This is a genomic window from Halalkalicoccus paucihalophilus (assembly GCF_001593955.1).
Lineage (GTDB): Archaea > Halobacteriota > Halobacteria > Halobacteriales > Halalkalicoccaceae > Halalkalicoccus > Halalkalicoccus paucihalophilus.
On the sequence record NZ_LTAZ01000011.1, the window covers coordinates 1 to 95513 of the forward strand.

Here is a 95513-nt window from a genome sequence, read left to right on the forward strand (position 1 = left end):
GCCCCCGTCCCAGGCGGGCGAGTCGGCGCCCTGATCGGTGGTATAGAGGAGGGCGCCGGGTGAGCCGTCGATCCCGCGATCGGAGATGATCGTCTGATCGGCGAGTTCGTAATCCCGCCCCGAGAGATCGATCCGGGTGTGGCCGTCGATCCCGATGACGGCGGCGTTGCTGGTGAGTGCGCTGGCAAACGAGTCCTGATCATCGACGATGATGTCGGCGTCGTCGAGACTGATGTCGGCGTGGTAGCCCGTCCCGCCAGCGATGGGGCGATCGTGGAGGGCTTCTTGGATGCGTTGGTTGGTGAAGTAATCTGGCATGAGTATGGTATGGTGTAGTAGTGTCTAGTTTGGGCTGATTGGCGTGGTGTAGTCTGTGGTGGTCTTAGAGATGCGCGTCTTCGTGAGCGGCGACGTGGAGGTCGAAGTAGTAGTACCAGTAGCGGTTGCTCTCGTATCCGGGTTTCGACCCGCCGTAGAGTTCGAGACCATCACGACTCTGGCTCTCCCACCCGCTCCAGGCACTGCGCCGCAGCGGGAAGCCCCCATCGCGCGTGAGGAGGTACTCACCGGGTTCGAGAGCCATATCGAGGTTGATCTCGTTGATGCCCGCCTCGACCGTGATGTCGCGCTGGTGGACGGGATCGAACTGATTGTTGCCGTCGTAGTCGGCGACGACGGCGGTGAAGGTCCCGGATTGGTCGGCATCGACGGTGGCGGTGCCGAGGTGGATGGGCTGGTCGGTGCTGAAGTGGATGCCCCAGCGGCTGGCGCCATGCTGTTGGCCGCGGGGCGCAGAGCCGATGCGGCGGGCGGGGAATTCGAGGGCATCGGCGGCGCGTTCGAGGCGGCCGAGGACCTCGTCGAACGCGCGCAGGTCGACATTGCCGTCGGCAGCGTTTTCGAGTTCGGTGACGGGGTCGGTGGGTTGGGTCTGGGCGTTGACGTTGGCGGCGGCGCCGGCGATGCCGGCGGCGCCGAGTGCACCGATGAAGGTGCGTCGTGTCCAGTGATTGTTCGAGTCGGGGTCGTCTGTGTGGCTTTGGTCAACCATTTCTACAACCCAGGATAACACAAGTACAATATATATTTACTCTTATAATATTGGAATTAAGAGAATTACTAAGAGGCGAGTTCCGGCTTCAGTCTCGGTAGATCAGATACGATATTCACCTTATAAATTACCAACTGATCGCGATGCTCTCATTCGAGATCGACCCAATGAACCCTCTTGCTACTAGGGGTGGTGTGCGCACTATATTGTATTATTCCTAACTGTTCACTCTATTGACTGTTTTCTCTATGAATAATCCAGAATCAACTATCTATATCTCGCATATGACTGTTAAAAGTCGTACTGAGCAGTGGTAGAGACGTTCTAAACCCAACTGATATCCCTTTACTCGTATCTGAAAGCGACGATTTCGATTTGGATAGTGATCGGCACTGGTTGCCACACAGCGACAAACAGGATTGACGTCTGGACTGACAAGATATGGCGTTCGACGGAATGCGATATAGCCGTCGGTTTGTCACTGTGCAATTTTTAATACATACTTATATCTATTAAATCTATCCTTTTAATACTAAAATATCGTCTTCACCTAAATTGTAGCCGGGTAAGAGTCTCTTCCTCAACGAGTGCCCACGGCGTGAATAGGGGAGATACGCCCGCCGTCATCGGCTACATCCGCGAGATTAGCAGGCTACTCTCCCTATAGACGAATGGGTAGTAAGACAGTCACCACAATGCGGCTGATGTTTGAACGCAAGAACAGGCGGCACCGATCGTGTGTCCCGAGCGCGGTAGGTCGGGAGAGTTCACTACAATATATCTCATTATCTACCTTTTGACTTCACTCTTCTTGCACGAGGGTAGTGTTATCCCTATTGAGGAGCTGTCACAAAGATACTGAGAGTTGGACGGCATAGCCAACGACCGTTCCCATGAGTGTATGAGTAAGATCTATCTGTTGTCACATTACGCGTATTGAAAATCTATTAATAGCGAAAAGGCCAGTCAGACGACCATACTTCTAAATAATATGATACTTACTGGTATATACGGGTAGAAACTACCCGTGTGTGTGTTCGATTGGTCTACCGATTGCTCCTAATCGACTCCAATCGTACACTCATGTTTCTATAGAACGAGCTAATCGTGTTCTCAGCGATCACCTCACCGCTGGCGCTAAGGCTCCGACCTTTCCGGCGAGTACGAGTGATTCAAACGCCAACAATGCGCGCTGTCGTGGACGAATATGGTTCGGTGAACTACAAGCAACAGCGCGTCATCGCATAATGATCTGATCGACTGAAACAAACACGTCAGGTGTTCCTCCGTGAACTTGCCGTCTACTACCAGTGGGAGTACACTCTCATAGCAGGCGAAGATCTCACCACGAAGAAGCTACTGGACTGCGCGTCAGTGTCGTGGGGATGGTCCCCGAATACTCGAGACAACTGCAAGCAGGAATGGACGCCCTTTGTTGTCGTCGACCCACTGGGACTCTATAAGACCATGCGGACCGTTTCACTCGAGAGGCTACTCTGGGTTCAAAAACACCGTGTCTCTCGTCCGGTTCGAAGCCGACAGGTCTCGATACCGCTTTCAAGATCCTGGCTCGTGGATCATCGAAGGAGGTGTGGCTTTCTCAGAACCGCGGAGCGAATCTGACGTGCGACCAAGAGCTTCGTTCTCGTTACCGGCGGTGGCCGGACTCCCTATGAACGTTCGTTCGGCATCTGCATAGCGCATCATCAAAATAGGAAGTTCCGTTCGTGCCGAGATCAGCGGGCCAAACAGAGCGAAGTAGTTTACATGGCTTTTCGATCAGTAGATGAGGAATTGGCGATAACTAGATAACTAGATAACTCGGATTCCTATGAGGACTGTCTCATCAATGAGGTCGGGAGGTAACACTCCATCCAGTGACCGACCTCATTGCCATCCACCTTCCATTTCGTGGAAGGTATTTTTACTTATGCCTAATAGATAATAAATAATTCGACTAGGGTAAAAATAAGAATAGTGAAAAACTACTATCGATCAGCTAGTTCTATTGATGCATTTGTTGAAACGGGGCTTCCTCTAGCGAAGAGCAAGTCAAGCAGTTTGTCAGGTCTTACCAGAGTTCTAATCGAGATATAGTCAAGGTGGAAGATCTTCGGAATACGGAGAGCATCTGGCAGCGCCGATTCGATTGTAGTCTTGGTACCTTCATCGATGAGTATCTACTTAACATTAGAAATTCAATTAGAATGAAAATAACAGGAAAAATAATTTGTCCCTTAACCAGTCGATTCCCCTTCCTTGCTATAGTATCACTCGAGTGCAGTTATACACTGTTCTGTGAATAGCCGTTTAGCTATCAACCAGACACTCGAATAGGTGACGGATCTGTGGGAGTGTCGAAGGGGGGAGAGCAGTCGGGGACATCCACTGGTACTCGAGAATTCCTTCCTTCTTGTTTGGTGCTGGAATCGATAGAAGCGAACACTCAAAAACCGTATAGACTGAGAACATCTTCTGCTTGCTTGAGTGGGCGTACCAGACTGTTGTCACTGGCTCGTTGATGACTGGCCGGCATCCTAACTCTTCAACTATTTCTCGAGTAAGACAATCGACCAGTGATTCGTTCGTCTTCACTCCGCCTCCAGGCAACGTCCAGAACAGGGACCCATCTGTGTATTGTTCTTTAACGAGAAGGACTCGATCCGCTGTTGAGACGAGTGCTTTTGTCCCACGTCTGATTTGTAATGAAGTAGGTTGTGCTGGCAATCCTTCTCCTACTGAGAGCCATTTAGATAATCTCGTTTTCATACTATAGTCTACACACTAAATCCCTGTTATATCAATTTTGTCAGTATATTATATGTCTGTATCAATACGGATCTATGTGGAACCATCCACTATCATGACGAATATTTCATCTAATACTACATGCGGTATCGACTGCCTGTCACCAATAGAATTAATAATATAGAGAATAAATTCGAGTACAATACTAAGTGAATATTTATAATCCATCTCTCGCACGTGGCGAGACCAGCACGTCCGCTGCCGGGCCCATCTTTCAAAACAGAATTGCGTCTTCTTACGAATACATTGTGATCAATCATGGATAAGGATAGTGAAAATGGCGAATTAGATGAGTATGCTGTTGACCAACTGAGAGTTCATCAGGAGGAAATAGCTCTTATTCGTGATGAATTAGACGAACGGACACAAGCATATGAATTACTTGATATGGCTGTCAAGTCCGTTAGTAGAGGAATCGATAAAGGAACACTCGAATGGCGGCTCCCCTCCGAAGATGAAAGGGATATCTCCGAATCTGGGATGAGAACCGAAGACTGATCTCCTCACGTCGGTGTATTATACGCTATTAGATGAATTGTGTCTACGCTGTTGTCTCTCGTCACTCTCAAACGTCGCGAAACCAGTGATTGGCTTCACCTTCTACCGGAATATTCGGTTGCTACTGTGGAGGTAGTCTCTCGTCTTTTGTACTGCCGGCAAGTGTCTTATCGCTCTTTGAAGGGTCGTTTTATGCTCGCGTCACTCGTGGCGAGAAGAAGCACTGATCTTTCCTTACTTCACTCGGTCGTTGAGAGTGGTGTTCAACCCTTGGTGCTGAATCGACCAGCCACTCATACGAGCAAGATGATGCGATTCGCCAAAACGGGTGGTTAGGTGGCTCGGATACAAAGCAGGAGCTCTCGATTCTTGCGGTTACATGGTGTCTTCACTACTAGGAGAAATTACGAGCGGAACTCGTACTAGTGTACTCCTTGTAACTACGTGTATTATAGTACGAAAATAGAAGATTATTTGGATGCGATATAATACGGCTAGTATTAAGATTGTACAAATACATCATGCAACTGACGATATAGACGAATCATAACAATGAGAACGAAAAGACACGCACTACTCGTCCTCTTGGTTTGCATCTCACTCCTACTGTCCGGTTGTGCGGGCTGGGGAGAGGGTGGACCAACCGATAGTAACGATACTAATCAATCACCTGATGGAAGCGAGGATCTCGAAGAAGAGCACGATAACGTCGAGAGCGGTAGTACTGACGACGTTGACAACAACAGCGACAACAGCAGTACTGAACCCTCCGACAATGAGGGGACAGAAGACACCACGGATAGTGCTTCTAACGATAGTTCCGTTCCCTCTGATGACGAGAACGATACCAGTGAGTCCAGTACTGCCGATGAGACTGAAGAGGACAGTGGCTCCTCAGACTCCTCTTCGACGTCCGATGAGAATACGTCCAACAGTGAGGATTCGTCTGACGAGACGGGCGATCCGAGCTCAACCTCCGACTCAGAAACTGGTGGTGATGGCACCGACAGTAGTGACACTGAGACGGCTGATACCGACGATAGCAGCGACTCTGACGGCGACACTGAGACGGCCACTGAGGAGGACGAAAGCGACACCGATGACTCGGTTTCAGAATCAGAGGTACCAGAAGAGCCACCGCAAGACTCTGAGCTGCCGGAAGAACCACCTGAGGATCTTAGTTGCGACGACTTTGATAACTGGGAGGAAGCACAGAGAGCTCTCGACTATGAGCCGAGTGACCCCTATAACCTCGACCCTGACGACGACGGAATTCCCTGCGAAACCCTTCCTGGAGCACCCGATGATGCTGGGAATTAGCTAACTGCAGAGTAGCAGATGTACTACGCCTACAAGTATCGCCTCACACCATCCGACGCCCACTGTGAGGAGTTGGACCGTCACCGCGATATTTGTCGGCAACTATACAATCACGCGCTCTACCGATTCAGTCAGATTCCCGACGACGCAGGCACCGTTAAACAGCGCGTTCGGTCAATCTGTGGCGAACTCCCCGACCTGAAACAGTGATGGGACGACCTGATTCGGTTCCTGCAAAGCGTGTTCATCAGATTCCTCCGGAATCTGATCGGCTGTCAGACTCTCCAGTCTGACACCGTCGTGGAAACAGGAAGCCCTGCCCTCAAGGAGCGAACAGCGTCAGCCGTGCACAAGTAGGGTAGGGTAATTCACGCGAGAAGACCTCGTCCTTCAAGGCGGGGCTGAATCGCTGCATTGGTGGAGTTACGAGTGGTGACTGGCGTATCGACTAGAACTAAAGACAGCTGAAGCACTCTCAAATGGAGAAACCGGGCGGTTTAGACCCTCGCAGGGAGAATCACACTCTGTTGATTCTCCTCTATCACTATTCTTGTAGCGTCCTCGTGTGATGGGTATGCGTCCTCGTGTGTTCTACGCCTGTTTATATACATCACCTCTTGATTGGTCTGTATTAGTACGTATCACCTAACTCATTATTATTATTTACAGTATAATCCCTGCTATGGCTGTCTTTGTCCGTGGAGGTACGGTGAGAACGACCCCATTCGTTGCTTGCTACCCGTAGAGCAACCCTGCGTACTGCCGTGTAGAGGCGACTAGAGACGAGTGAGTCCTCAAATATATAAAAATGCATAGTAAAAATACTGAAAATAGCAATAGAAAAGAAGAAATAGAGTGATGATATAATATCTCCTACACCATGCTACGACTTCCACAACAATTGGTATTAGCCATCCTAGGGAGTGTAATAGCGATAACGGTCTTCAATTTTCTTCTGTCGAAAGTCGGATTCAACCTGTTCGGATCGGTGACAGGGATACTCTATTTGGGGGTGGAAGGGCTTGCGATTGTTCTGATGGGTCTTGCGTTGCTCCTCACGTTGGGTGTCGTTGAATCGTAGCGTCCTGCTGTGCCCTGATCGGGCTACCGGCCGGGATGCGCGATCAGATTATCACTGTTCTTCGTGTTCGTCGAGCTCCCACCGACAGGTAATGAGGTAGTCAGCTCGATCGTCGCCGGTCGTGACCTCCACTGTGACAGGGGTTTCGAGACCCAGTGCGAACCCGGTCCCGAAGAGGGAGGCCACGGGGTGGTCGAATCGATCGATCGCTCCGTAGGCACTCCCGGTGATTCCGATCGAGGCTCGCCCGTCGTTCCCGTCGACTTCGGTCGTTGCACTGTCCGCGAGCTCGAAGACGTCGACGACTGCATCCGCGAGCTGCGAACAGAGCGAATCCGGTTCATCCGCGATATCGCCCGCAATAGCCTGGCGGGCCTCACGAAAGAGTTCCATCCCGGTCGGCTCGAAGGCTGCTCCGCGTTCTTGGAGATCGTCAGTGAGCACCAGCAGCGAATCGAGGTCCTCTCGAGCTGGTACTGTGTACTCCTGGTGTTCAGGGACGAACAGTCGCGCGGACTGTTGGCTCGCATTGGCACCGGCGTGAGCCGTCGGGATGTACAGGCGTGTCTCTTGGAGCCCGAGTTCAGTGATCAGTCGATCGTAGTTGCCGACACTTGCTGCATAGACGTATTCTCCGACGGCTGCCGAGACGAATCGTTCGGGGGTCAGATAGTATGAGAGGACTGCCGCGAATAGCCCCGTCGCACCAAGCGCCAGGAGGACGGTCCGAACCGTTGAAAACAGGACGGCTCCACCGATCGCAAGCACACCCAGGATCGCGAGGCCGGTCGCCGATCGGCGGTAGTCGGTCCGACGAGCATGAGAGAACGCTCGTCGAAGGCGCTGGTTTTCCTCCTGCAGGAGTTCGACCTGGGCAGCGAGTGTTGTCCGCTCGTCGAGCTCTGTGTCGCCTTCCGCTTCTCCGCCGGCGTCGACGGTAGTACTCGTATTCGTATCCGCAGTTGACTGTGGCTGTGATTGTTGCTGTTGACTCATATGGGATCCTCCGTATGCGTGCTCTCGCTGTCGATCCTCCCAGCCGCTGACTCGGATTCGGACTCGGTCTCGGTCTCAGTATCGACGAGTCCGAGACGGACCTGTTCGTAGCGATAGAGGCCGTACCCGGCCAGTCCGAGGACGCCGATCAGGACGGCCGCGCCGATCCACAGGCGGTCGCTCCACCAGTAGGCACCTGCCGCAAGTCCACTCAGACCGATCAGACTCACGAGGAACGCACCAATGAACCGTTCAGGAGCGCCGGTGGTGATCGCGGGCGCCAGAAGAAGGATTATCAGCCCGAGTTCAGCTACGAGCACCGCTGGTTCCAGTATTAGCGATCGGGAAGCCACCGGCAGGAACATGGCGTGGCCGATCGCGACTGCGTACGCACTCGAGAGGACGTACCAGGTGAGACCGATTATGACGACGGCGAGGAGGCCGATCCACTCGGCGACCAACCAGAACCCCGCGGCAACGATCCCGAGTCCAAGGAGCCCGATCAACTGGATCTGCTGTGAGCGCTGTGTAGATACCGATGGCGCAGAGAGCTCTGTATCCCTATTCGCGGTGCCGTTGGCCGCTGTCGTTTCCGTCGTGGCGTCGTCGGTCTCGGAGTCGCTTTCAGTCACTGTCTCATCGGCCGCTGTGGTGGACTCCGTAGTAGTGTGATCCGTGCTCATGGCGTCGAAGACTGGGGCTGCCGTGTTCGGTCACGATACAGACGCGCGCCGGATGTCAGGATGGTTTCGAGGCGGTCCCCGGGTCCCATCTCGAATACCGTAACGCGGTGCATGCGGGACAGCTGCCGGCGGAACTCCTCGAACTCGAGATAGCGGTCATAGGCTCCCGCAACATCCGAGAGGCCGCCCGATTCGAACAGTACCGAGGGTGCCAGAAACACCATGACATGATCGTTGCCGCGGCGCGCGAGACTGACTGCCTCCTGGAGCTCGGCCCGATTCGTATCGTCGGTGACAATGGCCGTCCAGATCGCCCCCTGAAGCGGCCGGATGTGTGAGCGGATGGTCCGGACCAGCGGGTCGTGATCGATCTGCTGGATCCGGGTCGTTTGTTCCTCGAGAAACGGGCGGAGCCGTCGTGCGAACGGCGACTGATCGGTGAGCTGGTTAGTCGCGCGACGCGCCGCCGCCTGCGTCCGTCCTGGCGACGCCGGGTCCGCCTCGGTGACGCCCTCCAGGTCCCGGATCCGCTCTTTGATCGTGATGTACTGATGCCGGTTTGCAGCCGGCTTGAATCGGGTGGCCAGTCCTTCGTCAGTGACGACATAGAGGCCCAGCGGGTCGTTGAACTCGTGTGCGTTGTCGGCCAACGCGATACCGACCTGGCGGGCGTAATCGAGTTTCGTCTCCCCAGGCGGCCCCGCGGTCATCGACTCTCGAGTGTCCATTAGAATGACCGTCTCGCGATCGGTATCGGTCTCGTATTCTCGGACATACGCGCTGTTCATGCGGGCCGTCGTCTTCCAGTCGATTCGGGCCGCAGAATCCCCGGTCGTGTATTCTCGGAGGACGTCGGGTTCGAGCCCCGATCCGATTGCCATTGCTTCGTGTTCGCCGTAGGCGGCTCCGATGCGCTCACCACCGCTACCGACGTGCATCTCCTGTGGTCGGTGGGGTTCGACGGTCACTGTCGGTGAGGAGCGGGCATCGATCGGCAGTTGCTCCTCGAAGAGCCCGTAGCGATCGGCAACCGCCAGTTGGGGCCGATCGAACTCGAAGGTTCCCGTGACGGGCCAGGTCACCTCGAACTCGGTCTGGGCCTCGTGATCGGTTTCATCAGCACCGAGTGAGACGTCTCGTGTGCCCGTGAGGCGGGCTCCAACCGGTGGTCGTGCCTCAACTGCGAGCGCTAACGGTGAGCCTACGTGGTCGGCAACCCGGAGGATGACCGTTGTCGTCTCGTCAGTGAGAATCGAGTCTCGACCCGTGAATATCTCGACTGTGAGGCCCTCGACGGTTCGCGCGAGCGCGTGAATGAAGATATACTGGTAGGCGAGGAGTACTGCGCCGATCAGTGCCGCCCCCAGACCCACAAGCGGGCGGGCAGTGAGGACGGTCGCCACCGTAAGGACGGCGACGAGTCCTATCGTGATCCAATAGCGGCGCGTTGCATGCATTAATTATACACTTACCACCCGGGTAATTGAAACTATCTACTCTGCTGAGAGAATTCTGACAGAATTGCCGACTGGGGGTCATCATTATGATCTGTCGAGAAGCCGTTTACCACCGTGAACTCATCGGACGATACCACGTTTTCGTCTGCAAACGTACTGGATCGGACGTAGTCGGTCTCTCAGCGAGAGGACCGTTATTCTATCGCCAATACCTATGCGCGCTTTGCATCCCCGAACGGCTGTATCAGTTGAGACGCCGTCTCGTTCGAAAATTCGTCGACTATGTGTGACATCAAATCATCGTGGCAGAGCTCGTACGAGTGAAGTGAATCTCTCCTCAAGTCTGGAATCCGATCCGCAAGGGGTTTCTCGAGTCGATCGATGAGTCTGTCCGAATCGTCTTCGACTCGAGATTGCGTTCCCCTCCCCTCCCAGCATGTGCTGGACGGTACCGATGGTATTACTACCTTGGGTTCGACTGTCCAGCCGAGCATGGAGGATGTAGCGATTACGGATGTCGAAACTTATCTGGTCGCGAACCCCTGGAAACCTTGGGTGTTCGTCGAACTCGAAACCGACGCGGGCGTCACTGGTCTCGCCGAGGCCACCACTCACGATAAACCCCGCACCGTCGCCGCGGCCATCGAAGAGATGTCGAACTTCTTCATCGGGAAGGATCCCTTCGACACCGAGGCTATCTGGCTCGAGATGTACCGCGACGAGTGGTTCTCCAAAAACGTCATCAACACCACCGTCTGTTCGGCTGTCGATATGGCCTGCTGGGATATCAAGGGTAAACTGCTCGAGACACCCGTCTACGATCTCCTCGGTGGGCAGGTCCACGGCGATGAACTGCGGGCGTACGCCAACGGCTGGTACACCGACACCGAGGGCAAGCCCGAGGGCTTCGCCGAGGCCGCAGAACGCGTCGTCGCTGATGGCTACGACGCGATGAAGTTCGATCCCTTCGGCACCGCCTGGCAGCACATGTCCAAAAAGGAGGTCAACCATTCGGTCGACATCGTCCGGGCGGTCAGGGAGGCCGTCGGCCCCGATATCGACCTCCTGATCGAGTGTCACGGGCGCTTTTCGGCCGCCCAAGCCGTTGATATCGCGCGCAAGCTCGACGAGTTCGATCCCACGTGGTACGAGGAGCCCTGCCCGCCGGATTCGATCAGCAGCCTCGCCGAGGTGGCCGACAAATCACCGATCCCGGTCGCGACCGGCGAACGGCACATGACCAAACACGACTTCTTCGAGCTCGTGACCCGGACGGACATCGACGTCTTCCAGCCCGACCTGATGAACACGGGTGGGATCACTGAGGGCAAGAAGATCGCGGGGCTCGCGGAGGCCGACCACGTCAGTATTGCCCCGCACAACCCGCAGGGCCCGGTCGCGGGCGCCATCTACTCGCATTTCTGTACCGCGACGCCGAACTTCCTGATCCAGGAGATGTTCCAGACCTACGACGTCGACTGGGTCGACGACCTCCTTACGGAGCCCCTTGAGGTCGAGGACGGCTACGTGCAGGTCCCGGAGGGTCCCGGCTTCGGCATCGAGCTCGATACGGATGTCGTCGAGGACCACGCCTACACCGAGGCGGGGGTCCACACGATCAACCTCTTCGAGAAAGACTGGGAGAAACGCGAAGTCGACAAGCGATAACGCAGCAATCGCCTCTGTTGAGAGCCTCTTTTCTATATACGACTCTGCTGGGATCGGCTGGGCGGTCGCGAGATTACGTGAGCGTGGATTGGTTGGTACGATTCATTCGTGGGTGCGGAAAACGGCCGTCAGGAAGGTTCTATAGGTCTCCAACGATGAACGCAGGAGCAACGACGATGAGAGCCAGCAGAGACTGCAATACGAGAATCGCGGTGACACGGCGTCCGCCGGCTGCCCGCCGTCGATCTTTCGAGAGGGACTCGCCAATGCCGGCCAGAGCGGATCCGACTAGCATGAAACCGAGCCAACTGGCTGTGGAGGACTCACCACTGATCGCGGAGTAGCCGTCGAAACCCGCAAAGACGAGTGTTCCAGCGAACATAATCAATGCATAGCGACGACCCGATGGCTCACTAATCACCACTTCACAGATAATCGAGGGTATGAAGCGGCCACTCCTCTCCAGCTGTAAGTCGGTGCTGGCCACCATACCGGTTCTTTCCCCGTTCCGGTGAACCCTTCAGCCCTCTTTTTGATGGGCCGGTGTTGCGTGTGTGACAGAGCATAATATACTCGGCGTGGCCTGTCTAACGGGCTCCTGTGGCGCGTTCTCTCTCGTCACTGTCGTGTTTATCCCCTCAGACAGCATATACAGCGCCATGGTCCGATTTACTGAACCTACCAGATACTTCCTCGGCCGAGACGTCGCAGTCGCATTTACGCTCCTCCTCGTCTTTCCAGCACTCGCCTATTTCGCGCTGACGGTACCTGTTTGGCTGCAGGACCAGTTCCTGACTCGAACCGTGGCCGAGCCCGTCATCTGGGGGGCTTCGACGGTTGTTCTCTACGTTGAATCCGTCGGCGTCGCTGCGTTGTACCGAGTCGTGCGGGACCGCTCTCGAACTGGTCAGCGGCTGAGCTACGACGCCTCGACTGACCGATAACTGTCTCCGTACCTCTAGTGAACTCCGCCGCAGATGATCTACTGGGGTTGCCCAGCGCTCCCGACAGCGGTCATCTCTACCACTAGTACTGGTTGCTCGGGATATATCGTCTCATTCTCACTCCTCCGTTCTCGTCGGCACGACGTTCTTCGCGCCACATTCTGGGCACTGGTGGTCAGAAGTATTAAACCGCGCATCACACGCTCGACATCGATAGTCTGCGTTTTCCTCAGCGGTTTTCTTTGCCGTCTGTTTGAACTGTTCGACCTGTCGCCCGACCTTTGTGAAGAACCCCATCGGATCTCTCATACGAGGTCACCGAGAGGCATAAGCATTCACTGGATTGCACGCCGAAACATTCTCACGCTCTCCATAACCGGTGCTTCGTTCGTCCTGACTGGGAACTGAAGATGGCACCAAGCACTCCAGACCGGTGAGAGGTGTCGCCGTTCGGCCAGCGACGGATCTTGGACTGTGCAAGTATGAACCGTGACGGAGCGACGTGTTAGTCCTCCCAGTCAATCAGAGGCGCTCGCTCCGATTCGTGGAGGACGAACGGGCCGATAGCCCCCGACTCCTTTGCGATCGAGGCTGTCCGAAAGACGTACGCCGTAAAGATAAAGAACGGAATCAGCGCGAACGTCACTCCGCCATTGATGAGCCAGACGAGTACGGGAACGTTGAATACGGACCCTGAGATGACCTCGGGTTTCAGATAGAGCGCAGCATAGATCGAGAAGATGAGTGCTGGAACCCCCGTATAGAGGATCCGCCGGGAGAGGTTCACCAGCTCCCATTGGAGATAGTGAGCCTTGAAAAACTCCTCTGCCGGGCCAAACAGCTCCAAGATATCGACGAGGTTATCGATCGCGTCTTGCTCGTCCTCACTCAAACTCTCTTGATGCTCCCAGTACAGTCGACGAACGAGGTAGATTTTCCATGAGTAGTTGTACGAGAGGGCGGCCTGCATTATCGTGAACTCGCCGAACGGTGCATCCTCTAACTCGTCGGTGATCTCGTCAGCACTCGTGGCGATCCGATCAACCAGCTGCTCGACCCGATCTCGAAGGAGGGGATCGTGATTCCCGTTCACGGCCTCTTGAACTGCTTTGGCCCGATCGACGCTCGTATTGATGAGCGTACTGAGGAACCGGTTCGGCTCCGGCGGGCCAGTCCACTGAAACTCTCGTTCGGAGTCCTTCCTGAACGTCATCGATTTGTCCATCCTCTCGCGTTGGCGACCCAGCGACCCGAACTCTTCGGAGAGGACGAGCTGATTGATCGAGACGACAAGCGTCATCCCAGTGATGAGCACACCGATAAGGGTCTGAAACAGCGTCTCAATCGTGTCTCCATCGCCTAATATCGACTGAAAGGGGAGATCGAGCATGCTAAAACCCGTCAGGAGAACGAAACAGGCGATCGTCAGTACTCCTGTAACGGTCAAGCGATTTGCTTCGAATAAGAACCAGTCTCTGGCTGAGCGTCCGTTACCCATTCTCGCTCGGATATATGAACGGTGGATGAGAGGAGAGCGGTTCAAAAACCATCTGTTGAGCGGAGAAAGGCGGCATAGAAGTATAATACACGGGGGTCTCTGATCGCTTCACCCGAACCGGACGATCCACTTCTCGTGTGGAAATCGGAGCGAAGAACTGCTCGATACGCACCTCTCGATAACTGGTACGTCATCCGTCCTGGCTGGGAACTGAAGATGGCAGCAATCACTCCAGACAGGTCAAGTAGATACCGAAGCAGCAATCGACGTCACTAATAGCTGGCAAGAGTGGCGTGCTGATTACAGAGGATAAGTTCAGAACGACCGTCAGCAAAAGACAGCAGACGAGTCGATGTTCAACATCACGGTGAATCAATCGCAAACGGACGGAACGGCTGATATCTGCGCGTTTGCTTCACTCCACCGGTTGGGCTTCGGGGAACTGATAGCTCCCGTCGAGAATGGGTTCGCGCGGCTGGTAGAGCCGAACCGTGTAGTTCCATCCCTCTGGTGTATAGAGGAAGTTCGGCTGGTCGGGGTCACCACCGAAATGGATCGTGACACTGCCGTCGTCGTTTGGCTCTGCGGTCGCGTTACTCACAGTATAGGCATCGTACTCGTTCTCCTCGAAGAAGAAGTCGCTGTTGTAGACGCTGATCGACCAGAACCCGTCGACGGGGACATCCTCGACGGTGAGTGTGTGTGGCGTCGTGCCGTCATTCTGGGCGGGAGTCCGTTGGAGGACGAACGCTTCTGATGGGTTCGGAACGCCGGTCCACCCTGCCGTACTGGCGATGAAAAATTTCACGGGGTCGACCTCATCGACGTCGCCAAACGCGCCCGAGTAGTCGCCCAGTGTGAATCCGACTGTGACGAGCGCGTCGGTGAGTTGTTCGTATGACTGCTGATCCCAGTTAGGGATCTCGAACGAGCCAGCCGACGATTGCTCCGCGTCGGTCTCATCCTGGAGTTGCCGGACTTGTTCCAGATCGTTTGGGTCGTTCGCGTCGACGAACGCGCGAATCACGACGCCAGCATACCGAGTGCCTACGAGGTCTTGTGTTATCGTGTACTCGCCGGGGTCGGTAGCGTACTTCTTCACGTATTGGTCCTCGTTCTGGACGTTCATCGACCGGTATCGGTCACCGCTGTCCGGTAGTGTGATGGTGACCGGCTCGGTTAGATCGAAGACCCCGAATGAGGCGAGCACGTCACGGTCCTCCCCGACAGCAACCTGATCCTCAATGGGGGTGACATTTCTGCGATGGTAGAACTGTCCGAATCCGCCCACATCGACAATTGTCTGGAACGCAACATGACAGTTGGCTCGAGGGTAGTTCTCCCACGTCACTGGGATTGGCTCGTCATTTGATGACGTCTTGGTCCCAGTTTGGCAGGTGTTCGCCTCCGAAGAGGATTGGCTGGCAGAGACGCCACCAGCCATTGCAAGTAATCCTGCGAGGCCCACCCCGCGAAGTGCGCTTCGGCGAGTTGTTTCGAGCAGTTCGGCGTTCGATTCAGCGGTCGTATCGTGTGTCTCGTTTCTCATGACTATTGGTTCTCTTTGCACTTGGAATCTGTCAGCACGAACCTGCTGAGAACTGAGGATACGTGCAGCAGGCCATCCAGATATCCGTTCCGCTACCCTGACCCCCACTGAACTCTGGATTGGCGGTGACTGTCCGCGTCACTGGCAGTCCACCAGGTGTGAGTGCTATGCTTCCGCCTCTCTGGAGCGCCTGCCGGTGTGTCAGTTGATCCACAATTGTTGATCCTTGGTTGGATACTTTGTTATGAACCGTGCTTAAAGCCATAATCTGGTCCTTCGACGAGAGGAGAGACACTGACTGCGCTGGTGGTAATCGATATTTCGACACACCTCACCACGACAATACGCTCTCCGAATACTCAGTAGCGTGTTCTTTAGGAGAATAATGGCGATTGACGCGAGTGTCTATGTCGGCCCCGTCAGCAAATCATTCAGTTGAGCTGCTCGCTTGGAAGATATATGGCTACCATAATCTACCCAACGGGTCGTGCGAGACAAGCGCTCTGTATTCAGTAGTGGCTCGAACACGTCGTTATTAGTTGAGGGATGTGAGCGCGTTCGATTCGCACGAATACCCACCGGCTCGTTCGCGTAGGAGTGGCGAACAACGAGGATTACAGCAAAGGAAAAATCGCAACAACCGCTTTCGGTCGGGTTTCGACCGGTTCAGGCCAGCGGCAGGACCGTCGCGAAGAAGAGCGAGGCGATCAGGCCGACGATGCCGATCAGAATCGTCGCCACGGTCCAGGTCTTGAGCGTTTCCCCCTGCGTGAGCCCGCCGATCTCCTTGACGATCCAGAAGCCGCTGTCGTTATACCAGGAGCAAAAGGTGGCACCGGCACCGATCACCATGACCATGTAGGCGGGATTGACTGTCAGCTGGCCCGTGAACGGCGCCATGATGCCGGCCGTGGTGACGATCGCGACCGTCGCCGATCCCTGGACGACGCGCACCCCGGCGGCGATCACCCACGCGGTCACGAGCAGCCCAAATCCGACGTTTTCCAGTCCGGCTGCGATGTACTCACCCGCGCCCGCCGCGGCGAGCATCGCGCCGAAGGCGCCACCGGCGGCGGTGATCGCGGCGATGTTCCCGCCGCTTTTGAGCGCCTCCGTGAGTTCGTCCGAGAACGTATCCGAGGAGAGGTCGCTCATGCGGTAGAACGTGAACGCCGCGACCAGCGCGGCGATCGTCAGCGAGAAGTTCGGATCGCCGAAGAAGCCCGTGAAGGCCGCCGGCGCGCTGTCCTCGCCGAGGAACGTCTCGACGGCCGTGTTCGCAGCGACGAGGAGGACTGCCAGCAGGATCGGGAGCAGCGACTCGAACATCCCCGGGAGGGCGCTGGTCGGCCTGTTGACCTTCTCCTCGAGCTCGTCAACCGAGGTCCCCATCGCATCGCGCAGCGGGATGTCCATCCGGCGGTTGATGAAGTACCCGTATCCGAGACCAGCGACGACCGCGGTCGGGAGTCCGACCAGAATGCCGGTGATGATCGTGGTCCCGAGGTTGGCGCCGAGCTCGCCCGCCGCCAGAAGCGGGCCGGGCGTCGGCGGCACGAACCCGTGGGTTGTCGCACCGGCGGCACCCACGGCGACGATGAACAGCGCGTAGTTCCCGCCCGTTCGGGAGCGAGCCGCCCGCGCGAGGGGCGCGAGCAGGTAGAAGACGTTATCGAAAAACACCGGGATGGCGATCACGAAACTGCTTCCGAACAGCGAGAGTTCGGTTCGGTCCTCGCCGACGACCGAGCTGAACCCCCGCACGATCCGATCTGCGGCCCCGCTTTCGATCATCGATTTGCCGATGACCGCCGCCATGAGGATCGGGATCCCGATCCCGGCCATCCCCTCGCCGAACGCCGTGGCGAACTCGGCGGGTACCTCGGCGAACAGGACCTCCGGTGTGACGATTCCGACGACGAGCCCCGCGACGACGAGCGCGATAAACGGGGGCAAGTCGAGCACGACCAACAGGAGAATGATCGCTACGATTCCGGCCAAGAGCGAAATGAGTGGCCCTTGTCCGCCTAACTGGAGCACGGTAACATCAAACATTCCACTTTGCCTCACGAATAAGGGCTATTTAATAGTTATCCTTCTCCAAGATTGATTAGGATAGGCAGTCGGCTATCATATTTCTGCTGGACAGAGTCGGGGTCGACTCCGATCACTGGCTCATCGACTGTGAGGACTAGGTAGGGATCTTCTGTGAGTGGTGATTTGGACAACGGCCGCACAGGTGACGGTCGCACGTGGGTCCGGGTGTTCCGTGAGAGTCTATGTAGCATCGACCAGTGCATGGCGATGTGGTGAGAAGAGATCGAGAACAGCTGTCCGTTCGTCACACGACCGGTTCACTACCACTGCTGCGATACCGACTCATTGTGGTTCCTCATTGACTTCTTTCCGAACAGTATTTTAATGAGCGGCTGTGTAGTGTTATGATAACGTGTCCTCGGCCAGTCGCTTTCACCTCCGATTCCGTGTTCTCCTCGTGGCTGTGCTACTCTGCTTGTCGCTTGTCGGCGGTTTCGGTGTCGTCGGTGCGCAATCAGCTCCCGATAGCACTTTTCAGCAATCACCACCGGAGTCGGCCTCGGACTCGGACTCGACGAACAACACGAACGAAACCCCTCGCCATCAGAACCCCAATGACGTTGAGGAAGACGGTAATCTGGATGGCATTCGTCAGCAGCTGTCCGCAGAACTCGCTGCGTCATTGGGCGAGGGATCGGTCGCGCTCAGTGAAGGTGAGTATGAGCTGGCTCGCGAGACGGTCGGCGATGATTACAACGGCCAACTCAGCAGATATGCCGAGCTTGCCGAAGAGAGCGAGAGTGGGGCCGACGATGAAACGGTCCGCCAGTTCGAGACCGCAGCAGAGAACCAACGCGAGTTCGCTAACGCGGCTGAGGAGTACGAGGCGACCTACGATGAGTATCAGGAAGCAGTCGAAAGCGGCGACGAGGAACGGGCCCGTGAACTCGCTCGCGAACTCCAGCGGCTCTCAGAGGAAACTGAAGAGAGCGGGACTGCCCTCGAGGAAAACTACGCGAACATCAGCGACTCGTCCAGTCAGGATCTGAGCGAGGAACGCCAAAACGTCGCGAACGAACGCGAGGAGATCGAAGCCCAACAACAGGAGGTCCAGGAACTGGAGTTCGTCGGGACCACTCTCGAGATCGAGCCCCCATCCGGCCCGATCTCCTTTACCGATCCCCTCGTAGCCAGTGGGAGTCTCACCGATGAGGATGGTGATCCGATCGCCTCCGAGGAGGTCTCGTTCGTCATCAACGAGCGGACGGTCACGACGACGACCGACGAGGATGGGGAGTTCACGCTCGTCTACCGGCCGACCGTGCTTTCGACCGATACGGAGTCGCTTGAAATCACGTACGAGCCCGATGCCGGGTCCCAGTACGCGGATGCCAGCACGACGGTGCCCGTGACGGTTGACCAATCCCAGCCCGAAGTGACCATCGAGTCGGTCAGCGATCCGATCGCCTTTGGTGACGAGCTGACGGTCACTGGTACGGTCATGGGTAGTGATGGTGAGGGTGCTGGCGGGGTGCCGGTTGTCGTCTCGTTGGGTGAACAGCGACTCGGCGAAGTCCAAACGGACAGCGAGGGCTCATTCGAGCTCAGTACCACAACCCCAGCAACGGTCCCGGCCGGTGAGGGAACGGTTAGTGCCCAGCTCCCGCTCGAAGACCAGGCTCTGACGAGTGCGGAGACAACCGCGCCGACGACCGTTGCGGAGACTGAGACACGGGTCTCCACGACGGCGGCGAAAACTGACGACGATCGGGTTGCCGTCTCCGGGCGGCTCGCAACGGCCGACGGCCGAGCGCTCCCGGCCGAGTCGGTCCGCGTCCTCGTTGATGGATCAACGGTAGCGACGCTAGAGACCGATCAAGCTGGTGTGTACGAGGGGACAGTCGCCCCACCCGCTCTTGCGGGTCAGTCCGCTGAAATCACGGTCGTCTACGACGGAGCCGGGACAAACCTCGCCGATGCGCAGGGAAGCGATACCGTCTCCGGGCTGCCAGTCACGCAGTCGATTCTTGATGCCGTCTGGTTGCCGGGAATGATTCTGGTTGCACTCGGGTTAGTCGTCCTCGGCTGGGTCTATCGGCGCCGCCGCCAACAAACTGCGGGCGGTGACCCGCTGTCGTACGCCTTGGGTGGGTATGTGGCTGGAGATGATGGAGCAGACGCGGAGACGCATCATGTGCCGGCTCACGTATTGATTGGGCTGGCGCACAAATGCCACCAAAACGGTGACACCGATCGGGCGATCGCGTTGGCGTACACGGCCGTCCGCAACCACCTCGGGACGGATGCCGTTCCCGGCTGGACGCACTGGGAGTTTTACAACGAGGCCGCTGCGGATCTCGACGATGCCCAGCGTAACACGCTCCTCTCGATCACGGAGCAGTTCGAACGGGCCGTGTTTGCCTCCCAGCCGATTTCAGAGACGAGCACGGCAGCGGTTATCACCGCCGCGAATCAGCTGATCAGCGGGTCGAAGCCGCGGTTATAGTACTGGGTACTGGATTGAAAACCTATCCTCGTTCTCGCTGCTGAACGCTCGTTGAAATCGAGTGTCCGTGTTGTCTACTCGGTGTATAGCCGAGAGTGTTCGCCGACGAGTGCTCCTTCGAGTTGGGCCGAGTGAACCGTGGCTTCTCGATCGATCAGCGAGTTGTCGATTTGACTGTCTTCGACCGTCGCGTTGTCGAAGACGACCGAGTGTTCGATCGTCGTGTTGCGAAGCTTGGCGTCGGCAAGCACATGAGCGTTGGTCCCGAGATCCGTTCCTTCGAGGACGGCACCATCGGCGACGTAGTTCTCGCCGTCCATATGCCATTCGAGGGCCTCGAGATAGCTCTCGGGCGTACCGATGTCGAACCACGCTTCATCGAACGTGTAGGCGTACACCGGCTGTTCCTGATGAAGCCACTGAATGAACCAGCCTGGCTCGTCCGGGTTGTTCCCGCTGTCGAGATATTCGTCCAACCGTGGGAGTGTCTCAGCCGGAAGCCCATAGCAGGCGATCGAAACGAGTGTGCTCGTGGGGTCATCGGGCTTTTCCTGGAAGTCCGTTACCTGCTCGTCCTCCAGATCAACCAATCCGTAGGATTTGGCCTGCTCACGACTTTCGACGTCGTAGGCCGCAAGCGTGGCCTCGTCTTTCGTTTCGAAGAAATCGAGGAAGTCGCTTAGATCGAAGCTGATGACGTTATCGCCCGCGATAACGAGTGTGTCCTCGTCGATATTTTCTCGTTCGACGAGTTCGGCCAACGCACCGACGACGCCGAGTTTCTCTGCCTCTCGTGTCGTCCCCTCGATCGAGAGCGTCGGTTTCTCGAACTCGCTGGCTGTGAGATATGAGGCGAACTCGCTTTCGAACGATTCGTTCGTGCTCACGAACACTTCTGAGATCCGTTCGTCGTCCTCAAGGGCTTTGAAGATTCGATCGATGACAGTGTCGTCTCCCATCGGGAGGAACATCTTCGGGCGGTGTTTCGTGATCGGCCAGAGCCGTGTTGCATATCCGCCGGCGAGTACGATTGCCTTCATTTGTCTACTCTCTCTTTTAGCCGCCTCCTATATATTATTTTACCTGCAAATACTCTATATAGATGGGATGTTAACCATTGTCATAACTAGTGTGCGGATAGTTTCACGATAAGACCGATCAGCTTTTATCATCTGCTATGGAACCTGATAACAATGGGGCGAGAACGGACGCTCTGGTTGTTGCTTCCGCGGCCACTTCGACAGTTTCCCGCTGATCTCACGGCTGTAGTCGGTATTACCCTCCTGACGATTCTGGTTGCGACCGTTCCCGTTATTCGGGAGACGCCGCTTCGGATCGGTTTTGGACTGGTGTTTGTGTTGTTCGTACCCGGGTATGCGCTCGTCGCTGCGTTGTTTCCTGAGAAAGGGGAGCGTGCTGTAGAAGAGTCAGATGTTGATCGCTCTGGTGAGTCCGGTATCGATGGGATCGAGCGCACGGCGCTGTCGTTCGGGTTGAGTATCGCGGTCGTCCCGCTCATCGGGCTCGTGTTGAATTTCACGCCATGGGGGATCCGACTCGTGCCGATTCTCCTGTCGGTCGGTGGGTTTACGGTGATTGCTGCAAGCGTTGCTGCAGTCCGGCGGTGGGAGTTACCGGCTGAGGAGCGCTTTGCTGTGCCGTATCGACAGTGGGCTGGGGCGACGCGCACGGAGTTGTTTGAACCCGATACGCAGGTTGATGCGGTCCTGAACGTGCTGTTGGTGTGTGCGTTGTTGCTCGCGATGAGTAGTGTTGCCTATGCGGTGGCCGTCCCCCAACAGGGCGAATCCTTTTCCGAGTTCTATCTTTTGACTGAGAACGATGAGGGTGAGCTTGTCGCTGATGGCTATCCGACGGAGTTCGTCGCGGGTGAGCCACAATCGTTGATCGTTGGGATCGGGAATCAAGAGCATGAACCCACCGAGTACTCGGTAGTTGTCCAACTCCAGGAGGTCGAACGGACTGGTGGGGCGAATGACACTGGAGGAGAGGTGACGGTGAATAATCGCGAGCAGCTTGATACGTTCCAAACACAACTCGATCACAACGAGACGTGGCGCCAGGAACACGAGGTCACACCGCAGACGACGGGTGAAGACCTGCGATTAGTGTATCTACTCTATAACGGGGATGTGCCGGCAAATCCGACTGAGGACAATGCGTATCGCTCGACGCATCTCTGGATCTCCGTCGCCGAGTCGGAGTCGGCTGCAGCCGATGAATCGTGACTTTGTCGCTAATCAGGGATGGGTCGAAGAAAGAGTCTGAGTCGAAGAGTGGTCATGTGATACGATAACTAATAGCAGAATATACACTGCTCTATCTCTTTGTCGTCCAAATGGATAGTTTAAAATATCTGTCGAACAGAAACCACATTAGTAATCATCTGTAACTGACTTGTGAATACTATGAGTATATAGTGCTCTAATTGTATCAGTTAGTGAAATACCTTTATACAGAAACACTTTTATGGAATGTTGTTCATAGACTTGGACAGGATAGACGTTACACGATCAACTATCGGAAATAAATAACAGTGGCGAAAGCATGCCTCTGTGGGGCACTTGAACGACAGGAACCCCGATTCAGTTACGTAATCCACAAGATAGATCATAAATGTCAATAGAAAACCAACAACCACAACAAGCCGGCTCTAGACAGCTACCCCAAGACCACTCGGAGGCGAACGATCTGCTTTTGGATGCAGACAGTGATCTTACTCCCCGGTTGAGCATCGTCATGCCGACGCTCAACGAGGAAGAGGGGATTACTGACTGCGTTGAACGGATCAAACGCTCGATTGCACATCTAGGCGTTCCTGCTGAGATCATCGTTAGCGACAGTTCGACTGATCGCACTCCCGAGATCGCAGAAGAATTGGGTGCAATTGTCGTTACGCCCGATGAGCCAGGGTATGGGTATGCATATCGGTATGCGTTCGAACGTGCCCGTGGTGAGTATATCGTGATCGGCGATGCCGATACGACCTATGACTTCGAAGACATTCCACGACTTCTTGATCATCTCCAAAAGGAGAATGCAGATATGGTCATGGGTAGTCGACTCAGTGGGGAGATCAAATCCGGTGCGATGCCTGCGCTTCATCAGTACATCGGGAACCCACTGCTGACGAAGTTCCTGAACACGTTCTATGGCGCTGGTGTCAGTGACGCTCACAGTGGCTTTCGGATCATCCGCCGTGAGTCGCTTGAAGCGCTTGATCTGAAGACGAATGGGATGGAGTTTGCCAGCGAGATGATCATGGAGGCCGGGGCGAGTGATATGAAGATCGTTGAAGTGCCTATTACGTATCACGAGCGTGAGGGTGAGGCGAACCTCGAGAGCTTCCGTGATGGCTGGCGCCACGTCCGGTTCATGCTTGAGAACGCGCCGGGCTATCTCTTTTCGGTACCGGGAATCGTTTTGAGTGCGCTTGGTGTACTGGTGATGGGGCTTGCGACGGTCGGCGTGGCGATTAGTGGTGTGACCCCTGGCGTGCATTCGATGATCGCCGGCAGTCTGCTGACCATCGTCGGCTATCAGGCGATCAGTCTCGGCGTATTCGCCGCGGTAACGAGTGACCCGATCCAGAAACCCGAGGATCCGATCACGACGTGGGCGCTTGAGAACATCGGGCTGGAGTACGGAGCTGCAGCCGGCGTCGTGCTCTTCGGATTCGGGGTCGCGGGTGCGTTGGTGCTGGTCGGGCAGTGGGCTGCCTCCGGATTCTCGACCCTCCCGTTCACGACATTGTCGCTGGCCTCGTTTACGGCGATCGTGATCGGGCTGCAGACGGTCTTTTCGTCGTTCTTCCTGAGTTCGGTCGAGCGATAGTCTTCGTTCTGGTCGGTTTTCTAGTTCAGGTCGTTCTCAATCGAGGAGTCGGTTCCATTCGGTCGGCGGATTCTTTCGCCGTTAACTGTGTTTTCATCTCCCGTTCGAATCGTGGACAAATATCAGGTTTGTCCCTCGTGGGATGGCCCGTCCGAACCGTCACGTCCGACGAACGAGGCGAGTTCGAGCGATGATCGTCACGGTGTCCGGACCCATACGGACCTCAGTGGGGAAACCCACGACTCACTGTGGTTAACTCACTCGTACGCCTCAACGTCTCACTCGTCGATAGGCTCGAAGTCGCCGTCGTGAGTGACGATCGTTCCGTCGGCTTCGCGGACGACGCCCGCGATCAGCATGTCCACGGCGTTGATCGGCGCGCCTTGATCGAGCAACTCGGCTTCGGTCAGTGCCGCCTCCCGAACCGCCGCCGTGGTCCCGAGGAGTGCCTCAACCCAGTCGAGCACCGAGGCCGCCCGCGCAACGCCGTCCTAGTGGTCGACTGCACGCCGTATCGCAGCACCTCCCATAGGACGGGCGTCGGTGTGTACCACTTCCCATGGTATCCCTCGATCACCGCGGCCGCTCGCTCGTGGCCTGCGTTCTCGGAGCGCAAATAATCGCTCAGGTGGCTACCTGAAACAAGAAGAGAGCCCTGCCGTTCACGGCTTGACGAGAGCTTTGCTCTCACCTGCATTTTGCAGGGCCTTCAGTCCTGCGGATTCGTCTGGATCTATTGGATTCCGAACATAGCTAAAACCGTACGGCTTATTAGTGAATAGATAAGATTAATCTATACCTCTCTTAAATCTATAAAATACTATGAATTCTGACGATATTACCGATATCGGGCAAGCAGGAATCCTCGTTTTACTTGGTACTCTTTTGAGTATGTTCTCCGGATTTCTATTCCGGCTTATTGGTGCACGATTTCTTACTGCAGATCAGTTCGGATTAGTCGTTCTTGGAATTACTATTGTAAATATAGCTTCTATTCCTTGTATTCTTGGGTTGAATCAAGGTATAGTCAAATTCCTATCGGACAAGGACAATACTCATAACAGGAATTCATATATCACCGTTTCACTGCTTACGACACTTATAGCGGGATTATTTGTTGCATTTCTTGGCATAGCTGTTAACGATATTATCCAGAAATTCTTGTTTGAAGGAATGAATTCTAATTCATTCCTGTATATAATATTACTAACTATTCCTGTGTTTGCTCTTTTCCAGTTACTCAGCGGTATTCTTCGGGGAGCTATGGATTCTAGGGGCTTCGTGAATATATCGAAAGTATGTAAACCTGCAACACAACTGGGCTTTACTGGACTTGCCATTTACCTGTTCGGTACGAGCGTCTCGGTTGCAGGGGCGTTTTTCGCATCTATCTTCATATCTGTCTCGTTCGGATTGTATCTCGTCTGGAACCACGGTTGGCGGCCGGAGATCGACAGATCCCTGCAGTATAGTACCCTTTTTCAATTTAGCCTTCCTTTATTAATCTCCTCATCAGTGTTTATACTTCTATCTCATGTAGATAAATTACTCATCGGATATTATATTAATTCTTCTGGAGTCGCCATTTATGAAGTAACTGTGACAATCGCTAGCCTTCTAGGCTTGTTTCGTTCTTCATTTGGCTTTCTGTTGTATCCTAAATTGTCCGAGAAGCTATCAATGGGAAAAGAATCCGCAATCCGAAACATGTATACTCAAACCACCAAATGGATTATTCTGCTGTCTACGCCGGCATTCGCAATTCTCGTAACTCGACCCCATATCTTAGTTGAATTATTTGGCAGTCAGTATGATGTGAATGATGTTAGGCTACCACTTGTTCTTCTTAGCAGCGGTTTGTTTTTAAATGCAATTGTCGGCCCAAATGGCGAAGCGTTACTTGGGTTTGGTCATTCGAAAAAAGTACTATTTTATAATTTGGTATCGGTGTTCATAAATATTATCTTAAATATTATTTTAATCCCTCGCTTTGGACTAAATGGTGCAGCAGCAGCATCGTTAATTGGTTATACAGTCATGAATTTCGGTAAATCAATCGATCTTTATATCAATCACGCAATTCCTGTTTTATCTATAAAACCCGTCATAACGTCTCTTCTAACGTTCGTACTGTGTATTTTCTTAGTGTATCTTCTACCGGCTACTTCATTGATGATTGAGTTTGCTCTTCTGAGTAGCGTCGGTTTCCTGTCGCTCGTCGCTGGTGTAGGCGTTTTATGGATTGTCGGTGGTCTTTCTGAAGCAGATCGAGAATTAATCCCGAAAATATAATAATTATATTATATTCAACAATATATGGATGTATTTGAATTCTCGAATACCTTCGTTCGATTAGATCTATTCAACTGCACGAATGGATCATAGGATAGTTCATATAAGCTATCATAGCGGATGAAAGATTGATCTTTTCGCAATAATACACATCCATCGGCATTTTCCAACGATCCCGTTACAAGATATTCGCTCACTGGCGACCACCCTTTTGAGAACCCTCCTCCTTCACCGGTTTTGTAGGTAGCACGTTCATTATCATAATCTATTATTTCTTGCGCGACAAAATAATGTGCGTATATCTCTTGATCTATGTGGGTGTTTGCCCACTCTTTAGCGTCGATTTCACTATTGGTGAGATACTCCCGTATTTCAGTGGGATGATCCGGCACCGCTCCAGCACTTCCGAGCTGCGTGATGAGTAGTAATCCAACAAAGATGGGGGCGATCGACCGATTCGTCCGCTTCGACAGGGCAACGATTCCGACCACAGCTAGTACGATAACGAACGGTTCTGCGATTCCGATCGCTCGTTGGATGGACAGACTAAATGGCGTTGTTGCAGCTCCAATAATAAGAAGGACTGATAAACCGGAAATACCTAAGATACCAGTTGTTTGATAATCTGTTCGTTTAGAAATCAACCAGAGACCTGTGATTCCTGCCAGCAACACCAACACTATCCACGATCCATGTTCGAAAATAACGTTTAGACCACCGATTTTCGCTGCTGCAGGTGTCTCCGTAGTTATTTCAGGGGGTCCCCTTCCTACTATATATAGAATCTTGACTATTACTCCCTTGATCCAAGCCGTCACCCAAACCATTTGTATAGAAAATATCAATCCAGCAATTACAGCGTAGCGACCAAACTGTGCCGGTAGTTGTACTTGACCATTTCGAGCAGTATTGATAATTTTCAAAACTGCGATTGATGATATAGCTCCGAGTGCAAGTAGCGCGCCGAGTTTATGCAAACCGGACATGATAGTAATAAAAATAACTAATAATATAGTGTATCTCGAATCATTTTTATCATTAATTAGGATAATGCTGATAAGATACCACAGAATCACCATTGTTCCCTGAGGAATTGTTAGAGTAGCATACGTTATACTGGCAGCTCCCGCTGAGGCAAGGACACAACCGAGTTTCGCGGCTTGATCTCCGCTAAGCATTTTTGCTAGATATCCCACAGTCGCTACCGGAATAACCGAGAAGAAAACAGTTGTACTCATTTGAAGCGCAACCTCTGGTTTCGACCCCAGAACAATCATCATAATTAAATTAAATATATGGTATATTTGCGTAGAGCCATAGAATCCTAAATCGGAAATAGCAACGATCCCTTCGTCAGAAATAACGCTGATAGCAACAGCGTACTTGTCCGGATCCATTCCGACCATGGAGGGAGTCGTAATCCAGATCATCGTTCGATAGATCATCCCTGCAATAATCGCTTCAAGTGCAACCATCCCAAAACTCAATTTATTATTATCGTATAGAATTAATAGTGAGGTTATTAAGAATCCGATTGGGAGTATTGGCCATAGCTCCGCTCGATAGATAGCCCATATTGATGCAATCAAAAGCGGTAGGAGATGGGTGATTTGGCGCCGAAAAACTGAGGTCATAAATGAAAATCACAACCACTCCTAATAAATTTGAAGGTCCATTTCGGGAATAATATTTAATACATATATATCAATATATAAAAAATATTATACTAACGAATTCGAAATATTGATGTCGATATATTACTTTCTATAATCTATAACAAATGAAGAACTCTAATATCATTCTTATTGTGCTTGATACCGCGCGGGCGAAGACCGTATGGTCAATGATGGATAGAGACGAACTGCCAGGACTTGAGAAATTCGCTACTATCGGGACAACTTACCGACAGGCGTTCACTACCTCTCCATGGACTCTCCCTTCCCACGCATCGTTGTTCACGGGTCAACGGAGCTCCGACCACGGCACTCATGCGGGCACTAAACGGTTTGATCCATCAGTCCCTTCCCTTCCAGAACTCCTTTCCGAGAAAGGCTATAGAACCGTAGGGATTAGTGGAAATAGTTGGATTAGTGGTGAGTTCGGTTTCGATAGAGGATTCGATAACTTATCCATGAAATGGGATTATTTTTGGCAAGGAAGAGATCTCTCAACTATATCAAATACTAGTGGAATAGAACGATTACAGAAAATTCTAAATATTGTCTTCGATCATCAAGCACCTCATTCTATTGGAAATGCGTTGTATGCGAAAATCCTTAGTAACAAATACGATGATGGCGCCAAATTGACAACAGATAGAACCATTAAATGGATTCGCTCAAATAATGAAGAGCCCTTCTTTTATTTCATTAACTATCTCGAGCCGCATTTGCCATACAAACCTCCAAAAGAGTTTAAAAATAACTATGATTTCGAGAAAGAACCGGAACAGGTTAATCAGAATCCTTGGGAATATATAGCCGGTAAGGAAACAATGACTGAGTTGGATTTTGAAATACTAACTCAATTATATCAAGCAGAACTTTCATACTTGGATTCTCAGATCGATCGACTTTATGACTGTCTGAATCATTCTAATCTTTTAGATTCTACTGCCGTCTTCATAGTTGGTGATCATGGGGAGCATATCGGGGATCACGAGTTAATGGATCATCAATATTCTCTTCATGATTCATTGCTTCATGTCCCTCTCATTGCTCATTACCCTGGTCAGAATACCTCTAAAGAAAATAATAATTTAGTTGAAATACGAGATATTTACTCTACTTCTTTGTCTTTAGCTAATATAAATATCCCTTCGTATGATGGGATATCTGATTTTGACCTTCTAGATAATTCTTCTCGTGATGCAGTATTTGGAGAATATAGGTATCCACAGCCAGATATGAATTCACTTGAACAATCTGTCTCTGATCTCAGGGATAATTATCGGGAACTTGACCAGACTCTTCGATCGATCCGCACGGACAATTGGAAATTAATCGAAACGGAACAGGGTGAGACATTATTGTACAAGTCTACTGACGAATTTACTGAATTGTCTAGCAACTATCCAGAGATTGTCTCTAAATTGCGTGACGAGATGGAGCAAGAAGGGATCCTTCTCAATCGAGATGAGAAAAAGGATATAGAAATAAGTAATAAAAATAAAGAGAGATTAGAAGATCTCGGATACATATAACAATAATATTAACACTAAATACAGATTACATAGAGCGGAGTTATGGGTTATTTTAGAAAGCTATATCCGTAATGGTGTCGGAATAATGTTCATGAGAATCCTTCTGTTACGGACTTGGACGACAAATATTGGAAACGGGTTTATTGATAAGGGTGCAAAAGCGATCCTCTCACGCGCATTTCCAGAAGCTAATATCATCGAAGTGAGTGGGTATCCAAATTTCACTGCCGAACGAAAAGATATCGGTGTTCTACCTGAACCGCTCAGCGAGTATGAAAATCGGATAAGAAACCTAACTCGATCTAAAGCGCCCCACTTGGATCGATTCGTAAACGTGAGCGATTTTTTGGACGCGGATTTGGCCGTCTTACCCGGATGTATCTTGTATAGATATACCTTAGAAAAGTATCTCCCGACGTTGAAGGGTTTAAAAGATAGGGGTATTCCAATTCTCCTCCTTGGAGCCGGTGGCGGTGACTATCAGAAAAACACACAGAAGTATGTAAAGAGCGTCTTGAGGCAGATTGAACCCATCGGACTCATAACTCGTGACGAAGTGGCCTACAAGTGTTACGAGTCAGACGTTGAATTCGCACATAACGGGATCGATTGTGCGTTTTTCATAAATGATTGGTATCAGCCGCCTAAAGCTGATCGGCAATTCACAAATCTAGCGTTCGACAAGATTGACGAGCCCGCAGCATTCTCTAACTCGGAGAACGTCATCCGGCTGGATCACTTCCCGTTCGAACAGCCTCATGGCGATATATACCAGAAAATAAAGAAATACTGGAAGCAGTCGTCTTTTTTTGACAAGGAGAACTTTTTCGTCTCTGACCTGGTAGAAGATTATCTTTTCTTCTATTCGAATGCTAGGGTAACTCATTCGGACCGAATACACGCTTGTTTGCCCACTCTTGCATACGGGAATCGAGCCAAATTCTGGTTTGAAACGCCGCGCGGAGCTCTTTTCGACCGGGTACTTGATGACGACATTGAGAAGAATAGAGTGAAATTAGATCAAGCAAAGATGAGTCATCTGAAATCTGAACAGGTTGATGCTCTTAGAAAGGTCGTTTCAGAGTAGATCTCCTGCTTTTTCTAATTCTCTATCACCTCTTTGTATATCTCTACGTACTTATCTGCTGCAGCGGAGCCAGAAAAGTGACTTTCGACTCGCTTTCTAGCTTGTTCTCCGTCTGATCTGGCTTTTTCTTCAGACTTAACATACTGTATGATCCTGTTGGCCAGTGCAGGTGGGTCTCTCGTTGGAACGAATGGATGTCTTGGACCGAGGGCCTCCTGAAACGCAGGAATATCCGTTGCGACGATTGGTTTTCTGAAACACATTCCCTCTAACATACCGATACTGAACCCCTCTGATTCGGAGGAGTGTACAATAATATCCGAATGGTGATAAACACTTTTCGGATTATCTACGAACCCTACAAAAAACACATTTTCGGAAATACCTAATTGACGGGTCCGTTTTTCGAGTCGGCGTTGTCGATCTCCTCGCCGACCCGTCAACACTAATTGAGCGTCCGGAACCTCCTTTATCACGTATTTAAACGCCTCGATCAAGTCTATTCGACGTTTCTTCGGGTCATATCGGGCGACATTTGCGACCAGTGGGGATTCCTCATCGATATCAGATGTCCAATTGACATCATCCCATCTGACGTCCCCTTCTCGTTGAACAACGTTTACATCGATACAATTATGTATAATTTTTTTTCCGGAAATATAATACCAGGGTAAAGATTCCTTGACAGACTTTGAAACGCAAACGGCGACGTCCTCAAATGGTGCTGTACATACATCTGGAATTTTAGCTTTTGTTGGACGCATTTGATAGTTCGTGTGAACCGTATGAACTACCGGTATGGACCGAAATTTTGAGAGAGGACGTCCAATCACTCCCGCACTTATCATGTGTGTATGGATAAGGTCATAGTGTTCTTCACGAAGGTGTTGGTTGAGCGCTTGCACTGCAGGGATAGAAAGTGGATTATCCGAAAGTCGTTTAACCGAGATATCTTCTCGCTCAAATTGTTTTACAAGCTCATCTCGACCACCTAAATAAGCGACTGTGACATTGATTTCATCCGGAAAGTTTCGTACGAGTTGATAACAGACGCGAGGGGCACCTCCGGATCCGAGCTGCCCACTAAGTATCAATATTTCCATTACCGATTTTACCATTTCAATCAAGAAAAATATACCGAATGTCTATCGGGTCTAATGGCGATAGTACAAGCTATTTTTGACTGTCAAAACTATTAACCGCAGCCATTCTGTAGAACAATAAGATAACACTATACATGAATATTATGTTGATTACAGTTGACTGTTTTCGGTACGATCGCTGTGGTTTTAATCAGCATAGTCGTCCTACAACACCTCACTTAGATCGTCTCTCACGGGATTCAATTGTCTTTGATAGAGCCTATTCGACTGGGTCATATACGACAGAAGCGTTTCCCGGAATTCTTGCGGGAGAACACTCATTTAACGGAGCATATTATGGAGACAGTATCGGGTGGAAAGGCCTTTCAGAGGATTCTGAAACACTCGCTACTCACCTTCAGCAACATGGATTTAATACCGTTGCGACGCTTACTAATCCACACTTAGTTACTGAACGTAATTTCAATTTGGGATTCAACTCTTATAGAAATCTTCGTGCAAATTCTTCGAATTCCTCGAAGACATCAGACAATGGATTCCAACTCGCGGATGTTATGTACGAGTTCCGGTCCCGGATGCGAAATCACTCAACAGTTCTCAACCCTTATACACTTCCTTATGTTGGATATCGATATCTACAACATCTGACCGACTGGCCTACGATCCCCGCTGAGCGGGTCACAGAGCGGTTTCTGGAGGATGTTAATCAACAAACCCTCCCGTTTTTCGCTTGGACTCATCTCATGGATCTTCACGCTCCACTAAGTCCTACATCAATTAGAAAGGGAGGTATTTGTGCAAGTAACCGAACACTCAGACATCTTCTCTGGGATACGGCTCGTACTGGCCGTATCCACGAGCCACGCTATAATACGATGTATGATAGTGCTCTACGATATATTGACCAATGTATTGGCTCAATCGTAGATCATCTCAAATTACAAGGCCAGTGGGACGATACCGTTCTCATCGTTACTGGTGATCATGGAGAAGTACTATTCGATCGAGACAGGATTTACGGACATCCACGTCATCATCTTTACGATGATCTCCTGCACGTTCCGTTGTTAGTACGCACACCCGAGTCAGAGGGAAAACGGATCTCAGTACCGTTTTCGCTTGCTTGGCTTCACGAACTCATCGCGGAGATACTTGACATTCCAATGGGGGACTTCCCGACCGAAAGCGGCAAGGACTCGATATTTAATTCGATGGACGAATCGGCAAATCCAATTGTCTCGGACTCAGTAGACGAACAAGGTCATACGGTAGCAATTCGTAACAATCGGACGAAACTCTTCAGCCATGCTCCAGTAGACGAAAATCAGATTCCGGATTCATGTCCGGAACACGATACTGCATTCGATTATATCCAAGACCCCTCTGAAAGGGTTCCATTAGAAGGGGACGAGTATCCGTCTCTGCGAGACCAAGCTCAAAACCTACATATTGATCCGCGCGAGTTATCGAACATAGGCGGAGAGTTTAGCAATGAAGTCAAACAACGATTACAGGATCTAGGCTACCGGACTTGAACCAAACACTGTCGAAGATACTATCACTACGTTCCTTGTGTAAAGATATATGACTGGGACTCAAGTCATTCTTCTCGGACTTGACGGACTGGACTGGTCTGAAATCGATGAATGGATGTATAACGGAAGGTTATCGAACCTGAAGCATCTCGTTAGCATTGGGACGACGAGCGATCTTACTAGTACCCATCCACCATGGACCCCTTGTGCCTGGCCCTCGTTTCTGAGTGGCCGGAACCCAGGTCAACACGGCGTCTTCGACTTCTTCACCCGAGACGGCTACGACAAACGACTCATCAGCCGTACGGACGTCGACGCGCCGTATCTGTTCGAGGTGGCCGACGCGGAGGGATTCACGCCGATGGTCGTCAACTATCCGGCCACACATCCGGCCTCGACTCTCGAGAACGGTGCGGTCGTTCCGGGCTATCTCGCGCGCGAGGACGTCACGTTCTATCCCAAGGGTCTCAGAGCCGACTACGAGGACGAGTACGGCGAGTACGTTATCTACCCCGAGTACGGGACCGAGGACGACCCCGTTCAGGAGTACGTCGATATCGCCCGTCAGCGCCGGGACATGGCCCGATTTCTCGACACGCGCTACGACTGGGATCTCATGGCGGTTCAGTTTCAGGTCACCGACTCGGTCTTCCACGATCTCGACGACCGGGACAAGATCCGCCAAGTCCTCGAGAAAGTCGACGAGTTCGTCGGCGACATCATCGACCTCGGGGAGGACCCAACTGTGCTCGTCGCCTCGGACCACGGGATGGGCGATTACGACTGGACATTCTACGTCAACTCCTGGCTGGCCGAGCAGGGCTACTGTGAGACAACGACAGGTGACGCACAGTACTTCCGCCAGCAGAAGGACGCCCTGAAGGGGACGGACGGAGACAACCGGGAGGACAATGGCTCCACCCCGCTCAAGACGACGATCGGGACGGCGGCGAACACGCTGTCGAAGGTCGGACTTTCGCCACAGCGGATCCACCGCGGCCTCTCGACGGTCGGACTCGCGGACACAGTCGAGCGGCTGCTTCCCGAGGACGCGCTCGTTGCAGCCCAAAACCAGGTCATCGACCACCCTAGCTCGAAGGCATTTCAATTGTACTTCAATAGTTTGGGTGTTCATCTGAATGTCGAGGGGCGGGATCCCGAAGGACAGGTTCCACAAGCCCAGTACAATGAGACGCGCGCAGAACTCATCGAGAAACTCAAGGAGGTCCGTGACCCGGACGGAAACGAGGTGTTCGACGCGGTCCTCCCTCGAGAGGATGTCTACGAGGGCAAGCACCTCGATGACGCCCCCGATGTCATCCTCGTCCCGCGGGATTATCGGTACGACGTCAGCGGTTCGATCCTCGATACGTTTCGACGCTATCCCCACAAGAACCACAAGCCCGACGGGATCCTCCTCTCGAATCGTTCGCTCAACGGCGTTGAGAAGCCGAGGATATACGATATCGCTCCGACCGTCGCGGCGGTGCTGGGGCTCCCCGTCGATACGAATACCGACGGTCGCGTGCTCCTTGAGGATACGGAGCCTGTTGAACGGACCGACTGGAACGAACTCATAGATGACTACGTCGGTTCGGGATCAGAAACCAATATGTCCGGTGTCGAAGATCGGCTCGCGGATCTCGGCTATATGGAGTGAGATCGTCTTTAGCGTAAGGCGATTCGCTCGTAGATCCGGTTCGTCCGATCCGCGACGCCCTCCCAGGAGTACTCGTCCTGCACGAGGTCGTATGCGTTCGACGCCCAACTCTGGCGCTCGTCTGAGTTCGATAGCGCATGTCGAATCGCGTCCGCAAGTTCGTTCGGCGACTTCGGCGGAACGAGATAGCCGGTCTCTTCGTGGTCGACGAACTCGGCAATTCCCTCGACGTCGCTCGTAATAACAGGGACTTCACTCGCCCATGCTTCGAGTAGCGTCAACGGGTGTCCTTCCCAGACCGAAGGTAAGACGAACAGTTGAGCACGCCGATAGTACCGTGGAATAGCGTCATCTGATACGCGCCCTTCGAAATGTACGCGCTCGTTGATTCCATATTGGCTGACTTGTGCTTTCAATTCGTCACTCTTCGGGCCCGTTCCGACGATTACGAGGTCCGTCTCAGGAATCTCGTCTGCGATCTTATCGAACGCTTCAATCAAGTCACTGACTCGCTTTTTCGGCGCGAGACGACCGAGAAAGAGGATCTCGTCGCGTCGATTGACCTCAACATCGAATCGCTCGAGGTTGACACCGTTTGGTACACACGAAAGGTTTGTATGATGCTCTCCCAGTAGATCGAGGTGTTCTGTATTGACTGAAATGACGTGATCGTAGTCGAAATTGAGAACGAACAGCCGTTCAAGGCGCCGTTTGACGTGCGCGAACATCGATTCGTCGCGGCCGACACCGGACGTAAGCGCCGTTCCGTGAACGGTGAAGACCGTCGCTGCATCAGTGAGCGCTCCGGCGGTTCGTGTTGGTACTGCCGGAAGGAACGTATGGCCGTGAACAACATCGAAATCTTCCGTTAGAAGGTGTGGAACCGGTGTCGCGAGCGACGATACCCGACCGACCGGGTTCCAGTACTCGGTCGCCGGTTTCAATCGATGGACCCGTACGGCCCCATCAGCGAACGTTTCTACGCTAGTGTGGTTTTCACCGTCTTTCTCTAAAGCACGCGTATAGATATCGATCGTATGACCGAATTGTTCTGCGAGTGCTACGGACAGCTCCTTGACGTGGACGGGTCCACCACCAGTTCGTGGCCACCAGTCGTCCTGTATCATTGCGATTCTCATCGAATCACTCCTTGTACCCCAGGGCTTCTAATCGCCGATCGATTTCCTCGTCGACTTCTTGGTCGTCACTACTCGTCTCACCGTTTTCTTTTCGGACCCGTGTTTCGACGTGTGCCTCAAGTTTGTCCCGAAGCGATCGCTCCGTCCACTCGGTAAACTCGATCGCCTCGGTTTCGCGATCCCGTTCACAGAAACAGGCCCCGTTTTGAGTGCGCAGTGCATAGCGCCGGAGGTGGTCGTCCTTCTTCTCGCCACGAGCCTGCATGAAAACGGTTCGATTCTCATTAGACATCTCCAGTAGTGGTGACCCTTCGTGGTCGGTATCAGTGCTAATTTCCTGCTTGATCGTTGCCGCGATATCCAGCGTGCTCGCGGGTGTCAACACTTTATCCTTCTCTCCACTCGGCGGGCGCACTAACAGGGGAACATGCGTGATCTCGTCGTGTAGATACCGTGGATGCTCGTAATACCCGTGCTCGCCGAATGCATCGCCGTGATCTGACGTAAATATGAGTAACGACTGCTCAAGTAACCCGCGCTCGCGAAGCGCCTCAAGGAATTCTCCGATCTTTGCGTCGTTATACCGAATCTCGCCGTCGTAGAGGGCGATCAACAGCTCCCGTTCGTCGTCGGTGATTGACTCTGGATCCTTGATGGCTCGTCGGTAAAGAGACTGTGCGTCCCGCCCCGTCAGTCCCTCATCATGGTATAACGTCTCGTGCTTACCGGGTGGTTCGTACGGTCCATGCGTGTCCATGTAATGATTCCAGAGGAAGAACGGTTCTTCGGAATCCAGCGAATCAAGCCACTTCAACGACCGTTTGTTGATCTCTTCGGCGCGTGCGTAGTGACGGTTTCGGAGCTTGTCGAAGGCTCGCTGGGCAAGCGCGATGAATTTGTTCTGTCCCAAATGGAGGTCGTCGTCGAACGTATCGAATCCTCGGTCGAACCCGTATGCACGCGAGACAAAGGGGTTCGAGTGAAACCCTCCAGTTGCAAACTCCTCTTTTGAGAGTGTCGAGGCGATTGTCTCTGTCGCAAGCCGGTAGGATGAATCGATAGCGACATCTGGATACTCGCCAGTCAACAGCGCTGGCACGGCCTCCCGCGTGTGGGAACTCGCGCTGTAGGCGTTGGTAAACCGGATCGATTCTTCCGCCAGGCCGTTGAGGACCGGCGATGTCTCCCTCTCGTAACCATAACACGAGAGGTGATCCGCTCGCAGGGCGTCCGCTGAAAGGAGGATCACGTTCTCCCAGTTGGTCATTATCCGTAGCCAGTCAGCGAGGCGTAATATAGCTTTGTTCTTCAGGTAGCACGATTGTATACGATTACGAATATCAATCAAAAATATATCGATACTACTACAGTTTTCTTCGATATTGTCTACATCGAAATAGTATTACGGGTGCTCACAGATCTATCGATACGATGCGGATCGCCTTCCTCTCAAACGTCGTCTATCCGTTCGTCACGGGTGGTGCGGAAAAGCGGATCCACGAGATCGGGACTCGTCTCGCCGCCGATGGTCATGAGGTCACCGTTTACGGCCGGCACTTCTGGGACGGTCCCGAGGTGATCACCCACGACGGGATGACCCTCCGGGCCGTCGCACCGAGCGCAGAGCTCTACACGGACGATCGCCGCTCGATTACGGAGGCGATCGACTTCGCCGCACGAGTGGCCCGACCGCTCCGACGACAACTCAACCAGCACAAGCATGACCTCGTCGATGTCTCGGCGTTTCCCTACTTTCCGATCTTCTCGGCTGCACTCGCAGGCGTCGGGACCGACACACCGGTGGTGACGACCTGGCACGAGGTCTGGCGGGATTACTGGGAGGAGTATCTCGGGACGCTCGCCCCCTTCGGGAAGGCCGTCGAACGGGTTACCGCCCACGTTCCCCAGTACCCGGTGGCAGTCTCGGGAATTACGGCCGATCGCCTCGCCGGGATCGGTCCCACTCGTGAATCGATCGAAGTCGTCCCCAACGGAATCGACGTTGAGCAGATCCGCACCGCCCCACGTCCCGCCGAGAACGAGAGATTCGACGTGCTGTTCGCCGGCCGACTCATCGCAGACAAGAACGTCGCGCTCCTTCTGGAAGCCTTCGACGCGGTCGCCGCCGAGCACGACGCCACACTTGGTATCGTCGGCGAGGGACCGGAGCTCGACCGTCTCAAACGCCAAGCACAGCAACTCGAGCACGCGGATCGGATCTCGTTCCTCGGATTCCTCGAGGAATACGAGGACGTCCTTGGGCATATGCGCGCCGCGGACGCCTTCGCCTCGCCCTCCACGCGTGAGGGGTTCGGTATCACGTTTGCCGAGGCGATGGCCGCCGACTGTACTGTCATCGCCGCCGACCACCCCGAGTCCGCAGCCGACGAGGTAATCGGCGACGCGGGCTATCTCGTCAAACCGACGGCAGACGCAGTCGCGAGCGCGCTCGACCGTGCCCTCGCCGGCGAGCGACCCTCAGGTGATCCCCTCAGTCGTGCAGAGCGCTACGACTGGGATAGCGTCGCCCAGCAGGCCGCGACCGTCTACGAACGCGCGCTCGCGGGCAAGTGGTGAATATATCGGGAGAGTAGACGTTTCTCCGTCTCCTTATATTGTCTAATTCTCGACCGGATGTTTTCGTAGTTCTAAAAAATTAACCATTATTCTCATTGCGGGGATCGTCCACTAACTCATAGACCCCCGTTTCGAGAATATTGTTCACGTGTTCGTGTTCAGAGAGCCGTTTGAGCCGTTGGTTCACGTACTGTCGGCTAACTTCCTCGCGTGTTCCCGCCTGTTCTAAAAGTCGTTTGATGAGTGTCGGTGTTGCTCGTCCCTCTTGAAGACAATCAAGTATCTCGTTGTCTAACTTATTGAGATCCGATGTCGCAAGTCCCATTTCCTCTGTCTTCTTTTTCAGGATTCACAATACTAACTATTCGTATTCTATTTTCGATCGCCATATCTCTCAACTCTATCTAATGTCTGGTTACTATAGAACTTTACAATAGCAACATCATTAAGTAGTAGTATAGTATACTGGAACGTGGAAGCGCGAAAATGCCGCGATGAATGTGGCCGCGTGCTGAGACACGCGACCGCGCTTCTGACCACCAGAAGCAATGAACACTAGCCACTCACCGTCAGAAAACAGTATCGCCTCATCGACCCTCGCTCGCTACATCAGCGGCCCCCACCATGAACCACTAGAACTCTCGAATGCCACAACCTACTGGCGTTGCCAGTCCTGTCGCCGTGAATCGATTCACGAGCAGGACCTCTACCGACCCACGTTCCACACCGCCGATTGTGAGGTCCACAAATGCTGATCACCGCGCCTGCCGCCCAGCTCTTCACCGGCTACCAGCTCCGCGAACAGCGCTGTAGTTACTGCAAAACGACCCTCGGAGAGGGCGATCCCGTCTGCGCCTACGCAGTCCAGTATGCCGGCGACGAGGAATGGACCGTCCCACGGCTGTACTGTCGGGACTGCCAGTCGACCATCACCGACCCGACGCTCGGCGCGACCGAACTGCTTGCCGAAGGCCGCCTCGGCTGGATGATGGACGGGGCGACTCAACGGACATCGCTAACACTCCTTGGTATCGAACAGATCACGAAGAGCGCCCCGGAGGAGGGCCATGTCACGCTCTGATGGAACCACTGCGGACGAGCAAAGCGACACTAATGCGCGCCTCGATCGTCTCGAACACGAGATGCTCAGGACGGACTCACTCGAGATGGCCGCCGTTCGCCGTCTCCTCCACGGACTAAGCGATAGCTCTGTTGAGACGGATCCGATTGCCAAAGTCGATACGATCGTCGAGCGCATCGAAACCCTCGAGACCGAGGTCCACCAGCTGCGAGCCCAACTGCGTGCCCAGCGCACTCAGTCGAAGGGCTCGAAGAAAGAGCGGGCCAAACGCCTCGCACGCAACGAGATCCTCCGCCAGATCACTCAGAAGACGAATCCGATCGGTGAGGGCGGGAGCGTCGACGTCCCGACGGTAATCACGATGGGCCGCGGTATCGGCGTCGAGTTCACCCATAAGACCGTCGGTGACGCGTTCCACGCGTTAACCACTGAGTGGGACGCCTTCGAACTTCAGGCTGGAAGCGGCACCAAGGAGGGTGCGAACAAACGATTGGTCGCCACGAAGAAGACCATCCCCGACGCACTCTGGGAGGTTTACGAGGCCGAGACCGGCGAGGAAGCGAGCGAGGAGAATGCTTTCGCCGAAAGTAGTGACCACATAACCGAGAGCCACTAGAATGTCCCTATTTCAGCCTGTTGTCCCCCCGCCCTTGCATTCGTCCTCTCCTTCGCTTGTACTGCTGGCTGTACTAAACGGTCGATGAGCGGTGGGTCTACCGCCTCGCACCGCATCGCATGCCGGATGCGAGGTGGGAGCCACCCTTCTCCTCGCTACTTTCGACGAAAGCGATTCACTGAGAGATCGCTTCCTGATCCGCTTGCCAGCAGTAACTACCGCCATCCCGCGTCGGTACCTCTGCCATCGTCACGCGTGTGTTCTCTACGGAGACTCTCCACTGAGGAAGCGGTCTGCGATAGTGAGCGTGGCGTTGACAGTCGCTTGGTATTCGCGAATCTATCACTGATGACCTTGCCGATTTCTTTGAGCAAAAAAGGCTAATACTATGAAAAAGGCGACAATATACAACATATCCATTATTATCGTCAAACAGTTACATTACGCGTCGGATAATCGGGACACGCTCTTCAGGGGGGAGGGACACTCCTCTAGTATGGCTAGGCCGACCCACGAACTCACCGAGCAGTCTGCACTCGGGGTTATCGCCATCGCAAGCGGTATCCTCGCGGTGCTGCTCATGTTACCGTACCTCCAGTATATTCTCCTCGCCGTCGTGCTCGCCTACGCGCTCATGCCACTCCATAATGGGTTGAAGCGCATCGTCGGCCCGACTGCATCGGCACTATCGCTCATCATCGCATCGTTTCTTACGATCATCATTCCAGTACTCTACATCGTCGTCATTGCGGCTCAACAGGCGTCGGGACTTACAGAAACCCTTCTGGAAGAAGGGCTGAGTGTCACGGCGATTCAGCAACGACTGGATAGCAGTGGCTATTCGATCGACTCGAATGACGTCCGTGAGGCCTACGAGGCAAATCAGGACCCGATCAATCGTGGACTGGACGGGATGCTCGGTGGAACACTCGAAATCATCGGCGGTATTCCCTCGATCGCGATCAGTCTCACCGTGACGATGTTCGTCGTCTTCGGGTTGCTTCGCGATGGCGATCGATTGGTCGCGTGGTTCCAGACGATCGTTCCGATCAGCGACGAGGTGAAAACCGAGTTGTTCAGCAGGCTTGATCGCCTGATGTGGGCATCGGTTATTGGAAACGTTATCGTCTCGGCCATACAAGCACTATTACTCGGAATCGGGTTTTGGGTACTGGAGGTACCGGGCGTCATCTTTCTTACAGTCGTAACGTTCCTGCTCGCATTACTCCCCCTCATCGGCGTGTTCGGGACCTGGATCCCGATTTCGATTTATCTACTCATCGTTGGCCGGCCGGTGGCAGCCCTGCTCATGATCGGGTACGGAATGCTGGTGAGTCTATCGGATACCTATATCCGGCCCGCAGTTATCGGCAAGAGCGGGGAGCTCAGTTCAGCAGTGATCGTCGTCGGTATCTTTGGCGGTATTGCAGTCCTCGGTCCTATCGGGCTGTTTGTTGGACCCGTCATCCTCGGGACCGCGAAAATCTCGTTCGACCTTTTCGCTCGCGAGTGGTACAAATCAAAGTCAGCGTAATCATACCGGTCTCGATGGTTTCGGAGAGCGGATAATGATCAGTCAGGTAATCGAATATAGAATACCGTACTCACTCCAGTAGCATACGTCGACGATTTCGAGTGCGGCGGGACTCGGTACGATGAGCAGCCCGGTTCGCGCGCCCGAAGACCGTCTCGTTGGCCACCGTCCGTCGTCACTATACTCGAACCACAGCGGTGGACGCGTCACGGTCGACCCCGTGGATGGAGACACCGCATCCCGTCACAGACCTCGTTTCCTGCGTTGTTCTCCCGTCTCTTCTGTCGGGATGCCACCAATCCTTATACGACGACCGACCGCACCGTATATCATGGGAACGTTTGACGAGGTGACGATCATCGGTGCGGGTGCCATGGGACACGGCTTCGCCGTGCAGTTTGTTCGGTCCGGGATCGACGTCACCGTCGTCGATCACCGAGACGTGAACCTCGACCGGGCTCGTGAACAGATCCGGAACGCCGCCCAGTTTCTCGTAGAACGGGAACTTGCAGATCCCGCCCTCGAGGCCGACGTCGCGACCGTCGACTACACGCTCGATCGCGAGGAAGCCGTTGCGGGGTCCGACCTCGTGCTCGAGACGGTCGCGGAGGATCTCGGCGTGAAGCAGGAACTGTTCGCCGAGCTCGCAACGGAGGCCAACGAGGACGCGATCCTCGCTTCCAACACCTCCGGGCTGCCAATAACGGACATCGCTGCCGAGGCATCCGAAGTGGCCGACCGTATCATCGGCTGTCACTGGTGGTATCCACCATATCTGTTACGTCCGGTCGAGGTCATACCCGGGAAACGGACGAGCGACCGGACCGTCGATCGCATCCGGAGCTTTCTGCAGCAGGTCGATCGCGATCCGGTTCTGGTGAAGCGCGACGTCCCCGGGTTCGTCTGGAACCGGGTTCAGCACGCCGTGGTTCGGGAGTGTCTCCACATCGTTGAGGAAGGGATAGCCTCCCGTGAGGACGTCAACCGGGCGATCCGTGACGGGTACGCCACGCGGACGGCCGCCATTGGTCCGTTGGAGACGGTGGATATCGCCGGACTCGAGTTGTTTCGAACGAGCGCCGCGGACATCTATCCGGATCTGTGCGACCGCGAGACACCCAATCCATCGTACGAGCACCGTCTCGCCGAAGGAAAGACGGGCATCGAGGCCGGGGCCGGCTTCTTCGAGTACGACCGCGATCCCGACGAGATTACGGCCCACCGGGATGAGCGCGTGTCCGCTATTCGACGCGCACTACGGGAACGTGACGACTGAGACGGAGTCTTCACCGTACCAGCTCTTCGATGCGGCGGATGGAACGGCCCTCATCGTCGAGCCGGTATCGACCGTCATCAACTGAGCCGGGAAGAAACTAATATGATGGGATGCTAACTAGTGGCATGGGATTGAACACGCTTTTGGTGGCCCTCGGTGAGCGAGATGAATCGCACATCGACGCGTTCGCCAAGGCGGTGATCGACGTCGCTGGGCCAGCGGAAGCGACGGTCGTGATCGCGCACGTCCTCAGGGAGGAGACGTACCAGGCCGCCCTTGAGGAAGCGGGCGAGGAGACGCGGTCGCTTCTCGAAACCCGGTTCAAGCAGGGTGTGCCTGCCCACCCGGGATTCGAGGGTGACGTGCCCGACTGGGTCCAGCGTCGCCTCCGAACGACGGCGGCCGACCGGCCCGATGTAATCGAAGGGTTCCTCGACAGGACGGACCTTATCCAAGACTTGGCGACGGCCCTCGGGGAGGCCGACATCGCCTACGAGATCCGGGGCGCGGTCGGCGATCCGGCCGAGCGTGTCGTCGCCATGGCTGTGGACTGCAACGCCGATTTCGTCGTGGTGGGTGGCCGGAAACAGTCCTCGGCTCGGCGGGCGCTGTTCGGCAGCGTCTCACAGGAGATCATCGAATCGGTGCAGTGTCCCGTGATATCGGTCCGTGAAGGCGTCTACGAGTAGATCGGCGTCCCCACTCTTAGGTCGCGTTCCGATTCGACGGCTCCGCCCACTCCCGATGCTTCTCGAGCAGAACTCTCGACACGTCGACGAGAGGTCGTTCCTCGATATTGGAACGTAAAGAAAGCGACCGGAGTCTCGTTGAGGCCCGTATTCGTTTCCTCGATTCGTTCTGGCGGGTGACGAGATAGGGGGTCTCCCAGAGATAGAAAATACAGAATCAATTCTCTCTCGGATCCGTGATCAACTCGACCTCGTAGGCATCTGGATGAACATTCGACGAAAGCGAATCGGAATCGGGTGGCTCCAAGGGACGGCCGAGAAGAGAACGACTCGTGTACGTTTCTCCGATCGACCTACCATTGACCGAAGGTACGCAGCTATTTCCAGCCGATGCCCTCATCGCTATCAATACCTAGATCGGACCCCTCGCAGGCGGCGGTCGCACGCACTCGAATGAGCGGTTAACTGTTGTTTATCGATTCTGATCTCACCTAAATACAGATCGAATTCCTTACAACTATCTAGAAAGAATAGATATATATTATATTTTTAAAACATGAGCTAAGTTTTAACATATGGTGATTAGATAAATCATCCATGAACAATAAGACAGATACAGAAGAGGATGTGGATCCGACACGGCGTCGGGTTCTGGCAGCGACAGGAGGAATGGGCCTGACGACTGCGCTGAGTGGTTATCTCTCGCTGGAATCGATGCGGGAAAAGGAAACCAGCGAGCAGGTAGAGAAACTGGTTGAAGACATGAGTCTGGCGGAGAAGATCGGTCAGATGACGCAGATCTCGGCCGGCGAAGTAGGTGATGACCCAACGTCGTTCCTTGAGACGTACCAGCCCGGGTCACTCATGTACGCGACTACCGACGACCCGAGCCAGCTCGCCGAAGACGTCAACGAACTACTCGATACCGCGATTGCGACCCAGGCCCACGATATCCCTCCTGTGTTCGGCATTGACGCTGTTCACGGTAACAACAACCTCGATGGCGCCACGATCTTCCCGCACAACAACGGCTTAGGCGCGACGTGGAGCGAAGAGTACGCCCGTCGGACGGCCGAGCATACTGCGTCAACGCTCAGGGCAACAGGATACCCGTGGACGTTCTCACCGGTTGCCGACATCCAACGGGATCCGCGCTGGGGCCGGTTCTGGGAGGGCTTCAGCGAGGACCCATACCTCTGCGCTCAGATGGTTGCGGAGAAAGTCCGCGGGTACGAAACTTCGGACAGTGGGCACAAGTGTGCTGGTGCGACGCTCAAACACTTCGCCGGATATTCTGAACCCCGGAACGGAAACGACAGGACACCAGCCCTGATCCCGTACCGAACGTTCCGGAACATACATCTGCCACCGTTTCATGCGGGCATTTCGGCCGGTGCCGAGACAGTGATGGTCAACAGTGGATCGGTCAATGGCGTCCCTGCCCATGCTTCGGAGGAACTGCTTGAAGACGTCCTCCGTGACAGGCTTGGCTTCGAAGGGATGGTCGTCAGTGACTGGCACGACTTTTACCGTATGGTCGAAGTTCATGAGTTCGTCACGGACGTGAAAGATGCCGTTCGACTCGGGATCAACGCAGGCATCGATATGTACATGGTACCCGCCGCAGGACTGGAGACGGATTCTGTCACGACGTTCCAGCAGCACCTTCGGGAGCTGGTTGAGGCCGGTGCGGTTCCAACCGAACGCATCGACGACGCTGTTAGTAACATATTGGCGTTCAAGGAGACGCTCGGGTTGTTCGACGATCCCTACGCTGACCCTGAGACGGCCGCAGAGGTCGTCGGCGGGGCTCGTGACCTCGCCTATGATAGCGCAGCGGATTCGATGACTCTGTTGCAGAACGACGGTACGCTCCCATTCGATCCCGATGTCGACACAGTGCTGGTCACGGGACCGAGCGGCGACTCCGTCGCGAACATGATGGGCGGATGGACGCTCGGTTGGCAGGGTGTTGGAGAGACGCTTCCACCTGCTATCACGCCCCTTGAGGGTATTCGTGAAGCAGTCTCCGATTCAACGACCGTTGTCCATGAGCCAACAGGCATCGATGAGTTCGAAAACGAGGACGCAGTGCACGAGGCCGCGTCCGACGCCGATGCCGTTGTAGCCGTGCTTGGGGAGGGACCGTATGCCGAGGAGCACGGTGACACTGATACGCTCGCGCTACCCGCTGCTCAGCAGCGCCTTGTCAGAACGCTTGCGGATGCAGGAACGCCGTATGCTGGTGTCTTCTTTGCCGGTCGACCGCGGGGGAACGACGTATTCGATCGTCTACCGGCCGCGGTTATGGGCTATCTGCCGGGCACTGAAGGAGGTAGTGCTGTTGCAGACGTGGTGTTTGGCGAGCTGAACCCTGGCGGCCGACTCCCGTTTACGTGGCCAACAGGGACGGGACAGCTCCTCAATGTCCATAATGCCTACCCCACCCCAATCTTTGGATCTGGTGAGGAGCCCCCGAGTTCATCTCAAGAACCGCTCTTCCCATTCGGACACGGCCTCTCGTACACCGAGTTCGAGTACGATGACGTTTCGATTGCGCCCGCAACCGTCCCACAGAACGCAGCGAGCGACCAATTCACCGTCTCAGTGAAGGTAAGGAACACGGGCGATCGTCCCGGTGACCATGTCGTGCCAGTATTCGCCGAACGACGCCACGGCGCAATCCCGTCACCGATGAGGGAGGTGATCGGCTATGACCGAGTGTCGCTTGATTCCGGCGAATCTACGCGCGTGAGGATCAAGGCTTCTATTGCTCCATTAGCCACCGTCCCGGGTGATATGTTCTCGCAGGAGGAACTGCAAGTGCTCCCAGGCGAGTATCGGATTACGATGGGCGATGCCGAATCAGATCAGATACTGACTATTAAATGAGGAACGATAATCGACCCTGAAACCACTTCGTGAGGCCGACGCGAACTTGATGCACGTCGAGAGCGGGAACAACAGTATCTACGTGATCCTAGTACGAGTGGAATCACGCTGCTTTGATCGCTGAGAAAGCCGAAATATCCCGATGCGGATCGGCTTTCACTGAGCCGTCACCAGAGAACTGATCAAATTGCTACCACTCTCGGTCTACAGCTACGGCTAGGCTGGTCAGTGCGTATGAATACGGAACCGCTCGCGACTGGAGGGTATAGCAGCCGAGAGTGTCCATTGAAAGCGGCCTAATCTCCTGAGTATTCCATGGCGCGCTCGTTGACGCACCCTGGTGGCTCTACACGACTCACGAATCACGGTTCGCAATCCCATATAGTGGGACGACTCCGAGAAGTAACAGGTGAGCGTACTCAACTCCTGTTGAGCACGTCGAGATACTGATCGCCACTATCACCCACTATCGTTAACACGACAACCGGAGTGTGTCTCCGTCATCGATATCGAGTGCCCGTCGGATACGGACGGGAATGGTCGCCTGATTCCCCGACACTTTGCTCTCGGAGTCAACTCCCTCACTACGCATACAGGAGAGACGGAGTGCACCTCTCATAATTTAGTTCTATTCACATATTCAAATCAGAAAGGAGTCAGGGAGGATTCGAAATACTGTTGAGTCGATTTCGATCCTCGCTCTCATAAGCAACACGCCACGTCTTGTGGACCGCACGTGTGACGAGTGAGACCTCTTCAACGCGGATACAGGATGGCTCGTCGTCGACAGTTCGAGCGTCCGGTGGTGGATGGAAATGCCGGTCGGGAGAATGGGTGTTGGGATGCCGGTCGAATCGCCAGTTCACATCTGCGCTGTCGACGTAGTGAAACGAGTAGTTATCCAGTGTACTCCACTGGATGTCGAACCGCGCCGAGTCGGCATCGCCGAGTCCGTCAGCGAGTTCGATTCTGAGTTCTGTGGGGGTAACTGGGTCGTCGTAGCCTGTTTCTGCGACCACTGGTTCGAGATTCAGCCAGAGCGTCCGAATGCGCTGAAGTGCCGGGAGGTAGATCGTTCCGAACTCACCGGAGCGATCATTGGTCATGCGGTGAGCTGCTCACTCGCTTCGTCGTAGGCGAGGGCTGCCTGCGCGACTGCGAGGTTCTGGCGTGTCGTCTTCCACGCAGTGACGTCTTCCCACTCCTCATTCGCTTCGGTAGGCAATTGCCGTGCCAGCTCTTCGGGTGAGAGTGCATCGTATTGTGCTTCGTAGTCCCGAACCTCCGCTTTCATCCGTCTAATGCCGTCAAGAATTTCGTCTCGGGTAGCCTGCTCTCTGAGTTCGTGAATCCGCGTCATCAGCACGCGATCGTCGTCACGTCGGTAGCGTGTGGTGCGGCCATCCTGTGCGGTGGCCGCGAATCCGGTCGTGACGAGGGCATCTAGATGCCGGCGAGCGGTTGGTTCGCTCACAAGCGCGCGCTCGGCGATCTCGGCCGCAGACTGTCCGTCATGAGTCTGTTCTAGGACTTCGTAGATGCGCTCGAATGGCGTTGTCTCTTCCTTCCACTCCTCGGTTACGCGGTCGTTGATGTCTGTCCAGCTGTTGTCGTCGGTCATACGAGTCAGTACGCCGCCGAGAAATAAATAATTTCCTGAAAAAATTATTCCTTCCCAAGGAGTATCCTTCTCGAAATCCAATCCATCGGGTAGTGAGTGAACAAACCATATTCGACCGTTATCTGATGTGAGGCGCTAAGACCTCGTTCTTAACGACTGAATCCCGTATAGGGTGAGAAAGGAGGGTCGTTTACTAGTCTATAAGACGCTCTCCTACTCGACAAGCGTCCGGTGGTGATCATCAGTCCTCCGTTGGGTGCGACAGAATGTCCGACGCCTCAGCGTACGGCTGCAACGCCTCGTGGACCCAGTCTGGATCGAAGGTGGTCTGAACCTGTTTCACACGGCCCTCCTCGCCCTTCGATTCGATCCACGTCTCGAGCAAGCCCATGGTTTCGAGCTCCGTGATCACGCCTCGCATCGCTCGGTCTCCAAGCCCGAGCTGGGCGAGTTCGTCGTTCTCTTGAATTTTGGCGGTGGTGACGGGTTGGATGATCTCTCCTGTACGAGGTTTCTCCCCCCCGGTGACGCCTATGAGTGCCATGAAATGTTTCGGGGGCAACGAGAGCAGCTTCTCGATGGTCACCTCCTGCTCGGTTTCCTCGAGATTTTCATCGAGACAGTCGACGGTCACCTCCTCAAACCCGCGGTCGTTTGCCATCTCGCCCGCCCGTCGGAAGAGCCGAAGCGCCCGCCGCGCGTCGCCCCAGTTGTAGGCTGCCTTTCGGACACCATGCTCGAACGTGGTGTCGGGCATAGCCCCGTCACGAAACGCGCGCTCGATACGTGGCTGCAGAATGGCCCTGAGCGTGTCGTGCCCATAGAGCGGAAAGAACAGTTCCTCGTCGCCTAAAACGCTCTCGACGCGGCTGTCGAGACGGAGATCGACCGTCACCAGCTCGTTGCTGAGCAGCCAACACGAGAGCTGGATGTCACGAGCGGTCGAACGTCTGATGATGGCGAGGAGTAGGACATCATCCCTCGCCAGTATCATCGGGAACGACGGTAAACTCGAGCATCCGAAAGTCGTCAGGATCGAATGTAAACACGTGGTCGATATCGTATTCTCGAGCAAGAGAACCACCAAGGTGATCAAAGAACGCGATCTCTTGGTCACTGTACTGCGCGAACTGGTCGTATGCCGCGTCAAACGTCCGTTCGGTAACGGGGAGAATATTGATTGTCTCGGACGACCGTATCTCGTCGATCGTTGAAACGGCCCGTCGGTGGCTCTTCCGGTAGAGAATCACGGCTGCGAGTTCGGCGAGGACATATTGGCTTGTAAAAATCGGCCCGTACCGTTGGCCAGCTTGAACCGTTTCGAATACAGCCGCTGCCCGGTCGTGGTTGCTGTCGTCCTCGACATAGGCCGCATAGAATCCGCCCGTATCGATGAATAACGGGACTGGCGTGTCCCGATTCATACGGATCTTGACGTCCCGTTACCATAGAGAACCTCGTCGATCTTTTCAGAGGTATCGCACGGCTCTCCCGCTTGGAAGGTGTCGCGATCGAATAGAGGATCGTCTGGATTCACATCACGTACCGTTCCGGTCGATTCCTTCTCATCTGAAACCCACCAGACAACGGCACGCCCTCCAACCTTTGCTTTTTCAAGCACTCCTTCATCGACGAGCTGTTGGAGTCGGCGGTATGCTTGCGATCTGTCTACATCGAACTGCTCTGCGACCGACTGCGCCGTCTGAAAGGGCCGCTCGGCCTGTGAGAAGTGGGCGAGGATGTCTTCATCTGTTGTTCCGGCGGTGTACTCTCCGTGGTCATTTCGGCTCATACTCTCACTACGTAGTGTATCGTTATGAATGCATGCACTTCAAAGTGTACCGGCGAATGTAGCACAGTACACTGCTTGACATCTTCCCGCCGCTAAAGGGGCGAGATCCTCCGTTAGGGGTTCGGCTATCGTCCAACGGAGGGAACGTGCGGGTTCGCACGCTGTTCATTAGGACAAGAGCGTGGTGACGCTGATCATGAATGGTCGTCCCACTTGAACCGTGCAGGCCGTGCCATCGGCCCAACTTCGCCACTCGCTTCGCGTTTCAAGAACCGTTCGACGCTCTGAGTGCACTCGGAAGAAATCCTGAATTCAGTCGGGAGATCACATCCACATCGAGGTATTCCGCGACGTACACGGTCAGAAACGAACGTCCCTTGGCGAACTACCCCGCCCTGCTCGGCCTCTTGGGAACAGCACTCCGAATCGATCGCAGTCGTCGTTCCCATTCAGATAATACATCCTACTAACCTACAAAGCGTGGCACCATACAAAGCATACATTTAATTGACAGCGTAGCGAAAGTACGTACATGTCGATCGATATCGATCAGTTCGACGAACGCTCCCCAGAGGAGTTAGCGGAACTCAGCAACCCGGAGCACGTGCTTCGGTTCCTCTATGAGAACCGGGACCGGGCATGGAAGGCAAAGGAGATCGCCAGTCGGACGCCAGTCCCCGAAAACTCGATCCATCCGGTCCTCTCGCGACTCGCAAAGCAGGAGCTCGTTCGACATAAGGCTCCATATTGGGCACTCACCGATAACCTGGATCGACTTCGACAGGCCTACGATCACCATCGGGTAACGCGCCTGTTCGATGATTGCTACGGAGAAGAGGACCGAGACGAGTGGATCGAGGCGAGCGAGCAGGCTGAGAGATGAGTTTTCCCCGTGGAACGATTGTCTACGGGGAGGATCCGTTCAAAGACGCTGGCTCAGGGCGGCCGTGGCTACTTATTAATACTCCGGAGATGCCGTTCCACGGCGAGCAATACATCGCACTCACTCTGTCTACACGGACCTGGTACGACGAACGACTGCCACTCGCCACTGACGACCTCCTCGAAGGTGGACTGCCGGAAGAGAGTGCGGTCCTCCCATGGGCGGTGGCGTCACTTAGCCCTGATGGGATTGAACGCAAGCTCGGACGTGCTACTAAGGACGTCGTTGACGAGGCCGTTGCAACACTCGTTTCGTATGTAGGTATCGTCCCAGGAAAGCGATGACAAGGAACTTAGACAAATTCCGACTCTATATTCTTTAGCGGTGGGAATATCTTCCGGCCCCAATTCTTCGTGTGTGCACTCCTGGTGCCAGCCATAGGACACCTCTCTCGAAGCGTGAATGGGCCCTGCTTTAACCCATCAACACGCGCCACCGCCCGCACCGCCCGCTGCACCAGCCCCCGCACAGCTCGCGGCACTCGCGCTGGCACTCGCAGCGGCAGCCGTCCCGGCGACGACGAGAGCCGCGTTGTCCGTCTGACTGTAGTCTTTGCACTCGCCCCACGCAACCGGCGCGATCTCGTCGTCGATGTCATCCATTGCTTCGACCGCGTCGCGGAGGTCAGCAATACCGAACCCGGCGTCGGTCGCGTACTGATCCACAAGCTGATCAGTGAGCGCGACCCGCCGGCACTCTTCGGCTTCGAAGAGTTCGTCGCCGTCGAAGGTGAACTGGACATCGTAGTGACGGACGAACACGTCATCGAACGGTGCCTGAACGGCCTCGACCGCTTCACCGACGAGTTCCCAGACGAGATCCATGTTGGGGTTCTCGACGTTTTTGCCGAGCGAGAAGCGAGCGATGGGAACGATGACCGGTTCACCATCCGGCCCTTCGTTCACGACCGCGACACCGGTCACGCCACAGTCCTCGACGGAGTAGTTACCGCGCTCAACGGCATCACGGAGCGCTTCATCCGCGTCGTTCTGGCGCGCTTCGAGATCGACCTGTTCATCGGGTGTGCCAGTGCCGAGTAAGCGTTCGAGGAGGGATGGCATCCTGTCCCTGTCTTTCGAGCGGCTGGACTTCGTTATTGTGGTGAACCACCGAACCAATCGTGTCCTGTGTCCCAGAGTAGCGGTTATGAGACAATTTTGGCACTCACTGACTCAGGAGCCGCTATCACCGAATTCGCCCGTACTGCTAACTGGATGGACGGCGAACGCCAAAGCGATGCGTATCGCAGCCTTCACCGATCTCACCGGCCCGGACGGCGTCTCGATCATCGACCGACCGACCCCTGAACCCGGGCGCCGAGAGGCGCTCGTCGATATCGAGGCGTGCGCGATCAACCGCCACGACCTTTGGATCCTCGAGGGCGACTCCGCGATGGTCGATACGGATGATCTGCCGTTCGTCAGCGGCCTCGATGTCGCTGGCGTTGTTCGAGACGTCGGTGAGGACGTCGCCAACGTCGACCCTGGGGACCGGGTCGTCCTCTGCCCGAACGAGACGTGTGGGACGTGTCGCTACTGCCGGGAGGGTCCGGAGAACCTCTGTGAGAACTTCTCGCTCTACCACGGCGGGCTCGCCGAGATCGCCTGCGTCCGGGCCGACCGTCTCGTTGCGCTCCCCGACGATGTGGGGACGGTCGAGGCGGCCGCGCTTCCGACGGCGTACATGACCGCGTACCACATGCTTCGCCGGGTCGAGGCCGGACCGACCGATCTGGTGTTCGTCCCGGGTGCGACCGGCGGCGTTGGCGTCGCCGGTGTCCAACTGGCGGCCGTCCTCGGTGCTCACAGCGTCGGGACGTCCTCCTCACGGGCGAAACTCGACCGCCTCGAATCGCTCGGTCTCGACCACGCGATCGTGGGCACCGACCCGGACCAGCTCCGGACGGCTATTGCCGACATCGGGCCGGTCGACAGCGTGCTCAACCACCTCGGTGGCGCATATACCCAACTCGGTCTGGACGTCCTGCGGCGCAACGGCCGGATGGCAGTCTGTGGGCGGACGGCCGGCGGGACCTCCGAGATCGACATCCCCGATCTCTTCCTCGGCCACAAACGTCTCATCGGAAGCACGATGGGGACCCAGGGCGACCTGGAGACGCTCGTCGATCTCGTCGACGACGGCGCGTTCACGCCCGAGATCGATCGGACCTACCCGCTCTCGGAGGCCGGCGCGGCGTTCACAGCGATGCAAGACCGCGAGAGCGTCGGCAAACTCCTCATCACGCCTTAGCCATCGTCCACAGCCCGGCGACCACGTAGAGAAACGCCGCTGGAACACCTCGATTGCAGCTGAGTTCATGGCGAGTTCGCGCTTGAGGTCCCAAAGCCGTGCGACCCTGTCCTCGACAGCTCAGAGCGATTCGTGACGTGTTCGGCGTAGCAGTCGCGGACGAGTTTCGTGCCTCGTACCCGTAGTGACCTCTTCAGCTCCGTCTTCTGGTGAGAGCTCGTCTGAGCGCCAGAAAGAGAGAGCGATTCTGCGTCCGATTACAACCGGATCAGTGAATACATGATCCTTGCTGCGGAATCCAGACACAATGTGGCCATGGGGACACGCTGCAGTCGGCTATCTGTTCTACGCGGCGTACACCCGGCTTCGGTACGACCGGCCGCCGGATGGACCAGCCATGGTATTACTACTGGTGGGTACGCAGCTGCCCGATCTGATTGACAAGCCACTGGCGTGGACGCTGCCCGTGTTACCCTCGGGGCGCTCGCTCGGCCACTCCCTGCTTTTCCTCGTCCCGCTCGTGCTTGTCGCGGCCGTCGCCGTCAGGGATCGAGACAGCGAGTGGGCGACCGCGCTCGCGATCGGTGCCCTCTCACACGCCGTCGTCGACGTCCTCCCAGCTCTGACCCGCGGCGAGTTCGCCTACACCACGTCCCTCGTCTGGCCATTGTTGCCGCCGCCGCCGTACAACGAACAAGGGCGGACGATCCTCGGACACTTCCTCTCGTTAGAGCCGACACCGATGGTGGCGTTCGAACTCGTACTTGCGCTTGGCGTAGTCGTCGTCTGGTGGCGCCAAGGGCGGCCCGGCCTTCGGACGATGCGAGACGGCGTGGTCGAGACGTGGGACCGCGTTTGAGGGCGTCGAAGGCCGGCATGTGACTAAAGAACTCGGGGATAGATACGATCCTAGTGGCGCTCGGCAAGCGGGACGAACACCGCATCAACGCGTTCGCCGGCCAGTCGACCAGCCCGATCACCTAGCGGTCGACCGCGCTGTTCACAACTTTCCGTCATTCGATGTCGACTATCGTCGCTCCTCGACGAATGCGCGGATCTTCTCGAGGGCGTCGGGCCCGATCCCCGGGATCGAACGCAACACGTCGTCGGTCGCGCCATTGACGTCGGCGACGGTCACGATCCCCAGCCCTCGAAGGCGGCTGGCCGTCTTCGGGCCGATTCCGGGGATTTCCTCGAATGCGACCTCTTGGTCATCATCCTCAGTGTGCTGATCTTCATCGCTCTCCGTCTCCTCAGCCTTCATGTCCGTGTCCGTGTCGGCGAGGAGGTCGAGCGCCTCTCGCAGTGCGTCGGCCTTATGGCGTGCCTTCCGCCCGTCCTGTTCGTCGTATTCTGCGAGACGAGCGCGAAGTCGCTCATACTGCCCGCCATAGATGGAGGGAGCAGCGTTGGGGCGGACGCGATAGCGAGTGCCCAGCTCCGTCTCGAACGTCTTGCGGGGTATCAGTGTCGTCGCGTCCGTCTCGTCGCGCACGAGGACGATCCGTGCGTCGGCGTAGATTACCTGTCGGAGGTCGCCCGTTCGCTGATCGGCAACGATCAATCCGATCTGTACGTCGGTCCTGGTAGTTTTCGATGGAACGAAATCCGTATTTGCCATTGTCGGGGTGGTGAGGTGTGCCTGGTTGTTTCTCCGAGTGGCACAACAGTCTCTCCTTTCTAGGGAGGGGCCTCAGAGACATGTGTCTGTCGATTCTGCGGCGGATATCGGCTGTATCGCCAGTTTAGCGTTATCGACACCACCGGGAATCACGGCTCTCGGGGTGGTCACGGCCGACGCGGAACGGACGACTCACGAATCGAATCGGTCGGCGACCCAGCCGAGCGTGTCGTCGCTAAGGCTGCGGACTACGACGCCGATTTCGTCGTGGTAGGCGGTCGGCACCAATCGTCGGCCCGGCGAGCGTTGTTTGGTAGCGTTTCACAGGAGATCATCGAATCGGTACGGTGTCCCGTGATCTCGGTCCGTGAAGGCGTTTACGAGCGACCTTCCGCGGTCAAGCACGGGACGTTTGCCAGATCCTGCGACTACAGCCATTTATCGATATTCTCGATGTCCTTGTCGACTGTCTCAGTATTCACTCCGAATTTGTTCGCGACTGTCTCGGCCACTCTCATGCCTGTAGATAGTGTGATATGCCGATAACAGTGACATCTACCGGATTCTAGTCAGCAACCAGTTTTAATTCACATAGAACTCTACTAGCGGAGTGGACCAGCAGGTATATGGTTCTATTCTCAGAGTGATACCAACCAGCCGGCGGGGCGGTTCAATTATATCTGCCTGACAGGGATCGTCCAACTCTCGTCACAGTGAGGATTGTCACAGAAGAAAACCCATTCAGATTCATCGGTGCTGAGCAGTTGCACTTGGTTGGTACTCGTTGATCGGGTGCCACAGTCGGCGCAGCCATCGTATCTTATCTCATACATATCTAAAAATACATAATATTTCATTAATTATAAATCTTGCTATGAAATCGACTATCAGAGATGGTCTGCAGGTATAAAAAAGGCTGACAGCGAAACGTGATCCTCTTTCCCTAACGGATATTGCTAGGGGAAATACAACAAACGTAGGGAGTTCCACGCATATATGACACGTAGCTATGCGACTGGAGTCTATTGTGTTGGCTCTAAGATACGTGCCGAATCAAAAGCGTGCTCGAACAACGGTGGTGCGAGGCACGTGTTGAGTCGACCAACGACGTGTACGTTCTGTATAGATCTCATGTTCTCTCGCGGAAGACCCGAATGATTCGATCGTTCGTCACTTGCCCGATCGCGTGGACGCTCCTCGCGGTCGATTTGCCGGCCTCGGCGGCCAGATCCCACGCCACGCGCTGGACGTGCTCTATGGGGTTGCGCGACCACCGGCCCGGATGCACGAGCAGGTAGAGGCGTTCACAACCGTCGGACCCGAGGCCCGCGATCAGGTCGTCGGTCGTCGAGATACGGCCGAAATCAGCGATGGTCGTTCCCCAGTCCCGGCCCGTATCCGAGACATAAGAGGGCCTCTCAGCATCGTCATTGTTGGTATCGACCGAGAGATATGCCTCTCCGTCTAAGTCGTAATCTTCGATACTGTACTTGCCACGCCACATATCGAGGTTGTGATGGGGCGAGAGCGGACTACCATGGGGACAAATCGTCCGCACGTCTGCATGTTTTCGGAACGCAGTCAGATTCCGTCCGAAGCGCTCGTGGGCTGCTTCGAAGTCTCCGCGTGTCTTCGCGAGATCTTCGTAGTGATACCCGATCTCGTGACCTAGGCCAGAGACCTCGGCGGCCGTTTCGGGGCTGAATGTCGACGTGCGGAAGTAGTAACTCGTCGAGATATTCCGGTCGGCCTCGACGCGCGCCATCGAGCGCGCGGTGCTAACCTTCCGGTCGACATCGTGGCGAACGATGATATGCGGAGAATCGTGGTTTGATCGAGTAACGTATTCTTGGAGGGTGTAGAACGTATACCCGTGTGCGAGCGCAGCGTCAAGCAGTCGCCCGTAATCATCAAAGGTGAAATCGCCCATGTTTATCATGTCTATCTGATAGTCATCAGAGATCGTCATATATATTGTCTGACTAACATATGTTAAGGGCACTGTATAGGTGACCTCTTGAGCTGGCGCTCGACCGTCAAGCGATTGATACGGCTGTTGAAAATTGTAGTAATGACCGAATATCGCAAACCACTGGCGGACGTTCAACCGACTGCTACCCATGAATCGTGGAAACGATCGCCCTTATTTTGAGTGTGAAACCGCTTTCCGTTCCGGTTTCAGTCTGTATAGTCGATCCGACCGTTCCAGCCTAATTGAGAGAAAGCAATCCGATAGCCCAAGGCATTCGCGAGAAACATAGTTTCGGAACAATCGTGTTTCGTTCAGACTCCGTGGGGAAACGCTACCGAGATCTATCCCACCTCTAATTACCGCTCTCCTGAATGGATCCTCTGTACTCGGTGTCATAGAGCTGTGAACAGTCGGGAAATCACTCAACTATTGTTTGTCTCTATCCTTGACGAAACCACTATCAAGAGATCCAAACCAGCCTGATCATATCAATCAAGTTGTAAGTTTATTATAATATGCGAAAGACGGATAGTAGTGGCCACTAACAGACTGATATCATGCTCCAATGGCTCTCCGAGAACGCACCAATCCAGCTCCCCACGTACTGCCGGAGCTGTGGGGAACCAGTTCGGAGCGAGCGGGAAGAACAAGTCAGATACTGCCGTCTTTGTCTCCACGATTCTGATAGCTACTCAGAGGAGGACTGAGTCATAGGCCACCCGCTCTGACCTCAATGTAATGGCTGCAACGAACTTGAAAATCTGTATATCCACTGCCGGTGACAATAGCTAGCGATAGTGTGAGCAATGCGAGAATATTGAGCAGAATCTGCAATGGTCGTGGCAGACGGTCTACCTTTTCCTGACTACCGCGGTCAATTGTTTCGACTAGCCGTAGAAATGTAAGGAGGGAAACTGATTTTATTAGATAGTATTTATAAGAATATATACTATAAATATATAAACTAGTTATCCACAATCATTTCTATGGAACGACAGATCATGCCCCGGGATAACTCATTTGGCATGCGCATCACAAACAGGTGTTCCAGAAAATCGCATTCAGCGAAGGCGCCGATGCCACTGTCGAAGTTGCGAACAGCAAAACATTTTAGATTAAATACAAAAGCGCGGGCACTGATGACGAAGAGGAGTAGAGCGTGCTGAAAACTATCCGGAACTGGATACGCTTCCACATCCTAGGCAAGCACCCGCGCTGCCATACATGTAGCACAGTCATGGTGCCAGCCGGCCGGAGACCACCGACAACACGGTACTACAAATGTCCAGAGTGCAACAGCAAAAGGGGGACATAATCTACAGCCGTTAGGACAAAATACTATTTATTTTTATATAGAAAAATTTAATTAATAGTCTATAGACATCCAAATGAATGCGAAAGAACATCCCACGTCGAGAGTTCGTTGTGTCAACAGTTGCCGGAATCAGTGCAGTCGCGGTCGCCGGGTGTGCGCAAACTGGGTCGGAAGGAACGGCTGATGAGGAGTCGCCATCAACAGATGACAATGGGACGTCTCTGGAAGAAGAGCCGTCAGTCCCCGAGGATGCGAGCGTCTCGCTGTCGGTTCCCATAGCTGATGAACTCAGCGGACTGTACTCGCCGTGTATGGCGTTTTTCGAGGCTAAGAACTTCACGGTAGAGGAGGCAGGTGAAGTCAATGAGGGTGCAGGCCATTTTCACGTGTTGATTGACACCGACCCCGTTGAACCTGGTGAGACGATTCCGAATAACGATCAGCACCTCCACTTCGGTGATGGATCAGAGCGTGGAGTACTGGATCTCGAACCCGGTGAACACGAACTCACACTGCAAATGGGAGACGGTGAACATACAGCAATAGCGCTGACTGATACGCAGTCCGTTACGGTTGAGGGGTCTGGGGATATCAGTTTAGACGCTCCTCAGGACGGCGATGTGTTCTCAACTGAGGATACCATCACCTTCGAACCAGTCATTGAGAACTTCCTCATCGAGGAGGCAGGTAAGGTTTCACAGAATTCCGGTCATTATCACTTGCTCGTGAACACAGATCCCGTCGATACTGGAACGGTTATTCCCAGCGACGACCAGCACATCCACTTCGGAGATGGAACCGAAATGCCAGAAGTCGACGCGAACGAACTCGGGACCGGTAATCACGAGCTCATCATTCAGGTTGCGAATGGCACACACGAGGCGTATCCCCTCGCTACCGCACCCATTACCATCACGATCGAGGAGTGAAAAGTTGGCTTTACCAAAACCTCAAACGATCAAGAGGCGTTTGTCCTACTGCTGAAGAAACAGCACACTTCCACATAGGTTGTATGATTTACAGGCCGTCGCTGTTGCACAAGGCGAGGACACGAACGGGTAGATCGAGGATTAATGACCACATTATAGAGTACTAGATTTAATAACTAGTAGTTTACTACCAATCCATAGGGTACGCGCCTCAATGAGAGTGCAGGACTGAGGCCATAGTTGACTCCTGCGCTCCACCGCAGGCGCTCAGGCGTGTTACCCTTCTCAGAACACAACCGGAAGCCAGTTGGAGCGCCCTTATTGTAGATCTAGAGACTGGTCAGCCACGACGGGATATATTTCACTATCATTCTAAAGAGATCAATGCCATGAAAAAGCCCATACAAAAGACGTCTAGCTCCCTGTTAACTAATATATATTCAACACTATCAGTTCACGGGAGGATTGACCTCCCACTCCCGGCCGTGGCCTCAGGGCCGGGACTCCCCGTTCATATCCCCGCTGGCTCTGTGCAGGTCCTCCTGAGTCTGGATACGGGACGCTAACAGTTCTATGGTCCCACTCTCAACTAAGGCGAATAGCGCGGAGCCCCCTTCCTCAACCGCGAGCGAAGCGAGCGGTAGAGAGGAGCGCGTAGCGAAGCAGGGCGCAACTATTACCGTAGCCCGACCCGTGCTGCCACGGAGTGCTGTGCTGGCACACGTCCCGCGCAGTACGGGCCGTAGTAGCCCGGCCCCAAATGGTGGGACTGTAGACCCCGACGGGAGTTCGGGAGGCGGGACGCACACAGCGCCCCGTCGCGCCACTTAACGGCGAGGTCCACCTCAAAGCCCCACCCTCCTTCGCTTGCCCTTGCGGGCTCGCTCGTTGCGGGTGGGGTCGGTTACTGCATCATTATTCTACCACTCTGAGATAGAGAGACTCAATTACAGAACACGCTTCTATTAGCTGAATAGGATAGTTAGTAGCCCGCACAGACCCGGCGGATTCCCTCCTCGAAGTCGATTGCAGGCTCCCAGCCCGTCTCCTCACGAATCTTTGAATAGTCCGCACACGTGTCGTGAACGTACACAGAGTCGGGGATCGGGTTCTCGACGTATTCGGGTTCGATCTCCGTGCCGAGTTCCTCGTTGAGGAGGTCAACCACTGTGTTGAAATCGTAGGCCTCGCCCGTCCCCAGGTTGTAGACCCCCGTGAGTTCGTGCTCGGCGGCCAATACCACCCCGCGGACGATATCCGAGACGTGGGTGAAATCCCGGGTCTGGGTGCCGTCGCCGTAGATGACGGGTGCCTCGCCGTTGGCGAGGTCGTCGGCGAACTGCGCGATCACGTTGGCGTACTCGCCCTTGTGACCTTCCGCACCGCCGTAGCCCTGATAGACCGAAAAAAAGCGCATCCCGGCCATCGACATATCATAGTGATTCGCGAAGTACTCGGCGTACCGCTCCCGGGCGAGTTTCGAGGCCTCGTACCCGGTGTTGACGTCGACGGGCATGTCCTCGGGAGAGGGCTCGGTCTGATTGCCGTAGATCGAGGACGTAGAGGCATAGACCACGGTGTCACACCCGTCTTCACGTGCTTGCTCGATGACGTTGACAAACCCCTCGACGTTGACGCGTGCTCCCGTGGTGGGGTTGTCCTCGTGCATCGCGTATGAGGAGAGGGCGGCGAGGTGAAAGACGACGTCAACGTCGGTCGGCAGATCGTCCTCGAGGACGCTTCGCTCGTGGAACTCGACGGCCCGGTCGAGGTTTTCGGCGGTGCCAAGATAGCCATCGTCAACGACGACGACGTCGTTGGTCTCGCTCAAGTGGTTCGCGAGGTTCGAACCGATGAAGCCCGCTCCGCCCGTCACTAAGATATGTTTTCCATTCATAGTAGAGTACGGTTCGAGTATCAATAAAAAGGTACTGTATCTATAAATTAGTCTCTTGTCGACCATATTTCAATTGAGTGAGATATACGGCTACTCATGTCGAATTTCATATCCCTCGATTACTTGCGAATGCAAATACAAATACAAGTATAAATACGAGTACGGTCCCGGGTGTCAAGGCGGCTAGGAGAAGGAATGTCAATCCGACGAATGACGGGCATCGGCACACGAGGGCTGATCCCGCTTACGACCTCTTCGCCGCGGCGTACGTGGAAGCGTTCTTCCGCCCCTGACCCCACGGACGTCGTCTGTGCGATCGACATCGAGAACCAAAGAACGCTACGAGCACCAGATCGTGTGCGGCGTGCTGTTCGTCGGGTGGTGCGGCCTCCGGAATGTACCGGCCGGGCGTATCGAGGGCTATGCCGTAGCGGGCGTGCTCGCGCTGAATTCGCGCTGTCTATACTATCGTCGACACGACCCGGCCTCCGTAGTCGGTGGCCTCGACGTACCGGCCTGGAACGTATCACTGGACCCGAGCGGCAACGATTCCGACGAGTAGTCCCCATCCATTCGGAAACACATTCTATAATCTAAACTTTTATATACGTAATAGGACACTAAATTAATGGCTGACCCGTTGACCGCGCTCGTATTCGACTCACTTATCCCCCACGGGTTGGTCATCCTGGTCATCGTCTTCGTTCTCGAGGGCCTCGTCATCGGCAAACTCCTTCCGAGGGAAGCCGTCCTCGTGGCCGCGATTCTCCTCTTCAGCCACCTCTCGCCCGAAATCGACCCGACTGTCGCCTCGGAGATCTCCATCGCTCACGCTTCGGTGATCATCGTCGCCTTCGCCTCGACACGCCCGGTCGTGGTGGCGACATTAGTCTACGTCTTCGTTTGAGCCCTCGTCGTCTGCATTGCCCGTTGCCGACGCAGGGTCCCTCCTCGCTCCGACACTCCCCATGCCGTCGTGTGAAGCGTGGGCAGTCGACCCACGACTACGATCCCCCGTGTGCGCTCGAGCGAAGCAATCGAGGGTGAGTTTCACACCGCCGAGGACGACGGGACCGATGAACAGCCCGACGGCGCCGAAGACGACGAGCCCGCCGAAGATGCCGACGACGACGATCGCGGAGTTGAAGGCGCTGGTCTGGCCGATCAACGCGGGCCGGAAGTACGTATCCGAGAAGGTCACCAGCAGTCCGTACACGACCATCGCCGCGCCGGCGGTCGGCCGCCCCATCACGACGAGATAGGTCGCCGCCGGAATCCACACCCCGAACGCGCCGACGAGGGGCAGCAGTGTCAGAACGAACGTGGCGACGGTGAGAAAGACGACCGCCGGAACGCCAGCGACCAGCAGCCCGATCCCGAGCGCCACCGCCTGAATGGCGGCGACGGCGACGTTCCCGACGACCGAGGCCCACATGAGCTGGTCGAGTCCCGCACGGAGGTCGTCCAGAATCTCGTCCTCGATCGGCAACACCCACTGGAACCACGCGAGGAGCCGTTGCCCGTCCCGCAACAGCGCGAAGAGCACGAACAGCGTGATGGTCAGCCCGATGAACAGACTCGGCAGGCTGCCGACGACGTTGATCGCTCCCATCGTGATCTCCCGGATCCCCGTCGCGACCCGCTCTTGGTGTGACTCGTAGAGGGTGACGAGATCGACGGCATATCCGCTGGTCTCGATTGCGTCCTCGATCGTGCCGACGTTGAGCTGTCCCTGCCTAAACGAGGTGACGACCCCGAGTGACTGTTGGACGGCGATCATGACGACGTAGACCAGTGGGAGCAAGACGAGGAGTAACGTGGCCACGACGAGGGCAATTGCCGCAATTGTCGGCCTGACATACCGCTCGAGGCGTTGTTGGATGGGATACAGGATATACGCGAGCACGACGCCGAACAGGACGAACTGGAAGTACGGTAGCAGAACGGACAGCCCGAGGAGACCGCTCAGTAGCGCGAGGACAGTCAAGCCGGGTTGCTTGACGATCCACTCCGGCGGATCGGGACTGGGTGGCATGTACAGCGATCCAACGGCCTGCTCAATGAGCCCATTGATACAGCGTGCCGGACGTGCCCATGGCGGAACCAGCAGAAGAACACGCAGGAGAGCCCATCACGTACCTCGCGCACACCGCGATGCTCCGCCGGATCGACCGGGGGACGAACCTGACCGACGAGAGCCCCACCGATCCGTCTCATCCCAGCCATCGTCATCTACTGACTACCGCATCCCGAACCTAGACAAGCGTTCACACCAGTTGATTCGAGCGAGAGATGAGTCAAACTCCAGATCCAGACGTCCTCGTTCTCCGAGGCAGCGCACATGGTATTCCTGCGGAAGAATACAGAGACGAACTTCAGGACCGACTCCCGGACCACCGGATCGCATTCGCTCGGACGCCACACCAGGAACGCGAGCTCATTCGAACGGCACGGGTCGTCTCGACGACCGCCATCGACGACGAACTCCTCGCACAAGCGGAGAACCTCGAACTGTTCGCGGGCGTCGCCGCCGGCTATGGTCATCTCCCGCTTGAGACGTTCGCGGAGATGGGCGTTACTGCCACGACCGCATCCGGCATCCATGCGCCGAACATCGCCGAACAGGTTCTCGGTTACCTGTTGACGATGACGCGTCGCCTCCGGGAAGGCTGGCGCCGCCAACAGCGCCACGAGTGGCGCCATTACCAAGCCGGCGAACTCAAGGACAGTACTGTCACCGTCGTTGGGCTCGGTGCGATCGGGCAGGCGATCGTCCAACGCCTTTCCGGGTTCGAAGTCGAAACCATTGGTGTTCGCTATACTCCCGAGAAGGGCGGGCCGACCGACGAGGTCATCGGTTTCGACACTGACGCCGTTCACGACGCCCTCGCCCGGACGGACCATCTCGTCATCGCCTCCCCGCTTACCGAGACGACCCGTGGGCTGATCGATGCCGACGCATTCGAGACGCTTCCGCCGGATGCAACACTGATAAACATCGGGCGGGGCCCCATCGTCGAGACGGATGCGCTGATCACCGCCATCCAGAAAAACCAGATCGGCGACGTGGCCCTCGACGTGACCGACCCCGAACCTCTCCCACCGGATCACGCCCTCTGGCAGTTCGAGAACGTCATGATCACGCCGCACAACGCAGGCCACAGTCCGGAACACTGGCCACGACTCGCAGACATCGTCGCCCACAACGTTCGAGCCCTCGATAACGGGGAGGAATTCAAGAACGTTATTGAGCCGTAATCGGCCCACCACGAGCAAAGAGAGGGTCCATGCTCAAGACGGCCGAAGCCATTGTCACGAACGATCCCTGATGCGAGACTATTCGAAGGAGAGCCAAATTCGGGCGACCGAGCGCAACGTCGAGATCACTGGCCTTGAAACGTGCGTCATCGAGGGGAATTTCGACTGGAACATCGTCGAGATCCATACCGACGCCGGTGTCATCGGTATCGGCGAATCCTATCGTGGGGGTGCTATCGCCGAACTCATGCACTACATCGAGGACGTGCTAATCGGCGAGAACCCGCTCGACGTCGAGCGCCTCTTCCGGCTGATGGTCCAAGAACTCTCGGGCCATGGCGGAACGACTGGCAAGGTCGTGACGGCCGCCTCCGGCATCGAGATCGCCCTCTGGGATACGGCCGGCAAACTCCTCGGCGTCCCGGTCTATCAACTGCTGGGCGGGAAGTATCGTGACGCGGTCCGCATCTACTGTGACTGTCACGCCGGTGAGGCGTACTCGGTCGAGCACGGCTCGACCGACTACAGCGACGCCTACGCACCAGCCGCCTACGCCGAGACCGCCGAGGAAGTCATCGAGCAGGGGTTCACTGCACTCAAGTTCGACCTCGACACGCCGATCGACAACGATCCTGACCCGGTCAACGGCCGCCTCTCGAACGCGGCGATCGAACACAAAGTCGAAACCGTCGCGGCGATTCGGGATGCGATCGGTGACCGGATCGATCTCGCCTTCGACTGTCACTGGGATTATAACCTCGAGAGCGGCAAACGGCTCGCCCGCAAACTCGAGCCGTACGATCTGATGTGGCTCGAAGACGTCCTTCCGCCGGAGAACACCCGTGCCCAGCGTGAACTCGCACGCTCGACTAGCGTACCGCTTGCGACCGGCGAGAACCGGTTTCGGGTCCACGAGTTCGCGGAGCTGATCTCGGAGTTCGGCGTCGACATCCTCACGCCCGATACGAGCACCTGCGGTGGACTGGCCGAAACGAAGGCGATCGCGAATCGCGCCGAGGAGCAATACATTCCCGTCTCGCCCCATAACGTCTGTAGCCCGATTGGAACGATGGCGAACGTCCATCTTGGCGCAGCCGTCCCGAACTTCGACGTTCTCGAGTATCACGCACTCGAGGTCGACTGGTGGGATGATCTCCTCACTCGATCCGATCCGCTCATCGAGGACGGCTATATCGAGGTGCCCGAAGCACCCGGTCTCGGCGTCGAATTAGACAAAGATGTCGCCGAACCACGCAACCGGTGAGGGATCGATGTTCTAAGCATCGAGGGATGACTCCCAGACGAGCGCTTCCACCGTTATGCCCTCACTCGGAGTCGACCTCGTCGCCGAGCGACCCCTCGTACTTGTCCTGCTCGGCGTCGGGCAGGAACTGGCGCTCCCACTCGACGACCTCGGGGAATCCCGAAAACTCGTGGAGGCTACCCACGGGCTGATCGTTGAACCCGTCGTCGATATCCCGCATCGCCGCGACGGGATCGTCGGCGAACGTCGAGAGGTCCTCGTGGACGTTCGCGATCGTCGAGAGCGTCGAAGCGATCGGAAACACCACCAGATCGAACCCCCATTCCTCGAGCGACGACAGCTCGACATAGGGCGAGGAGCCCATATCGCCGACGAAGTTGTAGACGATCGGCCCGTCGACCTCACGGCCGACGCGCTCGAGTTCGTCTTCGTCGGTGGGCCCCTCGACGAACGCGACGTCGGCGCCGGCATCGAGAAAGTCGTTGGCGCGATCGATCGCCTCCTCGAGCGAACCGTCGCCAGTCCCACGGGCATCGGTGCGAGCGATCAGCACGAACTCGGGGGCCCGCTCGTCGCGGACAGCGGCCGCGGCTTCGATCTTCCCAACCGCCTCCTCGCGCGGGATGACCTGCCGCCCTTTCGTGTGCCCGCAGCGTTTCGGGAACGTCTGGTCCTCGATGTGGATCGCCCCGATGCCGGCCTTGATGTACTCGCGGACCGTCCGGACGACGTTCGTCGCGTTGCCGTAGCCGTTGTCGGCGTCGGCGATCAGCGGCACGTCGATGCGCTCTTGGATGTTCGCGGCGTTCTCGATCATCTCCGGCATCGTGATGAACCCCGCGTCGGGGTAGCCGATCTTCGAGAGGGAGGTGCCGTAGCCGGTCATGTAGATGGCGTCGAAGCCGACGCTGTCGGCGACGGCGGCCGTCAGGGGGTCGTGGACCCCGGGACAGGCGAGGATCTCGTCGCTCGCGAGGCGCTCCCGGAGTGTGCCGCCGGCGTCGGTCATGGCCGCCCCCACGCCGTGCGGCGGGTGGTCGGTAATAGCGGTTCGAGTCGTCCGTTCTCGGAGTCAGGGTCGTTATCCATTGTTCGATAGATGGTCGAGTACGGCGTCGGTCGTGACGACGTCGCCGTATTTCGCGTCGATGTCGAAGAGGTTCGCTTGATGGGGTCCCTCCGCGCGGTCACCGACCGCGTCGGCGGGGACGATCGTCCGGTAGCCGTGCTGGAGGCTGTCGACCGCGGTCGCACGGACACAGCCGCTCGTCGTGACACCAGCGAGGACGAGCGTGTCCACGCGGTCCGTGGTCAACTCGGTCCCCAGGTCGGTCCCGAAGAAGGCACTGGCGTACTTCTTCAAGATTACGCGCTCGTCGTCGACGGGTGCGATTCGCTCGTCGATTTCGACCGCCTCGGTGCCGAGACGGAGCTCCCTCAGGGCGGGCACCTTCTCGATGAACCGTCCAGCGTCGCCATAGGAGTCCTCGAACGCGACGGTCGTGAAATAACGCGGGAGGTCGTGTTCACGGAAGGCCGCGAGCAGTCGTTCGGTGTGTTCGAGCACGTCGCTCACGTCCGCGCCGAGGCGGGTCGTCGGATCGGTGAAGGCGTTGATCAGGTCGATGACGAGCAGTGCGGGTCGGTCGCCGAGGCCGACGCTCGCGCCGAAATCCGCCTCGTCGTAGGTCGTCTCGATTTCGTGTGGCCAGTCCATGGTCGATGTCGGGGTCAGTCGTGGCGCTCGGCGAACTCGCGTCGTTCGGCGGCGATGCGTGCTTCGAGGGTCTCGTCGTCCGGTAGTGGGCCGTAATCGAACGCCGGTGGCTCGTCGCGCGTCCTGTGGAGTTCCTCGCGTTGATCTTCGGTGGCTACGTTGTCGACGCCCCCTTCGTCGAGGACGACCCCGTACTCGGTGCGGGCAGCGGATTCCGAGATGAGCCCCCGGCGAACCTCGCGTGCGACGACCGCGGGATCGCGTTCGAGCGGATCGCCGAGCCCGCCGCCACCGGCGGTGCTGAAGACGAGTTTATCGCCCGCCTCGACGGCGACGTTTTCGACCTTCGACGGTAACTCCTCTTCGGTCCCGTCGGTCCGCACCAGTGTCTTCTTGCTGGTCTGGGCGTGGTTGCCGCCGTCGACGCCCCACGGGTAGGTGTGGGCCCGATCGTCCTGGAAGGTGATCGCGCCCGGCTCCTCGAAGGTGTAGACCTTCGTGATGCCGTGGCCGCCACGGAACTCGCCGGCACCGCCGGTATCGGCCCGCGTGCTATACTCGTCGATGCTCAACGGGTAGTAGGCCTCCTGGTACTCGGCGGGCACGGTCCGGAACATCGGCCACCACGAATGGCCGTCGAGGCCGTCACCGCCCGGTCGCGCGGGGATCCCACCGTACAGAATTTCGAGCATCTGGAAGTCGTTGCCCTCCGAGTCCGTCCCGGCGTAGACGAGGTTCGGCGAGGTGCCGTAGCTGCCAGCGACCGAGAAGCCGTCGATGAGCTTCGAGAACGTCGCCTGCAGGACGTCGAACTGCCGGGCCATCATCGGCAGGCGATTGCCCAGTGCCGCCGGGAACTTCGGCTGAACCACGGATCCTTCGGGCAGCGTCACCTCAAAGAGGTCGTAGTAGCCATCGTTAAAGGTGAGCAGGGGGTCAAAGGCCATGATGAGGAACACTCCCGTAAACATCTTGAACATCTTCTCGTTCAAGAGGAAGTTCACCGTCCCCGGCACCTGCGCGTCGGTGCCCGTCCAGTCGAGGTAGACGGTCTCACCCTCTCGGTAGATCTCGAGGTGGAGTTTGATGGGGCCATTCCCGAGGCCGTCGTCGTCGACGTAGTCCTCGAAGGTGTAGCGCTCGCCCTCGGGAACGAACTCGTGGATGAGATCAATCATCCCGTCGCGGGTGCGATCGAGGATGGCGTCGCAGGCCTCGACGTACGTCGCCTTCCCGAAGCGATCACAGAGTTCGTGGATGCGGGTTTCTGCGGCTTTCGTCCCCGCCGCCAGCGCCTTGATGTCGGCTTCGGCGTGCTCGGGCAGGCGGGTGTTGTGGGCGAACGATTCGAGCAGTTCGTCATCGATCTCGCCACCTTTGTAGAGTTTGACCGGCGGCAGACGCATCCCCTCCTCGAAGATCGTCCGCGCCTGGACGGGCATGCTGCCGGGCGTCTTCCCGCCGACGTCCATCAGGTTGCCCCACTGGCTCGAAAAGCCCATGAGGTCGCCCTCGTAGAAGATCGGACGCAACAGGAGCATGTCCGGCGTGTGCGAAACCGCGCCGGCACACATATACGGATCGTTGGTCGCGATCACGTCGCCATCGGCGAGGTCCTCGCGCTCGAACGCCGAGTTCGCGAGGATGGTGTCGATGGCCGAACCGAACTGGCCCATGACCATCCGTCCCTCCGCGTCGGCGATCAGCGGGAACTGGTCGGACTGCTCGCGGATGACGGGGCTGATCGCCGTCGTCTCGACTACGCGGTCCATCTCGTAGCGGGTGTTCGAGAGCGTGCTCTCGATGATATCGAGCGTCGTCTGATCGATGTCGTGGTCACCGACGAAGTCGGGGGTCTCACTCATCGCTCCTCACCTCGGATAATCTCGATGTTGCCATAGCGGTCGATGGTCGCGTCGTGGTCGGGCTGGACGACGACCGTCGAGTCGTCGTCCGTAACGATGGCCGGCCCGGTGAGTTCGTTGCCCGGTCGTAGTTCGGTTCTGTCGTAGACCGGCGTGTCGTAGTGTGTGCCATCGAAGTACACCTCGTGAGTGTCGAGTTCGGCACCGCTCGGATCGGCGTCACCGAGCGATCGCTCCTCGATCGTGACCCCCTGAAGGCGGCCTTTGCCGATCACGCGGAGGTTCGCGATCTCGAGAGGCGCATCGAGTGAGAACCCGAACTGGCGGTCGTGACGGGCCTCGAAATCGTCCTTGATCTCCGCGAGGCCGGACTCGCTCCGGAGGTTCGTGAGCGAAACGGGGATCGACATCTGGATGTCCTGACGGAAGTATCGGCAGTCGGCGACGTACTCGAAGGCGTGATCCGACTCGTCGACGCCCTCGGAGTCAAGCCATGCCCGCGCCTCGTCTTCGAGCGAACCCAACGCTTGGGCGACATTGCTCCCGGCGACGTCCTCGTCGGTTTCGAGATACGTCTCGGAGAACTCGTTTTGGATATCGGAGGTGAGAAAGCCGAAGGCGGACATAACTCCTGGACCTGGCGGGACGATCAAGGGGTAGGTGTCCATCACGGCCGCCAGCGCGTTGGCGTGCATGGGCCCGGCACCGCCGAAGGCGACCAGCCCGAACTCGCGGGGATCGTAGCCGCGTTCGACCGAGACGACCCGGAGCGCGCCGTGCATGTTCTCGTTGACGATGTCGAGGATCGCCTGTGCGGCCTCCTCGACCGTACTGCCCCGTTCGTCGGCGATCGTCGCGACCGCATCGCGAGCGGCCTCCCTATCCAACTCCATTCGCCCGCCGAGTTGGACAGAGGATGGAATCCGACCCAGGACGACGTTCGCGTCGGTGACGGTCGGCTCCTCGCCGCCTTGGCCGTAACACGCCGGGCCGGGATCGGCGCCGGCGCTCTCGGGGCCGACCTGGAGCGACCCATTCAACTGGACGCGCGCGATCGATCCGCCACCGGCGCCCACGGTATTGACGTCGACCGACCGAGATTTAAACTCCCGGTAGCCGACCTTGGTCTGCCGCGTCGTCTCGGCCGCACCGTCCTCGACCAGCGAAACGTCCGTCGAGGTCCCACCCATATCCAGCGTCAGGACGTCGGAAACGCCCTTTGTCGAGGCGATGGTCGCCGCCCCGACGACACCACCACTGGGCCCCGAGAGCGCGAGTTCGACCGGGCGCTCCTTTGCGGCCCCGGAGCTCATCAACCCGCCGTCCGAGCGCACGACGTTCATCGTGGCCTTGGAGCCGGCCGCCGAAAGCGACTCGTCGAGGTCGTCGAGATAGCTGATCACCGTTGGCCGGGCGTAGTCGTTGATAACGGTGGTGAGGGTCCGCTCGTACTCGCCGTATTCGGGGACGATCTCCGCGGAGATCGACACTGGAAGCTCCGGGGCTACCTCGGCGACGATCTCCCGGACCCGTTTCTCGTGTGCGGGGTTGAGATAGGCGTTCAACAGCGCAACAGTGATCGACTCGACGCCGGCCGCATCGAGCTCTCGGACGGCGTCCTTGACCATCCCCTCATCGAGCGGTTCGGTCTCCTCGCCGTCCGGGGAGCTGATCCGGCCGCCGACGCCCCGCGTGTCAACCAGATCGGCAAGCGGGGCGGGTTTCTCCATGTCCATCCAGCCGTACAGCGGACCGGGCGTCCACGCCCGCGCCAAATGGAGGACATCCTCGTGACCGGCAGTCGTGATGAGGCCGACCCGCGATCCCGTTTCCTCTAAGAGCATGTTCGTCACGACCGTCGTGCCGTGAAACAGGAGGTTGAGTTCCGCGACCGACGTTCCGGCCTTCTCCGTGGCCTCCTTGACGCCACGGAGAACTCCCTCCGAGGGGTTCGCCGGCGTCGAGAGGACCTTGTCGATCGTGAGTTCGTGTGTCGTTTCGTCGAAGACGATCACGTCGGTGAACGTCCCACCGACGTCGACGCCAAGATTATATGCCATGTGCTATCGTACAGTACGGGAGACATCGTAGTGGCGAGTAAGGGTTCCCCCAACAGCTGTTGGCTTTTTATATACTCCCGCTTCAGTACCGGGCGTGAGAGCACTCGGCGGCCATGAGAGCGGTGACGGCGTAGGCGTCCTCGATTGGAACCAAGACGGGATATTCGGGTGCGAGCCGGTACCCGACTGCGGGAACGCCACAACCGATATTCCGCGTAAGATGCCGAAAAACAGGACCGTGGGGACCGCTCCACGATATTTTTGATCTGCTGTGTCTCATCGATCGACCCATAGCTATGTTTTTCACCACGGGTCACGTTGTCACAGACCAGTAGGATGTTCCTCGCGACGGTCCACTTCACGCAACATCGGGACTGTATCCTCCGGCGACTCACAGCAGAGGTCGACAGTCCGGTCCCGATCGAAATCGAGGAGATCCAGAACGGGCTCGTGACGTTTGTTCTCCGCTCGGGCCGCCACACCGACACCTTTCAATCGGAACTGGAAGCCGCCGATCACGTCGCACACGTCAAGCGCCTCGACGACGAGAACCTGCTCGTCACCAAACCGTCCTGTGGAGCGTACTCGGCTATCTATCAGAATCACGGTACGCTCCGGCGATCGAATACCGTTTCGGGCCGCCAGCGCGAGTACAACGTCCTCGCGTTCCGTCGCGAGGATCTCAGGAACATCATCGACGATCTAGGGACGTTCGGGACGGTCACGCTCGGGAAACTCGAGGAGTTCAGAGCCGACGTGGATTCACCGCTGACCGACCGCCAGCGCGACGTCGTCACCGAAGCGCTTACGCGTGGGTACTACGACTGGCCACGAGCGATTACGAACGAAGGGCTCGCCGAGGAGCTGGGGATCAGCCGTGCCACCCTCCAAGAACACCTCCGAAAAGCCGAACGGGCGCTGCTGTCTGCCGCCCTCGTGGACGGACATAAACGAACCGGCGAGGGCCGGTTCGAGCGCATCGAACTCGAGTGAGCTATCAACTGATGACTATTCAGCTCTTGGACCTCCTGCCGCAAAAATGATGGATACATAATGGGACGGTTGACAGGTACTTTCCCGAAGTCACGCCTTCTTCAGTCAGGGAAGTACTGAATGGTTGATGAATACAGAGAATATATACAGCAGCGTACCAATCTGCTGTGATGGAAAATACGGTCATCTGCTGTTCCGAGTGGATAGACACTCCGATAATCTAGACGAAGGGTGTATACCAGTAGTAGGATTCTACGTGCAACTATTTAGGGTTAGATGTCCTTTTACGTTGGAATGATATTGGAAGAGACCACGGACATCGAGGCATCTTCAGAAGAAGTCTATCGATTCTTCGAGGAGATGGAGGATAACTACGAACGATGGCACCCCGATCACATTACGTTCCGCTGGACAGAGGGAGAAGGGTTGGAACAGGGCGCAGAGGCCTATTTCGAGGAACGGATTGCAGGAAAAGTACAGAAAAAGACGGTAACATTCGTAGAGGTGGCTCCCGATCGATACATGGAGTTCAAGCCGACATCATTGCTGGTCGGGCTGCTTATGCCTCAAATCAGCTTCACAATCGATCCCCGCTCGGACAACTGCGAATTCACCCAGCGAATCAAAGTACGAACCGGACCGATCGGTGCTCGACTTAACAAGAGAGAATTCGACGCCGTTCGAACGCACATGCACGAAGAGGGCGAGAATTTGAAACGCATACTCGAATCTGAGAATCGAGTCCCCCCAGGAAAGAACCCCTAGGTGATGAGTCAGGGAGAGTTCTCTTTCCGTCTCGGTTTTGCTGTATATACGTCCCTATATCCAGCACACTCGCTGGACCGACCTTAGTTCGAGAGTTTCAACAAGTCTAACTGTTCTACTCCACAGTCGCCCCCTCTGGTGTTGCATCGTGGTCATCCGTAATCGATCCGACGGCAGCCGCCCCACGGAGAACCGTTCGATACACCCACCCGTAATCAGTCCGCCGGCATCTCCTCCTCGCGTGGCACGTCCTGTTCGCTGTCCCTCGGCGGCTTCGGCCGCCAGATGTACGTCGAGAACACGACGAACAGCGTCTCGAGCACGAGCGCGCCGATGGTCACCCACGTCCAGATCGGCAGTCCGAACGCCAGCCTTGCGTTCCAAGCATCCGGAGCGTACCATGGCACCATCACGGCGATAATAATACCGAGACCGATCCAGAAGCTCTTGGTCTGGGCCGGGAGGACGTATCTGACGGCGGTCTCGTCGTCGGCGTCGGCGACGGCGATCGAGTTGTACCTGAGAATCCGCTTTGCGCGCTCGGTCTCTTCGTCCTGGCCCGAGAGGTAGCTCCCGCCCAAGAGGACGACGGAGTTCACGACGAGCCCGACGATACCGGCGTGGAAACTGAACACCTCCGAGTTGCCCGTCAGATAGAGGGCGATCGCCACCGCACAGCCGACGAGCATTCCGGCGATGGCGGGAGTGTTCTTCACCCGGTGGGTGTAGAGCCCGAAGACGAACAGCGGGGTCGCCTGAAGCAGGAACTCGAATTTCAGTTCCGTCCACGCCCAGATCGTCAGCGAGGGCTGGAAGGCGATCCCCAGCGCCACCAGCAACGAGAGCGCCAAGAAGACGCGACTGGCGTTGATAATCCTGCCGTCGGGAGCCTCCGGATCGATAAACCGCCCGTAGAGGTCCTTCGCCAACACCATCGAGACGACCATCACCGTCGCCCCCGCAGTCGAGAGCGTCGCCATGATCACGCCCAGCGCGATCAACGAGGGCAGCAGCGTGCCGCCCTCGATCTGGACGAACGCGCCAAGCAGGTACGGGACGACCTGCTCGGAGCCCGATTCTGAGAGTCCCGGGAAGACGCCACTGGCGAACATCCCGATGATCCAGAGCGTGATCGCGGCGAAGAAGAAGATCGGCGCCTGGAGCCGGAAGGTACTCTTGAGGTCCTCGGCGTCCTTGATGCCCAGATAGAACTGCTGGATGTGGATGTACGTCGGCAGCCCCAGCAGGATCAGCACGATCGTGCTGTACCACCCGCGCATCGTCGAGTCCGATGGGATCGTCAGCTTACTGGGCGCCTCCTGCCAGACGGTCTCCATCTGGGCCGTAAACCCGCCGAGCGTCCCGATCAAAACGAGCATCAGAAATAACGAAAAGAGCATCAAGGTCCCCTGCACGGCCGCACTCAGCGCTGTTCCACGAAAGCCACCGAGACCGACATACAGGAGGATCACGACGGCAAACAGGACGATCACGAGCTGATAGGGCACCACCCCGCCGGAGGCGACGTTCCCGAGATACCCCATCGCGAAGAACTGCTCGGTGAACTGGACGAACGTCCCCCACAACAGGAAAAACGTCGCGATGAACGCAACGCGGGAGTTGAAGCGATGTTCGAGGTAATCGATTGGGGACGTGTAGTCCCACTTCAACCCGAGGTTGATCAGCGGCGGCGCAACGATGAGCGAGCCGATCACCGCAGCGACCATGAACTGCGGGTAGACGAGAAACCACGCGCCTGATCGATACGTTTCGGCCGCATAGCCCAGAAAGGAGTTCCCGCTGTAGGAATCGGCGAATATCGTCAGCCCGATGATGAGAAAGCCTAGCGACTTGCTTGCGGAGAAGAAATCATCGACATCGGCACCGAGGCGCTTGTTGTAGGAGTACCACCCGATGGCGATCATCAGGGAGAGGCCGAGAATCGTTAATACCGCGATCTCCCACCCAAGCGAGACCTCTTGGGGCTCTACTTGCATTCTGTTACCTCACGTCTCGTCCATACCACTTCCTCAATCGGTGGGATCCCTGCTCCAGCCGTCGAGAGGAGATAGATACGTGGTACCATGTGAAACTATTACGGTAGCAGACGTGGAACACAGGCTCAAAAACGTTGCTACTCTCGAGGTAGTTCGATTCGATCTCGCTGACCATGGCGTTGCATCGTCCGGACCGGTAGCTCCGTAGCTCGCGTCGTTTCCATACCCCGCCACTATACCGGTAGGAATCTATTATTGATAGGGGACGGACCGAAATGAAAGTCCCGCAAACGCGTTGAAAGTAAACGGATATTAATTACAGTAGATGGATCGGAACAGGTGATCGCACGACCGAAGACACGAGAGCGGCGAGCGATCACACGAGGGCGAACAGCCCGGTATTCGATAACATCGACGGGACCGGTATCTTGATTTCGATCGAGAACACTCCTCGTGGAACGTTCCTCAACTGCCGACGGCCACCAATGCTGAAGGGGATCGGACGACGATACTCGTATTATGTCTGAATATCAACAATCTGATCGTACTCCGACGTACGAAACCGCTCCGCCGACACACGATGGACTGCCAGTGATCGGGAATACGCATCAACTCGTGCGTGAACAGGATGGGTTATACGAAGCAGCAGCGCGCCAGGGCGACGTCGTCCACCTCCGGCTGCTCGGGATTGGTGACCTCTACCAGATCAACCATCCTGACCTCGCCGAACGGGTTCTCGCCACCGATCACGATCGCTTCCAGAAGGCGAGCCTGAGTCAAGACGACCTCGGTGACCTCCTCGGGCAGGGGTTGGTCCTGAGCGAAGGCGGGCTCTGGGAGCGCCAGCGTGAACGGATCCAGCCTGCCTTCTATATGGACCGAATCGCCGATTACGCCGATACGATGACGGCCGAAGTCCGGACAGCAGCGGACGATTGGACCGGAACACCGACCGTGAACATCGAGAACGAGATGAAAGCTCTCACCCTCCGTATCCTCGTTAAATCGATGTTCGGATCCGACATCGAGTATGAGGCCCGCGGCATTCGAGAGACCGTTCGTGCGCTCCAAGAGCCGGGACAACCGACGAAACAGCCGATCGCCCGGATGGTTCCGAAATGGATCCCAATTCCGATGTGGCGCCGGTACAAGCATGGAATCCGGGAGATGGAGTCCGTGATTCAGGAGTTCGTTGCCGCACGCAGACGGGATGGTGTCGAGAACCGTGACGATCTGCTGTCGATGCTGCTGACCGCCACTGACGAGGACGGCGAGGAGATGCCCGAGAAACTCCTCCGAGACGAGATGATGACGTTCCTGTTCGCCGGCCACGAAACCACGGCAACAGCGCTGACGTTCACCTGGTTCCTGCTGGCCCAACACCCGGCGGTCGAACGCCGACTCATCGCCGAACTAGAGGAGGTGCTTACGGCGGATCACGCGACGTTCGAGGACCTCCCCGAGCTGGCCTATACGGAACAGGTGATACAGGAGGCGATGCGACTCTACCCCCCTGTCCCGTCGATCCCTCGAGAGACGACCCAACCACTAGAGCTCGGCGGGTACACGCTCCCCGAGGAGGCGACAGTGGCACCGATGCAGTGGACGATCCATCGTGATGACCGATTCTGGGAGGACCCGCTCGCGTTTCGCCCCGACCGGTTTGCTGGGGACGACGACCGGCCCCAGTTCGTCTACTTCCCGTTTGGTGGCGGTCCACGCCGGTGTATCGGCCAGCAGTTCGCGATCGTCGAGGCCAAACTGATCCTTGCGACGTTGGCTCGACAGTATCATCTCGACCTCGTCTCCGAGTCGGACGTCGATCTCTCCGTGAGCATCACGACGCGCCCACTCGACCCGATTCAAATGCGTATCGAACCGCGCGACTGAACGCGGCCGTTCGGACCCGTCGTACCGGCTCCGCACAGCCACCCCTGATCAGTTTCCAGTGGCTCGGTGTTGTTGAATTCCTCAAAAATGACAGAAACCCAATGATAATTACAGGGTGCATATCGGTTACTTGATCTCGCTGACCTCATCTCATGACACCCCGAGCTGACTCGTCGTCCATCGTCAGTCAATACATTAATTATAAGAAATTGATAGTATACATTTTCGGGATGAGCGGAGCGGTTTTATCTTTGTGCGACCTTTAATCCACATGAGCACCACGATGAGCGAACAGCGTGTGAGCGGTGAAGCGGATTATGAGTACAAGGTCGTTAACGCGCCGACCAGCCTCCTGTGGTTCCGAATCAAGCGCGATGCGACTGAAGAATTGTTGAACGACCTCGCAGCGGACGGATGGGAACTCGACGAAGCCGTCGTCAACTGGTGGGGCGGTGCTGAACTGTTCCTCCGACGGTCCCGCTGAGTGACGACGGTCCGTCATTCCCCAATCCGATTCGACTCCCCTGCTCAGCAGTCCGCCCGCACACTGTTCATGGCTGGATGCGAGCGACCGACATGGTCTAGAACGACAGTGAGACGACCTCCCGGGACGACCTGTGCCAGCTGCAGGACAATCGGCTGCACGAGGTCGTCACCTGCGTCTACGAGACCGTCCCTTTCTACGCCAATCGCCGGAATGAGGCGGGCAGCACCCCCGGCAACGTGTTGGGGATGGCAGCCCGTCCGGACCTCCCGACGACGAAAGAGGACCTCCGGGACCACTACCCGGACGGCCTGTCAGAGGAGGCGTGACTTCGGGAGGTGTCCATCTCTCTTCGGCTACTCATTCGTTGTGTTTCTCGGGACGGGTTTCAACAGCACCACTGGCTCAGAAATTCCATCCCTCTCGTTGGGGCCAAAGCTATATGGACATCTCTTTCCCACAACCGGATATGAACCATCCGAAGAACGTGGGCGGGGCCGATCGCATCATCCGTGGGGTGCTCGGTATCTGGCTGGTCGTTGTAGCCCTTGCCGCATCCCTCGATGGGCAACGGACGAAAGCCGCGATCGCGGGTATCGCGGGGATTGGGTTGCTGCAAAACGCGTGGACGCAGTTCTGTGGGTGCAACGCGTTGTTCGGTATCGATACGACGCCAGCAGCTGGGACGAAGGAGTAGTCGCATACCCCGGCAAACGGTCTCTCTCCGTCTTCTCGGCGCCGACGACGCTGTGTCGAGCCTACTTCGATAGTTCCTCCGTCGACGCCAGTTCGCTTGCGACCGCCGACTGGGCCTCGTAGACCCACTCGGGATCGAACCTCTTCTCGACGGACAGCGCCCGACCACCCTCCGCTTTCGCCTCCGTCCACTCTCGACCAGCCCCATCGTTTCACCAGTAGGATGGGATTTATATATAATATAGTTGAAATTATCTGATTAGCGACTGATTTACTACCATCATTTAACCGGTGTTGATCGTATGGATCGACGACAGTTTATCGCCCTCTCAGCCGCAACGACTGGGTCGAGTATCGCGCTCGCGGGGTGTCTTGGGAGTTCTGGGGATGAGTCTTCGGAGAAGCCGGCCAGCGGGGATACCGAGTCTGACGATACCGATTCGGATACCGACCAACCCGAGCCGGAAGGGGGAGACGGCGAGCCCTATACCCACTACGACCTTGAGGTCCACGACGAGCGAGAGGCCGGCCAGCCCGTTTGGGTCGACCGGGATGGCCGCGTCTACGGACGCGATGGACCGAAGGTACTGGTTAGCGACGACTGGTGGCAGACGACCGAGGTGCTGTACTCGTTCGAGGGTACACGCGACGGGAACGTCCAAGCTGTCATCGTTCCGGACAGCGGGCGGGTCATCGCCGCGGTCGGGGGACGGGGCGAGGAAGGCGGGAAGATCGAACTCATCAACGAGGGTCACACCGACTCGGAGACGCTCTACCAGTTCGACTACGGGCGCGTGTCGAACAGCATGGGCCACGTGGCCTACGAGGACGTCATCGTCATCTCGTGTTATAAGCTCTCGGACTACGAGGCAGGCAAACACGGCAATGAGGTGATTCTCTCGACGGACGGCGGAAAGTCGTTTGACCTCGTCCTCGAATCGGGCGTCAACAGCACCGACGCGGCGAACAACCACATCCACGACGTCGAATACGATCCCTACGCCGAGCGAATCTGGGTCGCCGTCGGCGACCACGGCAACTCACAACTCTACTGGAGCGATGACCTCGGGGAATCATGGGAGGAGATCGACGACCGGGGCGACATCACGATGGTCACGCAGGTCGCCGCGTTCAAGGACTGCGTCGTCCTCGGTACCGACGGCGTCCCCGAAGGGATCATGCGCTGGGAGCGCGACGGTCCCGACGACGAGCCTCACGGTACCGACGCCTTCGAGCGGGTCCACGTCGAGATCGAGACCGATCCTAACGACGACGTCATGCAGATGTACGCTCGGCGACGCTGGCACATCCGCGAGGACCTCGAGGAGGGGCGCGAGTTGTGTCTCATGCCGTTCGGGTACTCGCCAATGCACGATACGGCCGAGGATTCGGTTGTGCTCGCGAGCGTCGACGGCGACGAGTGGTATGAACTCTATCGTACGGAGACCCGCGAGATCCTGCTGACGAACGTCATGGGGCCGCTGTCGATGGACGGGGACCGACGAACCCTCGTGTCCGACAGTAATCAGGGCGAGGGCTATCAGATCGACGCGACGGTCCCGGCGTTCTGGGAGTAACCAATTACCAATCGATCATTTCTGGATCAACGTCCGTCAGGTCTCGTCGAGAGAATCCAGTCCCTTCCATAGCGACGTTACTACCGCGTGAATACGTCACCAGGATGCACAGCGAGGAAACCCCGAGTCGGCTGGCTATGCTCAAGTACCTGCGGGCCGTGATCCTTCTCCATTCACGCTGAGGAGATCACCGTCGGTCGATCGCCCGTAAACGAAAACGATTCGACACAGCTACGCGCCAGTGGCGTGCTGCCGGCGACGAGCGAGTGGAGGAAGGGGCGGCAGTTCATCGATAAACGTTTGAATTCTAGAAGCTAAGACGACGGAGCAGATCGCAGAGAAGATCGCTTACGAGATTGTCTTCACCGATGATACCCACGGGATCGATTTCAATGGTTTCAAGCTGAACCTGAAGACCAAGGAGTTCGAGGCAGAGACCACCGATATTGATCTCCAGAATGGGGCAGTCTTCCGGATCGTCAGCGGGACGAACAGTGAAGATCTCCTGTAGAGTTCCAATAGAGACGTCCTCGAACGTTTCCTCTATTTCTTCAGAACTATCACCGTCGAGTGTTCCTTGCAGCTCTCCACTCACGAGTACCTCGTTGTCGTCACTCAGCTCGACAGCAGTGACGAGAAGCGTCCCCGTATACGTTACGTCATCACCGACTTCACACTCATCAACAGCATCGCATTCGTCAACAATTTCCCCATCTCGCTTCAGTTTGCATTTATATCGGTGATAATCTTTATCGAATTTGCCGTGGCCTTTCCCGTGTCCTTTTTTGTGGTGGTGGTGATCTTCGTCGTCACACCAGTCTTTCTTGTGATCCGAGCCGTGCGCTGCTGCGGATCCACTTGTAGCTGCGATCCCAGTGCCGGTGAGGCCAGCAGCTGCAAGCACTTTCAGAAGTGTTCGTCGCGTTGCGTCGTCATTCCTGTCAGGTCCTTCCATATCCATCACACACTGATGTACTCAGTGTGTACGCAACAATAACACTACACTATTTAAAATTATCTAACCTGGGAATCATAAATTATATATAAGTCTATAATTTTTTCCTATCAACACCTATATAGTGGTATTTTCTCGGACGACATAATAGTTTATTAACATATACGCAATCTTTTCCACGTCAATCTGTAATCTTTCTCGTCACTCCGATCGCAAGTGCGGGAGTCAACTACCCCGCCCTAGACGCTTTCGGCGTCATCAGAACGCTTTGCGTTCTGATTGGCTAACGAGACGCTTCGCGTCTCCTCAACGTCGTCGATCCATCCTTCAGGGCCGGTTGACGGCGACTCGTCCTCAGCGAGGAACCAAACCTTTCCCGCCCGCAATGGTGGCTCGGCACCCTTCGAAGGTTGTCTAAAGCCCGCCGTAGGACTACCTGAGACGACGGTCCGGTCGAAGTAACTGTTTCGCCCAGCTTCGCCACGCGCTCCTCTCCTTCCTACCGTTCGCTTTATTCGCACTTGAGGAAGTGGACTCCGCGCTACCGCTTAGTTGAATATCGATTAGGGTGCCTTCTAATAAGAGAGATAGGGGAAACCAGCGGTCACGACGACAGATTTGAACCACAGTAGGTCTCGTGATGTCCCCTACTGGGTCAACGTTGTGTTTATTTTTTTCTTGTCTTTGTCGCCGTGGTGGTCGTCCTTCTTCTCGTTATTGTCGTCGTGGTTGTGTTTGTGGTCGTCGTCTTTCTTATCGTCGTGATCGTGTTTGCGATCTTTTTTGTCTTTTTCGTGGTGAGCGTGTTTTTTATCTCCGCCGTCGCGCTTGTGGCCGTCCTTCTTACCGTCTTTGTAATCCTTTTCGTCGTCTTTTTTATCTTTGTCGTCGTGCTCGTCGTCTTTCTTGTCGTGACAACCACGAGATCACGATGGTGAGACCTTTCTCCCCGATCAACAGACCTTTACTAGTATCTGGCAGGAGGGAGCGGTTATTACTGAATATAGTTCTACGTCGGTGCTCCACGTAATCCAATGGACTAGCGAGCAGAATAGTGCAGCCATTGTCGTCAGCGACTACCTCGATAATGAGAATAATGCAGTCTTGAATAACAATTATCTACTATTTGATATGAATTTATATAGCCTGCTGTAGGGGGAGGTGGCATATGCTATCGGTAACAGTTTTAGTCACCCACAAATAGTAATTAATACGCACTTATCAGCCAGAAAGACTATTAGTATAAGATATCTATTCTGTGTTATGGATCGCAGAAAATTCATCGCAGCATCGGCAGCAACAATCGGCTCAGGCATCACGCTCGCGGGATGTATCGGGAGTCAAGAGACAGAGCCGACCGATGGATCGGCTGATAGGAACGATGAATCCAGCAAGGAAGAGTCCGAAGAAGAACGGCCCGAACCGGAGGGTGGTGATGGACGGCCGTATACACACTATGACCTTGAGGTTCACGACAAGCGAGAGGCTGGCCAACCCGTCTGGATCGACCAGAACGAGCGTATCTATGGGCGCGATGGCCCGCGTGTACTGGTCAGCGATGATTGGTGGAAGACAACTGAAGTCTTGTATTCCTTCGAGGGCCAAGCCGATGGCAACGTCCAGACAGTTATCGTTCCCGACAGCGGACGGATCATTGCTGCCGTCGGGGGCCGGGGCGAAGAGGGCGGTACGATCGAACTCATCAACGAGGATCACACGGGTTCAGAGACGCTTTATCAGTTCGACTACGGCAGGGTTTCGAACAGTCTAGGTCATGTTGCCTACGAGGATATTGTTGTTATCTCCTGTTACAAGCTCTCGGACTACGAAGCGGGCAAACACGGCAATGAGGTGATTCTCTCGACGGACGGCGGGAAGTCCTTCAAGCAAATCCTCGAGCCGGAAGTCAACACTACCGACGCAGCGAACAATCACATTCACGACGTCGAGTACGACCCGTATGCCGAGCGTATTTGGGTCGCCGTCGGTGACCACGGCAACTCCCAACTCTATTGGAGCGATGATCTCGGGAAATCATGGGAAGAGATCGACGACCGGGGTGCGATTACGATGGTCACGCAGATCGCCGCGTTCAAGGATTGCATCACTCTCGGGAGCGACGGTGATCCCGAGGGGATCCTTCGTTGGGAGCGCGAGGGCCCGAATGACGTTCCCGAAGAAGCAGATGATTTCGAGCGGGTCCACGTCGAGATCGAGACTGATCCTGAAGATGACACGATGGAAATGTACGCTCGGCGGCGCTGGCACATCCGCGAGGACCTCGAGGAGGGGCGCGAGTTGTGTCTCATGCCGTTCGGGTACTCGCCAATGCACGATACGGCCGAGGATTCGGTTGTGCTCGCGAGTGTCGATGGCGATGAGTGGTATGAGCTTTATCGGACAGAAACACGTGATATCCTGCTGACGAATGTCATGGGGCCGTTATCGATGGATGGAGAACGTCGTACACTGATTTCCGATAGTAATCAGGGAGAAGGCTATCAAATAGAAGGAACAGTGCCAAAATTCTGGGAGTAATATCGAGTAGAGAATTACGGTTGGTAGCTGCTCAATCGTTTATCGATGACGAACTATCGGCTCGTATGTTTGATGGATGTATGACTTTCTCACTAGTTCCATGATTAGTTGTTATAATCTAATATCTCTTCATAAGCGCACTGCTAATATCTAACCAATCAGAAATATTGCTGCCGAAACCGTGGTCGAGATCACTACCTCATCCCATAAATACAATATTCAAATAATCAGAAGTATTATATTACGCCGCGTTAATGCCATGGTATAGTATGTCGCGCACCGATTCCGAATGTGCAAGAATTGTCACTAAGTATGTCCCCGACGAAGCGAATCGCTATCGGTGGCACATCCTGCGCTACCTTCGCATGTGTGCTTATCCTGCTGGACTTACCGAACTCAGTGAACACATTGGGTCACAGGTTGGAGCTCAGCCGCTGGTGGTTAGAAAAACGATCCGGGAAAGAGATTTACCGGCATTAGCGGAGTGTGGGTCTATCAAATACGATTCCGAATCCGAGCTAGCCTGTCTGCAGGGCGAACAGGGAGCGTTTACGGATCATGTCCGAAGAGCACTTGCCGCGGGAGTGATTTCTCATTTGAAGCCTCTACGACTCGTTCGCTCTGACGGTCGCGTTAAAACTGGAGACAAACCGATTAGTGAGTGAGCTGTCTTCTGAATTATAATGCTTGTAATTAACCGAACGTTGCAGTACGAACGGTAGAACACTCTACTGGTTGCAGTATGAGATGTGAATGAAAACGATCAGCTAGCTATTCGTTCATTTCATCTATGAGTTCGCGAGCTGTCGTTCGTACTGCCCGGTCGCTCTCAAGGTCAACGTCCCAGCCAAGGCCCGTGAGCTTCTCGATCGAGAGGCGCATTTTGGGCACGTCGCCGGTCCAGCCTCGCTCGCCACCCGTGTACTCGTACTCGGGATCCAGCCCGAGTTCGTCGCTGACGATGTCGGCGATCCGGTTGACCGACGTGGTCGTCCGCGTCCCGAGGTTGAACGTATTGACTGGACGATCGGCGTGCTCGATGACGTGTTCCATCGCGTCCAGACAGTCCTCGATGTACATGTAGGACTTCTCCTGGAGCCCGTTACCGAGGATCGTCAGCGTCTCGGGGTTCGCGCGGAGCTTCTCAACGAAGTCGGGGATCACTGCCCCGCGGAGGTGTGGGCCGACGATATTCGCGAACCGAAATGTCCACACCTGCATTCCGTGGGTGTGGGCATACGTCGAAAGGAGGCTCTCGTCGGCAATCTTGCTCGCCGCGTAGACGCTAATCGGCTCTGCGGGTGCGTAATCCTCGGGTGTGGGACGCGGCGCTTCCCCGTAGACCGTCGAGGAAGAGGTAAAGGCGACCTCGGAGACACCTGCACGATCCATGGCCTCGAGGACGTTGTAGGTCATCGCGGCGTTGGCCTCGAACTGCCCGCGCGGGTGCTCGTCGTTGACGGATTTGCGCGCCGCGAGGTGAAAGACGCCGTCGAGATCGCTGTCGATCGCCTCGTTTGCGACGGCGCTGTCGGTGAGGTCGCCCTCGATCAGTTCTGCCCCATCGGGAACACCTGCTGATTCGCTATTTGCGAAGTTATCGAGGACGACGACCTCGTTGCCGTCGGCGAGGAGTCGCTCGGTGAGATGTGAACCGATGAACCCAGCACCGCCTGTGATGAGGAGTCGACTATCTATTAATTCCATATGTATCTCAGTCGCGAAATTCAGTTATCTTTCTTTCGATTAGTATTTCATTGGCCATAGTCCGATAGCAGGTTGGAAAAAGCAATCAAGATAATCAAATAGTTCCCAACCAATAATTCAACTTGTCTGATACCTATCTCATTTTTCAAAAATACAGGATAAAAGATGGTTCAGGGGGAATAGTGTCTAATACAAATACACATATTGATGGTTTTTATCAATAGTATTTTAGGAATACACTCGGTAGCAAGACGTGGTGAATAGAGGGATATACTATGGCTGAGGAACTCCATTGTCCAGAGTGTGATGAGCTTCGTAAGGTCCGTGTCACTGTACCGTGGCAAATGAACTTCTGTAGCGTCTGTGGAACCGAAATAGACGAATAGCATTCCTCGATTAGCATCGACCGTTTTCACAAATCATTTGGAGGTGCCTGCCGTTGTGTGTCCCTGACATACATTGGAGACCGACGCAAATGATAATAATCTTGCAGTATTATCTGTGGTCATATTGGTTAAATCGATGCAGATAATCGATCGCGGTGGTTCAGAATCCCTCTTATGCTGCAATAATTAGATTAAATTGATACAGAAAACCTTCAAGAACATTGACTATATTGGTCAACAAATATACATAGCTCCCCGTCAAACGATACGTACGAATGAATCAGGCACTACTCCAAGCTGATGAACTACTTATTCAGCGAGGAGGGCACGCAATTCTGGATGGCGTATCTATTCAGATCAATCGAGATAGCAGTACCCTTATTCAAGGACCAAGCGGATCCGGAAAGACGACTCTGTTCAACGTACTAGGGTTGCTTGATTCGCCTACTGCAGGGACATTCATCGTCGACGGACAGGATGTTAGCGAGAGTTCAGAACGCACGCGGGCTCGAATCCGACGCGAGACGGTTGGCTTCGTCTTTCAGGATTTTCGACTCATTGATGACCTGACTGCACGTGAGAATGCTGCCGTCCCCCAAGACCATCGAGGCAAGCGTGACGAAGACTGGCTCGATACTCTCTTTGAAGCTCTGGATATTACCGATCTGGCCGATCAATATCCAGCTACCCTTAGTGGCGGTGAAAAACAGCGCGTCGCTATTGCACGAGCATTGGCGAACAAACCCGACGTCATTCTCGCTGATGAACCGACCGGCCAACTCGACCCCGAGACAGCAGCTCAGGTTCTTGATCTCCTGTTTGATCTCCGGGACCGTACAGAAATGGCACTCGTCGTCATAAGTCACGATCGCCGTCTTGCAGATCGGTTCGATCGAGTTCTCCTTCTTGACAACGGCGCGCTCACCGAGCAGTCATCGGTTCGAACTCCGATTTCACCCGACCCCCACTAATGGTTCTTCTGTATCTGGCGGTGCTCACGGCCCCTGTTCGTCGCGGTTGTCAGCCACGCAGCGATGATCAGGGCATCTTGAGTATCGACAAGCAACACCAAATCCAGGGGACTGACTGAATGGGATATCAACACGTCCTCCTCCGACAATGGTCGCGTCGAGATTGGCTGACGGTCGTCATCGTTGCAGTTAGCACTGCATTTCTCGTTGGTACGACACTACTGCTCTTGACTGCAGGGATGCACATCACGACCGTTAGTAGTGATTTAGCGACATCCACGACCGCTACCCACCACAACTCGCTAGCTGACGCCGAAGAAGCCGCTGGCGATGATGCAATCGTCTTCCCGATTGCAACCGTCCAGGATGAAAGTGGAACGGAACACACCGTCATTGGAATCCCGCCAGATGCTCCAAGCGAACTCGCTGATGCGACGACATCGTGGCAGACGGCGACCATCCCACCACCGGGCGATCCAGAGACCGTCTCCGGTCCTGTTTCTGAGGAACAGACGATAGAGTTCGAGGGTCAACAAGGAACGACGACGCTCACGGCAACACCTCAAGAGGAAGAGACGATCTTCCCGTCTTGGTGGTATACGGCTTCCAGTTCAACAGTTGAAACGCTCGGTCCGACAGAGGCAATCACTATTGAGACCGGTGGCACGATGACTGGAGACTTCACTTCCTTCCTTCCATCTGATCAATCCAACACGGGTGTCCCGTTGATTTCTGCGCTCGTGCTTCTACTTGCAGGAATGCACGAAGTATTACAGCTATTAGCGGTTGCGACTGTTGCTGGCGCAGTCATCATTCTAGTCGTCCTGTATAGTGTAACTCGAATTAGTGTTCGCGAACGTATTGAGACGATTGAGATTATCCGTTCGACCGGTGGAACACCCCTTCGAGTTCTTTCTCTCTTTGGCCTTCGGTCTACTCTTCTTGCGTTCGTCGGCGTCTTGAGTGGCTTCTTTGTTGGCGTTGTTGTAACCCATCTCTCAATCGCCCTTGCGACATGGGCAGGGATCTCAATCACGCTAGAGCCGCGGTTAACGCCTTCTGTCCTTCGCATTCTCGTTCCAATGCTCGCAATGCTTGTGCTAGTTGGCTGTATTGCTGGTATCCTTGCGGCGCGACCAGCGGTAAATGTCCCACCGACTGCGCTGCAATCGCATGCTGGACAGCGTTCAAATCCTCCCGTTATCCGACGACTTACGACACACCTCCCGTCCTCGTTCTCACCAACGCTTCTAGACTGGCGAATACTCATCCCAACAGGAGCGACACTTACGGTATTCATCCTTCTCGTTCTCCTCATCGGTGGACTTGGGACAGCGATCGCACCACTTCAGACCACTCAAAGTGGTACGCTAACATCCGCAGACGCGACTCATCCGATTGATAGCCGCCTTGATGTAGAAGTCGCGGATGCGTTCCATGCTGAAGGAATCAATGCAAGCCCAGAGGTTGTTCTCGCCCAGGTACATGATGGACAGCCATATCTTGCTCGAGGGGCGAACTATTCCGACTTCGCTGCTGTCACTAACGCCGAACTCGTTGAGGGGCATGCGCCGACTGCGCCGGATGAAGCTGTTGTTGGACAAAGCCTCGCGGAATCACAGGACTTGACAGTTGGTGACACACGAACACTTGGTGGAAGTGATAGTCCTGGTGTAGCCCGTGTCACGATTGTAGGCGTGTATGAGACCGATGGCTTAGCTGACAGCCAACTCATTGTCCCGCTCGAAACCAGTCATCAACTCTCACTCAAGCCGGGAACAGTCCATGTCGTTCGAACTGCTGGCAACGTCGACGCTGTCTTTGACACTCCTGATAGCTCCCAAACTCCACCTGAGGAACGTATCGTTCAGGGAATAAACACTCCGGAGACGGCCGTTCAGGGCGAATCAGTGCCAATCACAGTTCATGTGTACAACGATGAATCATCGACGGTCTCACAAACACTTACCGTTAATGCTGGCCAGCAGACTATTGAACGAGACGTAACGCTGGAGCCGGATGAGGATGAGCGACTCGAAATCAACCATACGTTTGAGTCGACGGGTTCTCAGACCGTTTCTGCTCAGGGCCACGAGCGGACTGTTACTGTCAGTGCCCCGGATTCGCTCATGCTACCCGAGACGCTGCCCACCAATGTACCACCCGGCGATACCCTTCTCGTTCCGGTGACAACATCTACCGAAGAGCCGGTCGCAGATGCGACTGTCTCTATTGATGGCACTGAAGCCACGACTGACACCAATGGGATTGCTCGTATCGAACTCCCGGAGTCTGAAGGTGAATACAACCTCACCGCAACGGCAGACGGCCAGGAGGAAGTGAATCATCAGATACAGGTCATAGAAGGCCAGCAACGTCTACTTGGAGCGGCCGTTACAGTAGATCCCCGCACAGGAACGCCGAATACCACTCCTGAGGCAACGGTGACGTTGATGAATCACTGGTCTGTCGATCGAACACAAGACATCCGTGTGGCATCACCAACCGGTGAGCAGGGTCGAACAGTAACACTCGCTCCGGGTGAGTCTGGCACGATAGAACGGACGATTGGTGAATCCGATCAGCAGATACCTCCCGGTGAGTACGAAATCGAAGTGACTGCAGATGAGGAAACAATCGCAACAGAACCCTACGAGGTACTTGATGGCGACTTTGCCCTCGAACAGATTCCTGATGGAGCACAGTACCAGTCGGGCGCAGCACTAGGCCAGGTCATCGAGAACACCGTGGGCAATATTCAGATCTTGTTTGGAACAATGATCGTTCTCGCAGGTCTGATGACGATCGGCAGTACAACAGCAGCGTTTACACAGGCAGTTCATGCTCGCCGGAAGGCGATCGCGGTCTATCGATCCACAGGAGCCCGCCGAATGCGGGTGTTGCGTATTATCGTCACTGATGCCTGTAAACTGGCAATTCCAGCCGTTATTCTCGCAGCACTGGGCGCACTTATCGCACTTGTTGTTCTGAATGCCCTGGGTTTACTGAGTGTCTTTGGTGTTCAGTTGATGACTGACGTTCCCCCAGGAATCATCCTTTTATCACTTATTGGAGCTATAGCGATCGCCGTTTGTAGCGCTGCACTCGCCGTTCTCCCCATACTGCGCCTCTCACCGACCGCTGTATGGTCCGGTACCTCGAACGATGACGCCTACGCGGGGGCTGGTGATGCTAGTCACCCGAACGAACCCCGATGATCTGAGTTACGAACGCGACTGCTATCAGCGGTGACTTCTCCTCTTTCTTGATTTACAGTAGATTTACTCGTCCCCACATAGATTCGATGAATAAAAACAGGAAAGTTATGTACTTGCGTTTCGCCTGTCTATCTGTGTTAGTGATCCGATTGATCCGTATCTCGCCATTGCAATCTCAGTGGCGATGAACTACCGTCACGCTCTCATTCGTCGCTGGTCACGACGGGACCGATTCGCTGTACTACTGGTGGCGCTGACGGTCGCATTTCTCACTGGGAGTACATTGCTTATCGTCGCAGCCAGTGCACAACCAATCGGCCTTGCTGACCAGTTCAGTTCATCGGGTACAGCAACGGTACTTGATGCTAATGATACGCCTGAGGATGAACTGACGCTGCCGATTGCAACGGCAACGAGAGCGGACGGAGTAAACGTTACTGTCATTGGTGTACCGGCTACCGCAACTGAGTCATGGGACGTACCGCCGCCACCGGATGACGGATTTAGCCACGGTACTGACAGCGCTAGCTCTGTCCAGTTCAACGGCGAGTCTGGATCCGTTGATGCAGCTGTCCAGTCTCGAACGGACCGCACCCTTCTACCGCCACAGTGGTATGTTACAACTCCCGAGACAGTCGCAGAGCTCGGCACAACGGAAACTCTTGTCTTGACCGATTCTCAGGCAGAGGTGCCTGCAACCGGTGTCCCTCTTCAATCAGTACTGGGCTTTTTCCTTGCGGGTCAATCACAGCTGCTCGCAGTCATGGGGGCGGTTGTTAGTGGCGGTGCTGTTCTCGTTGCAGTCACGGTCTACAGTGTTACTCGAATGAGCGTTCGCGACCGTCTCGAAACGATACGGACCGCACGCGCTACAGGAGCGACACCCCGGACCATTCTTGGTACATTCGCAGTGCGTGCAGCCGTTCTGACTGCTACCGGCGTTACCCTTGGCTATGCTCTCGGCGTTATCCTTCCGAATATAGCACTGTCAGTGGCCGTTTTCTTCGGATTCCCGACAGCACTCAATCTCGGGGCTACTTCCCAAGCGCTAGTCGTCCTGCTTCCGACCTATGTCGGACTCGTTCTTATCGGCGCATTTGCGGGTATCTTTGCCGCTTGGTCAACCGTCCGTGGTCCACCTTCGCAGCTTTCAGCCACAACGGAGGGACAACGTCCATCTGGACTTATACTACTCGACTGGCGGACACTCGTGCCGACAACAGCGACGCTCTCTGTATTCATGTCCGTCCTGTTTGTCGTATCAGCGCTTACGTTGACCGCCGCACCGGTTGCGACAACCGGTGGGTCGACGATCTCGGAACCAGGCACTGCCCATCCGATTGCTAGCCAGGTACCGACAGAGTATGCTGATGCGTTACAAACCGATGGGATCGATGCCAGTGCTGAAGTCGTTGGCTTTGCCGTCGTTGATGGCCAACCGTTTCTTACGCGTGGTGCCGACTATGAGTCGTTTGCAGCGGTTACCGATGCCACCCTCGAGAGCGGCCGTATGCACAACTCATCGGGCGAAGCCGTTATCGGCGCCTCGTTAGCCCAAACTCTTGACGTTGAGGTAGGCGAGACTCTCACTCTCGGTGGCAGTGATACGAATGGGGTGACCCGTATCACTATCGTCGGCACCTACACAGCACCTGGCGCATACGAAGATCAACTCCTGCTTTCGCTCCCTGCCGCTCAGCATCTTGCCGGATTATCTACCGATACGGTCAACGTGATTCGTACCGACGAGACACTCGAAGGGAGTGAGACTACTTCGTCGGTATCGGTACTGAATGCCTCGACACCGGAACGCGCCGTGGCAAACGATACTGTTCCCGTTAACGTCACCCTCCGCAATCATGATTCCAACGAGCGTTCTCATACGGTGACTGCAACGCTTGGCGACGAGCGAGTCGAGAATCAGATTACACTTGCGGGCGGTGAGCAGCGAACGGTTCAGCTCTCATTGCCGACCGGCGATCCCGGCAGCAAAACGATACGAGTTAATGACGAGACTACCCAATCCATTACGATCGTCGATCCAGAGACACCACGACTGAGTGGTGTACCAGCGGAAGCACCTCCAGGAAGTGAACCACTCATCACCGTACAGACTGCTACCGGCGAACCGCTCGCAAATACGCCTGTCACAATCGACGATCAGACCGTTGAGACGGGATCAGATGGTCAGGTTCGACTTCCTGTCGGTTCGGATGGCACTCGGGAGGTTCGCGTCACAACTGAACAAGCGACAGCAACAGCAACGATCAATGTCACAGCTGATGCCGAACGGGAGCTCGTTACGTCTGTGAACATCGTTCCAGCTTCCCCGACGACACTTACAACACCTACAGCACGAACCACCCTCTATAACCCTTGGAACGAACAGCTCGAAAGGACAGTCAGTATCAACGGTCCAGGAACTACGGAAGAAGTACAAGTCCAACTCGCTCCTGGCGAGCGTGTCGAACAGCGAACTACATTGAGTCGTCAACCGGCAGGGACGTACGAGGTGCGGGTTGAAGTCGCTGATACCGTCAGTACTCAAACAAGCTACGAGGTGTCGGGCGACGACCGTACTGCAGCGGCGCTTGCGAGTAGCGGCTATACGAGTAGTGGTGGCAGTCTCGACCAAGCGATCGAAGCCGCGGTCGGTAATATCACACTTCTGCTGGTCGCATTAGGCGGGTTGGCAGCCTCTATGACCGTCGGTGGACTTTCAGCATCGATGGCCCGAGCTGTTCATGCCCGCCGCAGAACGATTGGTATTCATCGGGCCGTTGGAGCCAGCCCACGTCGCATTCTCCGGATGGTGTTGCGAGATGCACTTGCTATTGGTGCGCTCGGAACTGTCAGTGCCTTTATCATCTCACTGCTCATCGTTCGCCTCCTGAGTATTCTCGGATTTCTGACAGTTTATGGCATTCGCATTCCGCCGCTTCCAACAAGGAGTGTCGCAGTGCTTGCACTCATTACCGGTGTCGGTCTAACGCTTTGTAGTGCAGCGGTTGCTGTCGGATCATTACTTTACCAACAGCCAACTGCTTTGCTAACCGGTACAAACCGGGCTACGACTGGTGGTGAGCCATATGACTGAATCTCGAGATGTTCGACGGTATGTGCTTGCTGTTCTTTGTGTGTTTGCGATCGGCGTCGCAATCAGGCTAGCACCTCTCTATTGGACACCATATCCGTTCAATCCTGATGGATTTGGCTTCGCTAGTGTTGCGCGGACAGCGTTAGAATCGGGATCCATTCCATCTGCTAATGAGCACCGCATGATGGGATCACAACGGTACATCTTCGTCTCCCTTCTCGTCTTGCTTAGCCGAATCACCAGCCTTCAGCCGCTGTGGCTTGCACAACCGGCGATCGCCGTCATCGGGACGATTCCAGCACTCATTGTAGTGCTAGTGGTTCGCGAAATCGGGATCGAACTCGGCTGGCCTTCTCGTCGCACCTTCATTGCTGCGACGCTTGCTGGAGTTGTTCTCGCAACCGAAGGGCTCTATCTTCGGCGCAGCGTAGCCGTTAGCTATGAGGTCCTTGGCTTACTCTTCATCCCGGCAATCGCTCTCTGCCTTCATCGATTCTTTGCGACCTCACGTCGGTCGTGGCTTGGGATAGCAGGAATACTCTTGCTGGTGCTACCGGCTACCCATCACTTCAGTACAGTCGTCGCTGGTGTCACGCTCGTCGTCCTAGTCGGTATATGGATCGATCGTCAGCCAACATTACGGATTATCGCTACGGGAGTAGCGATTACCGTTGGTTTCTGGGCGTATCTACTGCTATACTATTCGCAGTCCCCTCCGCCATATACCGGCTTGATTACGACGAATCCAATGCTCTTTATAGCTTGGATCATCGCGATCGTCACCTTAGCATACTGGTTCCGGATGGCACAACCTAGTCTCACCCGGGGGGTATTCGCGAGTATCGGTCTCCTTGGCTTCGGTGTCCTTGCACTCAACGCAGTTCAACCATTTTTCCCGAGTATGTCGTCTACACCGTTGCTGTTGCTCGTGTTGGTTGCGCCGTTGATCGTGCTCGTCGTTCTCATGAGCTGGGGCCTTCCTATCGTGGTTCGACTACATTACGGACCGCTCGTTCTTGCCTTATTGATCGCACCGCTTACATTCATTGCGCTCAGTCTGACTGCTGGTCTCTCGCCTCAATATTTCCATCTCATACAGCGAACACAAACGTTTGTGCATCTAAGCGCAGTTATAATCGCAGTCGTAGCGACGTTCGTGTTATATGACCGTGTTCAGGACCGATCGCAATCGCTTCGAACGATCGTTCAGATCGGTCTCCCAATTATCCTCATCCTCGTCGCAGTCGTTACAGTGCCTATCGCATTCGTCGGACTCGAAGCTGTGTCCTATCAAGGTACGACAACAGAGGCGGAGTTCTCGACAGTGACGTTCGCTTCAACGATGTTCTCTGAACCATGGACAAGTGATGATCATATTACTCGCGTTGAGAATAACTACTACGGCTCTGAGCACAACGCCGGTCCAGAACCCGTCTACAACTGGCTTCACGGAGGAACTCCACCCACCTGTTCGACGATCGCTGAGGATTCCTGGACAACTGTAGGTGCTCAACTGTTCCCTGCCTCACCCGAACAACTCTCTGACGAACGATATGCTAACTGGCAGGCGGAAAACAATATCGTGTATGTATCTGGTGCAGGAGGCGATAGACAAGTGATCGTCACCCCAACTGGCGGGTCAACAGCGAGTTGTTAAGTAGAGTCACTAGCCGCGTTTAGTGGATTTTTGTGATAGACAGAACTAAAAACCGCTATCAGGGTAGCGGTTTTAGCCGTCGACGCGCCGGTTCGTACCGGCAATTTCTACTACAATTTGAAACGTATTAAATCAAACGACAGATTGTATTTTATACCTTCTATAATATATCTGTTATTTGTTTCCTGTTATTGTGGTAGTCACTCTTTCCCAGTTATATCTTATATTCAAATAGAATAACTACAAATAACTTTAGCCATATGTTTTAGAATGAATTTACATGAGTGTCTGTACAGATACTATTGGCTGAGACCGACGTCACCGGTTAGTAACTGCCTTAGTAACTTCTTAGTCAGACTAAATATATATGATTACTACTACTTTCTCAGACTGTAGAAATGGTTGACCAAAACCACACAGACGACCCCGACTCGAACCACCACTGGACACGACGCACCTTCATCGGTGCACTCGGCGCCGCCGGCATCGCCGGCGCCGCCGCCAACGTCAACGCCCAATCCCAACCCACCGACCCCGTCGTCGAACTCGAAAACGCTGCCGACGGCAACGTCGACCTCCGCGCGTTCGACGAGGTCCTCGGCCGCCTCGAACGCGCCGCCGACGCCCTCGAATTCCCCGCCCGCCGCATCGGCTCCGCGCCCCGCGGCCAGCAGCATGGCGCCAGCCGCTGGGGCATCCACTTCGACACCGACCAGCCCATCCACCTCGGCACCGCCACCGTCGACGCCGATCAATCCGGGACCTTCACCGCCGTCGTCGCCGACTACGACGGCAACAATCAGTTCGATCCCGTCCACCAGCGCGACATCACAGTTGAGGCGGGCATCAACGAGATCGATCTCGATATGGCCCTCGAGCCCGGCGAGTACCTCCTCACGCGCGATGGAGGTTTCCCGCTGCGGCGCAGTGCCTGGAGCGGGTGGGAGAGCCAGAGTCGTGACGGTCTCGAACTCTACGGCGGGGCGAAACCCGGATACGAGAGCAACCGCTACTGGTACTACTACTTCGACCTCCATGTCGCCGCTCACGAGGACGCGCATCTCTAACAGCCGATACATTACACTACCATCAACTAACCCACACCATACTACATCATACTACACTCATGCCAGACTACTTCACCAACCAACGCGTACAAGAAGCCCTCCACGATCGCCCCATCGCTGGCGGGACGGGCTACCACGCCGACATCAGTCTCGACGACGCCGACATCATCGTCGACGATCAAGACTCGTTCGCGAGCGCACTCACCAGCAACGCCGCCGTCATCGGGATCGACGGCCACACCCGGATCGATCTCTCAGGGCAGGATTACGAACTCGCCGATCAGACGATCATCTCCGATCGCGGGATCGACGGCTCACCCGGCGCCCTCCTCTATACCACCGATCAGGGCGCCGACTCGCCCGCCTGGGACGGCGGT

76 protein-coding genes and 4 pseudogenes are annotated in these 95513 nt (G+C 55.6%); 44 read left to right on the forward strand and 36 right to left on the reverse strand.

Annotated elements, in window-relative coordinates; genetic code table 11:
- The 3 genes and pseudogenes from HAPAU_RS14260 to HAPAU_RS19810 all read right to left on the reverse strand — a co-directional run.
- Positions 1–318: pseudogene (locus HAPAU_RS14260) on the reverse strand (hypothetical protein); the annotation flags it as partial.
- Positions 319–382: 64 nt separating this feature from the next.
- Positions 383–1051 (reverse strand): twin-arginine translocation signal domain-containing protein, encoded by a 669-nt coding sequence (locus HAPAU_RS14265; protein ID WP_066384060.1) that lies wholly within the window; start codon positions 1049–1051, stop codon positions 383–385.
- Positions 1052–3361: 2310 nt separating this feature from the next.
- Positions 3362–3820 (reverse strand): NUDIX hydrolase, encoded by a 459-nt coding sequence (locus HAPAU_RS19810; protein ID WP_084383741.1) that lies wholly within the window; start codon positions 3818–3820, stop codon positions 3362–3364.
- 297 nt (positions 3821–4117) lie between these two features.
- On the opposite strand from HAPAU_RS19810, the gene HAPAU_RS14270 reads away from it, so the two are divergent.
- The 3 genes from HAPAU_RS14270 to HAPAU_RS14280 all read left to right on the forward strand — a co-directional run bounded on the left by HAPAU_RS14270 (position 4118) and on the right by HAPAU_RS14280 (position 5887).
- Complete coding sequence (locus tag HAPAU_RS14270) at positions 4118–4357, forward strand: hypothetical protein (protein ID WP_066384062.1); 240 nt, start codon at positions 4118–4120, stop codon at positions 4355–4357.
- Between the two features lie 552 nt (positions 4358–4909).
- Entirely contained in the window at positions 4910–5677 is a 768-nt protein-coding gene (locus tag HAPAU_RS14275; RefSeq protein WP_066384064.1) for a hypothetical protein, read from the forward strand.
- A gap of 18 nt (positions 5678–5695) precedes the next feature.
- Positions 5696–5887 carry a helix-turn-helix domain-containing protein gene (locus HAPAU_RS14280; RefSeq protein ID WP_066384066.1) on the forward strand — a complete coding sequence of 64 codons (192 nt, stop codon included), beginning with the start codon at positions 5696–5698 and terminating at the stop codon, positions 5885–5887.
- A gap of 922 nt (positions 5888–6809) precedes the next feature.
- On the opposite strand, the gene HAPAU_RS14290 is transcribed toward HAPAU_RS14280, so the two are convergent.
- From HAPAU_RS14290 to HAPAU_RS14300, 3 genes are read right to left on the reverse strand one after another with little or no spacing between them, the layout of a single operon-like run.
- On the reverse strand, positions 6810–7754 hold the full coding sequence (locus HAPAU_RS14290; protein ID WP_066384074.1) for a hypothetical protein: 945 nt from the start codon (positions 7752–7754) through the stop codon (positions 6810–6812).
- Positions 7751–8437 carry a hypothetical protein gene (locus HAPAU_RS14295; RefSeq protein WP_066384076.1) on the reverse strand — a complete coding sequence of 229 codons (687 nt, stop codon included), beginning with the start codon at positions 8435–8437 and terminating at the stop codon, positions 7751–7753. Before HAPAU_RS14295 ends, HAPAU_RS14290 begins: the two co-directional genes overlap by 4 nt.
- The gene (locus HAPAU_RS14300) at positions 8434–9894 is read right to left on the reverse strand and encodes a DUF58 domain-containing protein (RefSeq protein WP_066384082.1); all 1461 of its coding nucleotides are present in this window, start codon (positions 9892–9894) and stop codon (positions 8434–8436) included. Before HAPAU_RS14300 ends, HAPAU_RS14295 begins: the two co-directional genes overlap by 4 nt.
- A 492-nt stretch (positions 9895–10386) precedes the next feature.
- Between HAPAU_RS14300 and HAPAU_RS14305 the strand changes: the two genes are divergently transcribed.
- On the forward strand, positions 10387–11562 hold the full coding sequence (locus HAPAU_RS14305; RefSeq protein WP_066384085.1) for a mandelate racemase/muconate lactonizing enzyme family protein: 1176 nt from the start codon (positions 10387–10389) through the stop codon (positions 11560–11562).
- Between the two features lie 659 nt (positions 11563–12221).
- On the forward strand, positions 12222–12506 hold the full coding sequence (locus tag HAPAU_RS14315; RefSeq protein ID WP_157078483.1) for a hypothetical protein: 285 nt from the start codon (positions 12222–12224) through the stop codon (positions 12504–12506).
- 505 nt (positions 12507–13011) lie between these two features.
- Here HAPAU_RS14315 and HAPAU_RS14320 read toward each other — a convergent pair.
- From HAPAU_RS14320 to HAPAU_RS14330, 3 genes are all read right to left on the reverse strand, one after another.
- Entirely contained in the window at positions 13012–13953 is a 942-nt protein-coding gene (locus HAPAU_RS14320) for a hypothetical protein (protein WP_211263588.1), read from the reverse strand.
- 466 nt (positions 13954–14419) lie between these two features.
- Positions 14420–15553 carry a DUF1214 domain-containing protein gene (locus HAPAU_RS14325; RefSeq protein ID WP_084383743.1) on the reverse strand — a complete coding sequence of 378 codons (1134 nt, stop codon included), beginning with the start codon at positions 15551–15553 and terminating at the stop codon, positions 14420–14422.
- 666 nt (positions 15554–16219) lie between these two features.
- Entirely contained in the window at positions 16220–17608 is a 1389-nt protein-coding gene (locus HAPAU_RS14330; RefSeq protein ID WP_066384092.1) for a GntP family permease, read from the reverse strand.
- Positions 17609–18047: 439 nt separating this feature from the next.
- On the opposite strand from HAPAU_RS14330, the gene HAPAU_RS14335 reads away from it, so the two are divergent.
- Complete coding sequence (locus HAPAU_RS14335) at positions 18048–20096, forward strand: hypothetical protein (protein ID WP_084383744.1); 2049 nt, start codon at positions 18048–18050, stop codon at positions 20094–20096.
- A gap of 74 nt (positions 20097–20170) precedes the next feature.
- On the opposite strand, the gene HAPAU_RS14340 is transcribed toward HAPAU_RS14335, so the two are convergent.
- A complete protein-coding gene (locus HAPAU_RS14340) occupies positions 20171–21136 on the reverse strand; it encodes a sugar phosphate nucleotidyltransferase (protein ID WP_066384095.1) in 966 nt (321 codons plus the stop codon).
- A gap of 153 nt (positions 21137–21289) precedes the next feature.
- On the opposite strand from HAPAU_RS14340, the gene HAPAU_RS14345 reads away from it, so the two are divergent.
- Both HAPAU_RS14345 and HAPAU_RS14350 read left to right on the forward strand, forming a co-directional pair.
- A complete protein-coding gene (locus HAPAU_RS14345) occupies positions 21290–22345 on the forward strand; it encodes a DUF1616 domain-containing protein (RefSeq protein ID WP_066384097.1) in 1056 nt (351 codons plus the stop codon).
- A gap of 388 nt (positions 22346–22733) precedes the next feature.
- On the forward strand, positions 22734–23951 hold the full coding sequence (locus tag HAPAU_RS14350; RefSeq protein ID WP_066384099.1) for a glycosyltransferase family 2 protein: 1218 nt from the start codon (positions 22734–22736) through the stop codon (positions 23949–23951).
- Between the two features lie 278 nt (positions 23952–24229).
- Here the strand turns inward: HAPAU_RS14350 and HAPAU_RS19820 are convergent, their stop codons facing one another.
- On the reverse strand, positions 24230–24418 hold the full coding sequence (locus tag HAPAU_RS19820) for a hypothetical protein (RefSeq protein ID WP_245634131.1): 189 nt from the start codon (positions 24416–24418) through the stop codon (positions 24230–24232).
- 355 nt (positions 24419–24773) lie between these two features.
- Here HAPAU_RS19820 and HAPAU_RS19825 point away from each other — a divergent pair, with 355 nt between their 5' ends.
- Positions 24774–26243: an oligosaccharide flippase family protein gene (locus tag HAPAU_RS19825; RefSeq protein WP_084383745.1), complete on the forward strand. Its 1470-nt coding sequence runs from the start codon at positions 24774–24776 to the stop codon at positions 26241–26243.
- Positions 26244–26257: 14 nt separating this feature from the next.
- Here HAPAU_RS19825 and HAPAU_RS21025 read toward each other — a convergent pair whose 3' ends face one another.
- A complete protein-coding gene (locus HAPAU_RS21025) occupies positions 26258–27718 on the reverse strand; it encodes a hypothetical protein (protein ID WP_157078484.1) in 1461 nt (486 codons plus the stop codon).
- A gap of 305 nt (positions 27719–28023) precedes the next feature.
- Between HAPAU_RS21025 and HAPAU_RS19830 the strand changes: the two genes are divergently transcribed.
- Both HAPAU_RS19830 and HAPAU_RS14365 read left to right on the forward strand, forming a co-directional pair.
- A complete protein-coding gene (locus HAPAU_RS19830) occupies positions 28024–29445 on the forward strand; it encodes a sulfatase (protein ID WP_084383746.1) in 1422 nt (473 codons plus the stop codon).
- Between the two features lie 91 nt (positions 29446–29536).
- Positions 29537–30532: a polysaccharide pyruvyl transferase family protein gene (locus HAPAU_RS14365; protein WP_066384240.1), complete on the forward strand. Its 996-nt coding sequence runs from the start codon at positions 29537–29539 to the stop codon at positions 30530–30532.
- 14 nt (positions 30533–30546) lie between these two features.
- Here the strand turns inward: HAPAU_RS14365 and HAPAU_RS19835 are convergent, their stop codons facing one another.
- Positions 30547–31635: a glycosyltransferase gene (locus HAPAU_RS19835; RefSeq protein ID WP_169802661.1), complete on the reverse strand. Its 1089-nt coding sequence runs from the start codon at positions 31633–31635 to the stop codon at positions 30547–30549.
- A gap of 143 nt (positions 31636–31778) precedes the next feature.
- Between HAPAU_RS19835 and HAPAU_RS19840 the strand changes: the two genes are divergently transcribed.
- Positions 31779–33170, forward strand: a complete 1392-nt coding sequence (locus HAPAU_RS19840; RefSeq protein ID WP_169802662.1) for a sulfatase-like hydrolase/transferase — start codon at positions 31779–31781, stop codon at positions 33168–33170.
- 115 nt (positions 33171–33285) lie between these two features.
- Positions 33286–34830, forward strand: a complete 1545-nt coding sequence (locus HAPAU_RS14370; RefSeq protein ID WP_245634132.1) for an alkaline phosphatase family protein — start codon at positions 33286–33288, stop codon at positions 34828–34830.
- An 8-nt stretch (positions 34831–34838) separates the two neighbouring features.
- Here HAPAU_RS14370 and HAPAU_RS14375 read toward each other — a convergent pair whose 3' ends face one another.
- Both HAPAU_RS14375 and HAPAU_RS14380 read right to left on the reverse strand, forming a co-directional pair.
- Positions 34839–35957 (reverse strand): glycosyltransferase family 4 protein, encoded by a 1119-nt coding sequence (locus tag HAPAU_RS14375; protein WP_084383750.1) that lies wholly within the window; start codon positions 35955–35957, stop codon positions 34839–34841.
- Between the two features lie 16 nt (positions 35958–35973).
- Positions 35974–37236 carry a sulfatase gene (locus HAPAU_RS14380; protein ID WP_066384105.1) on the reverse strand — a complete coding sequence of 421 codons (1263 nt, stop codon included), beginning with the start codon at positions 37234–37236 and terminating at the stop codon, positions 35974–35976.
- A 164-nt stretch (positions 37237–37400) separates the two neighbouring features.
- Here HAPAU_RS14380 and HAPAU_RS14385 point away from each other — a divergent pair, with 164 nt between their 5' ends.
- The 7 genes from HAPAU_RS14385 (at position 37401) to HAPAU_RS14415 (ending at position 46634) form a co-directional block, all read left to right on the forward strand.
- Positions 37401–38546: a glycosyltransferase family 4 protein gene (locus HAPAU_RS14385; RefSeq protein WP_066384110.1), complete on the forward strand. Its 1146-nt coding sequence runs from the start codon at positions 37401–37403 to the stop codon at positions 38544–38546.
- A gap of 748 nt (positions 38547–39294) precedes the next feature.
- The gene (locus tag HAPAU_RS14390; RefSeq protein WP_066384113.1) at positions 39295–39627 is read left to right on the forward strand and encodes a hypothetical protein; all 333 of its coding nucleotides are present in this window, start codon (positions 39295–39297) and stop codon (positions 39625–39627) included.
- The gene (locus HAPAU_RS14395; protein ID WP_066384118.1) at positions 39614–40243 is read left to right on the forward strand and encodes a hypothetical protein; all 630 of its coding nucleotides are present in this window, start codon (positions 39614–39616) and stop codon (positions 40241–40243) included. The genes HAPAU_RS14390 and HAPAU_RS14395 overlap by 14 nt, the downstream gene beginning before the upstream one ends.
- Positions 40244–40739: 496 nt before the next feature.
- Positions 40740–41777 carry an AI-2E family transporter gene (locus HAPAU_RS14400; protein WP_245634133.1) on the forward strand — a complete coding sequence of 346 codons (1038 nt, stop codon included), beginning with the start codon at positions 40740–40742 and terminating at the stop codon, positions 41775–41777.
- 331 nt (positions 41778–42108) lie between these two features.
- A complete protein-coding gene (locus HAPAU_RS14405) occupies positions 42109–43053 on the forward strand; it encodes a 3-hydroxyacyl-CoA dehydrogenase family protein (protein WP_066384122.1) in 945 nt (314 codons plus the stop codon).
- A gap of 125 nt (positions 43054–43178) precedes the next feature.
- Positions 43179–43742: a universal stress protein gene (locus tag HAPAU_RS14410; protein ID WP_066384125.1), complete on the forward strand. Its 564-nt coding sequence runs from the start codon at positions 43179–43181 to the stop codon at positions 43740–43742.
- A gap of 597 nt (positions 43743–44339) precedes the next feature.
- Positions 44340–46634, forward strand: a complete 2295-nt coding sequence (locus tag HAPAU_RS14415; RefSeq protein WP_084383752.1) for a glycoside hydrolase family 3 protein — start codon at positions 44340–44342, stop codon at positions 46632–46634.
- A 484-nt stretch (positions 46635–47118) separates the two neighbouring features.
- Here the strand turns inward: HAPAU_RS14415 and HAPAU_RS22925 are convergent.
- The 6 genes and pseudogenes from HAPAU_RS22925 to HAPAU_RS14440 all read right to left on the reverse strand — a co-directional run.
- Positions 47119–47226, reverse strand: a pseudogene (locus HAPAU_RS22925) (AbrB/MazE/SpoVT family DNA-binding domain-containing protein); the annotation flags it as partial.
- A 64-nt stretch (positions 47227–47290) separates the two neighbouring features.
- Positions 47291–47740: a hypothetical protein gene (locus tag HAPAU_RS14420; RefSeq protein WP_066384131.1), complete on the reverse strand. Its 450-nt coding sequence runs from the start codon at positions 47738–47740 to the stop codon at positions 47291–47293.
- Positions 47737–48255: a winged helix-turn-helix domain-containing protein gene (locus tag HAPAU_RS14425; RefSeq protein WP_066384132.1), complete on the reverse strand. Its 519-nt coding sequence runs from the start codon at positions 48253–48255 to the stop codon at positions 47737–47739. The genes HAPAU_RS14420 and HAPAU_RS14425 overlap by 4 nt, the downstream gene beginning before the upstream one ends.
- Before the next feature lie 241 nt (positions 48256–48496).
- Complete coding sequence (locus tag HAPAU_RS14430; protein ID WP_245634134.1) at positions 48497–49249, reverse strand: hypothetical protein; 753 nt, start codon at positions 49247–49249, stop codon at positions 48497–48499.
- Positions 49230–49679 (reverse strand): type II toxin-antitoxin system VapC family toxin, encoded by a 450-nt coding sequence (locus HAPAU_RS14435; protein ID WP_066384134.1) that lies wholly within the window; start codon positions 49677–49679, stop codon positions 49230–49232. Before HAPAU_RS14435 ends, HAPAU_RS14430 begins: the two co-directional genes overlap by 20 nt.
- Complete coding sequence (locus HAPAU_RS14440) at positions 49676–50047, reverse strand: helix-turn-helix domain-containing protein (protein ID WP_066384136.1); 372 nt, start codon at positions 50045–50047, stop codon at positions 49676–49678. The genes HAPAU_RS14435 and HAPAU_RS14440 overlap by 4 nt, the downstream gene beginning before the upstream one ends.
- A 532-nt stretch (positions 50048–50579) precedes the next feature.
- On the opposite strand from HAPAU_RS14440, the gene HAPAU_RS14445 reads away from it, so the two are divergent.
- Both HAPAU_RS14445 and HAPAU_RS14450 read left to right on the forward strand, forming a co-directional pair.
- Positions 50580–50930, forward strand: a complete 351-nt coding sequence (locus tag HAPAU_RS14445) for a hypothetical protein (RefSeq protein ID WP_066384138.1) — start codon at positions 50580–50582, stop codon at positions 50928–50930.
- Positions 50927–51274 carry a growth inhibitor gene (locus HAPAU_RS14450; RefSeq protein WP_066384144.1) on the forward strand — a complete coding sequence of 116 codons (348 nt, stop codon included), beginning with the start codon at positions 50927–50929 and terminating at the stop codon, positions 51272–51274. The genes HAPAU_RS14445 and HAPAU_RS14450 overlap by 4 nt, the downstream gene beginning before the upstream one ends.
- A gap of 138 nt (positions 51275–51412) precedes the next feature.
- On the opposite strand, the gene HAPAU_RS14455 is transcribed toward HAPAU_RS14450, so the two are convergent.
- Positions 51413–52051 carry a hypothetical protein gene (locus HAPAU_RS14455; protein ID WP_066384146.1) on the reverse strand — a complete coding sequence of 213 codons (639 nt, stop codon included), beginning with the start codon at positions 52049–52051 and terminating at the stop codon, positions 51413–51415.
- A 175-nt stretch (positions 52052–52226) separates the two neighbouring features.
- Between HAPAU_RS14455 and HAPAU_RS14460 the strand changes: the two genes are divergently transcribed.
- Both HAPAU_RS14460 and HAPAU_RS14465 read left to right on the forward strand, forming a co-directional pair.
- Positions 52227–53240: an alcohol dehydrogenase catalytic domain-containing protein gene (locus HAPAU_RS14460; protein ID WP_066384149.1), complete on the forward strand. Its 1014-nt coding sequence runs from the start codon at positions 52227–52229 to the stop codon at positions 53238–53240.
- Between the two features lie 307 nt (positions 53241–53547).
- The gene (locus tag HAPAU_RS14465; RefSeq protein ID WP_066384151.1) at positions 53548–54099 is read left to right on the forward strand and encodes a metal-dependent hydrolase; all 552 of its coding nucleotides are present in this window, start codon (positions 53548–53550) and stop codon (positions 54097–54099) included.
- Positions 54100–54267: 168 nt separating this feature from the next.
- Here the strand turns inward: HAPAU_RS14465 and HAPAU_RS14470 are convergent, their stop codons facing one another.
- Positions 54268–54861 (reverse strand): helix-hairpin-helix domain-containing protein, encoded by a 594-nt coding sequence (locus tag HAPAU_RS14470; RefSeq protein ID WP_084383753.1) that lies wholly within the window; start codon positions 54859–54861, stop codon positions 54268–54270.
- 198 nt (positions 54862–55059) lie between these two features.
- Between HAPAU_RS14470 and HAPAU_RS19855 the strand changes: the two genes are divergently transcribed.
- Positions 55060–55407 (forward strand): universal stress protein, encoded by a 348-nt coding sequence (locus HAPAU_RS19855; RefSeq protein WP_245634140.1) that lies wholly within the window; start codon positions 55060–55062, stop codon positions 55405–55407.
- A gap of 128 nt (positions 55408–55535) precedes the next feature.
- On the opposite strand, the gene HAPAU_RS22930 is transcribed toward HAPAU_RS19855, so the two are convergent.
- The 3 genes and pseudogenes from HAPAU_RS22930 to HAPAU_RS22335 all read right to left on the reverse strand — a co-directional run.
- Positions 55536–55718 (reverse strand): hypothetical protein, encoded by a 183-nt coding sequence (locus tag HAPAU_RS22930; protein ID WP_157078485.1) that lies wholly within the window; start codon positions 55716–55718, stop codon positions 55536–55538.
- 272 nt (positions 55719–55990) lie between these two features.
- Entirely contained in the window at positions 55991–56791 is an 801-nt protein-coding gene (locus tag HAPAU_RS14475; protein WP_245634135.1) for a hypothetical protein, read from the reverse strand.
- 81 nt (positions 56792–56872) lie between these two features.
- Positions 56873–57171: pseudogene (locus HAPAU_RS22335) on the reverse strand (IS6 family transposase); the annotation flags it as partial.
- A 1054-nt stretch (positions 57172–58225) separates the two neighbouring features.
- Here HAPAU_RS22335 and HAPAU_RS14480 point away from each other — a divergent pair.
- Positions 58226–59077, forward strand: a complete 852-nt coding sequence (locus HAPAU_RS14480) for a DUF4399 domain-containing protein (RefSeq protein WP_084383755.1) — start codon at positions 58226–58228, stop codon at positions 59075–59077.
- Between the two features lie 982 nt (positions 59078–60059).
- On the opposite strand, the gene HAPAU_RS14485 is transcribed toward HAPAU_RS14480, so the two are convergent.
- A complete protein-coding gene (locus HAPAU_RS14485; protein WP_066384168.1) occupies positions 60060–60974 on the reverse strand; it encodes an NAD-dependent epimerase/dehydratase family protein in 915 nt (304 codons plus the stop codon).
- A gap of 628 nt (positions 60975–61602) precedes the next feature.
- Here HAPAU_RS14485 and HAPAU_RS14495 point away from each other — a divergent pair.
- Entirely contained in the window at positions 61603–61881 is a 279-nt protein-coding gene (locus HAPAU_RS14495) for a hypothetical protein (RefSeq protein ID WP_066384171.1), read from the forward strand.
- Here the strand turns inward: HAPAU_RS14495 and HAPAU_RS14500 are convergent.
- Complete coding sequence (locus tag HAPAU_RS14500) at positions 61861–63009, reverse strand: AI-2E family transporter (RefSeq protein ID WP_066384173.1); 1149 nt, start codon at positions 63007–63009, stop codon at positions 61861–61863. The genes HAPAU_RS14495 and HAPAU_RS14500 overlap by 21 nt on opposite strands.
- Positions 63010–63068: 59 nt before the next feature.
- Here HAPAU_RS14500 and HAPAU_RS21040 point away from each other — a divergent pair, with 59 nt between their 5' ends.
- The 3 genes from HAPAU_RS21040 to HAPAU_RS14510 all read left to right on the forward strand — a co-directional run bounded on the left by HAPAU_RS21040 (position 63069) and on the right by HAPAU_RS14510 (position 65496).
- The gene (locus tag HAPAU_RS21040) at positions 63069–63233 is read left to right on the forward strand and encodes a hypothetical protein (RefSeq protein WP_157078487.1); all 165 of its coding nucleotides are present in this window, start codon (positions 63069–63071) and stop codon (positions 63231–63233) included.
- A gap of 33 nt (positions 63234–63266) precedes the next feature.
- A complete protein-coding gene (locus tag HAPAU_RS14505; RefSeq protein WP_066384175.1) occupies positions 63267–64232 on the forward strand; it encodes a D-2-hydroxyacid dehydrogenase in 966 nt (321 codons plus the stop codon).
- A 70-nt stretch (positions 64233–64302) separates the two neighbouring features.
- Positions 64303–65496, forward strand: coding sequence for a mandelate racemase/muconate lactonizing enzyme family protein (locus tag HAPAU_RS14510; protein WP_066384178.1), 1194 nt, complete (start codon positions 64303–64305; stop codon positions 65494–65496).
- A gap of 61 nt (positions 65497–65557) precedes the next feature.
- Here HAPAU_RS14510 and HAPAU_RS14515 read toward each other — a convergent pair whose 3' ends face one another.
- The 5 genes from HAPAU_RS14515 to HAPAU_RS19860 all read right to left on the reverse strand — a co-directional run bounded on the left by HAPAU_RS14515 (position 65558) and on the right by HAPAU_RS19860 (position 71430).
- Positions 65558–66505, reverse strand: a complete 948-nt coding sequence (locus tag HAPAU_RS14515) for an isocitrate lyase/PEP mutase family protein (protein ID WP_066384180.1) — start codon at positions 66503–66505, stop codon at positions 65558–65560.
- A gap of 72 nt (positions 66506–66577) precedes the next feature.
- Entirely contained in the window at positions 66578–67213 is a 636-nt protein-coding gene (locus HAPAU_RS14520) for an isochorismatase family protein (RefSeq protein ID WP_066384186.1), read from the reverse strand.
- A 14-nt stretch (positions 67214–67227) separates the two neighbouring features.
- Entirely contained in the window at positions 67228–69078 is a 1851-nt protein-coding gene (locus HAPAU_RS14525; protein ID WP_066384188.1) for a hydantoinase B/oxoprolinase family protein, read from the reverse strand.
- Complete coding sequence (locus tag HAPAU_RS14530; protein ID WP_066384190.1) at positions 69075–71138, reverse strand: hydantoinase/oxoprolinase family protein; 2064 nt, start codon at positions 71136–71138, stop codon at positions 69075–69077. Before HAPAU_RS14530 ends, HAPAU_RS14525 begins: the two co-directional genes overlap by 4 nt.
- Positions 71139–71220: 82 nt before the next feature.
- A complete protein-coding gene (locus HAPAU_RS19860) occupies positions 71221–71430 on the reverse strand; it encodes an alpha/beta hydrolase fold domain-containing protein (RefSeq protein WP_084383756.1) in 210 nt (69 codons plus the stop codon).
- 44 nt (positions 71431–71474) lie between these two features.
- Between HAPAU_RS19860 and HAPAU_RS14535 the strand changes: the two genes are divergently transcribed.
- Together HAPAU_RS14535 and HAPAU_RS14540 are read left to right on the forward strand one after the other, a co-directional pair.
- On the forward strand, positions 71475–72131 hold the full coding sequence (locus HAPAU_RS14535) for a helix-turn-helix domain-containing protein (protein ID WP_066384192.1): 657 nt from the start codon (positions 71475–71477) through the stop codon (positions 72129–72131).
- Between the two features lie 294 nt (positions 72132–72425).
- Positions 72426–72896, forward strand: a complete 471-nt coding sequence (locus HAPAU_RS14540) for an SRPBCC family protein (protein WP_066384194.1) — start codon at positions 72426–72428, stop codon at positions 72894–72896.
- Between the two features lie 215 nt (positions 72897–73111).
- Here the strand turns inward: HAPAU_RS14540 and HAPAU_RS14545 are convergent, their stop codons facing one another.
- Positions 73112–74893 carry a sodium:solute symporter family protein gene (locus HAPAU_RS14545; RefSeq protein WP_066384197.1) on the reverse strand — a complete coding sequence of 594 codons (1782 nt, stop codon included), beginning with the start codon at positions 74891–74893 and terminating at the stop codon, positions 73112–73114.
- Positions 74894–75412: 519 nt separating this feature from the next.
- Between HAPAU_RS14545 and HAPAU_RS14550 the strand changes: the two genes are divergently transcribed.
- The 4 genes from HAPAU_RS14550 (at position 75413) to HAPAU_RS14565 (ending at position 79540) form a co-directional block, all read left to right on the forward strand.
- The gene (locus HAPAU_RS14550; RefSeq protein WP_066384204.1) at positions 75413–76783 is read left to right on the forward strand and encodes a cytochrome P450; all 1371 of its coding nucleotides are present in this window, start codon (positions 75413–75415) and stop codon (positions 76781–76783) included.
- A gap of 271 nt (positions 76784–77054) precedes the next feature.
- On the forward strand, positions 77055–77267 hold the full coding sequence (locus HAPAU_RS14555) for a DUF4177 domain-containing protein (protein ID WP_245634138.1): 213 nt from the start codon (positions 77055–77057) through the stop codon (positions 77265–77267).
- 469 nt (positions 77268–77736) lie between these two features.
- A complete protein-coding gene (locus tag HAPAU_RS14560) occupies positions 77737–77964 on the forward strand; it encodes a YgaP family membrane protein (protein WP_066384250.1) in 228 nt (75 codons plus the stop codon).
- 301 nt (positions 77965–78265) lie between these two features.
- Positions 78266–79540: a glycosyl hydrolase gene (locus tag HAPAU_RS14565; protein WP_066384208.1), complete on the forward strand. Its 1275-nt coding sequence runs from the start codon at positions 78266–78268 to the stop codon at positions 79538–79540.
- 307 nt (positions 79541–79847) lie between these two features.
- On the opposite strand, the gene HAPAU_RS14570 is transcribed toward HAPAU_RS14565, so the two are convergent.
- The gene (locus tag HAPAU_RS14570; protein ID WP_066384211.1) at positions 79848–80501 is read right to left on the reverse strand and encodes a hypothetical protein; all 654 of its coding nucleotides are present in this window, start codon (positions 80499–80501) and stop codon (positions 79848–79850) included.
- A 689-nt stretch (positions 80502–81190) separates the two neighbouring features.
- Between HAPAU_RS14570 and HAPAU_RS21045 the strand changes: the two genes are divergently transcribed.
- Positions 81191–81433 carry a hypothetical protein gene (locus HAPAU_RS21045; protein ID WP_066384214.1) on the forward strand — a complete coding sequence of 81 codons (243 nt, stop codon included), beginning with the start codon at positions 81191–81193 and terminating at the stop codon, positions 81431–81433.
- Positions 81434–81656: 223 nt separating this feature from the next.
- The gene (locus HAPAU_RS14580) at positions 81657–83033 is read left to right on the forward strand and encodes a glycosyl hydrolase (RefSeq protein WP_245634139.1); all 1377 of its coding nucleotides are present in this window, start codon (positions 81657–81659) and stop codon (positions 83031–83033) included.
- Positions 83034–83804: 771 nt separating this feature from the next.
- Here the strand turns inward: HAPAU_RS14580 and HAPAU_RS14585 are convergent.
- The gene (locus HAPAU_RS14585) at positions 83805–84740 is read right to left on the reverse strand and encodes an NAD-dependent epimerase/dehydratase family protein (protein WP_066384219.1); all 936 of its coding nucleotides are present in this window, start codon (positions 84738–84740) and stop codon (positions 83805–83807) included.
- A gap of 661 nt (positions 84741–85401) precedes the next feature.
- Between HAPAU_RS14585 and HAPAU_RS19870 the strand changes: the two genes are divergently transcribed.
- The 6 genes and pseudogenes from HAPAU_RS19870 to HAPAU_RS14615 form a co-directional block, all read left to right on the forward strand.
- Complete coding sequence (locus HAPAU_RS19870) at positions 85402–86097, forward strand: ABC transporter ATP-binding protein (protein ID WP_084383757.1); 696 nt, start codon at positions 85402–85404, stop codon at positions 86095–86097.
- Between the two features lie 119 nt (positions 86098–86216).
- Complete coding sequence (locus HAPAU_RS19875; protein ID WP_084383758.1) at positions 86217–89315, forward strand: FtsX-like permease family protein; 3099 nt, start codon at positions 86217–86219, stop codon at positions 89313–89315.
- Positions 89316–89499: 184 nt separating this feature from the next.
- Positions 89500–92412, forward strand: a complete 2913-nt coding sequence (locus HAPAU_RS19880) for an FtsX-like permease family protein (RefSeq protein ID WP_084383759.1) — start codon at positions 89500–89502, stop codon at positions 92410–92412.
- Positions 92405–94069: a sodium/phosphate symporter gene (locus HAPAU_RS14605; RefSeq protein WP_157078488.1), complete on the forward strand. Its 1665-nt coding sequence runs from the start codon at positions 92405–92407 to the stop codon at positions 94067–94069. The genes HAPAU_RS19880 and HAPAU_RS14605 overlap by 8 nt, the downstream gene beginning before the upstream one ends.
- Before the next feature lie 398 nt (positions 94070–94467).
- Entirely contained in the window at positions 94468–95136 is a 669-nt protein-coding gene (locus HAPAU_RS14610; RefSeq protein WP_066384234.1) for a twin-arginine translocation signal domain-containing protein, read from the forward strand.
- 59 nt (positions 95137–95195) lie between these two features.
- Positions 95196–95513: pseudogene (locus HAPAU_RS14615) on the forward strand (hypothetical protein); the annotation flags it as partial.

Bases quoted from the DNA above. Each gene is read 5' to 3' on its own strand.
- HAPAU_RS14465 (WP_066384151.1), top strand. From the start codon at position 53,548: ATGTGGCCATGGGGACACGCTGCAGTCGGCTATCTGTTCTACGCGGCG.
- HAPAU_RS19860 (WP_084383756.1), bottom strand. From the start codon at position 71,430: ATGGGTCGATCGATGAGACACAGCAGATCAAAAATATCGTGGAGCGGT.
- HAPAU_RS19875 (WP_084383758.1), top strand. From the start codon at position 86,217: ATGGGATATCAACACGTCCTCCTCCGACAATGGTCGCGTCGAGATTGG.
- HAPAU_RS14345 (WP_066384097.1), top strand. From the start codon at position 21,290: ATGGGGCGAGAACGGACGCTCTGGTTGTTGCTTCCGCGGCCACTTCGA.
- HAPAU_RS14610 (WP_066384234.1), top strand. From the start codon at position 94,468: ATGGTTGACCAAAACCACACAGACGACCCCGACTCGAACCACCACTGG.
- HAPAU_RS14365 (WP_066384240.1), top strand. From the start codon at position 29,537: ATGAGAATCCTTCTGTTACGGACTTGGACGACAAATATTGGAAACGGG.
- HAPAU_RS14550 (WP_066384204.1), top strand. From the start codon at position 75,413: ATGTCTGAATATCAACAATCTGATCGTACTCCGACGTACGAAACCGCT.
- HAPAU_RS14290 (WP_066384074.1), bottom strand. From the start codon at position 7,754: ATGAGTCAACAGCAACAATCACAGCCACAGTCAACTGCGGATACGAAT.
- HAPAU_RS14530 (WP_066384190.1), bottom strand. From the start codon at position 71,138: ATGGCATATAATCTTGGCGTCGACGTCGGTGGGACGTTCACCGACGTG.
- HAPAU_RS14540 (WP_066384194.1), top strand. From the start codon at position 72,426: ATGATATTGGAAGAGACCACGGACATCGAGGCATCTTCAGAAGAAGTC.
- HAPAU_RS14265 (WP_066384060.1), bottom strand. From the start codon at position 1,051: ATGGTTGACCAAAGCCACACAGACGACCCCGACTCGAACAATCACTGG.
- HAPAU_RS14445 (WP_066384138.1), top strand. From the start codon at position 50,580: ATGTCGATCGATATCGATCAGTTCGACGAACGCTCCCCAGAGGAGTTA.
- HAPAU_RS14485 (WP_066384168.1), bottom strand. From the start codon at position 60,974: ATGAATGGAAAACATATCTTAGTGACGGGCGGAGCGGGCTTCATCGGT.
- HAPAU_RS14555 (WP_245634138.1), top strand. From the start codon at position 77,055: ATGAGCACCACGATGAGCGAACAGCGTGTGAGCGGTGAAGCGGATTAT.
- HAPAU_RS14450 (WP_066384144.1), top strand. From the start codon at position 50,927: ATGAGTTTTCCCCGTGGAACGATTGTCTACGGGGAGGATCCGTTCAAA.
- HAPAU_RS14605 (WP_157078488.1), top strand. From the start codon at position 92,405: ATGACTGAATCTCGAGATGTTCGACGGTATGTGCTTGCTGTTCTTTGT.
- HAPAU_RS14515 (WP_066384180.1), bottom strand. From the start codon at position 66,505: ATGACCGACGCCGGCGGCACACTCCGGGAGCGCCTCGCGAGCGACGAG.
- HAPAU_RS14380 (WP_066384105.1), bottom strand. From the start codon at position 37,236: ATGACCAACTGGGAGAACGTGATCCTCCTTTCAGCGGACGCCCTGCGA.
- HAPAU_RS14455 (WP_066384146.1), bottom strand. From the start codon at position 52,051: ATGCCATCCCTCCTCGAACGCTTACTCGGCACTGGCACACCCGATGAA.
- HAPAU_RS14495 (WP_066384171.1), top strand. From the start codon at position 61,603: ATGGCTGACCCGTTGACCGCGCTCGTATTCGACTCACTTATCCCCCAC.
- HAPAU_RS14325 (WP_084383743.1), bottom strand. From the start codon at position 15,553: ATGAGAAACGAGACACACGATACGACCGCTGAATCGAACGCCGAACTG.
- HAPAU_RS19870 (WP_084383757.1), top strand. From the start codon at position 85,402: ATGAATCAGGCACTACTCCAAGCTGATGAACTACTTATTCAGCGAGGA.
- HAPAU_RS14330 (WP_066384092.1), bottom strand. From the start codon at position 17,608: ATGTTTGATGTTACCGTGCTCCAGTTAGGCGGACAAGGGCCACTCATT.
- HAPAU_RS21040 (WP_157078487.1), top strand. From the start codon at position 63,069: ATGGCGGAACCAGCAGAAGAACACGCAGGAGAGCCCATCACGTACCTC.
- HAPAU_RS19825 (WP_084383745.1), top strand. From the start codon at position 24,774: ATGAATTCTGACGATATTACCGATATCGGGCAAGCAGGAATCCTCGTT.
- HAPAU_RS14370 (WP_245634132.1), top strand. From the start codon at position 33,286: ATGTATAACGGAAGGTTATCGAACCTGAAGCATCTCGTTAGCATTGGG.
- HAPAU_RS14385 (WP_066384110.1), top strand. From the start codon at position 37,401: ATGCGGATCGCCTTCCTCTCAAACGTCGTCTATCCGTTCGTCACGGGT.
- HAPAU_RS19835 (WP_169802661.1), bottom strand. From the start codon at position 31,635: ATGGAAATATTGATACTTAGTGGGCAGCTCGGATCCGGAGGTGCCCCT.
- HAPAU_RS14545 (WP_066384197.1), bottom strand. From the start codon at position 74,893: ATGCAAGTAGAGCCCCAAGAGGTCTCGCTTGGGTGGGAGATCGCGGTA.
- HAPAU_RS14275 (WP_066384064.1), top strand. From the start codon at position 4,910: ATGAGAACGAAAAGACACGCACTACTCGTCCTCTTGGTTTGCATCTCA.
- HAPAU_RS14475 (WP_245634135.1), bottom strand. From the start codon at position 56,791: ATGGGCGATTTCACCTTTGATGATTACGGGCGACTGCTTGACGCTGCG.
- HAPAU_RS14520 (WP_066384186.1), bottom strand. From the start codon at position 67,213: ATGGACTGGCCACACGAAATCGAGACGACCTACGACGAGGCGGATTTC.
- HAPAU_RS14505 (WP_066384175.1), top strand. From the start codon at position 63,267: ATGAGTCAAACTCCAGATCCAGACGTCCTCGTTCTCCGAGGCAGCGCA.
- HAPAU_RS14315 (WP_157078483.1), top strand. From the start codon at position 12,222: ATGGTCCGATTTACTGAACCTACCAGATACTTCCTCGGCCGAGACGTC.
- HAPAU_RS14420 (WP_066384131.1), bottom strand. From the start codon at position 47,740: ATGACCAATGATCGCTCCGGTGAGTTCGGAACGATCTACCTCCCGGCA.
- HAPAU_RS14460 (WP_066384149.1), top strand. From the start codon at position 52,227: ATGCGTATCGCAGCCTTCACCGATCTCACCGGCCCGGACGGCGTCTCG.
- HAPAU_RS14280 (WP_066384066.1), top strand. From the start codon at position 5,696: ATGTACTACGCCTACAAGTATCGCCTCACACCATCCGACGCCCACTGT.
- HAPAU_RS14305 (WP_066384085.1), top strand. From the start codon at position 10,387: ATGGAGGATGTAGCGATTACGGATGTCGAAACTTATCTGGTCGCGAAC.
- HAPAU_RS14565 (WP_066384208.1), top strand. From the start codon at position 78,266: ATGGATCGACGACAGTTTATCGCCCTCTCAGCCGCAACGACTGGGTCG.
- HAPAU_RS14435 (WP_066384134.1), bottom strand. From the start codon at position 49,679: ATGAATCGGGACACGCCAGTCCCGTTATTCATCGATACGGGCGGATTC.
- HAPAU_RS14570 (WP_066384211.1), bottom strand. From the start codon at position 80,501: ATGGATATGGAAGGACCTGACAGGAATGACGACGCAACGCGACGAACA.
- HAPAU_RS14425 (WP_066384132.1), bottom strand. From the start codon at position 48,255: ATGACCGACGACAACAGCTGGACAGACATCAACGACCGCGTAACCGAG.
- HAPAU_RS14525 (WP_066384188.1), bottom strand. From the start codon at position 69,078: ATGAGTGAGACCCCCGACTTCGTCGGTGACCACGACATCGATCAGACG.
- HAPAU_RS14390 (WP_066384113.1), top strand. From the start codon at position 39,295: ATGCTGATCACCGCGCCTGCCGCCCAGCTCTTCACCGGCTACCAGCTC.
- HAPAU_RS14535 (WP_066384192.1), top strand. From the start codon at position 71,475: ATGTTCCTCGCGACGGTCCACTTCACGCAACATCGGGACTGTATCCTC.
- HAPAU_RS14480 (WP_084383755.1), top strand. From the start codon at position 58,226: ATGCGAAAGAACATCCCACGTCGAGAGTTCGTTGTGTCAACAGTTGCC.
- HAPAU_RS14405 (WP_066384122.1), top strand. From the start codon at position 42,109: ATGGGAACGTTTGACGAGGTGACGATCATCGGTGCGGGTGCCATGGGA.
- HAPAU_RS14415 (WP_084383752.1), top strand. From the start codon at position 44,340: ATGAACAATAAGACAGATACAGAAGAGGATGTGGATCCGACACGGCGT.
- HAPAU_RS14375 (WP_084383750.1), bottom strand. From the start codon at position 35,957: ATGATACAGGACGACTGGTGGCCACGAACTGGTGGTGGACCCGTCCAC.
- HAPAU_RS14430 (WP_245634134.1), bottom strand. From the start codon at position 49,249: ATGATACTGGCGAGGGATGATGTCCTACTCCTCGCCATCATCAGACGT.
- HAPAU_RS14295 (WP_066384076.1), bottom strand. From the start codon at position 8,437: ATGAGCACGGATCACACTACTACGGAGTCCACCACAGCGGCCGATGAG.
- HAPAU_RS14350 (WP_066384099.1), top strand. From the start codon at position 22,734: ATGTCAATAGAAAACCAACAACCACAACAAGCCGGCTCTAGACAGCTA.
- HAPAU_RS14585 (WP_066384219.1), bottom strand. From the start codon at position 84,740: ATGGAATTAATAGATAGTCGACTCCTCATCACAGGCGGTGCTGGGTTC.
- HAPAU_RS14470 (WP_084383753.1), bottom strand. From the start codon at position 54,861: ATGGCAAATACGGATTTCGTTCCATCGAAAACTACCAGGACCGACGTA.
- HAPAU_RS14500 (WP_066384173.1), bottom strand. From the start codon at position 63,009: ATGCCACCCAGTCCCGATCCGCCGGAGTGGATCGTCAAGCAACCCGGC.
- HAPAU_RS14300 (WP_066384082.1), bottom strand. From the start codon at position 9,894: ATGCATGCAACGCGCCGCTATTGGATCACGATAGGACTCGTCGCCGTC.
- HAPAU_RS14410 (WP_066384125.1), top strand. From the start codon at position 43,179: ATGGGATTGAACACGCTTTTGGTGGCCCTCGGTGAGCGAGATGAATCG.
- HAPAU_RS14395 (WP_066384118.1), top strand. From the start codon at position 39,614: ATGTCACGCTCTGATGGAACCACTGCGGACGAGCAAAGCGACACTAAT.
- HAPAU_RS19880 (WP_084383759.1), top strand. From the start codon at position 89,500: ATGAACTACCGTCACGCTCTCATTCGTCGCTGGTCACGACGGGACCGA.
- HAPAU_RS14510 (WP_066384178.1), top strand. From the start codon at position 64,303: ATGCGAGACTATTCGAAGGAGAGCCAAATTCGGGCGACCGAGCGCAAC.
- HAPAU_RS14560 (WP_066384250.1), top strand. From the start codon at position 77,737: ATGAACCATCCGAAGAACGTGGGCGGGGCCGATCGCATCATCCGTGGG.
- HAPAU_RS19840 (WP_169802662.1), top strand. From the start codon at position 31,779: ATGTTGATTACAGTTGACTGTTTTCGGTACGATCGCTGTGGTTTTAAT.
- HAPAU_RS22930 (WP_157078485.1), bottom strand. From the start codon at position 55,718: ATGAAATATTATGTATTTTTAGATATGTATGAGATAAGATACGATGGC.
- HAPAU_RS21025 (WP_157078484.1), bottom strand. From the start codon at position 27,718: ATGGTTGCACTTGAAGCGATTATTGCAGGGATGATCTATCGAACGATG.
- HAPAU_RS14440 (WP_066384136.1), bottom strand. From the start codon at position 50,047: ATGAGCCGAAATGACCACGGAGAGTACACCGCCGGAACAACAGATGAA.
- HAPAU_RS14400 (WP_245634133.1), top strand. From the start codon at position 40,740: ATGGCTAGGCCGACCCACGAACTCACCGAGCAGTCTGCACTCGGGGTT.
- HAPAU_RS14270 (WP_066384062.1), top strand. From the start codon at position 4,118: ATGGATAAGGATAGTGAAAATGGCGAATTAGATGAGTATGCTGTTGAC.
- HAPAU_RS19830 (WP_084383746.1), top strand. From the start codon at position 28,024: ATGAAGAACTCTAATATCATTCTTATTGTGCTTGATACCGCGCGGGCG.
- HAPAU_RS14340 (WP_066384095.1), bottom strand. From the start codon at position 21,136: ATGAAGGCAATCGTACTCGCCGGCGGATATGCAACACGGCTCTGGCCG.
- HAPAU_RS19810 (WP_084383741.1), bottom strand. From the start codon at position 3,820: ATGAAAACGAGATTATCTAAATGGCTCTCAGTAGGAGAAGGATTGCCA.